We start from the raw sequence: 115,343 nt of genomic DNA on the forward strand, positions 1-115,343 counted from the left end.
GGGAGGTGTTGGCGGGTTGGCATGGCAAGAGAAGTGGTCGTATTTTGTATCCCAGACTCTAGCTGTCCCCCTAAGTCACCTAAGATTTACTAGACGGCAGGAAAAGAACGAAATTGTGCACCAATATACATGTTACGTATATTAATATAGGACCAATGTGTTTATCAGTACGAGAAGAAAGTTTGCAGTGGCGGGCCATCAGCAGGAGGCCTTTAGTGGCTAACCCAAGTATATAAGCCCCATCAACAGGCAGGTTTGTGGCAGACGATTTCCATAGGTAAGCAGGTCGATTTAATCAGTTTGGGTCCTTTCGTTTAAGCTATCAGCAAGCCGGGTAGCATCAAATGGACCTGCTTCCGCTTTTTAGCCGCAGTCGACAGGGCATTTCTTTGGGCCTGATTTAGTTTAACGAACCACTTAGATCGTTCTGCTTCAAAACGAGTGGCCGGTTTAGGGAGGAAGCTAGCCAATAAACACCCCGATCGACTGCGGAGGCAAATAACCCCTCCTATAGCCGAACCAACGGCACCTGCCAAATCCGGTTAGGATCGACTCCCGCACATTCACTTACAGGCCTAAACCGCGTATCAATGACCCTCCTATTCGGACAGCGCCGTTCTTTCCGGATGGTTGATCGCCCGTGGCTTATTATAGACCATGATCAGTCCTTATTCTCCAGACTACTCAGGCTAGGACCCAATTTAAATTCAGCGTTTCATCTACTGACTATAGACCGCGTTCATTACCGGACGAAACCTGTCCACCTTCGGACATACTATCTTCCTCAAAAATCCCTTTCCAGCGCCTAAACGCTTTTTTCAGACTGTGGTATAATAGTTGACGACCTTTAAGTAGCTCACTATCTGTTACCAATCATGTTCCTAAACTATATCAAGATTGCCTGGCGGAATCTAATCCGTAATAAGACCTATAGCCTGCTCACGCTACTCGGCCTGGCCGGTGGCATGACCTGTGCTATGCTACTGTGGCTCTATGTCTATGATGAGCTAAGTTTCGACCGATACCACACCAACGCAGCCACTATTTACCGCTTGAATGTATACGTCAAGTGGGGTGACAATGAACTGAACATGGGCGTCAGTTCGGCCCCAATGGGACCAACACTTCGACAGGAATTCTCTGAAATCAAGAATATAGTACGTATCATACCCAGTCATGATCTATTGGTTCGAGTCGGTGAGAAAGCGCTGTATGCCAAAGATTTTATCTACGCCGATTCGACCCTGTTTTCGTTTTTTGACTATTCTTTCATCGACGGCAACCCGCGAACAGCCCTGTTGCAGCCCAACAACATCATCCTGACCCAGAAAATGGCCCTTGCACTGTTCGGTCGGACTAACGGCTTGTTGGGTAAAGTCATTCGGGTTAAAAATGAACACCCCTTAACGGTGACTGGAATAATCCAGGACCCGCCTGCTAACCACCATTTGCGGTTTGAGGCTGTTCTTCCCTACCTCAACCGGCAACTCAACGAGGTCAACCTGGATAAATGGGATAGCTTTGGCACGGCTACATACGTACTGCTTCAGTCGAACAACGCTGTGCGCAGTCTGGATCGTAAAATGCCCGCCTTCTACAAAAAGTACATTGCTCAGGCTATCGGTGATGCTACTGGCAAAGGCGTTACGTTCGACATCAGGTTCCAGCCCCTGACGGACATGCACCTGCACTCAAGCCATTTGATGGGTGAAGAAAAAGGGAGCAACATCGCTTATGTCTACACCTTCTCGGCAATTGGCTTGTTTATTTTATTGATTGCCATCGTTAATTACGTCAATTTGGCCACCGCCCGGTCAACGGCCCGCGCCAAGGAAATTGGCGTACGCAAAGCTATTGGATCACAACAAACCCAGTTGATTGGGCAGTTTTTGACCGAGTCAACCCTGCTGTCATTCCTGGCCCTGGTCGTTAGTCTACTGCTGGTGCAGGGATTACTCCCCCTCTTCAATGACGTAGCGGCCAAGAACCTATTCATTGATCTGTGGAACGTTCAGACAATGGGTGTGCTCGTTGGTTTCAGCCTGCTGATCGGCTTGGCGAGCGGCCTTTATCCCGCCTTCCTGCTCGCTCGCTTTAAACCGGTAACCGTCTTGAAAGGAACCTTCACCAACAGTGGTAGCGGGATTCTGCTGCGCCAGTTGCTGGTGGTCTTCCAGTTTACGATTTCCATTGTGATGATCGTGGGTACCCTCGTTGTTTACCAGCAGTTGCAGTACATGCGGCACACGCAGTTAGGCTTCAATCAGGAACAGGTGCTGGTCCTTCCGCTTAAGACACCCGCGATTCAACAGACGGCTAAAGTACTAAAAGATAAATTACTGCAAAATCCTGCTATCAAAGGCGTAAGCCTAACAAATGGGTCAGTCGGTGGCGATATAAATGACAAATCCACGTTTAGCTTCTACGTGGGCGGCAAAGAACAGTCCATTAGCACGGAGTACTTTTCAGTCGATCAGGATTTTGTCAGCGTATTACAGATCGGCCTGAAAGAAGGGCATAATTTTTCGACCGAGTTGGTCAACGATTCGACCGACGCCGTGTTGGTCAACGAAGCAATGCTCAAACGGCTGGGCTGGAAAAACCGCACGGCTGGTCTGATAGAACTTGACACGAAGCGAATCCCCATTGCGGGCGTTATCCGCGATTTCCACATGCGTTCGCTGCATAATAAAATCGAACCGCTGGTTCTGGTCTTGCACCAGGCCAGGGGCGATAAATTGCTGGTCCGGCTAACGCCCCAGAACGTACCGGGTGCGTTAACCTACATCAGGGGCATTTATGAGCGTGTCAATCCAAACCAACCGTTTGACTACACGTTTCTGGACCAGACGTTTGCCCAACAGTACCGCGCCGATGAACGCAAGGGCAACCTATTTCTTGGCTTTTCAGCCATGGCTATCTTTATCGCCTGCCTGGGTTTATTTGGGTTGGCGACCTTCACCGCTGAGCAACGGAGGAAAGAAATCGGCGTACGTAAAGTACTGGGAGCCAGCGCAACCAGTCTGATTGCTCTGTTGTCCAAGGACTTTTTAAAATTGGTTTTTATCGCACTAGTCCTGGGGACACCCCTGGCTTATTTTGCCATGAAGCGCTGGCTAGCCGACTTTGCTTACCGGGTGGAGCTTGATTGGTGGTTGTTTGCTTTGGCCGGGTTACTCGCGGTGGGCATTGCCTTTTTCACGGTAAGTTTTCAGAGTATTCGAGCGGCCTTAGTCAATCCGGTCAAGTCGTTACGCTCGGAATGAGGTAGGCTGTATTATCAATCAAGGACACTTGTTACAGACATAAGCTTCAAATAAACTGAGGTGGCCTGTTTTATAAAACAGGCCACCTCAGTTTATTTGGATGCCCGACTACAATCAGGACAAGACGTGACTGTATCCAGTGAAAGTAAATGGACACCGGCATTATACCGAGAATACAGGGCGTGTGAATTCTAAGAAACAGCAAAATCAAGGTTTCCGGCAAAGCCATACGCCGGCTATACCAGGTACTACTAACCGACTCCTGCCCGAAAAAATAGTCAACCGGACGAGCCTTCTGATATGAAATAAGCCCGTCAGCGCCATCACCCTTGTCTCACCGATCTAGCTTGTTAACAGAGTGGTACCTATTACCCATTCAGGCGCTGGAAACCCTTTGATCACAAAGTCAATTAGTCGGTTGCGTCAACGCATAAACCTTTACTTTTGACCGCGACTGATCGATAATTACGGCTATGGAAGAATTTGTAAAATTTATTAAAGGAATTATCTGGATCGATGAGCTGGATTTACAGTTGGTGCTTTCCAGATGCCGGGAAAGACAGCTTGTCAAAAACAAGCTGATTTTACGGAAGGGACAAATTGCCAGTCAGTACTTTTTCATTGTATCAGGGGGCGTCCGTTTTTTCTACGAGGCTCACGATCAGGAAAATACCACCTGGGTGATGTTCAGCAATGAGTTCTTTACTGAAATTTCAAGCTTACATCCTCAAAAACCATCCCGGTTCAACATTGAGGCCATCGAAGAAACGAAGCTGATCGTGATCGATAAAAAGGACATGGATTTTCTATATGGGCAGGTGGCGGCCTGGGAAGAGTTTGGCCGAAAAATATGGGAGGCCACAACCGTGAGAATGATCGATCAGATCATAAATTTTCAGACCTTATCGGCCGAGGAACGATATCTGAGCTTCCTCAAGAACTCCGAGCTTATCCAGAAAGCGCCCGTCAAGCAGGTAGCCGCCGTGCTGGGTATTACCCCCAATGCCTTAAGCCGAATCAGAAAAAAAATCCGCTGATCGTTATTCTCTACCATTTGGTAGTTTTGTCAGGCTATACCCCTTGTAGTTTTGAGTCATCAAAAAAAGAAGCGATGACTCAAGACAACGAGACCCCAAGAGTGCGGCAGAATTTGTATGCTGACGAGGACTTAATTAACCATTTTCCTGGCTTTACCAATCAGTATGCAACCGTGAACGGGGTGCGGCTGCATTATGTCGAAGGCGGAACAGGCATGCCTTTGGTTTGTTTGCCTGGCTGGCCGCAAACCTGGTTTTCCTACCAGCCTGTTGCGCTGGAACTCGTCAAAACGTACCGTGTGCTCATTGTAGATATCAGAGGAATGGGGAGTTCGGAAAAACCCCAATCCGGTTACGATAAGAAAACAATGGCCGCCGATATTGCCGCCCTGGTGCAACAGCTGGGCTTACCAACCGTGCATATTATGGGCCACGACATCGGCGGTATGGTAGCCATGAGTTTTGCGTTCAACTATCCCCAATTCACCCAAAAGCTGATTGTCCTGGATGGGTCACATCCCAACGAAGGCATGCTGCAGATGAGTCTGCTACCTGCGCCGGGCACGTTTACCGAGAAAATGGATGCCGATAGACCCTACGCCTGGTGGATGGGATTCAACCAGGTAAAAGAATTGCCGGAAAAGATACTGGCCGGGCGTTTCCAGTACGTGCTGGACTGGCTTTTTCAGTATGTCATGATTGACGATAGCAAGATGTCTTCCCTGGAAAGAGGGGTATATGCTTATTCGTACAATGATGTCGAGAGCATCCGGGCAGCTAATGCGTGGTATCAAACGTTTCTGCAGGATATCGACGATGCCAAAACCTACCAGCCTCTGGCGATGCCGGTGTTAGGAATTGGGAGCTATATCAGTTACAACTACATGAAAATGGGGTTGCCTTACGTAGCCCAAGACTTACAAATGGTTGGCATTTTAGATAGTGGCCATTATCTGTTTGAAGAGCAGCCGGCACAGGTGATTAATGCGGTTTTGCGTTTTCTAGCCTGATTTATACATACACCCCTTTAAGAAAGTACCTATGAAAAAAACAGTTGTTGTGTTCGGTGCTACCGGCAATTTAGGCAACCGGATTGTCCGCGAACTGCTAAAAAGAGGGACGGCCGTACGAGCGGTCGTTCGAACGTCGGCCGATCCCGAGAAAATAAGTATGCTGGAACAACTGGGAGCTACCGTTGAAGAAGTAGATCTCGACAACGTCGATGCGCTTGCCAGAGCGAGTAGGGAGGCCAGTTGCGTGGTGTCTGCGCTGGCGGGTTTGGGCGATGTGATCGTTGATTTACAAAAAAGAATACTGGATGGTGCCCTGCAAGCCGATGTCCCCCGTTTTATTCCCTCTGACTTCTGCACCGATTACACAGATTTGGTACCGGGTGAAAACAGGAATTTTGATTTGCGAAGATCCTTTAGGGATTATCTCGATGCTACGTCCCTACAAGCGTCGTCCATTTTCAACGGTGCATTTGCCGATATCCTTCAATACAATACCCCGGTTTTGAATCTGAAAGAAAAAAGCATCGGTTACTGGGGCGAGAAGGCAGACTGGCCACTTGATTTTACCACGATGGACGATACGGCTGCCTTTACGGCCGAAGTGGCTTTGGATGAGGATGCCCCCAGACATTTGCAGATCGCTAGTTTTCAGGTTAGTCCTACGATGCTGTGGCAGGACGTAAACGCAGCAACGGGTCAGGATTTCAGGCTCCATCAGCTAGCAAGCCTTGACCAGTTTGCTCAGTTTATAAAACAGCAAAGAGCCACTTATCCCGCAGGAGAAAACGAACTATACGCCAAATGGCAGCAGGGACAATATATGTATTCGATGTTCACCACTCACCATACGCACCTGGCCAACGGACGGTATAAAAATCTTACCTGGACAACAAGCTCAGATTTTATAAAGTCATTTGTTCGATAAACGAAACCTCGCAACCGCTACGCCATTGGACGATCGAATAAGAAGATTGATGGATGTGAGACTAGCGGGTAGCCCATCGTCGCATCCATCAATCTACTCTATCTTGTCCCTTTATTGCGGGTATTGATAGCTTCTTGAGTCTGAGGCAATAAAAACGAAAGCCCCTCATAAACGGTGGCTTGTAAGGATTCTACCAGTGGCCGAAACGATTCATTGTATTTTTGAAATGCCACCTTGTAATCAGCTGTTTCAGCAATCGCGTCGGCCAAAACCGTAGCCCCTTGTATAGCCAATGTACTGCCCATTCCGGTCGGAAAGGCCGGTGCATACCCGGCGTCACCAATTAAGGCTACTCGGCCATGGGTCCAGCCAGGCATTTTTATTTGGCATACCTGGTCAAAATAAAACGTATCGGCTTTTTTTAATTCCTCAATCAGTTGGGGCACTTTCCAGCCCAGCCCCTGAAAGGCCTCAATGACGATTCGTTTTTGAGCGCCTATATCATACCGATTGTAATCGATTTTCTCATTGGCTCTGAATGTCAAAAAGCCATCCGCACAATCTTCATTGTAATAGTAAATTAAGGCCAGATTGTTGGGTGTCGTGTACATTTGCCCGTAATTCTTCTTGCCCAGACTTTTATCCGCCGGAAAAACAGAAAAATAAAAATTCAAGAAGTGGGAAAATTGCTCTTCCGCTCCAAACGTAAGCTTTCTGACCCCGGAGTGAATCCCATCAGCCCCAATGACGAAGTCGTACACGTCGACTGTGCCGTCTTTAAAGCGAACCGAGACAGCGTCTTCTGTTTGGGTTAAGGCTACTATGCGATTGTTGAAGTGGTAGGTGATGCCGTCTTTGGCCTTTGCATATAAGATGTTCACCAGATCATCCCGACGAATTTCCGTATCATCCCCCGGCCGGATCGCCCCAATTTCCTCGACTCGCATCGTTCCTTCCACTCCGCCCCTGGCATTCATAAATTCAACGCCCATCGATTGCAATTTGGCCGCTTTTATGTCCTCGAGTATACCCATTCGCTTGGCCGTGTCCAGCGCGTCACCCCGCACATCGATGGGGGAGCCACCCATTCTGGGTGCAGGACCGATTTCGACGACGGTTACCTGATAGCCATACTGGTTCATCCAATACGCCATTGTCAGACCGGCTATACTGGCCCCTGAAATCAACACTGACTTGGTCATGTTCGTTTTCCTTATTTTAGTTCTGCTGCAAAGGAATACCAATTTTTAGGCTTAAAATAGCGGCAAAACTTCTAAAAATAGTCGCAAACATGAACGCGCCAACGGGGAGTGAACAACATTTTGAAAAAATGGCGGCCATAGCCGAACGTCTGGGCGTAGAAATATCCAGCGATGTTCAGGCGGATTTTTTGCAGAGCATTGAGTTAACGAACGTCCAGATTTTTGATTTTCTACCCGAGTTTGCCCTGATGATTCGGAGCCTGGTATCGAAGAAAGAATTTGTGTTCAATCGGGGAGCGATTAAAGCTATTGAGCACGGAATTTTAATTGCCTTCAATAACTTTTTCGATGATGGCCTGGAAGAGACTGCGCCCAAAAAAATGGTTTTGAGGGAAGAACTACCGAGTATACAAATCATGCCTTTACAGGCGGGAGCGAGCATACAACTGCCCAGCCATTCGCATCGGAAACTGATTTCAATTATAGTAAGTCTGGACTTCCTAAAGCCGCTTTTGGCCGAAGAACAAGCTTCTTTCAATTTTTTATTGGGGCAGGCAAACCAGTTTTTTATTGACGAATTCATGTCGGCCGATATGATACGGGTTGCGAATGAGATCAGCAGGGCCAGTACTCAACTCGAACTGCCTAATTTCTACTACCGATTAAAGACATTGGAGTTGTTGTACTTTTTATTCCGCAATTTGAAGAACCGAAAAGAATCCTCTCATGAGCCTATTAGCCTGAATGAGTTGAAGGCCATTTACAAAGTACGAGATACGCTGATTGTAAAACTTAACGAATCCACCCCCGTAGTGGATCTGGTACGTATCGCCGGTATGAATGAGTTAAAGCTGCGTAAGCTATTTACCCAGGTTTTTGGCATGGGCCTGTACGAGTATTTCCAGCGCATCCGGATGCAGGAAGCCGCCCGATTGCTCCGTGAAGAAAAGCTGACGGTGTCCGAAACGGGTTACCGACTTGGCTTTTCTAACCTGAGTCATTTTACCCGCTTGTTTGAAGAACACCTAGGCTGTAAGCCCAAAAAGTGGAGTATGGGACAGGGATGAAAACAAATGTTAATCACGTTGGGTGAGGAACCTGGGGGCGGGGCAACGAAGATCCGACCCTATTCAATCCGACAAAACTGGATTGCCAGTCATGGGGCTGCATTTGCCAGGAGACCGCATGAAAGGCATCATCTTTACGGCTAAACACCCTAGTGGATTTTACCTTTGGCCGTCTAACGACACGAAGTACTGCGCAAAAAAATACCTCCTGGCGCAACGGAAAAGCCGACATTGTGCGGGAGTTGGCCGAGGCCTGCAAGGAATATGGGTTGAAATTCGGGGTATATCTGTCGCCTTGGAACCGAAATCATGTCGACTGCGGGAAGCCCGAATACATTACCTATTTCCGCAACCAGTTGCAGTAACTGTTGACAAACTACGGTGACATTTTTGAAGTCTGGTTTGATGGACCCTATGGCGGTCCGGGTTAGTATGGCGGGGCCAACGAAACCCGCAAAATCGATTTGAGAACGTACTAATACGCCATTGTAGCTCATCAAGGGTAGCTTCCGGCGCGGGTTATAGTTACTGATAGGGTCCAAACTAATAGGATAGTCAGTGGGCATCACTAGCTGGCTAACCATTTTTTTAATTGTCTGAATCGGGCCTTAGGTATGACAATCTCTTTCGCTTTGGCGCCATTGATCAGGAATAAACAATACTTCCCCTCTTGCCAGTAGGCGTACCGCTGGATGCTTTTACGGTGAATAATCACCTGCCGATTCGCCCGGAAAAATTGGGTCGAATCCAGCTGGTTAGCTAACTCCGCCATGGTTAAGTTGATCTGAAAGGTCCCCAGCGGGTGGCATACAAAATAGGCGCTGGTGTGCACATAAAAGTAAAGACAATCGGCTACGCTTAGGATCATACTCCCCCCCTCCGCGTGCGCCTGGATGGTCTGTAGGCAAACGGGCGACGGTTGATAGGTGGACGTTTGTTGATGCCGTCTCAAACGGCTCTCGATAGCCGCCAGCAGATCGTTGGTACTGAAGGGCTTGGTCAGGTAATCATCGGCCCCCAACTCCATCCCCCGGCGCAAATCCACCATGTCCGATTTGGCGGTTAAGAAAATAAAGGGAACGGAGGATAACGATGCTTGCGTACGAATATGGGCTAATACCTGATACCCCGTCAGATGGGGCATCATTATATCACACAGGATTAAATCCGGCGCTTGTTGGCTGGCTAACTGGATGCCCTCCCAGCCGTCGGCCCCCGCCGTAACCTGATAGCCTTTTAGGTGTAGAATTTCCAGCAAGTTTCTTCGAATTTGGTCTTCATCTTCAATCAATAGGATGTGAGTCGGCATAGGTAGGCGCGCAAAAGCACAGTTGAGGCAAAAACTAGTTATCGACTACTGGGGGCTGAGCCCCTTTCGGTAAGGGGGTAAAACAAATCGTAAAGGTCGTTCCCGGCGTCGGTTTAGGCTGGACCTCAAGCCGTCCGCCCTGAAGCTCCACATACTGCCGGGCAATGACCAGCCCCAGCCCCGTGCCCGGGATACCGATCGTGTTACGGGCCCGAAAAAAAGCCTCAAACAAGTTAGCCCTATCCTCCCAGGGTATGCCGATGCCGGCATCGGCCACCTCCAGGCGCAATTCATTGGCCCCAAACCGAATAGTCAACTGGGGGTCCTGGGTAGAAAATTTAAACGCATTGGATAGGAGGTTACTCAACACATGACTCATCAGTTTCTCATCCAGATAGGCCATGTAGGGGCTTCCCACCCGCTGAAGCTGCACCCGGCGGTGGTCACGGCGGCCACTGAAATGGGTCGCTATCAGCTGGGTACACAGGGCCACCGGATCCAGCCAGCGGGGTACGTAGCTGACCCGGCCCGCTTCAATTTTGCCGATGGTCAGCATATCCGACAGCAGCTCGCTGACATGCTCGATCTCTTTGTAAATCACCCCGATATGCGCTCGAATCGAGGCCTGCCCGGTTGGCACATCCAGATACATCTCGATCAGTTCGGTACTGGTTTGAATGGTGGTCAGGGGGGTGCGGAACTCGTGGGAGGCCGTGGAGACAAACTGGGATTTGAGTTGATTGAGCTCCTGTTCCCGCTTGAGGGATTGTTGGAGAACCAGTTCTTTTTCTTTCTGGCTGGTAATGTCATTCACAATACCCAGGTGCCGGGCAACCCGCCCCGCCCCGTCGCGGACGATAAAGGTACGGACCGACAGCCAGCGCCTTGACCCGTCAGCTTGCTCGATCCGGAAGTCCAGTTGTCCTTCATGGCCCGCCATATAGTCCGCAAAAAGAGTCTGCATCGCCGGTTGATCATCCGCTACGATGTCCTCCATAAAACTGGTGGTATCCGCGTAGACACTCTGAACCGAGCGGTTCCAGATCCGCTCATAGGCCGGGTTGACGTAGAGTAAGTGAAACGGATCAGCCGAGTGTATCCAGAAAACCTCGTCGACATTCTCGGCAATCTCCCGGAACCGCTGTTCGCTCTCCCGCAGGGCTTCTTCAGCCAGCTTCCGCTCCGTTACGTCCCAGGCGACCCCGATGGCTTGAGCCGGTTGCCCTTGTGGGCCCTTTATCAGCAGACCATTGGTTTCAATATAGCGGATGGCACCATCCGGACGTACAATCCGTGTCAGGTTCCATAGCTTATCCCCCGATTGACCCAAGTGAGACTGCGCCAAAAAAGGGGCCAGATCATCGGGATAGATCAGGTTTAGATACGACTTAAAGCTCCAATCCGTTCGGCCAGGCTCCATGCCATGCAAAGCCCACATCCGATCGTCCCAAATCAAGCTATCCGTTTCCAGGTTACCTTCCCAGATGCCCTGGCCAGCGGCCTGGGTCGCCAACTGTAGCCGCTGATTGAGAAGCCGTAGCTGGGTTTCCGACGCCTGGCGTTCGGTGATGTCATGGGCCGATCCGTACACCACCTCATCAATAGCAATGGCATTCCACTCAATGATTCGGTAGGTATCGTCCTTGCAACGCATTCGATTAATCTGGTTGCGAACGGGTTTCTGGAGGATCGATTGCAGTCGATTCTGGTACACCCATTTTTGTTCGTCGGGATGGATCAGTTGTAAAAAAGGAATCGCCCTCAACTCGGCGGCTGAGTAGCCCAGGGTAGCCTGAAAGGCCTTGTTGACCGTCGAGATGACGCCCCCGCTATCGGAAATGCAGTGCATGTCCAGGGCATTCTCAAAGAAGGTACTCAGTTCCCGGTCCTTCTGAATAAGTCGCGCCTGGGCCGTCTTTAAGGCCGAAATATTGGAGGCAATTCCCAGGTAACCGATGGTGGTTCCCTGCTCATCCTGCAAAGCAATAGCGGCTAACAGAATGGGAACGGTAGACCCCATTCTGGTGATAGCCACCCCTTCCAGGTACCGATAGGCCTCCCCATTGAGGGTCTGCTGCAAGATAGCGGCTGGATTTCCAGTGGCTGGTCGGCTGGATTGAAAGGAAATGGCTGGAAACGGACTGTCGCCAGTGCCCGGCTGCACCTGAACGAATTGCCCGAGTAGTTCCTGGGGGGAGTAGCCCAGTAATTTTTCACAAGCCTGATTGGCCGTTTGAATGACCGCATCGATGCTGGTGGAGATAATGGCTTGCCCCCCGTGTTTAAGGATGGCATTTTGCAGCACCGTCAGGTTATGAATCTGTTTGGAACGCGCCACGACTCGCTGCTCTAACTGAACATTTTTATGGTCCAGCCGGGCCTGAGTTAGTTTGAGCTCCGTTATATCCATGACCGTGACCAGCACGTTCTGGCCCACCCGGACTAAGGAAAAACGTCCCCACATTGACATGCCATCAAGCTCAGCCTGTTGCTGGTACTGTTGGGGTATACCACGTTGAGCAACCTGCACCAGCCGTTCAAACAGGCCGATTTGCAGGGTGCCGGGAAACAAGGTGGTAAGCGGTTGACCCACCCTGTCCGCTATGCGGTGCCCCGTTAGGGCGGTATTAGCCGGATTGCTCACCACACAGACGAAATCAACGATTCGTTCTCCTTCCTTAAGGGGTTGGAAAAGGGCTAGTCCCACTGGTGTATGGGCTAGAATGGCTTCCAGTACTTGGGGGGTTGCCTTTGGTGGCGGGGATGGGCCTGAGGCTGGGCTTAACCGGAGCGAAAGGCTAGCGGTCAATTCCATGCCCAGTTGCTGGATACGTTTCCGATGGCGGCTGGTAAAAAAATGGGCCTGCTCATGGGCTACTACCAAGGCACCCAGTAACTGCTCGTCCTTTCGCAGGAGCACCATCATAAAGGAACCATAGCCGTTGTCAAACAAACCCAGCCGGGACGCTATGCCTGGGGTGTGGGCTTCGAGTTGCTGACAACTAATCACCGGTTGCTCCCGGAGCATCTGAATACCAGCCAGGGGAATTAGATTTGGCAGTTTATCTCCGACCCATTGGCCTAGCGGTTGAAGCGTCTGCTGTCGTTGATCATAGGCATAAATAATGGCTTGCTGGCCGGGAAGTCGTTGGTAGAGCGATTGCAGAAAGGACGTACTCCACGGGTGGCGCTCATCACGCTGGAACTGGGTACTCATGGAGTCCAAAGGAGGATCGGTAGGTGGGGCTAAGTTAGGAATTAAAAACTCGACTAAATACCCCCCATTAATGGGTGTAACCGTTGCTTGTCCCGACGTAGTGGGTGTCAACTGGTAGGTAAGGCGACAAGGGCTGCCCTTTTCCAACGACAGCCAAAAGGAGTTCAGAAAAGGAAAACTCTGGGGATCCATCCAGTCAGAAAGGTAAACCCTTTCCTGTTCAGGCCTATCTGGCTGAGCAGCCACTTGCCCCCTGGGGTATACCTGTAGATCCACTAAATGGCCTTGTTCATTAAGCAGGGGGGTAAAAAAAAGCAGGGTGCGTGGGCTGGGGGTAAGTTCAGCAAACCCCGTTATCGGGGGGGGGTGGATATGAATTTCCATAAACGTAAATTAAACCAACAAAAAACCCATGGCTTCCAAACTTGCTTTTAGTGTTCTATCCCTTCAGTGATTGGCTAAAGGTACAGGGGACGATGGTCGTCCCTTTCCCGTGCCGAGATTAGCCCTAAGGCTTTACGCGCCTGCCAGACGTAGTAAAATACAGTACGAGTCAAACCGAGATACTACGCAAAACCAGCCAATCAATTCTAACGGGAACTTAGTCGCCATTCGCTTTCACTGGCTACGTTGAGAAGCTTCTGATAAGTAGCCCATTCGCGCCTGATCCTATTACAAAACGTTAGCCCATGGCCATGTTGAAGCAGGGAGTTGCCAACGCGACGTGTGCCCCAGGACCAGAACGATCGGCCAGGCACTTAGTTGGTTAGTGAGGTTCCTAAAAAGGCTTAGGCCGCCAGTTGCCCGGGAGTGGTATAAGCCTCAACGCCTGTGGACAGTACGTCAAGGGGATCTACGATCAAGCAGCTTTTTTGGTGCCATCCACGAAGTGTTACGTTCAGAAAGGGCATCAGTTGCGGATGACCCGCCTGTTTCACCAGCCATACCGAGCCAAACCAGCTCAGGGCGACCAGCTGAGCCGCTTTATGATTAGGATGCTTGGGAAAGCTAACGAAAGCGTGCTGCTGATCAGGGGTCACAAAATGCACACAGATCAGTTGGGGAGTATCCACAAAGGTGGGATACGAGTACTGATAAACGCCGGGGGCGGGGTAAGTAGAGGTTAGACTCATTCGTAGCTGTCTTTCTTGCGTAAGACCAAATATACAGAAACTAAACAACGTATAATTACTTATTTATTACTAGGTATCATATATATATTTATTATACCAAATTAGGACCATCCGCTAGTATAAACCGGCGACTTAAGAAGTAAAGTAACTAAATACTTAGTAACGTTCCCTAAAAGGGGTGCAGGACCAGCGATCATATTAGCACTTAGGCTAGTGAACTGGCCCGTCTCTTCGTAACGGCTTTCAAGGGCGGTTACGAGGTAAAATGGGGGTTACCTTTTCGTTGGTTAAGAAAAGAAGCACGAAACAGCAGCATGGGGGCAAGACAACACGTACGCTCGTAGTGTATACCTGATTGCCTTTTTAACACCACTTCGTACTGGAATAGTAAATCCTTTTTTTCTAAGCCTCAGTTGCGATAATTATTTAAATAGAATGTCTGTAATACAGATAGAATGACATTATCCTGCTGTAATGCTGGTAAGGTTGGATCACCAATGAAGGGAACTTGATCTTTTATATGGCCAAGTTCATTAACGGATAAACTTTTATAGCCCATTGACCACTCGGAAAAGGAGCGTTTCTCTATCGGATGACTGAAGAACGGGATAATACCGGTATGCCGGGGATCCTGTTCAATCCTATTGTACAAAGTTTTCACTCGTTCCTCATCCCCTTCCAGGACCTGGATGATAGACCCATTGAAGTAGAGCATAATTCCCGTAATGCCTGAAAAGCTATTGTTTTGTCGACTCTGTTCTAAGATGTTGCTTAATTGATCTTCAGAATATAACCCTTTTGACGAACTAATATACACAATACAATATTCCATTTGCTTATAAGAACGTATCGTAAGATTATTTTACAATATATGGATAAATATAGTAAATAAGTATTTACAAATTGCACATAATGGTAACAAATTAAAACAATAAATTCCGAAGTTTGAATAAGGATCGCACACAATTTGTGCCTTGGGAAGTAAAATACGCTTAGTTTGAAAACCTGCATATGTTTGTTCCAGTGAGAACAAACGACGGCTTTGTTATTACGTGAAAGATCGTTTGCAGCTGTAAACGAATTTGGGATAAAGCTCCTGAATCGTGTAGTAGATTACCAGACTATAGTTTTGTCAATAGGTCGTTAGTCCTGTGAAACTCGGTTCAGTGCGGCCTTTAAACGGATTAGTTCACCCAGGAGTCGGGTCCGGTAAGCCAGATCCGGTTTGCCCAGTCGTTGTGCCAGGCGGGCAACCGATAGGTTCAATGACTCTATTTCGGTTTGACGCCCCTGATTAAGATCCACCAGCGTCGAGATGAGTTGCCCCTCCGAACGCTGACTAATGTCAAGTAGCCGCTCTTCAACTTCCTGCCGATTCAGTACGATATGCACCTCCCTGGCGACAGCAACACATTCGTCGAGGATTTCGCCTGCCAGTGCCAGGGCTGTGGTATCCCGATGAAAAATACCATTATCGACTCCAAGCAGCGGACAGATGGCATTGAATACACAATTGATAATGACTTTCTCCCAGACTGCCTGCTGAATGATTTCCTCGGGCCGGAACAGAAACTGAGGTGTACTTAGCTGCGCCACCAACTCCGTTAGTTTAGACGCTGAACTTCGAATCACGCCAAGGGGCGAAGCCGTCACGGGCTTATAGCGAACCATATACGGAGCCTGCACCTGGCTGGTAGCCAGTAATACACACCGATACACCTCAGGAAAACCGGTTTCCAGGAAGGCCTCTTCAATACCCAGGCCGTTTTGTAACAGAACCAGGGGAGATTGGCCCGTCTTTCCCATTAATCGTTGGGCCAGCGCCTGGTTGCCGAATGATTTGGTTGTCAGCAAAATAAATCCGTTTAACTCCGAAATCTGATCCAGCGTACGAATCGGGACAGTAGCCTTCAGGCTTAGCTCATCGGTATAGAAAAGGGTGATCTGAGCCTCTTCGGTTTCCGGCTGGCCATTTCGGCGTCCGCGAATCAGGACAACCTCTTTGCCTGACTGTTTCAACAATACGGCTAAGGTCATGCCAATGGCACCGACGCCAATAATGTAAATCGTAGGTTGCATGAGATGATGTTACGGCTCAAGTGGTTTTATGGCCCTAAATCGCAGGCGTTTATAATCAGCAAACCAGTATCCATCCCGGAAATTGGTGGGTCGAAGCTGGTCGTTTACAGCCGTTAACACGGTCTGCCGATCTTGGTCACCAAGAGCCGTCAAGACGTCCCCACGAAACATGGCAATCCAGTCACTTAGTCCAGTTTCAGGATCTGCCAGCGGGGTATCCCGGTCAAAAAGCTGTGCTGACGTAACGCAGAAACCAGCCTGCTCCAGCATCGTTGTGTACTGTCCAACGCTGGGAAAGTAGTTCGGATTAATGGGTTGACGTATACCTAACTCAGTTAGTGTCTGGCGCAACGCGTTCAGGATGCGGGCTACGTTACCCCGCCCTCCGAGTTCCGCCACGAAACGACCACCCGGTCTGAGTGCCTTGAAAACAGCCGTTAAGAGGGATAATTGCTCTGTTTCCTGAATCCAGTGGAGCGTGGCATTGCTAAAAATGGCATCGAATGGCTGATCCGTTCTAAAATCCCGGGCATCACCGAGTTGAAACGTAAGTTTGGGAAACGACTGCCGGGATTTGGCAATCATCGAAGCCGAAGCATCCAGTCCAATAATTTCGGCACCACTTTCGGCTAATCGGGCCGTCAGTTCGCCCGTTCCACAGCCAAGGTCGAGGATGCGTTCGCCAGGCTGTGGTTCAAGCCAATTCAGCACATCTGCTCCATAGTGAAAGACAAAGGCGTGTTTTTGCTGGTAAAGATCCGCGTTCCAGGCGTGATTCGATCGAGTCATGTTCAGGGAATTTATCGTAATTATTGATTAGAAACCGTTGTGAGTACTGTCCCACTCTGTTTGATAACCTCATGTCGTTAGGGTAACGTAGTCACATCAACGAAAGAGTCACTGTACAAACGATGACGAGTTGGTTTAAAATCAGTGTCATGAGCTTTATAAATGTTTTCGATGAACGTCTGCGGGTTTCGATCGATTAGCGGGAACCAACTGCTTTGCACCTGAATCATGACCCGATGCCCTTTTTTAAAGGTGTGCAGTACGTCTTGAAGTGGGAACGCCACCTCCGTAATCTGATCCGGAGTGAAGGGCTCCGGCTTCTCAAAACTATTACGAAACCGCCCGCGTATCACATCGCCCCTAACCAATTGCTGGTAATTGGCCAACTTGGTTTTAGGATTGGGCAGATATGGGTGATTCGGTTCGTCGGGTGGATACACATCAATCAGTTTCACGACCCAGTCGGCATCAGTGCCCGTCGTGCTAACGTTCAGTCGGATCTTTATTTCTCCGCTTACTGTCAGATTTTCCGGGAGAACGTCCGTTTGAAAGGTGAGAACATCGGGTCGTTCACTGGCATACCGTTGATCGGCCGACATGTAGCTGGCCAGAGCGCTGAAATCAGGTTCGGCGGTAAGGCTCGCTTCGCTATAAGGGACAGGATTCGCCGGATCGCTGGTATATTCCCGAAAGCTCACGGGTTTACCGGGTTGCGCGCTTAGCGGGCCAGTGGAAGTCAAATACCAACGCAGTCGACGGCTGGTGGATGCGGGCCATTCGGAAAAGGTTCGCCAGGCCTTCAATCCGGTATCGAACAGGCAGACGTTAGGTAGTCCGGTATTGCCATCACCAGGTCCTTTCAGATAATGGTGAAAGAAAGGGGCTTCAATCGTTCGTTGATAATAGGTCGCCAAACTGTCGCCAAAATACAGATCGTTATGCAGGGTACGACCGGTCTCTTCCGACCAGCCCCGATGGCCAAAGGGTCCCATCACCAGCATTGGCCGCGATTCCGGACTTTTTTGAGCCAGCGTTTTGTAGGTACTCAGTGGCCCGTACAGGTCTTCGGCATCGAACCAGCCCCCAACAACCAGCATGGCGGGCCGAATATTCCGTAGATGAGGCAGTATGTTGCGCTCCTGCCAGAAACGATCGTAGTTGGGATGGTCTACCGTTTGTTGCCAGAACACATTTTGGGCTAGATACCGCTTCGCATTGGGCAAAGGCCCTAACTGCTGATGCCACCTAAACTCGTTCTGTCCTCCCGTTTGTATCCAGTCCTTAAGGAACCAGGGTTCGGTGGCTGGACTAGCTGGACCGTTACCGAATAGTGGATAAGCCAGTAACGCTACCTGCGTGAAGGCTCCGTTGTGATGAATATCTTCCCGGAAAAAGTCGGCGATAGGTGCCTGGGGTGACGTGGCTTTCAGGGCAGGATGCGCATTGATGGAACTCGCCAGCGCGTAAAACCCGGCGTAGCTCATACCCCACAAACCTACCCGGCCGTTGTGGTAGCGTACATGCCGGAGTAGCCAGTCAATGGTGTCGTACGTATCGGTGCTTTCGTCAATGGCTCGGGAGGAGGATCGTTTTGTCTGGCCGCTGACAACCGGCGTCATGTTGGTCCAATGGCCTTCGGAAGCCCATCTGCCCCGTACATCCTGATAGACGAAAATATAGCCATCGGCCTGTATTGTGGGGGAAGGCCCCAGGGTGGCTTTATACTGCTGGGGGCCATAGGGCATGGAGCCAAAACAGGTCCGTTGCATCAGAAGTGGATGGGTGTTTTCTAGCGATGCACGTCGGGGCACATAAACAGCGGTATAGAGTTTAACGCCATCGCGCATAGGTATGTGGTACTCATATTTTTGGTACTGCTCACGCACCGAGCTTGCCTGGCATACAACGACAACCAGAACGAATGATAGAAACGGGGTAAAAACGGCGGTTCTCCAAACCGCGCACCAAGGTAGGTATTTCATGTCCTTAACTGCTGATGAATAAGCTGTCCAATCGTTTGCAGCCCCCAGGCCACACGCTCGTCAAACGGTAGACCGTAGCTGAGCCGCATACAGCTCCCATACTGCGGCTGAAGACTAAATAAACGGCCCGGCATGATACTGATTTTATGCGGGGCCAGCTGGTCGGCAAGCGCCAGGGTATCTACCCGGGCATCGGTTTCCACCCATAAGGTAAAGCCACCCTGGGGCTCGCTGATACGGGTGCCCGGAGGGAAGTGGGTTCGAATCGTCTGCTGATAGCGTTGGCAGTTGCTTTTCAGCCGTTGCCGTAGTCGGCGCAGATGCAATTCGTAGCGGTCGTTGGCCAGAAAATTAGCCACTGCCTGTTGGGTGATACCCGGAGAGAATCCGGCCTGATAGCGCTTCACCCGAAGCAACGCATCATAATAACGCCCCGGTGCTACCCAGCCCACCCGGTAGCCGGGTGCCAGCGTTTTACTAACGGAGCCGCACCATAAGACGAGTCCCTGACGGTCGAAGGCTTTACAGGGAAGTGGACGATCGGGTCCAAAATGAAGATCGCCATAGAGATCATCTTCAATGAGGGGTACCTGATACGTTTCCATCAGTCGCACCAGCCGTTGTTTGTGGGCATCGGGCATACAGCAGCCCAGGGGATTGCTGAAGTTCGGCACCAGCAAGCAGGCCTGTACCTGTCCAGCCCGCAAATGACCGTCCAGTACGTCCAGATCAATGCCCGTTAAGGCATCTGTTGGTAATTCGAGTACCTTCAGGCCCAGCGAGAGAATCGTTTGAAGGATGCCAAAATAGATCGGGCTTTCTACCGCAACGGTATCGCCCGGCTGTGTAATGGCTTTCAGGCATAAGGTGAGTGCGGCTGTGCACCCCTCCGTCGTAATGATCTCCTCGTCGGTTAGCTGACTGCCCCAGAACAAAGCGTACCGGGCAATCTGCCGACGTAAAGCTGCGTTGCCCGTAATCAATTCGTACTCGATTCCGCCATTGGGTAGTTCGCGCTGGGCTTGTTGAAGGGCCTTCGTTAGCTTACTGACCGGCAACAGGGAAGGAGCAGGTACACTCATTGAGAAAGGAAGCCAGCCGGGCTGTCGCTGCTGGTGCATCAGCCTCAACAGAACCGACTCCTGATCCGACTGAAGAGGCTGATTGATCATAGCCTGGGGTGCCGATCGGCGAGGTACGTTACCCAGCCGCTCGATCAGGGTACGGACGTAGTAACCCGACTGAGGACGGGCTTCGACCAGCCCTTCGGCTTCCAGACAATAATAGGCTTGCTGCACGGTATTGATGCTAACACCAAGCTCCTGGCTGAGTATACGAACCGAAGGAAGCTTATCTCCCTCCGTAAGCATACCTCCTCGCAACTTATCGCCTAACTGACGGGCAATCTGCTGATATCTTGGGGTTGATACACGCATAGACTGGATGGCGGGCTACGGATTGTCGTTCACCGGACAAATGTAATCGTCCTGTCTGTACGTCTTACCATACAGATTTTGCCAAAGTGGACCGTACAGTTTGGCTGACCTCATCAGAATGAACTGTATGATTCCGCCCTCACAAAAGTGTGTCTGTTTTCGTACAACCCAGATGCGTTTTTTTGCGTTATGAAACCTAACCTTAACTACCCTATCGCATGCAAGATACTTATCTAAGTAGTGTGATCACTCAATTTGAATACTACAAATGGCTAGGCGAAAAAACACTGGCTCAACTTCCCGACGAAGCACTTTTCTGGCAGTACAACGCAGAAAGCAACAGCATAGCCACGCTGGTAAAGCACCTTTGGGGCAACATGCTAAGTCGCTGGACGGATTTCCTTACGACCGATGGAGAGAAAGAATGGCGCGATAGAGAGGGGGAGTTTGCCAACGACATTCAGTCCCGGGATGAACTGCTTCAAAAATGGAACGAAGGCTGGCACGTACTTCTAGAAACGCTCAAATCGCTTCGAGAAGATGATTTAAGCCGGACGGTTTACATCCGAAATCAGGGACATTCGGTCATCGAAGCTATCAATCGGCAGGTAGCTCACTACCCGTATCACATCGGCCAACTGGTTTTTCTGGGCAAAATGCTGGCTCAAAACTGGACATCGCTCTCGATACCCAAAGGAGAATCCAGTCAGTACAATGCCGAAAAATTCGCTCAACCCAAGCATAAAGAGCATTTCACCGATGCGTATCTGAAACCTGCTCAATCGGTTGACAACGGGTCAAAAACAAATCAATCGGTATGAGCCAGGAAAAAGCCCATCAATTTGCCGAGGAATGGATTCATGCGTTTAATGCCCATGATCTTTCCGCTATTCTAGATCACTATGCCGATGAGCTGGCCTTTTATTCGCCTTTTATTCCGCTATTAAACGTCAATGAGTCCGGTTGTATTACCAGCAAAGGTGAGCTGGAACGCTATTTTCAGCTTGGTTTAGCAACTTATCCCAACCTGCATTTTACCCTGCATAACGTTTTTGTGGGTATTAACACGCTGGCTATTTATTACACGTCCGTGAATGGTCGACTGGCTTGCGAAGTATTTCAATTGAATGAGCAAGGTAAAGCCGTGACGGTATTTTGTCAGTATGCTCTGGCTAACTCTCTTTCAGAAAAAGCGTAGCCCGTTGACACTACCTTCTCGAAAGTCCCTCTCATGAGCCATAACGAATGATTAGTTTACGCCATCAAAGCGTTAGCCTATCGTTTCACCAAAGCTACTCAGGGTTCAACCGATACGGTTGCGAATTATAAAATTACCCTCCATCCGGGTTCCTCCATAACAACCGGGCCATAAACGGAATCGGAATAGTGCATAAAAACTAGGCAAGAGACATGTGCCCTGAAATTAGGTAAAGATAAAACTAGGCCCTTTAGGCGTTCACTGACCAATGGATACGGACGTCTGGTTGAGTAACTTATCGGACGGCGCTGCTTGTTCGTGGCGATACGTTAAAATGTGTCAGTTTCCCCCACTTTTGTTGTAGTCCAGATCCCCACCCCGGCCCCAACTTTGCCGCATCCTTTTAAACACAAAAAAAAGGTTGCCGGGTGGTGGGCCTTGTAAGCACCGACCAGAAAGCAGCCCTGATCAAGGATACGTTCGGGTTTGATGAGGCCATCAACTACCGCACCACGGCGGATTTACCAGCGGCCCTTGCCGCGGTATGCCCTAACGGCATTGATATCTATTTTGATAACGTAGGAGGCCCCATCTCGGACGCTGTCTTGGCTAATCTTAACCCGTATGGCCGGGTAGCCGTGTGCGGGACGATCGCCAACTACAATGATACCGAGCCAGCGCTGAGTCCTAGTATCCTGCCTCTGGTCGTCTACAAATTTCTAACCATCCGAGGCTTCCTGATTGCCGATTTTGCCGGTCGGTTTTCAGAGGGCCTGGCCCAGCTGGCTGCGTGGCTTAACCAGGGCAAGCTGACGTACGCCGAGACCATCGTAGAGGGTTTTGAGCGGCTACCGGAGGCCTTTATTGGCGCTAGAAAGTTCGCCGGACCGCCGTTGCGGAAACCATGCTTCCGATTGCCTTTATTTCTATTCTTCTCAACAGGGTCGCTAAGTAAACTACCAAAACAAACGCTTAGAGCGAATACGTAAAGTTGATCCCTTTTCCTCCGTTAGGCATAAATTCGGTACGCCAAGACAAGCGACTCGACTTTCGGGCTGCTTTGTGCAATTGGGGAACCAGGATTCCACAGGCCGCTCCAACTACGAATCCTGTGAGCACGTCGGTCCGAAAATGTTTGCCAGCATGCATTCGATTGACGCCAACCAGAATCGGCGGTACGGCGGCCACCGTGAAAACGGCGATCCGTTTCCAGCCGCGTATGTGGTAATAATCTGTTAATACCTTGGCCCCAAAAAACGTAGCCGTCGTACTAAACGATACGTGGCCGCTGTAAAACGAATTACTTTTCGCTTGTCCCGTCTTTTCTTCAAGAGGTAGTCCCGAATTGTAGGTCAGCGGCCGGGCCCGGCGAATGGGAAAAGCGGCTCCAAAATAAATCAAGTTATTCAGTGTATGCGCCGTTGTATACAGAGTCAATAGATCAAGGGCATCCTGACGCATCTCTTTACCAAGCAGTAGCAACAGAGGACTGGCTATGGAAATGTTCAGAAACAGATCAGACCGCTTTTGAGCCGAGGGGAACCGGGCCGGATCGTAGAAGGCAACAGGCCGATCAAACGCGTTAATTCGAGCTGGATCAAGGTTTAGTACCTGCTCAGCGGTCAGCGAAGCCGTACGATCAAGCTGGCGAAACCCCACTGTTGACAGGGCTAGAGCACCCACGGAAAGGGGCAGTTTAACTTTCCAGTTGACCCGGTAACCAGCGAACGTAGTGGTATCCGTCTGGGCCCAGGAAACCGCAACATGCAGCGAAAGAATAAGCGTCGTTACGTATCGTTTCATAAATCGGGGTGACTAGTTTAAGTAATACGTTAGCTTTTGGCCTTAGACAACCAGCTATAAATGGCTTCCTGTGCAATGAGAGGAGCTTGGTGGTTTATAACGGGTTTCATGGTTAGATCACTAGCAATAAATCGGGCCTGCTGGTTGTCGGCTACCTGTAACGCTAATAAGACTTACGCAAAAGTGGTAAATTGAATTAAAATAGCGTGAAGGTTACCCCACAACTTTACGGCCAGTTTCTGCTCAGTAGCCAGATTAATTATACGGCAACCTACTTGGCTGATCACCCAGCCCCCTGCACAGTGGTACGTGGAGCGCATGGAAGAGGAAAGCAAAAGGCCTATTCATTAGTTGCCTAACCCAAGCTTAGAATGACCCCAAGGCTATCCAGTTCGTGGGGAACGCCCTATTCGTTAAGAAAACCTCCGAATAAATCCAGGACAACACACTACAGAACTCTCTATGCAGGCTTTCTTAAATGAAGGCTCAAACTGGACATTTAGTAAGCATTTAGAGTGCACTAGCCCTACTGGATCTTAAAGCGTCAACACGTAAATCCAGGGTAAAAATAAGCTGTATCACAGCTTCCCTCCTGCCCTTTTCCCACAAAATCCTGTGCTTGAACGGTACATCGCTGTTTCGGTCTTTTCAACGATATATCGTCGTTTTCTTACTATACAAAAAAGCTATAACATATTGATATACAGAAAATTACAAAGTTGGCATACGTTTTGAAACTCCCTCGACAGACGTTCGTGGGTAGCTAGAGATAGTCTATTGACAACGGATCTGGTGATTGGCTAAACATCGGGTGTTTCTCCTAACCCGAATAGAGTGGCCATAACTATAGTGGCTTTTTATTGACGCGTTTTTCTTTTTGTCACTTAATCACAAACTGAAATGCTACCTCAGGAAGTCGATAGCCCGGTTGTTCAGTTGACGACCTATTCAGTTAAACCAGACTATCAAAATCATATGCGACAGGCGCTGAGCACCTATGTACGCCAGGCGCTGAAGACTGAAGGCAATGTGATGGCGGAAGCCTACAGCGAAATCGACAACCCCGCTATACTGTGGTTGATCGAGCGGTGGGAACATCAGCAGGCACTGGCTGTGCTGCAAGCAGGCAATCAGGCCAACGATATTGACCAGCTCGCAAAAGAAGGGCTGACCGAACCTGCCGAAAAGCTCTCGGTGACGGATCTGGAACCCCTCTCCAGGCAGGACTGGCTGAAGCGACCTAACCCCGACGATGACCCGATGACGGTGATGCTATTCGTCGACGCCAAGCCAGGAACGCAGGATGAGTTCAGGAAACGATACCATGCTGCCATGCCTGCAATCCGCAGTGAAGCGGGCGTGATTACTTACCAGCTTACCCAACTGGATGGAGCCGAAACCAGGTTTCTCACCTACGAGAAATTCCGCAATGCGGAGGCTCTTCAGACTCACCTAAAGTTTCCACCGGTCGGGCCAATTCTTGATTTTCTCCATACATCCATCACGAACCCGCCCTTCGAGAAGGGGCTGCACAAGTTAACATTGTTCGCTCCTATGAGCCGGGAGTAGCGTCCCAATTTATCAGGTCTGTATCCATTTTAAAATCAATTACTATATGCTTACTCAACAAAATAACACCCATGAACTGGAGGTGCTGCAACAACTGAGCAGCGCCCCCGCAGTGCCGGCCATGCCCGTTGCCCATCTGCTCACCGCTCCCGGAAACGAAGGGCTACGTCAGTTTTTCTTCGACCCAATCGATGATGATCAGCAGTTGGCTGGTCAGAAAATCGCCGTCATTGCCGCCGATGGCTTCGAAGAGATTGAACTGCTCGGACCCGTATGGTACTTCCGTGCTCTAGGTGCCCAGGTCGACGTCGTATCCCTGAAGGCGAACCCAGCCCCTGCCCGTTTTGGGCTAACTATGCCGGAAATGGCCAAGGATCACATCATGGCTATTCAGTATTTGCAACCGGTGGGCTGGGTTAAAGTGGATCGGCGGGTCGATGAAATCCAGGTAGATGACTACGACGCTATATTCATTCCCGGCGGGGCCTGGAACCCGGATAACCTGCGCCTTGACAAGGATGTCATTGCCTTTATTCAGGCTTTCAACCAGTCAGGCAAACTGGTGGCGGCCATCTGCCATGCGCCGGTCGTGCTGGCTACGGCCGACATCCTGAAAGGCAGGAAGCTGACAGGCTACTGGAACATTCACACCGATATGATCAACGCGGGCGGGCAGGTAGTGGACCAGTCCGTGGTGATTGACGGAAACCTGATCACGAGCCGCCACCCCATCGATGTAGCTGATTTCTCCCGGGCCGTCGCCGAGTGGCTAACGGAAAACAAGAACGCAAAGTGATACTGGCCCCTTCACTCCTCCTGTGATGGAGTGAGGGCCTTTCTGTTTCTTTCTTATTATTTCATCCATGTTCCTACCGCTATGGCATCTGAATGGTCCCCGGGCAACAGCTCACGGCGCACTTTTCTTAAACACACCACCGGTTTGGTTGGACTGACGCTGGCACCCATGAATCAAGCAGATTACATAGCACCCAGTTCGTCGGTAGTGCAAGGCGCTACGGACCTGACTTTACGCATTAATGGACGAGTATACCAGCTTCGGGCAGAGCCGCGTACGACGTTGCTCGATGCACTGCGCGAATACCTGCACCTGACCGGCACCAAAAAAGGCTGTGATCATGGCCAGTGCGGGGCTTGTACCGTCCACGTTAATGGCGAACGCATCACCTCTTGCCTCACGCTGGCGATCATGCAGCAGGGTAAAGACATCACCACCATCGAAGGTCTGGCAAAAGGTGAGGACAGTGCGACGGCCCGGCTACATCCTGTGCAGGAAGCTTTCCTCAAGCACGATGGCTTTCAGTGCGGGTACTGTACACCCGGGCAGATTATGAGCGCAGTAGCCTGTATACGGGAAGGCCATGCTACGTCCGATCACCAGTGTCGGGAGTGGATGAGCGGGAATATCTGCCGTTGCGGAGCGTATGCCAATATCCTGGCTGCCATACGGGAAGTAGTCTCTGTTCAATAAGGCATGGCACTTAACTCCATCCAGTCGTCCCGGACCATTTCGGGTAAGTGCCCCGTATTCTCTTTGAGTTCGTTACGTGTCATCTTTAACGATAGCTACCCATGAATGATTTTCAGTATGCGAAAGCGGGTACGGCTAGAGACGCTACGGCCCTGATAAACGGTCAGCCACAGGCCGTGTATCTGGCCGGGGCGACTACGCTGCTCGATTTGATGAAGGCCAATCTGGCCAGCCCTCCGCTGTTGATCGATATCAATAGCCTGCCCTTTACGGGGGTGGAGCAAACCCAGGACGGGCTGCGCATAGGGGCCATGGAGCGGATGAATGCCGTAGGCGAAAACCCGCTTGTCGTCAGCCAGTTTCCGGCCGTATCGCAGTCATTGCTACTAGCGGCTTCTGCACAACTGCGCAACATGGCCAGCATCGGCGGCAATTTGCTGCAACGTACCCGCTGCGGGTACTTCCGCGACCCGGCTTTTCCCTGTAATAAACGCCAACCTGGCACCGGCTGCCCTGCCCTTACCGGCGACAACCACAATATGGCCATTCTAGGCACCAGTGAAAGCTGTATTACGACCAGCTACCCCGGCGATCTGGCCGTGGCGCTGCTGGCCTTCGATGCCGTGCTGATTCTGCAAAATCAAAAAGGCCAGCAGCGCCGTGTGCCCATCAACGAGTTCTACCTGCTTCCCGGCGATACACCGCATCGTGAACATGTACTGGAAGCAGGAGAACTAATTATCGCCGTTGTCATTCCGGTGGCCAACCACGCCCAGCATTCGACCTACCTGAAAGTACGCGAGCGGACCAGCTATGCCTACGCTCTGGCGTCGGCTGCCGTGGGGCTCGATGTACAGGATGGCACCATTCGCTCGGCTCGTGTAGCCCTGGGAGGAGTAGGTGCTCAGCCCTGGCGAAGCCCCGCAGCCGAGCAGGTGCTAACGGGAGCCCCCGCCAGCCTGGCTACCTTTCAGGCCGCTGCTGCGGCCGCACTCCGGACAGCCAAACCGCGCAGCGAAAATGCCTTTAAAGTAGACCTAGCACAAAATACGCTGGTCCGTGCGCTCCAAACAGTGGCAAACGCCTAGACGGGTCTTGCCCCGTGTCAGCTACTTACTTTTTACTTCTTACGTATTATGGATCTTACTGAAAACCCCACTTTCGCTAATCAGCGGTCTTCATCAGACATTGTGGGAAAACCTATGGTTCGTATCGATGGACGGGCCAAAGTAATGGGAGCGGCCACCTACTCGGCTGAATACAACCAGCTACCGGGCTTAGTCCATGCTGTGTTCAAAACCAGCGACGTCGCCAAGGGGCGCATTACCGGTTTCGACGACAGCGAGGCCAAACGGCTTCCGGGTGTACTGGGTATATTGACGCACCTGAATATGCCACCGCTGTCGCAGACACCTGCCACGCCCGAAGGAAAAAAGAAGATTGCACTGGCTATGCAGATGAGCTTTACACCCATGCTGTCCGACCAGATTTTTTACGCCGGACAGCCAGTAGCCATTGTCATTGCCGATACGCTGGAGCATGCCCAGCACGCGGCCGCGCTGCTCAAGGTGTCCATTGTGGCTGAGCAGCTGGTGGCCTCCTATCGGGATACTAGGGCCGAGCTATTTGCCCCCAAGGAAGGCCCGGCTGCTCAGGTACCGGCCAAGCGTGGGGATGCTCAGTCAGCCTTTGCCAAGGCCCCGGTCCAGTTGACACTTACCTGCCAGCACGTCACCAACCACCACAACCCCATGGAACCGGGCGCTACGATTGCCCACTGGGAAGCCGCTGACCGCGTAACTGTGTACGACACTACACAGGCCATAGCCTCAACGCACAAGGCGCTGTACGTGATGCTGGGTCTGCCCCCCGACAATGTACGGGTGGTCAACAAGTATCTCGGCGGGGGATTTGGATGCAAACTCACAATGTGGCCACATACCGTATTGACAGTACAGGCCGCTAAATTCGTGGGCCGACCCGTGAAGCTGGTGCTGACGCGTCCGCAGATGTTTACCAGCATGGGCCACCGCGAAGATCAGGAGCAGACGCTGCGCGTGGGCGCGACCAAAGAGGGTAAGTTGCTGGCCCTGTTGCACGAAAAAACGTCAACGACCTCGCCCTGGGACAACTACGCCGAAATGAACAGCAAAATCGTGGACATGCTCTACGCCTGTCCAACGTTTGAAGCCTCGGTGAAGCTGGCCAGGGCCAACGTTATGACGTCTACCTACATGCGCGGTCCCGGCGAGGCCCCCGGCTCATTTGCTATGGAGTGCGCCATGGATGATCTGGCTTATCAGGTGGGGCTGGACCCCATTGCCATCCGCCTGCTGAACCACGCCGACAAAGATCCTGGTACCGGCAAACCCTGGAGCAGCAAAAGCCTGAAGCAGTGCTACGAACGGGGTGCCGAACTGTTCGGCTGGAGCAAGCGAAACCCGAAAAACGGCGCTACCCGCCAGGGAAATAGCCTGGTGGGCTGGGGCATGGCTTCCGGCTCGTACCCAGTACACGACGCTCAGGGCAACGCCCGCGTACGGCTGTTTGCCGACGGACACGCCCTGGTACAGGCCGGTGCCACTGACCTGGGCACCGGGACCTACACCATTATCACCCAGGTAGCGGCCGACTCACTCGGTATCCCTCCCGAAAAGGTGCATTTCGAATTGGGCGATAGCGCCTTGCCCACTACGGCCATGTCGGGTGGGTCGCGGGCTGCGGGTACGGTATCATCCTCGGTATTCCTGGCCGCACAAGACGTTTGGCAGAAACTCATCAAAGTGGCTGTTACTGACCAGCATTCGCCCGTGTACAAAGCGAAGCCAGCCGATGTAGAGGCTGTGAAAGGCCGACTTCAACTGAAAACCGACGCGACAAAAGGAGAAGCTTTTACCACCCTGATGCAGCGCATTAGTCTGGACGATGTAGAGGGAGTCGCCACGGGTCATTACGGCAGCAGCTATGAGTCCCCCGAAGCTACGCTGAACACACCTGAAGCCAAAAAAGACGACGCGGGTGGCCACTCGATGCATTCCTTCAGTGCTCATTTTTGCGAGGTGCAGGTCGATACCGATCTGGGCACCGTGCACGTGACGCGCTGGGTGAGTGTCGTAGCTGCCGGGCGTATCCTCAACACCCGAACGGCACGCTCTCAAGTGATGGGAGGCAGTATTTTTGGTATTGGAGCAGCCCTGATGGAGGGCACCGTCTGTGACCCCCACCTGGCCCGCTACACCAACGCCAGTCTGGCGGATTACCATGTGTGCGTCAACGCGGACATTCCCGAGATGACCGTGGCATTCATTGACGAAGAGGACCGGTACGTCAACGCTATGGGCGTAAAAGGCCTGGGTGAAGTATCCATCGTTGGCACCAGCGCGGCCGTGAGCAACGCCATTTTTCACGCCATAGGTCATCGGCTAACCTCTCTGCCCATTACGCCGGATAAGGTGCTGAAAGCGTTGGGCAAAACGAAGTAAGTCCATACGGTTTGCCGGTCATCTTTATCCGAACGGGTTTAACTCAATGCCAACAACGTTTTATGAATCAGCTTTCAACTGAGACGGTGCCTCGCCTAAGAGCCGCCGATCCGCCGGGTCCGCGCATACCTGCCCGAATAGAGTTGCTGACAGACCTGGCCTTCGTGGTTATTCTTGGGCACCTGGTCAGGCGCATACTCGCCGAACCCACCGTGGAAACGTTAGGGTACGTACTGTTACTGCTGGTGCCCGTTTGGTGGCTGTGGTACGGATTGATGTTTTATGCTAACCGATTCAGCGTGGACAACGACCCGATAGAGTTTCTATTCACAGCCGTGGAGTTGCTGGGATTATTAGTGATGGCGGCCGCCATAGAAACCGCCTTATTGAGCGACCAGACAACTTTACTTTTTATTGGCACCTACTCCGGATTACGGGTTGTACTACACCTTAAATACGTCCGTGCCCGGTATTATGTGCCGGTTGCGCGGCCTTTTATGGGTCACATTCAGATCGGTGTGTATCTGGCGTTGGCCTGCTGGGTGGGGGCGGGTCTGGTACATACGCCCACCAGTTATTATTTGTGGGGACTGGCGCTGGTCATTGAGCTACTTACTCCCCTGGTGGCGGGCGGATTACGTCTGCAAAGGCGTTTCCCACCGGATGCCCGCCACCTGCCGGGCCGGGTGGCCACCTTTACAACCCTGATGCTGGCGCAGATAGCATCTGGTATCGTGCTGGAGCTGCATGAGGCAGGTATCCGGTGGGATAGCGTTGGCCGAACGCTGCTGGCGGGCATAACTCTGCTGGGCCTCTGGGCTTCCTACTTCGACTATGTTTACTACACCCCGGTACGGGCCCTGAGTGAACAGCAACGCACGGGGCCGTTCTGGACCTGGATCTATCTTCATCTGCCCCTCACGCTGCTTATGCTATTGAGTGGGGTTGGTCTGGCACTAGCGGTAAACCCAACCCCCGGCTTGACCCTCACAAACGGGTTGATTGGGTGCGGAGTGGGTGGCAGCTATATAATCACCGGTCTTCTGGCTATGGTTAATCAGTGGGCCAGGGAGCAAATTCTGCCCGGTGCCAGACAGAAAATGATCATTCGGCTAACCGTGGGGATTGGTATAGTACTGGCGGCACCGTGGGTCTCTCCGTCGATCCTGTTGCTGCTTTGCGCGGCAACGAGCCTGCTACTCGTTCTCACAGACCAGTTAGGTGCCTTTGTCCCGGTCGATACCCCTCCGGCAGTGGCATCCAGTTTTGCCCGTAGCGCGTCAAATCAAGGGTTAGCATTCTCCATTGAGACAACGGCTCGTGACGATGACAAACCAGTTGCTACGTTGCCAGATCAGGGATAAGTTGAGGAGTAAGGCAGACTGAGCGGCCTGTTTTTCGAAGGTTTAATGGTTTGTTTCGCCGGGCACTTCCGGGTAGCCGGGTTCGTCCAGGAATTGTGCGGACACACTATCGCCCAGGTGCTTCCAGTCCTGTAGTATCCAGACCACCTTCTTGTCGGGGGTAATTTCAATTGCCTGCGGTATACGGGCATCACAAAAGCGCGTGAACATCACCGTATTGCCATTGGATAACCGTTCGCATGTCTGCGTCGCGGTTATTTTACCGGCATTGGGGGCCAACTTGTTGAGTTGGTCCTGAATGTCGGCAATGGAAGCCTGCCAGACAACCTCACCCGCCCGGTTTATCTCGACTGAAGTTGTTGCATTTTCCCGCTGGAAAAGGTAATTGCCATTCTTAAGCGGTACCCCGCCCCACATAGACCCTGGATCGTGCGTCCAGATCAGGTTAAAATTTTTGTCATATTCATAAAAGGTGTGGCTTCCTAGAGTGCCCGCCACGAAGGTACCCTTGTTCGTCATGCGGAAACGTCGGCACTGACCGTGCGGGCCTTTACCCAACTCCTTCAGCTCTTTTTCTATCTCGTATTTCCCGGTGATTTTGTTATATAATTTGACAATGGCCACATCGCTCTGATTCTGGAGAAAAAGCACTTTATCTACGCCAATTGGCTGGCAGGTGTGGATTTCGGTGCCTTTGGGACTGTCATAACGCCATACAATTTCCTTTCGGGGGGTTATTTCCTCGATGTACTTCATGTGCGCATGGAGGATGTTTCCGTTGGACAGCAGCCAGATTTCATCGTCTTCCCAATCGTTTTCGGTATCGTAGTGCCAGACTAGTTTCCCACCAACAACCAGACAGATGCGCCGGTGATTTTCGCCGATATAGATGAAGTTGTGTCGGTCTAGTTGGCCCCCAATCAGGTCTGGCACGACGGCGGTATCCGCACAGGTTGGCGTGGGGGGCGCTTCGTGGGGACCCCGTTCCGGAATGCCGGGGTCAGTAAACAAGTGAAGTATATTACGCAACGGGTACTGGGATTTCATTTTAGCCTCGATGCGAAGCCCGTTACCAGCCGAAACGGTCCGTTTTATGGACATGAAATTGTTCCGGGAAAACGTCACCACCCTGTTATTGGGCGCGGCCCATTTTTTGGCCGGGATTTCGAGGGTAAAAACGCCTTGGGCATCGGAGCGAGTCGTGACCCCTCCAGCCGAAACACTGACTGAATCGATCAGCCTGCCATTTACCGCATCGGAAACCACACCCGCAATTACGGTTTTTTGGCTGCCTTTAGGCGTCTGCGCCAGGCTAGTGGTGGCGAGTGCCGGACCGATCAAAAAGGCAAGAAAAAATAACCAACTAATTCTGCTGGAATATTTATGCAGGAAAAGACAACCGGTATAATTCGTCATAAGTCGATCCAGTACGTGCGATGAGTGGCTAAATGGGACAGTATGACCAGGTGTCAACACGCTGACCGGCCTGATGTCATTATGTCAATGAAGCCGCAACGCCTTCTTTTCTAACCATTTTACAACCCGACGTGTCCTGCTTTTAGGTAAGCGGTCTAAGTGGATCGTCAGCAGACGCTTTCCTAGGTCGGGTTTTCGTTTTCGGTCTGATTTCTGGTAACCGATTTCTCAACCGTTGCCGGGGCACCCGTTGGCGTTTGAGTGGTGAGGAAGACATACGACAACTGCCCCAGCAGAAACAGGACCAGACTCACCGTTGTATTCAGGTACGATGCAGCCAGCGCCACGAAAAAGAACCCCACCTGAATAATCATTCTTTTTTTTATAATAACCACAATGCGATTATCGAGCTTTGGATCGATCAGGCGATGATTGTGTGTGGCATACCACCACTGGGCATAGAACGCCAGCAGAACGGCAATTAAATTACTGCCATAGACAAAAACGGAAAATTGACTCAACTTTTTTTCACTGAGCAGGGACGCCGAAAAAGGAATCAGGGCCACAAACAGGAGCAGGATTATATTGAGCCACAGATGCATACGGGTTGTATGCTTAATAAAATAAAATTGCGAGTGATGCCCCGTCCAATAAATACCCAGAATGAGGAAGCTAATAATATAGGGAAAAAGCTTATCGAGTATAGGCCGAAACTGTTCCCAAAACGCCTGTCCCTGACCGGCAGATTCCTTCACATCCAGCACCAGTAACGTCATGGCTATGCCAAACACGCCGTCGGTGAGTGCTTTGATCCGGTCGGTTTTAAACCCTTTTTTCTGATCGTCTGACTGGTCCATTAGCTTAACGCGGCTACAAGCCTACTTTCCTAATACAAAATCCCTGAGGTCCAATTCTCTTACCTGATTTACGGTCCTGGCTTCCAGCAAGGGCACTATCTGGCCGACTAGAATTTGCTTAAAATAGTCGGAATTACGGTGCGTATCCAACGCTGTTGCATCTGTGTATCCCTCTATCAAATACAGCGTATTGGGTTCTATAAAGCTCTGGTAAACAGTATAAAAGAGATTTCCTTCCTCTTCTTTACTTTTCATAGCCACTTCGGCCAGCAGTCGAAGCACTGTTTCAAGCTGGCCTTCTTTTGCACGCCATTCGGCAATTGTATTCATTGCAACGGTATTCATATTCTTACCTGGTTAGTTGTTACAGCCTCGTCGGCAATCGCCTTTCAAACTGTCTTTTATTGATCAGCCTCCATCGTTTGGATGAAGGCTGATCGTCGATTATTGGTTAAGCCCGGGCCGGTTCTAACACATCGGCAGATTCCAAAATAGCGATTACTTTTTCAGCGACACCCGTTGCTGATGCCGGGTTTTGGCCGGTAATCAACCGGCCATCCCGAATGCTGTAGGGTTGCCACGGGTCAACGCGGCTGTAAATACCACCGCGTTTTTTTAAGGCGTCCTCCAGCTCAAACGGAACATCTTCCTTCGCGTAGTTTTCTTCTTCGGCAATACTGAAGCCCGTCACTTGTTTTCCGTCAACCAGATACGAGCCGTCGCTAAGCGTAACGTTGATCAGGGACACCGGCCCGTGACAAACTGCGCTAACCACTTTACCCTGATCGTACATGGACGATAAAATCCGTTGAACGGTTGGATTCTCGGGCATGTCCACAACGGGAGCTAACCCGCCCGGAACAAAAACAGCATCGTAATCGTCTACCGAGACCTTCTCAATAGGTTGCGTATGTTTCATTTTTTCCGCCCCCTCATCTGTCAAAAAAGCCACATTCATGGGGTCATCTACCTCAACCATGTCAATGGGCGCTTCCCCCCCTTTTACACTGAATATATCAATGTCATACCCTTGTTTTTTGAAGGTTTCATAGGGGTGAGCCACCTCGGTGAGCAAATTGCCAGTTTTCCGATTTTTAGGACCAATGAGGCTGGCACTGGAAACCATGAAGAGAATTTTCTTTTTCATAAAATTTACGTGTTAGATATGAATGAAAAAATTAAACTGATTTGGTAAAGACGTCTGCCAAAATGCCTTTTTGGTTTAAGCAATATTCGGTCGGCTGACAGCGTAAAGCCTTAATTCAGCAGCACGGCCGATCGGAAGAAAAGTACAGTCGAATTGCCGTCAATTTTGTCCCATTGCTTTGTGTACAATAGGTCGAAAGAAACCCTCGATTTTATCGTGACTAAGGCTCCTAGCCCGGTTCTATTTCTTGTAATCGTTTTGTCGGTAAAATAGAACCAGGTTTCTTCGTATATATAGGGGCTGAATTTTACCTGTTGACTGGTCAGTTCATAAAATAACCGGAGTCTATTTCGATCAAAGTGGTAACTATCGTGAATCGACCTGAAACGGTTCCAGATGAGATTTTGGTTGTCAATCAGAAACTTACTGACGCGAAACTTAAGGGTAATGCCGTTCAGGAAGGTAGATTCGTTGTTTTCCTGGCCTGGTAGGGACAAGAACATGTACCCCAGATTAATATCCAGCCAATGAGTAGCTTTTACCGTTGACTGCACATACAGCAAGCCAACACCAAGCTGCGGATTCCAGCCCGGTTGCAACCCGAATATGGTTGAGTCGGCAGTTTTGTACTTTGCCGACGGTAGTAACCATATGGCATAAGAGTTCGGCGACTGAGCCAAACAGCTGTTGTCCCGAAAAACGCCCCCGGTTATTGTAAGCGATACAAAAAGGAACAGGCGCTGTTTCATCTTGTCTATGCAGATTACGACTGGTTTTGTCAGTCAAGATTCTAATAAAGAGCCGATAAAATTCCAACGTTTTGCTATATACGTATGATGGCATAGGGTATCATCAAGGGCAGCCAATCATGACAGATTATACCCGTAGAGTTTATTAAAATTTTAGGCATCGAAAGTCCTGCCGATACAAGCTATGTACAGCGTTGACTTGGTAGCTTAAACTCTTTTGTAGCGCCAGTCTGCGCGCTGGTAGTAGAAAAAAATAGTAAAAACGCCCCGGTAACGATGGAAAGAATCATTGCCTTTTTCATAACCGTTTTTGACGAAAGAGTTGAAATCACTCATAGCCGTCCAGGCGTAACAGCCTGATCGAACACACCCATTCCTAGTAAATCAAATCACATGCCAGAAGTATAAAATATTGACAATCAATATTTTATACTCATAATACGGTTGCAAAAAACGACGATATAGCGTCAAAAAGGTGATAACAGCGAAATACCGTTTAAGCAGCAGGTTACAATAAACCGGGCACAGCTAGATACCCAGCTTTTTCATTCTTGATTTAAGCGTTGAAGCATTGATTTCCAATAACTCCGCGGCTCCACCGGGACCATATATTTTCCAGTTGCACTGCCGAAGGGCAGCCAGGATATGATCCCGTTCGTTCTCCGTTATGGTCTTGACCTTCTGGTCATGATCATTGCCTTTGGCCGGTTGACTGCTCGAAAGTTGGACTTCCCTAATCACATCTCCCTGACATAGCAGAATTGCCCGGGTGATCAGGTTTTCCAGTTCCCGTACATTGCCGGGCCAGTGGTACTCGATGAGCATTTTTTTTACTTCCTCGGAAAAACCCTTGATCAGTTTGTTAAGCCGAACCGTCTGGACGTCCAGAAAATGCGTTGCCAGTGGAATGATATCGGCCTTTCGCTCCCGCAGTGGGGGTATATGCACGGGAAAAACATTAAGTCTGTAATAGAGATCCAGCCGAAATTTTCCGTTTGCCATCTCGTCTTCCAGATTACGGTTTGTGGCAGCGATGATCCGGATATCAACTTTCTTTCGTTTACCACCAATGGGTTCTATCTCCATTTCCTGTAATACGCGCAGAAATTTCACCTGCAGATCGAGGGGGAGTTCACCGATCTCATCCAGGAAGAGCGTGCCACCGTTAGCCTGTTCAAACTTGCCAATGCGTTTATCAATAGCCCCCGTAAAGGCGCCTTTCTCGTGGCCAAACAACTCGGCTTCAACCAAATTTGGTGGCAAGGCTGCACAGTCTACCACCACAAACCGATTACTGTGGCGTTGGGACAGTTCATGGATAGAATGGGCAATCAACTCTTTGCCGGTGCCGCTCTCGCCCAGTAGTAACACGGGAACATTCGTGCCGGCAACGGTTTCGATATTCCTCAACACAGCCTGAATGGGCTCGCTGCTACCCACAATCTTTTTGAACTCTCTATCACGGGTGGTGGTGACGTCTAAATTTTTCTGTCTGGCGGTGCTTTCTTTCACAATGGCCTTCTGGCTATGGTGGTACCAGGCGATATCCAGCATAGCAAGCACATCGCGCTCCCGAAACGGCTTAATCAGGAAACCATACGGCCCGGTCATCTTGGCGGCCGTGAAAACACTCTTATCGGAGTTTGCCGACAGGTAGACAAAAGCAATTCCCCTGGCTTTGAGAATATGGGCTAAGTCGATGCCTGTTCGTTCCCCTTTTAAAAATATATCTAACAACACAAGATCCGGCACCTGCCTATCGATGATATCCAGCGCATCGTCAACCGACCGGGCAATGGGCAAGACGTGGTAATCAGCCTTTAAAAGAATAAGTTTAAGGTTGTTGGCTTCAATAAATTGATCCTCAACGATTAATAGGGTGTCCTGCATAAAATTTACTGGCTGATCGCTTGCACTAGGAACGTATTTCTTGTTTTCCGAGATTCAGTTTCTTCATTTTTGAATGGAGCGTACTAGGCGGAATACCTAATAGCGTGGCGGCCCCATTCTGCCCATGAATCTTACCGTTACACAGTTTAATGATCCGCAGAATATGAGCCCGTTCGTTTTCATGAAGCGTTGTGATTTTTTTATCGGGAAACAGTTGTTGCTCTTGTAACGCCGGATTCGTTTTTGGAATATCCACGATCTTTAACGTATCGCCTTTGGTCAGCAACACACTCCGTTCGATGAGGTGTTCCAGTTCCCGAATGTTACCGGGCCAGTGGTAACGCTGCATCTCCCGAAGTACACTGCTGGTCAACGACTTTATCTCCTTGCCTACTCTGGTTGCGTATTTGCTGATAAAGTGGCTGGCTAGCAAAGGAATATCCACAATTCGGTCGCGTAAAGGCGGTAAACGAATCGGGAAAATATTGATCCGGTAATACAGGTCACTCCGAAAATTTCCCAAGGCCACTTCCTTTTCGAGGTTTCGATTCGTAGCCACAATAATCCGTACATCGACTTTGATCGTCGCTTTCCCACCAATTCGTTCGATCTCTTTTTCCTGCAAGACCCGGAGAAGCTTGGTCTGTAACTCCAGGGGCATTTCACCAATCTCATCCAAAAACAAGGTGCCCTGGTTTGCCAACTCAAACTTCCCGATTCTTTTTTCCAGGGCACCGGTAAAAGCGCCTTTCTCGTGCCCGAACAATTCCGATTCGACCAGGTTGGCGGGCAAGGCCGCACAATTTACTTTCACCATCAGCTTCGACTTTCGGGGCGAATTGTCGTGGACAGAACGGGCAACGAGTTCCTTGCCGGTACCTGTCTCCCCCAGAATCAACACGGTGCTCTCGGTGTAGGCTACCTGCTGAATCAGTTTGAGAACGGCCTGCATGCCAACACTCTCGCCAATCATGTAGGACTTATTGGCGGGCAAGTCCAACGCGTTCAGTAAGTGAATTTTCTCATCCTCCAATCGTTCGGTGTAGTTCCTGATTTCTGCCAGTTGCTCCGAAATCCTATCCGTCGTGATTATGTTGGAAGCCATGGTGGCAAGTTGAGAACAAATGCTGAGAAACAGTTCCTCCTTCTCGCGAACCAGGTGGCTATGTTGGGTAAAGAAGGTAAGTATACCAATGACTTCGTTCCCAACCCGGAGCACACTACCGCCCATGTCGATCAACTGATTGGCAGTGGCTTCTTGTGAAAAATAAGTATGATCAGGATAGGCTGATAGCAGGGCTGCCGCACTAAAATAGCTGACACCAGCTTTATCAATCAAGGCATCGTAGATGCCATCATCGTTTTTGAACTGACCGTCGGTGTCTGTCTGAAAGCAAGGGTGATTAAGGAGTAAAGACGCCTGATCGAAAAGGACGGGCGACCGATAGCGAAAATCGGGCGTTACCGACCAGATTTGAAAGTCATCTATGCTGAAAAGGTCCATCAAATGCTCTTTAATGGTTTTAGCCAGTTTTGTCCGATCCTGAATAGAGGCAATGGCGTTGCTAAATTGTGTGAACCGATTTCTTTCCTTTTCCCGACGCTCGTATTTTACATTGATCATAATGTTTTGAACCGATACCGACAACTGGCTGGCAATATCCCTGATCAGCCGGAGGGTATTGGTTGAAATCATGCGGTCGTGATCAAACGAAAGTACCCAAAAGCCAAAAGCTTCATTTGCTCTGACAAATTTGGTCATCACAACCTGCCGGATACCACTATCATAATTTATAGCTAAATAATCGGGTAAGGGGCGCTGACGACTTTGATGGTCCAGGTTAAAAACCAGGGGGTCATCACTCAGCAGGACCTTGTCAATAAATCCATCGTTGAGAGTATACCTACTGGATACTACCCGGGAATAGTCCGAATGATGTCGACTGATCGACTGGTAGTCAAGCATATAGGCACTGGCGGACGATTGATCGCTGTTGATGGCGGACATACTTGTATGAGTAAACCCAATGACATCTTTGAGACTTTTTTTAATCACTTCCAGCAGTTCATCGTTGTTACGTACCGAAGCGATCAGGGCGCCTGCCTGGATGATCATCTCCTGCTGGGCCATCCGCTTTCGGACCTGTTCCTGATCAATCAGCCTGAAGATGGCACAGGCAAACTGGTGTAAAAACTGCCCAACTGCCGGGGAATCCAGGTCCGTAATGGCGTTATTATGCGTATAATTTAAGAATAGGAACCCGAAATTTTGGCCGTCAGCATCAAGTGGATACACGACTTTCTGTCTGATCCCTCGGCTCAGTTCCGCTTGCAGATGTGCCGCCTTATGCGCTACTGTACTCAGCGTGTCCAGGCCGTAAAGCGTCAGTTTCTTATCAGCCAGGGCTGTTCCGTAACACGCCGTATATACAGTGTATGGCTCCGCATAGACGTCTTCAGTGACGGTGGGTGAAATCGATTCTGATTCGTTGATGACCATCAAATAGCATCGGGTCTCCCCATCGTTTTGTAGGACAACTACACAGGAGACAGCGCCTAGATACGGTAAGAGCTTTTCATGAACGATCCGGTGCAGATCAGTGAACTCCCCGGCGTTCGTCAGCGCACAGCTTAAGTTGAACAGGTTGACGAGTTGGGCATTCTTTCCCAGTGCCACCATGCGTTCTTCGGCGAGCAGATGAATGACCACCATATTGATGTTGATGGCTACCAACTTTAGCCAGTCCACAAAGTCCGGTAGCAGCTGAGATGCCTCCTCGAAGAGCAGGAAAAGATTGCCAATGAAATCGTTGTTTTCCCGTAAAGAAAAGCTCAGCATCCTGAAACCCGGTGCCGGTGCGTTACAGAGGTATTTCCCTACGAATGACCGGTGCCTGTCCACGTCTGTATTGAACTCCCTATAGCCCGACAGATCAGGGCTGTCATCCATCAGAATCTCGGCAATAGAGAGTTCTTTCAGGTTTATTTGCGGAGAAAAAACGGCGTAATCCTGAATCCGATCCGCTGCATGCAGCAGGTTATACAACTGATTGGTATCGGAATCCAGTATATAAATAGCCGCCTGCACATAGCCGATCTCCGATTGAAGTATGGTGTTGAAAAGTCTGATGAGATCGGCCCTACGCTTAATGGATAGCAATTCTGTAGCCACTTTTTGGAGCCGTTCCGTGGAGTATGCATCACGTAGTAAAACCATAGTTGAGTAAGTTCAGCGGTTGAACGCTATCAGAAAGCCTGATTTTTTGTAAAGCGGCTAGTAAAAATCAAGCCAAATCATAAGTATCTGATTTTCAATAGATAATCAAAATGCATAACCCGGATTACCACGATATATAGCGGGAAACCGAAAAATGATCACGAAATATCATGATTGCCCGATACGGGCAAAACCACTACTAAAAAGCCAGGCTTAACCAATTGACAAGTAGCTGTAAATCAATAGATTTGTAATAGATTCTGCTGCGAAACCCAACGGCTGAATTTAAAAAAAGCTCAACGTAATCATGTTAACATCACCTTCTCTCCCTGCTTCACGCTCTTTTCCCGGTTGGCTGCCGCTCCTGGTAATAATCGGCTGGTTGGTACCGGAATTTGGTCATAGTCAATTTTATACGCCCCTACCGATTGTTCCGGAAGATAAGCTGGCTCCATTGCAGGCTCTTGTTCGGGAACCGTCCACGTCGCTTCATACGCGTAACCAAGCTTTTATCGATCTGGCGAATCTGTATTATAACAAACCGCTAAAGCGATACAAAGACCTGGATAAAGCAGCCGGGTACGCCCGCCGGGTCGACGTAACGGATGGTACTGGCCCAAGTCAGGCACTAAAGCAGCAGGCCATCACCCTGCTGGCACTCGTAGCCATTGATAAGAACGAGTTCAACCGGGCCGAAAAGCTGCTGGAGCAACTCAATGGTCGTTTCAACGTAGATTTACGCTTGCGATTAGCCTATGCCTACTGTGAAGCGGACAAGGATTTTAAACAGGACGACTGGTCGAAAGCCATTAATCTTGCCAAACAGGTTATTGATTCGAGTGCAAACATGCATGACGTTACCCGTGAGATTCTTGGCAGTCAACTCATTGCTCTGGTCCATGCCAAACAGCAGGACCCTACCGCCGAAAACGAGCTGCTCGCCATTGCCGAACGTTTAAAGAAAGCAGGCAGCGTCTATTACCCCAGTACGTATGCGGCCTTGAGTGAATACAATTACTACCTGGGCGATCAGTCAAGGGCGCTTGCTTACTCATTACAGGCCGTTAAGGCAATGGGAACAACCAAAAACTACAGTATGGCTGGCGACATTTATGCCAATCATGCCATGATGTGGACCGATAATGACGATCATGACAAGGCTGTGTCATATATCCAGTTAGCTATTAAACACTATTCACAGCGGGCTGGCCGCTACAATCTGTCTGATCCGGTATTCCTCTTTAACACGGAATACATATATGGCAAGACGAGTAATTATAAAGACGATTTGAGGAAAATTAAAAAGCTGCTCGCCAGCGCGCCCCCTCAAACCATCTCCGACCATATTTATCATAACGTGATTATGGGCTGCGTTTACCGACGTATGAAAAAATATGAAAGGTGTGAGGTCTACTACAAACGGGCATACGCAATCAGTAAAAAACACGGTCTGCATCTTTATCGCACTACGGCATGCCTGGGGCAATTGTATACCGATTCCAAACAGTTTGAAAAGGCAAGGCCCTTTCTATATAAAGTACTGCAATTCCCGGAAACCCTTCACGATAACAGCGTAAACAGACACCTCCATTATATGACCTTCTTAACCGATTCGGCTACGGGGCATTATCAGGATGCAATCAAACAATTGAGCCTCGCGAGTAGTATGAGCTTTTTCAATCTGACCCGTTCCCGAGAAAGTGAAGTACAACGGCTTCGTATCGCCTTCGAAGCACAGCAAAAAGAGGATGAAATCAAGATCAAAAATCAGAATATCAAACTGTTAAATCAAAACGCAAAGATTCAGGAAGAACGGCTTCGCAATGCCAACCTGAATATAGGTATGGCGGCTATCATCGTCCTGTTTTTAGCTGTCAGTTCGGCGTTGATCTTTTCAAAATACCAACAGAACAGGCGGAACAGCCAAGCCATTGAACAAAAGAATACCATCATTACGGAGAAAAACCAGCTGCTGGAACACTTACTCGACGAGAAGGAATGGCTACTGAAAGAAGTCCATCATCGGGTAAAAAACAATTTGCACATGATATTCTGCCTGCTTGAAAGTCAGGGCTCGTTCCTGGGCAGTGATGCACTGAAGGCTCTGGAAACGAGTCAGCACCGGATTTATGCCATGTCGCTGATTCACCAAAAGCTTTATCAATCCGACGACATCACCACCGTCGATATGAAGAGCTATTTAACGGAGTTCCTTCTTTTCCTGGCAGAAAGTTTTGACTCTTCAGACCGCATCAGGATCGTACAGGAAATTGACCCTGTCAAGATGCCTAGTACGCAGGCGGTTCCGCTTGCCCTGATCATTAATGAAAGTGTGACGAACGCTTTCAAGCATGCGTTTCCTGGAAACCTTAAGGGAGTTATACACGTAAAACTTCACCAGTTGGACGATAATCTGGTCCTTACTGTTAAAGACAATGGCATCGGCTGGAACGAGGGAGTCTACAATCATCAAAACTCATTAGGTATTCAGCTGATAAAAGGGTTAAGCGACGATTTGGGGGCACAGATTCATTTTGACAATCATGAGGGAACAAGGATTTCACTTGTTATAAAGTATAAAATCGCACAAGGCAAAAAAAAGGAAGGTACCTTATTTGCTTAGTTGTCGAGATAGAGCTTTATACAGGATATAGTTAATTTTAAAGGTCTGGGTTAACCTATTATGGTTGGCAATTTTTACCTAAAATTTGAGGTCCCCCCGAAAAGCGTACCGGTCAAAGATTGAGGATCGGACGTTCATTTATTGGTTTTTCTTCCCCTTTCCAACTTCATCAGGCGTCTTTCCACCCAGCGAGCTATGGGGGCGAAAGCTATTGTATTTTTGTCTCCAGTGTTCAACCTTATCTTTGGCATCTTCCAACGACAAGAACCAGTGAGCGTTCAACTATTCATCCGCTACGTCGGCCCGGCCGAAAAAGCCATTGAACGATCGCACCGGCGACCCGGTCAATAAACGGGTTATCAGTCGGCTTACCAGGCCGAGGTTGAAGAACTTAAACCCGATACCTGGTACAATTGGCTTAGCCCTCGGTTGGGACTCGCTTTTGCTTCATTCCCGTTCAGAAACAGCACGAGCTGGCAGCTACAGGCAGCCATGCCATCAGATCCCGATGGAAACACGCCGGAACCAACGTTGGAAGGCTTCAATCAGCTTCAGCTATTCAGAGAACGTACTTAACTGGAAGGCGTTACGTTCACAACGAGTACCTGGCAATCCATTTATCGCATCAATATTCGGCGGGCCGAGCGCTATCGAGACGGAAACATCTTCCTGGCTGGGGACGCTGGACACGTGCATTCCATCGCTGGTGGCCTGGACATGAATACCGGATTTTTCGGACTTTAATAGACAACTAGGCGCCGTGAATGTTACCCCAGCATAGCTGATTGGCTTTAGTGTTGGGGATTCATTAATGCATCCATTGATTAATAACGCCGTTCCTATAATGAGGAACGGCGTTATTCTCAACCTACTTTATGCTCATTTACTTAGTAAAGTCCCTGATTGAACGTAGCGATGGCTGCTTCGGGATTGGCCAAGTAATCAGCCCGTTGCCGGCCGGCTTCGCCCACATAGATTTCATAACGATCCTCCTGAATCCCGTTATAAATAGCCTCGGCTACCACGACTGGTGGCAAGCCATGCTGCTCACCACCCATATCTTTGGTGGCATCTGTATTGATCAGCGACGGCATTACCTCGAATAGTTTAATGTTGGTGTCAGTTGACAGGGTTAAACGTAAAGCCAGAGAATGCGAGTGCAGGGCTGTTTTAGCGTCTGAATAGGTTGGCAAAACCACTAAGGGATGGAAGGCAACATTGGAGGTAATATTGACGATGGCGGCTTGAGGCTGTTTTTTCAATAGCGGCAAGAGCGATTCTATCAGTCGAACCGGGGCAAAATAGTTCGTTTCAAATTCCTGTTTTGCTTTCTCAAATGCGTTGGCGCCTTCGCCTAATTTATACACGTAGCCTACACCAGCATTGTTAATCAATACACTCAGATCGCTGTAATTGGCTTCCAGTTCGGCTACCAGGCTTTTGACTGCATCGGCATCGGTCACGTCGCAGACGATGGAATCGATGCCTAACTCGTTAGCGGCTGCCTGTATCTTTTCGGCGTTACGGCCAGCTATAATAACCCGGTTACCGTTTTCACTCAAAAATTTGGCGGTTGCATACCCAATCCCGGAGCCACCGCCGGTAATCAGGACGGTTTTGTTTGTAAGTTTCATCGTGCTTGTTTGATTACGTTTTTCTGCGTATTAACTTTGCTTGCAAATAACAAGTAAACAAAGGTAAAGTTATATACTTGCAAAATGCAAGTATATTGATTATTATTTTTTTATGAAAGCGATTAGACCCCGGTCGGGATGCCCCCTGAGCTACACGCTCGACTTCTTTGGTGATAAATGGTCACTGCTGATCGTGCGGGATATGGCCCTCAACAACAAATCGACTTATGGCGAGTTTCTGAGTTCCGAGGAGCAGATTGCGACCAATATCCTGGCCGACCGGTTAAGCATGCTGGAGACGAATGGCTTTGTGACCAAGCAGGTAGCCGCCGATAAGAAATCAAAGTTTATCTATCGGCTGACCGAAAAGGGCATTTCCCTGGTACCGATTATTCTGGAGATTGGCCTATGGGGGTCCACCTATAATCCCCCCGGCCTGAATCCCAACCTGCTCCATGCCTTGCAGCAGGACAAAGAAGGAACCATCAAACGAATCCAGGAAACCCTCCGCGGTAAGCCCTAACGAATCCTACTAGTTAATCACAATCCCTATAATCCATCCACTGGATAATCGGGTTTGATCAGCCCTGACATTGGGTCATCAACTATTCGCGCTGGGAAATGAGCAGGCAAAATAGTATAACGCCTAAATTTCTCCGTTTGCAGCTGTGGCCGGAAAATAGCCGGGTGCATTTTGACGCTTTACACTCACCCTATCGACTGCTCAACTCTTTCCTTAAGTAGGAACAAAGTCGTTCGCCAGTAAAATTCCAGGTGTTTTTGAATGGACTCGGTCGGAAAGTTTTCGATGGTGAGTATCAATCGGGTAGACGCATTAATGGACGTTAAAGTAAATTCAAGAATTGAGTAGTTTTCTAATTCGTCTGGCAATCCAGACAGCGAACTTAAATGGCTATAGGTTAATTTTCGCTCTTTATCATATTGTAGTACAACCCCTTTATTTTCAAAGTTTACGTGATGAAAGCCACGAATAGAAATTGGCGTGTTGATCTGCCAAGTAGTATACACGTCCATTTTGGTTTCGGGCTCTGCTAACCAGTTAGCCATGACTACTGGCTCAGTCAAAGCGGCCCACACTGTAGCCGGTTCAGCCTGTATTGTAATCGCCGTTGAGAATTTATCCATCACTACGTATTGGCTGTTTAACTAGTATGTAAACTGTCGTATAAGTGCCGTGACTGTTGTAAAAATTAATCTGGTTGGGAGTCGACTCATGACATAAGCTATTATTGAATGAAATGAACAATAAAGAAGCGTTTCAAGAGATAAAGTTACCAACGGCTACAAAACTGTTTTTGACACCCTAAAAGTCCAGTAAAAGGTAGCCCGTTCTGCTTTAATAAGAAACAATACTCAGTACAGCAAGAATAGGCTATGAATACAAAATACAAACACGTATTGCCGTTTATATCGTTTATCGTCTTATCTGCATTACAACTAGGTGGCCTTACCGCTTTTGCCCAGGGACCAGGTCCGGGGCAAAGAATACCTCTCCCGCCAATACCATTAAAAGGCGATACGACCCATACCCTTTCCAAACACTTCACACCGGCCTCTGCCACCAAAAAAGCACCGGATGCCAGGGGATTTATTCAACGCTGGCTGGTGCTGGAACCGGTAAAGAAAGATATCGTCCGGAATAATATATTCACCGACAACTACCTCAGAACAACGTTTTCAACCGATAATTTTTCCAGCGATTACGCCACCGTTCCCAAAGATGGTGAAACGGGAAAAGTGGGCAACCAGGATCTGAAGTGGTATGCGTTGGACAGCAAGGCCTTCAACGTTAATCTGTACCATTTCACCTACGCCATTAACAAACCGAGATACGGAATACTTGTCTGGCTGGTCACGGTCATCAACTGCCCTGAAGAAATCAAAAACGTCAGGATGGCGGCCGGGTGTAATTCCGGCAGTATGTGGTGGTTGAATGGTCAGGAAGCCTTGCTCCTTTCCGGCGACCGGGATATGATTGCTGATAATGGTACATCTGCCCGTTTAACGCTTAAAAAGGGGAAAAACATCATCCGTGGAGCCGTCATAAACGGACCGGGTATGGCTAATTTCTGCGTTCGTTTTTTAGATGAAAAAGGATCGCCCGTAAAAAACCTCAGCATCAGTTACGAATAATAGTGAGTAGTCTGTTCTAGCTAATTAAAATGAATTGGTCCATGAAACGAATGAACGTAACCGGCCTGACAACCCTATTCGCCTTATTAGTAACACAAACCCTACTGGCCCAGGTCGGCAAACCCTTTATCCATGATCCCTCAACCATCGCTGAATGTGCCGGCAAGTATTACACATTCGGCACCGGCGGTGGTGGGTTAATTTCCGACGATGGCTGGACCTGGTATGGTGGCGGGGTGAGACCGGGTGGTGGAGCGGCTCCTGATGTCCTCAAAATCGGGGATCGGTACCTGGTCGTCTATGGCGCAACCGGTGGTTCACCCAGCCACAAAGGTGCTATTCTGACCATGTGGAACAAGACCCTGGACCCAAAGTCCCCTGATTTTACCTATTCTGAACCAGTTGTAGTGGCAACCTCGGATGGCTATGAAGAGAATGACGCCATTGACCCCGGCGTTATGTTAGATCCTACTACCGGACGTCTGTGGTTAACCTACGGCACTTATTTTGGCTTCACCCGCTTGATCGAATTAGACCCCAAAACCGGAAAACTCAAGGCAGGTAATAAACCCGTGGACGTAGCCATCGTATGTGAAGCCAGCACGTTAGTCTACCGCGACGGCTGGTACTACCTGCTGGCCACGCATGGCAGTTGTTGCGATGGGGCCAACTCGACCTACAATGTGGTGGTGGGTCGTTCAAAAAAAATAACAGGCCCTTACCTGGATAATGTCGGCAGAAGCATGCTGGAAGGCGGTGGTAAACTGGTGGTTGCCACGCGCGGAGGATTAATCGGTCCCGGGCATTTTGGCCACATTGTTCTTGAGAAAGGCGTTGAAAAAATGTCCATCCATTATGAGGCCGATTTAGCACAAGGTGGCCGGAGCGTATTAGGCATACTGCCGGTGGTTTGGAAAGATGGCTGGCCTGTTGCCGGAGAAAAGTTCAAGGAAGGCACGTATCAGATTGAATCCGTACGAAGAGGCTATGGCCTGGAACTGGCTGTTGATTTCACCAGAATGGCCGTTGGACCACGGGGATTTGGTCAGCCTAATAATGACCCGATAAAGCCCGTTGCGGCTCAGCAACTAGCCGATGTGATAAAAAGCTGGCCAACAGGTACTATTAGTTTAAGAATAGGCGATTACATGGCGCGTCCTCATCAACAATGGACGATTACCGATGCGCCTGATACGACCGGCTATTTAGGGGGTCCCTATTATAAAATTGTCTTGGCCGGGACCGATCGGGCCTTAGCGGCAACTGCCGATGCCGAAGTGATAACCGTACCGGCATTTACCGGCGCATCCGAACAGGTATGGCGCATCGATCAATTGACGGATGGCACCTACCGGATTATGCCCAAAATCGTATTGAACTCAGGAAAGAAGTTCGCGTTGGTATCGTCCGGAGATAGCACACCGACCTTGGCAGAATTTGATTTTAACAGCGATAATTCAAAATGGAATTTTAAGATTCCTTAAGGCTATTCGTTACCCCGTTGCAGTTGATAGGATCGTCTATTGGGTTGACTTTTTACTATCTGTCAAACACAATCAATTACATACGCGCTTGAACTGGATGACCTTTCGGGAAAACCACAATACCGCCAGAAGAGGAAGCCTCAATAAATGGCTGATCCAGGGGCAGACTGGCGATACTGTGGATTACACTACGAAAAACATCCTTCCCATGAAATACAAACCGGACAAATTCAAGCCGACGATGGATAAAAACCAGCCGGAGTATACCCATGACAAGTAGTGGAAAAATAGGGCATTGTTACGTTAAAGGCCTACGCCACCCGTCACTTCTATGCGCTGGCCGTTGACCCATTTCGCATCTTCACTACATAGAAAGGCAACTACACCGCTAATATCATCCGGCAGCCCAACCCGTCCCAAAGCGGTAATGCCAGCTACAAAAGTTCGTATTTCCGGCGAATCCTGCATGGTACTGCCGCCAAAAATAGCACCCGGTGCAACTACGTTGGCGCTGATTCCCCTTGGCCCCAATTCCAGGGCAAGGTATCTGGTGTAGACATCAATGGCACCTTTCATGATCGCATAGGCGGACACGCCCGAAAAGGTCTGGCGGGAAACAGCGGATGAGATATTGACGATCCGGCCACCGTCCCGCAAATGGCCTAGTGCTTTCTGGGTAAAAAAGTAGACGCCTTTCAGATGGACATTCATCATTTCGTCGAACTGTGCTTCGGTCGTTTCAGCGACTGGAGCACTCACGCTGGTGCCAGCATTGTTGATGAGGAAATCGAAACGGTCTGTTGCAAACTTGTCGTGCACTATCACCTGTAGTTGTTCGAAGAAAGCAGGGAAGCCACTGGTTTCCGAGATGTCGAGCGGCAGTGCAACGGCTTTACGGCCTAACGATTGGATTGTAGCAACGGTAGCGTCTGCTTCCGATTTGTTACTGCGGTAAGTAAATACTATGTCGACGCCCTTTCGCGCCAGGTTCATCGCAATGTCTTTGCCTATTCCACGGCTTCCACCGGTAATGAGTGCTATTTTCTGAGTTGTCATCTGACTTTTGTATAAAATAAAAACGAATACAAAAGTCCGGCAAATGAGCACGTCGGGGTTTGTTGCTATCAATCAAATTTATGTATAAATCAAACTTTCTGTCTGACGGCGAAATGCACCGGGCGAAAAAGACGTTTCACTTTTGAAGAATTTAGCGAAATGCGCGAAGTCCGAAAAACCAAGGCTGTCGGCGATCTCGGCGATAGTCCAGTCGGTATGGAGGAGCAATGCTTTAGCCTCCTGCACAATGCGGCCCGAGATGAGTTCTGTAGTGGTCAGTCCCGTAGATTCCCGGAGTACTTTATTCAAATGGTTCACGTGCACCGAGAGCTGGTCAGCAAACTGTTTTGCCGTGCGCAATGCTATTTTTTGCTGCGGGTTTTCGAGCGGAAATTGTCTTTCCAATAACTCGATAAACAAGGAGGTTGTCCGGGCAAATGCGCTGTGATTGGGATGCAGCATCGTCGTTGATTGCAGCTTTTGCCCGATATGTACAAGCTCGAGTGTATAAGCACGCAACAGGTCATATTTATAGGCATAATTAGACGTAATCTCGGCCGCCATATTCTCAAAAATACCTTGCACCCGTGCCGCCTGAGTTTCTGACAATGCGAAAACCGGGTGTTCCGGGGATTTAAAAATGGGAAGCTCGTCGAGAATTACGCCACTTTTGGTCGGGTGGAGGAAGTCGGCCGTGAACACACAAAACTGTCCGCTTTGCCGACCAATGGGCCACCAGGTAAACGGACTTTTGGGCGTCGTGAAGATCAGGGACGGCTGGGTGATCTCTGCGGTGCGGTCGGGATACTCGGCCCGTGATTTTCCGGTCAGAAAATTGATTTTATAAAAGGCACGACAGGCGTAGGGTATGGCCGGTTTTTCACGGTTTGTCTGGGTAAGTTCGGTCAGGTTGAACACGTTAAAATGTCCCACTTCGTGCTGTATACCTTCTGGTAGCAATGCGCTCAGCTCAGTTGAGGTGCCGTTGGATAAGCTGCTGCAAAGTTCTTCAAAGGAGGTTACGCTCATAATGTTCTTTTGTGAAAATCAAATTTATATACTAACCAAAAAAAGCGCTTATCAGTTTGGATCAATACCGGTCTAATGAACTACAGCTAGCTTTTAAACTAGTACGACGAAATGGTTGGATGGCAAAGCGCTCAGATTATCACGAATGCTCCTTTTCTCAAAGCTCTTTCCAAGTTGTTCCCTGCTAAAAATTTGTATTACTGCTTGCAATCAGGCGCTGTTATTGATGAAGTGGGTACTATAAAATCAGCAGATGCGACCTACACAACCACAGGCAATCAACGTTTCAAACCTATTGCTACTCCTACGGGAGCTGCGCAGCAACTCACTTCCAATTTGACTGTTAGGCGTTTGGCCGCCAGGGAATCCCTGTATCCGTAGTACGGCTCTCGCCCTCGCCGAAATTATGGGGTAGCGCCTGAATCTACCGGTCGTCAGCAAATCCGGCCAGAAAGCGGTCGATCATTTTAGGTGGATGAACCTTTCTTGAATAACCGGCAGAATGACTATGAATACTCAAATTCTAATGCCTAGGCATTTTCGCTGACAATAAGCTGGCAACGGCTGGTTTTTCTTTTTCAATCACTTCTTCAAACAGATATATGACCGCTCCTTTGCTTTAAGTGGGAGGGTTTTAGGGGGCGATTATTTTTGATTGTCAACTCCAGTCAGTGAACTTGTTTAGGATTATTCTTTCTAGTCTGCTTTATCGGCACGGCCCCCCCCGCCTAAATCCCCTAAAGGGGACTTTATTCAGGCACGTACCAAGTCCCCTTTAGGGGATTTAGGCGGGGCGGCCCGTGCCGGTAAAGCAGACTGACAAAACGAGATAGTGAATCTGTAGAAGATAAATTCTAAACAGCTTCAGTAGCATACCCAATAATCAGGCTGGATGCATAAATAAATCTCCGGCTTATATTTTATCAGTTCTTCCAGATCTAGCCGTTTGACGTGGGTACCCTGGAGACACCTGAAACTGGTTTATTTGCAAGGTCAGTTTTAGCGTAACAGGCATTTTTGCTCCACTCAGTTAAACACATAATTTCGTTGTAATTCTGGCGACAGTGGTGCGATAATCGCCCGTCGCAGCCAGACAAGGCGCTCGGTAGGTGTATAGAGTATGTGCAGACCTGAGCCTGTCATAACCCAGACCATACCGGTAGGTAATATCGTCATGTCCAGAAACTGGCGCACGATCGTGCCAGCTAACCGTAAACCAGTTTTCTGACTTAGTACATCGATGCCCGTTTGGCCGTCTCCCAATCTGCGTACCAGATAGAGTTGGCCAGACCGGCAAACGGGCAGTAACTGGAGTGTCCCCTCCCCTACTATCGTATGCAGGCAAGTTGACTGCCCAAGCCTCAGCAGATGCGTTTGCTGAGTATCACTGTAGACAACTCCTGTAGTTCGTGTCTGGGCCGTTTGGGTTTCTAAAAACGAAAAACGACGTACCTGAGCAATCTGGTTGGTGAGTAGCACAGGTTTCTGACTGCTCAACCGGTAGAGTAGCAAGTGGTTATTATTCGTCGGAATGATAAGCAGTTGCCCATCAGGGCTAATTAAATTGGCGAAGGGTTTTTCAGCCCAGTTCCAGTTGAGGTCCTGACTTATCATAGGCAACTTTTGTACGAAATGCCAGTGGCGGGCGTGGTAATGCCAGAGTTCCGGCGCCTTTAAGCGGCCCAAAAAGCAGAATACCCCGTAATTCGTGATAGGCGAATACCCTAATAACGTAGCAGTTCCTTTCGGGAGCATCACCTGCGTTTGCCGGTTTTCCCACAGTCGATACAGCGAAATACTACTGTCTAAAGCGCTTCGGCTCCATAAGTAATTACCCACGAAACCCACCTCTGGCACCGTGAGTACCCGGTTTGGCTTGCCTGCGCTGGGCTGAATCGTTCGGTAAGCAGCCCGTTGCTTAAAATCTCGAATGCTGTGCACCCGATCACTCAGCCACCACAGGCTGTCGGGTTGGTCGCTTACGGGATGAGCCAGCATATACTGATCGTCTGCGGAGGTCACGATACCCCGACTGACAAACTGGCTCCGGCCCGATGTAGCAGCTACGTTTATGGACTGGGGTGCAAACTGAAACTGCCCACTCATGGCGTCGACCACACGCACTGCCGGTTCGGTAAGCAGCATCAACGGCCGGATCCCTGTATTAGTCAGATGCCAGATATAATTAGCGAACCGTCGTCTGGCAGACGCCCCACCGATCTCGTGGTAGGTGAACAGAAATCGGTCGTTGGCCAGAAACCGGCATTCGTCAATCAGAAACGGTTGACTTAGTTTCTGGATCAACCGAAGCTGTCCGGCTTCGATCTGATAGAGCACCGTTGCCGAATCGGTAGCCGTGGTACGCCCCAGCAAATACGTACCGCTGGCTGAAAACCGGGCATCTGTAAACGCATAGTTCACCTTTGGCCGCTGCATCGCCCGCAGCAACGACAGATTATACAGTGTCGCTCCTGTCCGTTCTTCTGAGCCACCAACAAACCATCGGGTATCGGTTGAGAAACGACTATGCTGAACTGACAGTCGCTCCGAAAATCCATGAAGTGGCTCCAGTCCTGATTCATCCAGCGACCAAAGACTGTCTGGTACAGCCCCGGCATGGTAGGTAACGAGGTAGCGACTGTCGGCCGAAAAACAGGTCAGCGGCTTCGTGTCGTCATCATTACCGACTGTCCGAAGGAGCGTCCGAAAACCATGAACGGGCGCTGGACCTGTTGTATTAAACCGCCATAAACTATCCCGAATGGAACCGGTATGTCGTGAGAGGAGGTATCGACTGTCAGCCGAGAAAACGTCGTTTACTACGTTCGTTTTCTGTTGAAACCGGTGGACCATCGTCGGTACGGGGCTGTGCAGATTCCAGCATTGTGCCTGGGTCAGTTCGTTTGGCGTACTGCGAAGCAACCAGGAACCATCGGGGGAGAACCGGCTTAGTACCCGTACTGACCCGCCCGACGGACCTGGCTCCGGCTGAAACGCATACCTAGGACGCAAACTATGTTTAGCCAACGCCCACAGACTATCAACGTCGGGACGAAGAAAACTCAGCAGCAGCCAGTCCCCTCCGGGTGAAAAAGCCATGGCCAGCCGATCTGCGTGGCAGCTAACAAATCGCCGGACAGTACGGACGCTGTCGGTTTGCAGATCAGCCAGCAGCAGGGTATTCGGTTCCCGGCCAGCCCCCAGCAACCAATGACTATGGACATCAAAAACGACCTGTGCTACCGCATCCAGCCCCGTAAAACGACGTAGTAAGTTCGGTTGATCGTCAGAAAGATGCCAAAGTTGACCAGTCGTTTCTGTTCCCTCCAGGGTGTTCACATATACATACCGGCTATCGGGCGAAAACAGCGGTTCACCCAGATGATTCTGATGAGTAATCACAGTCGGCACCAGCGCCCCCGATTGTATCCGCCATAATTTGGCCACAGACTCCCCCGACTTCCGAAGGAATACGTAGCGACTATCGGCCGAAAATGTTGCCGCTTCAATGTTTAGTTCTTGTTGGCTCACTTCCCGAACGGACTGTTTTCCGCAATCGAGTAAAACGCTCCTGGTTGACGTAATGACCCAGACAAAGTGTGCATCAGGTGAAAAGAAAACATTGTGTACCGGTTCCTTAAACGTGTAGCGCACCGCCAGCGAATCGCTCCGACACGCATACAAGCGGGCGGGTTGCGTATTTGCTATCATGTACAGCCCTTGAGGTGATAGCCAGATGGCTGCACCTTTCAGGCTATAAAGCCACAGATTAGGTCGGTTAATGATATCGCCGAACATCTGGACAATTCGATTACTATCAGGAAAGTTTTTGTTCGCATATTCGAGCAGGCGCAATCCCTGCACAGGGTCTGTTTCGGCCAGTCCGCGCGCTTCGGCCATAAGGCCCTGCAACAAAATGTGGTTGATATTGCGTCGACGCGCTTCTTTCATGCGTGGTACCATACCTGACGCACCCAGGCTGCGGGCCAGTTGAAAGGCGGAATAGGCCCGTGCAAATTGCCCACTTCCCATTAACTGTTGCCCCCGTTTGTCCCAGAACTGCCCTGACTCCGGCTGCGGCCTACCCTGAGCAACTATCCTGTTCGACCACACCAGCAGCAGGATAACCAGGAAATAGCCAGCACGGACGTTGCTCATAAAATCATCTTATTTTCGAGTGAAGTAGGGATTAATCGTTGCACCGGCCATTATAAACGAACCAGAACCAGCACCTGCACTGATGTCTTCGCCGTTGTCAGGCTGAATTTCATAGCGTCAGCCGCATATTCGATGCCATTGGCTGGTTGATTCGTGACTACAGCCGCTATTTTCTGCCGGGGCGTTCCGGGGGTTTGCTGTAGTTTTCGGGTCAGCATCCCTACGTCGCCAATGGGTTCCTGACAGAACAGAAATAGCAGATAATCCTGGCCAATCGCCTTTTCCAACGTAACCGTCTGGCTCTGTGCGGGAAATACGAACGGGTCGCCGGGGCGCACAACGGGAGTGGATTCATCGCTGCCCGGTACGTAACGGTTCACCCCGTCCGGACTGAATCCAAAAATATACAGGTACGTTCGCTCTGAACTGCTGGCATACAGCTTTATTTCCTGACCAGCCGGGTACGGGCCACTGGGCTGATACACGCCCACACCCGAAGTGAGCGCAACCGGCACCGATTGACCAGTTGTCAGTCGAATTTCTACCTGCCCAGCCAGTAGCCTTGCCTTAGGAGCTGTCGACACGGGCGATACGCGGTAGGCTCCTCGAGTAAAAGTCAGCATATCCTGATACGTAATCCAGGTTTTACCGCCATCGCCCCAGCCGCTTCCCCAACTATTTGCCACCTGAAAGGCCCCGCCAGTCTGGTTGTCGTCATACGCGATAACGCAGAGCGCCAGACCATAGGGAGCCATGTCCAGGGTCTCATTGGTGGCCCGCGTCCACACTTTTTTAGCCAGTGTAAACGACTCCGGTGCCTGAAACTCAATCACCACTGGTGTACCCCCAGCCAGGGTTTTCTTCAGCAGCCTCAGCTTGTTAATTTTCGAGTCGTTCGGCCCGAACAACAACTCATAATCACTGATGCGATAGCGGGAAGCCTCTTGTGAAGCCACAGTTGACACGGGCGGATTACAGGCCTGTTCACCCACCGTTTTCAGGAGCGGAACACCTTCGGTTCGTAACATACGCAGAGCCGTTTCCAGCTCGGCACCCGCGCTGCAATCGGCATCGTCGTTCGATTTGATCCGGCTGTAGAGGTAGGCTGGGGAGAAACGATTGGCGTTCACGGTCGTTGTCTCACTGAGATTCTGCGCCTGATTTTCCAGTATCGTTCGGAGATAGTAGGCCGTGGCGTAGGCAACCGTTGTTGCTTTACCATTCTGATTGCCAGCGATGGGGCAAAATCGCTCATAAGATACAGCCTTGGGCAGTTTGGCGAAGTCATCGTCGGAGACAGCCAGTTTATTGCCCACCGTAATATCCCTGCCTGTCATCTTTTTCAAACCACCAACAAACGGTTGTGCATATACGTCCTGACAAATCAAGACGGTCAAGCCAGGTATCAACACAAAAAAAGCCCGCAGGCAAGACTGGATCATGAGCTTTCGTTTTAGCGTCGCAGGAAGTAAAAATCACCTGTTCCCGATGTGTTGTACCAGGGAGCCTGTGTATTCCGGGAAGATATCTGTACCTCCCGGTTGACGTTCTGAAACACCAGCACCAGCGGCATATTGGGCTGCTGGATATTATGAAGCAGGGCTTCGGTATACAGCCCATTCTTCCCAGACCCATCATTGGCTTTTTTGCCCGGACTGGTGGCGTAGGCAATCAACGAGCCAATGGGCGTACGCATCTGTGCCAGGCCGCCATCGCCCCCGATAGCCCGCGAGCTGGGCCCGTCGAACGGGTTATTCCGACAGGCATCCAGAATAATGATTTTGGCCAGGGCATCGGTATTATCTAGTTGCCGGAACAGGTCATCGGCCGGTACGCAGTTGGTTTTTATCTCCGCTTCATCGGGTTGGTGATCCGTTGGAATCGCGTCGATGGGCACCAGGTAATTTTCCCCGCGAATCTGAATACCATGACCCGCGTAGTAGAACAGACCAACCTGATACGTAGCCAGTTGCTCGGCAAAGCGGTTGATTTCGAGGGCCATTTCTTTCCGGTTGACGTTGGTTTTCAGCATCACCTTGAAGCCCAGTTTCTCCAGCGCTTTGGCTATATCCGTGGCATCATTGACGGGATTTTTCAGCGCATCCTCGCCGGGGTAAGCCGCATTCCCGATCACTAGCGCCAGCCGGGTTTCGGGTTTGAAATTTTTCACCGTCCGTCGCGACTCACTGACCCCGGTTGGATTCGTAGCCACCACCCGAATGACGTTCTCGCCCTCACCCAGGTTGATTGACCGGGTGAAGTAATACGTATCGGGGCACGGATTTGCCTCTTTCCCAATGCGCAGGCTACGCTCTTTAGCCAGTTCCTGCTTATTGACAAATACCCGTAATGAATCGGTCTTTCCCGAAAAGTTGGCCACACATACCCGGAGCAGGAACGTAGCACTATTGACCACTGTGTCGGCCTGGTTCATACTCGCCCACGTGATCGTTGGCGGGGCTGGAAACAGTTGTTCGGTGTTCAGTTTAACAGAAACCTTGTCGGTTATTTTATAGGATTGACCGACTACCCACAGGGGAGCCAGCAGGCTGATAAGCAATAAAATACGGTTCATGAGGTCGGTTAGTTAGAACGTGTAAGCAAGGCTGATGGAGGAACCCTGGCCCTGTAGACTGATTCGTTGCAGCGCCTGCCGGGGCTTCGGCTGGACCAGCGTATAGATGGCGTTCATGAGGATGGTGGCAGCCGACGCAGCCATCCAGGGATACAACTGGCTCCGCTGGGCATCCAGATTGGCTTTTTGCTGATCTGTCCCTACTTTCTCCAGCGCATTGATCGGCGGAGCCGCATCGTTATAAGCCTTAATGTCGCGCAGTAACGTAATGCTTTTGGCTACGGTAATACCTGTTAAAGCCGCACTAACCGTCCACCGGCTGATGTTGATAACCTGTCGTTTGGTCAGGAATGGCCCCTGGCGTTTAGGAGACAATGAATCATTGACCGAGTACGTACGGATCACGAAACTGACATTGACATTTTCATTGAGTTTGCGGTGATCGGCGAGTGGGTCCCAGAAGAAAAGTTTGTCGTAGCCCGGCGTCAGATTCGTACCAATATCGCCCTGTACGGCTTTGGGGTAAAAGATGTTATTGGACGTTTCAAGCTGGACATAGATGGAATCTTCCGGTTCGGCCCGAAGCAGATCATACTTAAACCGGACGTTCTTTTTCACCGTATCCACCTCCACCCGGATGTTGGCAATGTAGGGTTTCTGCTTCGACTGGGCGAAAGCGGTTGTGGTCAGCAGAGTAGGCAAGAAAATAATGGAAATTAGTAGCCAATGCATTTTGAGAATAGAGCGCTGTTTCATGGAGGTTAGGGATAAAGATAAACGGGGGTAACATCGCCGGGGCGACTAAATGTAGTAGTAAGCTGATCAGGATTAATTTTCCAGAGTTCATTTTTATTGATTACGAACCACAAACTATTTCCAAACGCAAAACCCGAATTAACATCCCTTGCCGTGTTTGCAGGAAACCAACCTTGATAAATACTGCTAAAATATGGTGTGTTATCTGGTGTTGATGGCGAATAAGGAGACTTTGAGAAAGGGGTTGAAAGCTTTACTTTATAAATATTCAGTAAACTGTTCAATATATAAGCACTATCTCCCTTTGATATCGATAAAGCCTTGCATCCAGCTCCCGACCATATTTCTTGTGAAGACCCTGAAGACGTTAATGGCCCTAAAATTTTTTTAAGACTTGGGTTGGTCAGGTCATAAACATTAAAAGTGTTCGGATTTATACTATTGGCATACACCAGTTTACTATTAATAATAAACACTAGATCAAGAAAACGACTACTAGGCGCTAAATACTCAGTTGTAGTAAAAGATGAATTTTTGTTAGAAGAAAGAGTAAGTGTAGAACCACTAGTGTTATTAATATTAGATTTGATAGTAACAAGTTTGTCACCCTGTTTATTTATTAGCAAGTAGGTATTTTGAACATCATTGTATCCTGTTTTGGCTGTATTGATAGTAAATTGGTTGGGCGGTGTTACTAACTCTATTGTTCCACCAGTTAAAATGGGGGAAGCAGCAAATGAATTTGCAAACAAATGGTATGAACCGTTCTGGTCTAAATACGCATCTTTTATACTTCGAATATAAAGACTCGGAACATAAATAGCCGGATCAGCCGTTTGGACTTTGTTTGCAAAACTCCCCTTAGCTATCCATTGAATTTTTGTAGTATCTGATTCAAAACCGTAAATTGTTCCAGGCGTATCGAACTCATTGTTATCATATTTGATACAAAATAATTTTTCATTAGCAGGAAACAGAAGAGCCCCACCATCAAATTTAGATCCAGGGAGATTTCCAACGTAAGTCCAAGGACTAATTTTCAACTGGATATAGCCTTGCGATGAAAATACTTTACGGTAATCATGATTTACATAAATTGCAATACTATCTTCTTTACTGCCAGCTTTATAAGCGAATGGTGTTACGTATATATATTGACCCTTTGTATTGTCGTAACTTATAGTGGCAGACAAACTATTTGTTAATTTACCTTGTACGAAAGACACCGGTTCAGGTACGCCAATAATTTTGCGCTCTCGAACAAAAGCATCAGCCTCCGAACTATTGTAAAAAGCTAGTGCTCCGAAGCTAAGTGCTAAATCTGTTTTGGTGTAATTAATAACTGCAAAATATTCAGAAACAATAGTGAGGTCAGGGAAAAATGTTTGTTTTATTAAGGGAGGACTTACAGTTATTTTCTTCAAATCAATAGGTAAACTAATGCCTTTAGCAGGCACCACATCAAACAATGTCTTGCATCCACTTATTATTCCGAAGCAGATAATTAAAATTCCAAGAACAGGATACAGTTTTCTCATAATAAAGGAGTCAATTAAAAAAGAGTAACGAATTATTTTTTGTGGACACTTTTTGCTGGTACGTATCGAGTGCGTCAATATAACCACTGTACTGCGTAGCCAAATCAGGGCGACGGTTCAGGAGATACCCCTCCTGCACCTCCCGGCAGATGGCCAGCAGGTTTTCGCGCATCACGCCCGTCACCCGATACCCTTCCCGTGCCCGTTTCAGGAGCCGTCCAAGGGTGGCGTTGTCCAATAGGGAGCGGGTTTGCGGCTGACGCAGGCTATCGTCAAGCGCCCGATACAGGGCGTCGGTCTGAATAAACTGCCCAAACGCCCGGCAAGCCTGCGCCACACCCTGACTACCCCGGCTTTGATCATTCCGGCCAGCCAGCAACAGCATCAGATTCGTCGTCAGGGTATCGGCCCGCGCCAACTCCCGGTTTAGCGACGTAAATACTACGTCACGTTGTCCGGCCAGATCGGTAAAGACGGGCAGCGAATCAGGAGGTATACGCAGAAACCGACGACCTAATCCCAGCAATACACTGCGGTTCGCCAGGGTATCAGCCGCCTTGTAGTCCTTCTGCGCGGTCTTGTAGGCATTCTGCGACTCAGCGTATTGCGCATTGTTCAGCAAGCGCGAATAATCGTCCCGCGTCTGAAGAAACAAGGCTATACTGGTGGCCACAAAAATGATCATCCCGAGTCCAGCTAGGGCTAGTTTGTTCTGCAACTGCACCCCGAAACTTCGCCTGATAAATATCCGCTCGGGCACCGACAGCCAGCTCAGTTGCCTAAACTGTGACGAGAACGAGCGAAAATTCCAGAATCGGGACAGCCGGGCATTGGCTGGCCTTCCGGCCCGAATCAGAGTCATCAGGGCCGTACTACCCCAGGTGTAGGTCCGCCTGCTGCCCAGTTGAACGTAGCGTTGAGCCGCTTCGGCCAACTCTTCGCGCTGTGTCAATTGCGCCGAACCCAGTTGCTGAATCCACTGCCGGTACGTTTGCCACGACCCGATCAGCGCTTCGTGCGTCAGTTCGTAATAGCCGTCACCGGCTTCCGCATCGCGCCCCGTCAGCAGTCGGTTCTCGGTCAGCGTTTTCAGCATTTGCGTACAGAGTGGCTGATTGTGAGGACCAAAATCCAGTTCAACCGCATCGACCCGGCGACGCACGAATTCCCCGCCCTGGAAGGCGACAAACCGCAGCAGCAGATCGCGAAAGAAGCCGATATTTTCCCGAAACGGCTCCAGAATCGTTTCCTCTTTCTGTTCCAGAATCTGTCCGATGCCAGGGTAGTCGCGTTCGTAAATAGTTCGTTCGGGTCGGTCTTTCCCCCGTTCGTACAACTCATTCAGCGCCAGCGATAGCAGTGGCAGAGCGTTCGGATAATGCCGAAAATCTTCAATAATCCGGGCAACGGTTTCTTTTTCGGGGTAGTAAAACATCCCCGTTTGAAGCGCGGGTCGGATGATGATTTCCTGCAACGCATCGACGTCCAGCACCGGAATGGTGTATTGCTGTTTATCGGTATTCCAGAACCGCTCCAGCCGGTTAATTTGCGGCACAAATTCGATACGCAACGTAGCCACCACCTTCATATGCCGACCTGCTTCGCTTCGCTGAAATGCCCTCAGCCCGTCAAAAAACTGCCCTAGTTTCTCATCTGAATGATTGTCGGCTTGCGTGACGAGTTCTTCCATCTGGTCGATCAGGAGCAGATGGGGTGGGTTTTCCCGGATACGATCCAGTTCAGCCAGCGGATTTTTGCCGGGCCGGATAGTCGCATAAGTCGTTCCCGCCCGGCGACACGGCCCCAGCACACCGGCTTTCACCAGCGATGACTTTCCTGTGCCCGATGCCCCTACCACTACAACAAATGTCTCGTTGTCAAGCAATTGACTCAGTCGACTGATCGCTGAATCGCGCCCATAGAAAAGCGAACTATCTTCGGGTTGGTAGGCATCCAGCCCTTTGTAAGGATTGACGCGCTGCCGTTTCCCCAGGCTGGTTGGCGTGAACGACGGTTCCAGAAACAGGAACTCCCCGCCCTCGTGGCTCGAAAAGTCGAACAGGCAGGAGGTCTGCTCATGCTGCTGAAGCGACGCTGCTGCTTCGAGCCGCTGCTGGATGTAGAGCTGCAATTCATATACCGTCACAATACCGTCTCGGTTGCTGTCGGCATCACGATTCGTCAGGGCGCGGGCCAGTAACGTAGCAAATGGCGACGTAGTGGCCTGCTGATCAGCGCTGTCGGAGCCAACGTACTGATCGAGCGCCTGCTGGTTGTGCGCCGACGAGGTCAGGATTTGATTAGCCCGGTAGCGGGTATAGTGCCCAAAATCATCCTGCGAAATTTCATCCGACTCGGTGTCAATCCCGCCCCGAAAGCTGGCCGCTGCCTGCCGCATGGCACCCGCATAACAGCAGTCCAGAATCAGCAGCACCTGTTTCCCATTGAATTGCTTTATCTGGTCGGCTATCCACTGCATGGAAATGGCTGTCTCGGCGAATTGCCCGCGCCGGGCGTCGATGGGCAACAGATAACCGCCGTAGATAGGCGGTCCGTCGGTTTGTTGCTGGGTGAGCGCCACGCCATGTCCGGCATAGTAGATCACAATCTGGGCGTCTCCATCAGCATCGAGCGTTGGGATGCTTTCCAATAATCGAACGAACGTAGCTTTGTTGGGGTCCGGGTACAGATGGATCTGATAGCCGTAAGCCGCCAGTGCCTTGCCCATAAGCTGAATGTCCTGCCTGGGTGTTTCCAACGACCGAATACCCGCATCCGTATACGCCTGCGCTCCCAGGAGGAACGCATGACGATTTGGGAAGATGGCAAACGGCGTAGTCATGTACGGCATTGGTTAGAAGGCTATTACCAGGTAAAGCAACGGGTCAGGCTGGCGTAGTTCTGAGAGCCAGTACTTCGTTAATTCGTTTCATGAACTTCATGGCCACCTGCTGAAAACCATCACTATTCGGGTGGATTTCGTCATACCATTGATTGGGCCGGACGGTGTTCAGGGCGTTGATATAGGACACATTTGAAAAAGAAGAGGCTGCGCTCTGCATCCGGTTATTGAATTCGTCCAGGATCAGGCTAATGACTGCCTGTCGGTCTTCCTGTCGGTCAATGCCTTTTTCGATCATGTACCGGCCCAGCCAGCCTTTATCCGTCACGCTCAGCGGAATGATGTAGTCGTACCCGTGCACCAGAATGTGTAGATCAGGGTGGCTTGTTTTGAGCAACCCAAAGACCGTCTGATACACATCGCGCAGGGAGTCCAGTTCGGAAAACAGTTCGTCTTTCAGAAACCGTCGGGGATTTTCGCCCGCAATTCCACCCATGTCGGGCTTGTCTTTCAAGTAGGTTCGAAACTGGTCGCCGAGGATGTCGTTGCCGCCCCCACTGAGGAGAAAGAACGTTGGTTTTTGCTCGTCTATGTCATCCAGATATTCACCCATTCGCTGGATGTTACGTAACGTATCGCCAGCAGCAGCCACGCAGTGAATGGCATACACCCGCCCCAGATGATCGATGATGTCGGTTACCAGCGGGTGCTGAAACCAGGAATCGCCTTCGGAAACCATGCGAATCCGATCAGGAAATTGCTTAATGACCGCCTGATAATGCTGGTTACGCAGTTTTCGGGCAACGGCATTCGCCAGATTTAACCCCACGCCACTGATAAACCCACGCTCATCCAGCGCGAGAGACGATGCGCCGACAAGCTGAATTTCTGGCTTAAGCTGGTAATCGATCTGCCAGTCCGGACGGGTACCGGCATCGAAATACAGCCCCAGGGCGAAGGGCGCCGTTCGCAGATCCGTGAGCATCACATCCAGCCGGTCACCCTCGATCCGATTGAAGACAGGGTTGACCAGGTGCAGACGGTATTGCTGCGTAGACCAGCCTTTCAGTGCCACCGAAGATTCGTCGGTTTCCAGACTGCCCCTGTTACCACTTTCTTCAGGCTGACCCGGCAGCGGAGGTTCGGGAAGCGGAGCCAGGGCGAGTGACTGCACGTCGAACTCGTCGGTACTGACGATAAATTTCAGGTATTCGATACGCGATGGCCAGTTGTAGGCCTGCGTAACGGCAGGTAAGCGTGATTTGAGAATGTTTTTGCCGTTACTGCTCAAATACACCGAGTTACCCGGTTCCAGCAGGTACGTAGTAGGATTTAGAAAGCCGAGGAATGACTGAAATTCGGTATCCAGATAGAGCACCGAACAATATAGTTTAGTCGGCGTAGGGTTTGTCACCTTCATACGAAAGGCACTTCGCCACACGCCATCGGGTGCTTTCTCGTATTGGATAGGTATCGATCCGTCGGCCTGAAGAATAGACACCTCGCCCCCATTCGTGTCAACACAGACGCATTCAACCTGCAACGTACTGGCAGGCAAGGCATTGGAACCAGCGTTGGTTAACGATGCCAGAAACGCCCATTGCGAGAGGTGGCGCAACTGATCGGCGATCTGAAGCACGGTCGTGTCTGAACCCGCATTAACGGGTTGGGTGAGGGGCCGGAAGGGGTCGTTTGGCAGCGTGATATAATACCGGCCGTCGCGGTTCTGTACTACATAGTCGGCCCGCGACTCATCATCCTGCGGGACTACGTAGCCGATGGTCTGGTTCATCAATCCATCCATCAGTTGCTTTTGTTCCAGCGGGGAACTGTCCTGGTGATTGACGCAGACGGCAATCGGGCGTGCCATCAGGCCCGGTATGGCGGCTTGATACGTAGTTTTCAGGTTGTTCGGCGCCAGCCCTTCAAAGGTTAGATACGTGTGATCTACCTGCACCGTACCGACGCTGGCCCGGTACGTTCCCAATGGGTCGTGGGGGTCAGTAACCACAAAAGCAGACAGTTCCGGCGTTATGCCGTGGATGGCTCCCCGGTTCAATAACCAGTTTCCCAACCCACCATTTGTCCCGGAAACGTAAACAATTTCGCCCGTCGTCAGGGCATTGGCCTGGCCTGGCTGATGGAGGAAATTGGCGTAGAGCAACGCATCGTCGCCATTGGCTACGTAGATACGGGGGCGCTGGTCGAACACGTTGCGCAGATATTGCCGAACGCGGCTCCGCAATGAGTAATAGCTAAGGGGGCCACCCGCCTGACGCAGCACATTCAGCAGCGTTTTGGTGAACACGCCTTCACCGCTTACCTCCAGCGCCGACTCATCGGATTCACAAGCCGAAAGTTGTACGTGCGTTCCTTCTGGAATTGCTTTCGCAACGCCCTGTTGCCGGATGGTGTCTTCGGAAATCGTCTGCCCGAAAATGAACTGCTCCCAGGCCCGTTGCTGAAACGAAAACGGTATTCGCTTTTCAACCACATCGGTAAAAGCCGTCGCTATCTGTTCACCATTTCGGGTGTTATCCCCCGAGTGGCAGCAATCAAAAATAGCGACAATTTGTGGTCGTTCGGCAGCCGGTTTGCTGGCGGCAAGTTGCCCGATCAGGTAGCGCAACTCTTTGTCGACCAGCAGAAAATCATCCGATGTCTGCTCATCGTAGTAACAGGCAAGGCACTCCAGACGACCGTCCGTTTCGCTCGTCCAGACCGTTTTGTCGGCCCACTCCTGCGTGCCATGGCCCGAAAAATAAAACAGGGCGACATCACCAGCTTTAGCCTGGCTGAGATGGGTTTGAAAGGCCTTCACAATGGCCGCTTTACTGGCCGCTTCATTCGTTAGCAACAGGGATTTCACCATGGCCGTCGATCCCGTTTCCAGGTACGTTTTTACCGCCTGCGCATCATTTACACAACCACGCAGTGCCGGAAACCGAACGCTATTTTGCAGGATGACATTACTTTGATAGGTATCAACCCCCACAATCAGCGCATATACGGTAGCAGGCGGGGTCGTTTCGGGGCCGGGGTCGATCATTTCCAAAGGCAACCAGTTGGCGTCCTCGTAGGGCTCGTCTTCCAGTGCCGCCGATTTAGCCTGAGGTAACAACGGGATCATGGCCTCTTCCGATGTTAACGCGGCTTCTTCCACAAGCGCAAGATCCCGGCTCTGTGGCTGGGCGGGAACGAACGTACCAGCCTGTACGCCCGTAATTACCCGAGCCCAGTTAAAGGCCGGACCCAGGTCCCACTTGCCACGTTGTCGGTAATTGACGTGTGATACAATGCCCCTGAAAGTCAGCACGTCGGGCGTTGTCAGGTAGCGCTTTGGTTCGGGGATGAACTGCCGGGGGATAGCGTACTGCGTTGTCAGGTAACGTAGCAGAACAATCAGACTGTCGTACTGCGCATCAGTAAATGTAGCGTAGGTCGACTCGCCCCGGAATGGTACGGTCAGTTTCTGAAACGCGTCCGATTGAGTTAGCGTACAGTAGGTATCGCCATAAATCGTTTGAAGTCCGCCCGACTTGGGAGTCAGTGGCCCGTAATTAGAAATTTCGATGCCAATGGTGCGTTTATCCTGGTTGTTACCGGCGTTTCCGAGCGCTTCTCCGCCCAGGTTCCCTGACCAGAATTTAGACGAGTACAACTGATAGACGGTCCCATCGCGGGCAATCACGAAGGGCACCGATACGTGGTAATCCTGACGAGTCAGCGTACTCATGTCGCCCGTCAGTCCCCCGGCGGTGAAATGAAGGACGATACGTTCTTTGGCATACACGGTGTCGTGATAATAGCCTGACCGATGCGCGGGTATGCAGAGCAAGCCGTTCAGCGTCAGCGACTCATGGGAAACCGGCACGGCAATGGGTTTCAACACATACTCGCCCCCGTTACCAGTACGGCGAAAGCGCTCTTCAAGGGAGGGTAAATTGGAAAAGACCATAATAAAGGAAGGTTGGGGCAGACGTTGATCCGAATCGTATTGGTTACTTCCTAGCCTGCATCGGTATTCGTGAGAATTGCATTTTCTGCGCGCTCATCCTGCCTGCGCTGATTGTAAAGTCTTGCACACCTTCGACCCCACTGAACGACTCACTGTAGCTACTAACTGACGCCTGCTCGAATTCGATGGTACGGACTTCACCTTCTGTGCTCGTTACGGCTATTTTGCCCTTAATGTCATTTTTATTCTGCGCTAAAATCAGCCCTAAAATCTTGTCATCCCCTCTAAGGGTTTGAACGGAAACGCTGATTTCCCCGCCCGAAACAGCCGAGGCCGTTTTGCCGTCCATGCCAATCTGCTTGGAAAAACTGTACGAAAAGGAACGGAGACTATACTCTTTGGAGTCGATTGTTAACAGGGAACCTATAGCCATGATATTGATTGATTAACGGATACGTTGATTTAAGGTGTGTATGCTCACAAATCGATTTCAGCAATGAAATCGGTTATTTTGCCGCCCAGTTTGTCCTGAACCTGCGTCCGGATTTTGGCATATACCTCTTCATTCAGCGTGCCGGTCCGCGAACAATAGTTCAGCGTGGTTTTGTCTTTGGTGGACTTGAAGAAGAGTATTTTCCGGATCTCATTTGACGAGCTGAGTAGGAACGTACCCATTTGCAGGGTGACAGTACCGTTCGCTTCTCTGGCCAGCCCGATCTGGAAAGCGCCTTTGGCCTGCGAGTGCGTGTTTTTCTCAAAGGCGGTTATTTTTCCGTTACTGTCGCTCAGCCCTTTGATGGCCTCCAGCGTTTTGGTGATGACCACCATAAAGGAGCCACCGAAGGCCGCCGTCAGAATACTGATGATAGCATTCTCGGCCTCGAAGACCGTACTGTTCGATTCAAAGCTGGAGAATTCAGCCGCTTCAATCGCCCAGCCCAGATTATTCAGCACCCGCACGAACTCTTTATACCAGTCGACAAGCTGATTTTCGTCCGGGAATTTTTTATTGGCCGCCAACTGGGCCAGCAGGACCGAATTCAGCACATCACTACGTCGCTGCCCATTGATGTCGGAGACAAACGATACCAGCGATTTGGCGTTCATAAACGATTGTTCGACGCCTTCAGCCATATCGGGGGCCTGCCCACCACGTTCAATCGGAAAGGCTTCTCTGGAATCCTCAAATTCGAGGTCCCGAACAAATTTTACAGGGTCGTGCGTTTTCATATTTTCTTGCTTAGGGATAAGGATTGATTAAGACAGCAGCCGGAACGACCCCGGGCACCAGGACCATTCCAGTTGGGCGTAGCTGTATTTTCGATACTAGCTATTGGGTACTACCGTCCAGTTATTGTTCAGGGTGGCCCGCGTATAGACTTTATTATCGGTGCCGATGCCCGCAATCCGGCTATCAGGCAGCACGGCCAGCCGGTTTACTGACCCGGTATTAGGCACTACGATCCAGTTGCTGCTTAACGTAGCCCGCGTATAGACCTGATGGTCGGTGCCGACGCCAGCGATGGTACCATCGTGTAACACCGCTACGGAGATCACCGACCCGCTGTTTGGCACCTGCACCCAGTTGCTGGTCAGCGTATCGCGGGTGTACAGAAGTTGGTCAGTACCCGTGGCTAAAAAGCGGCCATCACGCAACACCGCCAGGCTGGTTATTGACCCACTGTTTGGCACCAGTGTCCAGGTACTGCTCAGGGTAGATCGGGTGTATATCTGGAGGTCGATGCCAGTACCAGCGATCATACCATTCGGTAATATAATCACACTGGTTACCGACCCACTATTAGGCACCAGCCTTCCGTTGCCGCTCAGGCCGTCCCGGGACCAGAGTTGATTATCCGTGCTCGTAGCGACAAACTGCCCATTAGGTAGGGCTGCCAGGCTGGTGATCCCCCAAGCGTTGGGTACCAGTGTCCAGACAGGATTTAAGGTAGGGATGGTATAGAGTTGCCCATCGGTACCCGTGGCTAAAGTCTGGCCGTTGGGCAGTACGGCTACACTGGTAATTCCACCGCCGACGGGTAGCGGATCCCCCCAATTGGCCGCATTCAGTTGAGATCTCCGGAAGATTTTATTATCAAGGCTAATCCCATAAAACGAATTATCGGCTACGTTGGACGGTACCGATAGTCGGTTCACCGTTCCACTGTTAGGTACCAACACCCACTTGCTGGTTAAGGTCGCCCGGGTATAAATCTGATGGTCGGTGCCAATTCCGGTGATGGTACCATCGTGTAACACCGCTACGGAGATCACCGACCCGCTGTTTGGCACCTGCATTCCGTTGCCGCTTAAGCCGTCCCGGGACCAAAGTTGATTATCGGTTCCTGTGGCGACAAACCGCTCGTTAGGTAGTGCTGCCAGGCTGGTTATCCCAAAGGCATTGGGTACCAGTGTCCAGTTGCTGTCCAGGTTCGGGCGGGTGTAAACTTGCTGGTCAGAGCCGATACCGGCGATGGTACCATTAGGCAGCACTGTCACAAAGTTTACCTTAACTAGATTGGGCGCTCCCCAGATAACACCACCTGTCAGTTTACGACTGAGCCCCCGGTTGACACTTATATTTCCATCATTCTGTAGTAAGGCATAGAATAACTTTCCATCAGCCGTAACCTGTGAACCCCATACGTAGCCCCGGTTATCGCCAGGGCCAGTTCCCTTATATACACACAAGTTACCATCACTCTGCATGATGGCAAAAAATAGGCCACCCTTGGCAAGGACATTATGAGCCCACACCACAGCTCCTTTGTTTGCGGGTCCCGAACCAGCATAAATCACAAGATTGCCGTCATTTTGCATGATCATGAAGTACTTGCCGTTTGCCGAGACGAGGTGCTCGCCTGTTGTCAGGAACTCGCCACTTCTCAGAAGATTACGGGGTTTGGGAGCGGGCACCGTATCTACTGGCACGACGTCCCGAAGACTACCTTGTACACCAGTCCAAAGCTGAGGTCCACCGGCTGGCACCTTGCCTTCGCATACAAGTTGAGTAACAAAGGCAATCACCAAAGCCGCAACGTACCCACCAACTGTACCAACCTTCAGTTTAGGTCCTTTTTCAGATACTAGTTTATTGATTGTAAAGGCCAGTATAGCCTCCAGTTCATCTTTATGGCCAACTGAGCTCGCAACACCAGGAATGGTGAAAATGGGTTCGACGATAAATGCGGCTATCCCATTAGACGCTGCTTTGATAGCAATTTTGTCACCCAAAGCTACGGCGACATCCATGGGCCCTACCAAGATTTCCCCTTCTCCTTCAGCAAATAAAGAAACAAAAATAGCGGACAGAGCAGTACCCAAGGCAATATCACAAGCGTGATTGGAAATGTACTTCCCGGCAGCTACCAATCCTTTGTAGGTTTGAATAGCACCAACTTCACCATAGTTAGCCGCTATATCTGCTCCGTCCATCATTTCCTGCCCCATGGTAAGTCCGGTAGCCTCAAAAACGAAACCAACCGTATCGGCTGTTTTTGAGGTTGCTTTCCAACTCATTATTGTCGCATCGCTAACCGTATTTGCGGCACCTACTACGCCATTACTTATCGTACTGGCAGTATTTACAACCCCATAAGCCCCGGCATTGGCAACGCTAACAATTCCACTAGTTGCTGCTTCAGCGGCTCCTGTCACAGCACTGCCGACCGTATTAATAACTCCTGCCGTCTCATTAGCTACTGTGCCTGCAGCACCCGTCACCGCATGGACTACTACGTCTACGGCATGCGTTACGGCATGACCTATACCTAAAAAATCTCCCCGGCTTGCTGCTTGTTTTTCCATGATTATAAGTTTGGTTTTGAGAAAAGGTGAACTCCTATCCTGGTTTACGGCTGACTTCGTTTTGGATATGCCAAAGGTCCCTCGTTACGCTCAGGGACACTGTCAGATTCGGGGCAGATATCGTCAAATTGGGGGCATTTGGCCCATCCAAAGAGAAACTAAGACCAGATCAGGCTCTTTTAAGCTGACTAGCGATAAATTTGGTGGGGGTTTGCTGATAGAATTCTTTGAAAACAGTCGTAAAATGAGACGAGCTTTTAAACCCGGTTAAGGTGGCCGTCTGTGTTACGCTATAGCCTATACGTAGTAGCTCGGCCGCTTTACGGAGTCGGAACTGACTTATCAGATCGGTAGGGGTCAGTTGAATAAACCGCTCCACTTTACGGTACAGCGTTTTTCGATTTATAGCCAGCTGATCGGCCAGCCAGTTGACATTGACGGAGGGATCTTCCAGATTTCGTTCCAAAAGACTATAAATCCGCTTGAGAAAAGCATTGTGGCTTCGGTCAGGCGAAGTACGGCTAGCGGGCATCGCCAATGAGGCCCGAACGTGATGGGCAGTTTTCGATCGACGATTCATTGTGGCGTGAAACGAAGGTGGATTAAACCGGAAATCTTATCGAAAACGGTGCAGACTCGCTACCCTTTTGACGCATCAAAGGTGGCCAGTGACCCGTCAATATCCTGTCAGGATGGGGGCAGATGTCGTCAGATTCGGGGCATTTTGCCCGTGGCAATGAAAAAAGCTTATATCAGACTTTTTCACAAGATTATTGATAAACTCCGTGGGCGTTTGCTGATAGGCTTCCCTAAAAACAAGAGTGAAGTGAGAAGGCGTATTGAAACCTACCAAATCGGCGGTCTCCGCTACGTTATGACCCGCCTTTAGCAACTCAGTCGCTTTCCGCAGGCGATATTGACGGATCAAATCCGCGGGCGCGAGTTGAATCAGGCTCTGCACTTTGCGATACAGTGTCTTACGGTTCATGGCCAGTTGATCGGCCAGCCAGTCCACACTGATCGAAGAGTTGTCCAGATGCTGATCCAGTAGCCCGTAAATCCGCACCAGAAATAGATCGGTGCTCAAAGCTGGCTTAGGCACTGGTTGACTAAGGGGCGAATCCAGGCCGGGCAAGGCAAACTGCTGCCGATAATGCACCCCCAATTTCTGCTGGTGGGTCATCAGGTTACGCAGACGCAAATGCAGTTCATCCAGACTAAAGGGTTTGGCCAGGTAGTCATCGGCTCCCTGTTGCAGCCCGTCAATCCGGCTCTGGGGGCCGCTTTGGCTGTGAGCATCACCACCGCAATATGGTCGGTATCGGCATGGCTCTTCATCAGCCGGGTGAGTTCAATTCCATCCAGGCGGGGCATCATCACATCGGTCAGCACAATATCGGGTAGTTCCGTTTGAACCAGCGCCCAGCCTGCTTCTCCATCCACAGCCTGAAGAACATGGTACGACGAAACCAACTCGCCCGCCCACCAGAAACTCCCGCAACTCGTCATTATCTTCTACGATCAGGATGCTTGGGACCGAAGTACCCTCATCAGAAAGCGGAAGATGAAGTTGGGGGCAAACGACGCCAGTTGATTAAAAACCTCAGGTTTAGACACCGACCGACTAATTTTAGGTATATCAACCGCTGCCAATACGGGACCGACGGGCAGTGTTAACCGAAAAGTAGTACCCACTGCTACCTGACTCGCTACGGTGATGGTGCCGCCTAATAAGCCAATCAGTTCGTGAGCCAGTGCTAACCCAATGCCCGTACCTTCATAAACGCGGGTACTGGAGGTGTCCGCCTGATAAAAGCGGTCGAAGATATGCGGCAGCGCTTCAGCGGTAATACCGATACCCGAATCGACTAACTGGATTTCTACTGCCGTCATCTCATCACCCGTCCAGACGGGCCTACCCGTAAGCGTTACCTGTCCACCCGGATCGGTGAATTTCAGCGCATTCGACAACAGATTGGTCAGAATCTTTCCCCACTTATCGGCATCGAATACATACTCCTGAGCAGGCAGACCAGCCACCTCACACGTCAGGGTTACCCCTTTCTGTTCCGCCATCCGCTGAAATACGCCAACAATCGGGTGAATAAACGCCGGTACGTTCCCCTGCATGAGCGAAATAGCCATATAGTTCCCTTCCAGCTTCGACAGATCTAATAACTGATTAATGAGCCGCAGGAGCTGCTCGGCGTTCCGGTGAACCAGCGTCAGCATCGGCCGGTCGAAGCGGTTTTCCTGAAGCAGCTTCTCTACCGGCGAAAGAATCAGGGATAAAGGCGTACGAAACTCGTGGGTAATATTTGAAAAGAAACGGGTTTTCAGCTCATCCACGGCTTTGAGTTGCTCAGCCTCCCGCCGATTAAGTACCAATTCCTGTCGTTGGCGGAGCCGATTGGTATAAAACCGGATATAGCCCCAAATGGCCCCTCCGGCCAGCAGCGCATACACCCATAGGCCCACCAGGTGGCCCACCAGGGTGGCCTGACAATCACCTGAATAGACGCTTCATTTTTGGTCCAGAATCCACTACTATTGGCGGCTTTTACCCGGAAAGTATAGGTGCCCGGCGCCAGGCTGGTATAGGTAGCCACGCGCCGGTTCCCATTCTGAACCCAGTTGGATTAACGCCAACCAGTTGGTAGGCATGCTGGTTTTGACCCGGCTGCTCGTAGGCTAGAGCCGCGAAGCCAATCGACAGCATGTTCTCGTCGTGTTTCAGGCGAATTACCTTGGCGGTGATAGCCCCGGGGTTTACCCATGACGGTTAGGTCGGTGATATAGACTGGAAACGGGTGGGTATCAACAAGAATCTGATTGGGGTTGAATTGAACGATGCCATTCTCGGTACCAAAATCAGTTGGCTGGGCTGTCGAAAAACGGCGTTATGCTTGAAGTCGTTACTGGGCAAGCCATCCGAAACTTCATAACTATGAATGGCTCGGGTGTGGGGTCAATCTGGCAAATTCCCTCATTCGTACTGAGCCAGAGATTGCCCGCCCCATCACTGGTAATCCCGACTATACTCGTGCCCGGTATCCCCTCCTGCCGGGTGATCACCGAAAACAGCCCCGTTCGCCAGTCAAATCGGTTTAAACCGCCCAGATGCGTATCAATCCAGATGATGCCGGCCTTGTCCTCGTGAATAGACAACACCTCGTTTGTGGTCAGCTTTCCTTTACCTCCCGCCATATAGCGGGTCATCTAACCCGTTTTTAAATTCAGCCGACAGATGCCCAGCTAGTTAACCAGTATCCATACATCTCCGAACTGGCTCACCATCAGCCCATAAATTGCCTTGTCGGGAATGCCGCCCGAATCACCTGGCTTGTATTTGTAGTAGGTGTATTGATGCGTGCGCGTATTAAACGAGGCCACACCACCCTCCCCGCCGATCCAGAGATTATCGGCTGGCTTGCCCTCCAGGTATTGAAGCCCAAGAAAGTGGGCCGGAATGTCGGATGGATACCAGGTATATTGACCGGATGCCTGACCGAGGTGGTATAACCCATCATTGGTACCGAACCAGAGCCCATCCGACCCGTCGGACAAGAAACTATTGACGGGATTCGTATGAGCCCCATCCCAGCTTATCCAGCGGGATACGATCGAGCTGTTTATTAAGGGACAACCGATAAACAGTGGCTAAATTACTAAACCAAAGTTGTCCCCGCTTATCCTTAAATACAGTATTGGCCCTGTTCTCGGGCATAGTGGCCATGCGTTCATTGGGCTTTACCCGGTACACGGCGAACGGTTTTGTGTTGACCGCCTGCCGATCGATACCATTGTCGGTTCCTACCCAGAGCATACCTGCCCGGTCATGCTATACTGCCTGTGCATTGCTGCTGGCAAGGCCCTTCGACAGGTTTGGATCGGTCTGATAGGTGACGACTTGATCTGTCGCCGGATCAATACCCTGCAAACCATTGGTTGTGCCCACCCAAACGATTCCCGACGAATCCCGAAGGATAGTATTGCGCCAGATATAGGGATTAAGCTGTCCACCCGGATTGTACGGGAGAGTTTTCCAGGGTTGGTGTCGCAAATCCAGCTTGAACAGGCTATACCCAGCTGTGGCCGCACCGATCCAGAGGACGTCTTCTTTGTCGAAATAAAATGACAGACAAGAGGGTTGAGGGCCAGTCAAGCCCAGCACAGGCACCAGCGTATAACGCCCGGTTATTCGGTCAAGCAGGTATAGACCTTGATGGAGGCTACCCAAAATCGATGCTGATGGCCTCCAAATGCTGTTTTAATCGGCATTTCAGCTTTGGGCGAAGGATATAGCCTGAAGTGATGCCTGGCCGGGTCGTAGCTGGCCAGGACCGAAAACGTACCAATCCAGAGTAGGTTCTGGGTGTCTTTATAAACGGTAATCTGGCTGTTCCACTGATTGGCCTTTGCAGCTTTTATTGGATGTGGCGTAACCAGTCCAGTTTTCGTGTTGATTTCATGTAAGTCGCCCCCTTCCGTCACCGCCCACAACCGGTTGAAGTAATTTGCTCAATTAAAACTTCAGAAGCTATTTGACAGCCGGTTCTACCAACCATTTTTTGAGTATAAAGTGACATCAAGTAGATAAATTTCGTTCATCCAGTTTCCTATCGACCTGTCAGGGTATTGGATCCTGACTACCTCCCTTTTAAACAAATCAATAGGGGTTTGGCGTTATAATTTTGTCCAGAAAATAGCCCGCCACTGCTATTTAGTGAACGATTAATCGTTTTAAGATCAAACGATTATGTATATTTTACCCACTTACCAAAATCTCCCGAGAAAACCTCCGAATAAAATTAGGACAAGATACGTTCGGTCAACGCTGCCTCCTATATGAATGCACTAGGTTATTGAGCAGAATTATTTTATTCGGGTAAACTAATTTTTTGAATCTGTAAAAAATCGTCTCCGTTTTGGTCTTTCCTATATTGATTGAAAACCAATAGATGATCACAAGGAGAAAAAGATGGAGCGCCTACGATTTTCCCCTTCCCTTTACTGGTAAGTTTTATAGAAACTCCTTTTATCAGATCAAAAAGATAAACAGAATTTTGAGCTACGTACGCTATCTTATTACCCGCTTTGTTCAGATTAAATGAGTAATCAATGGAAAAACCATTATTGGTCAGAAACCTAACACTTCCCGTATTTACCTCAATCTGAACGATTTGAATATATTCATTCTGGCCCTTCGCCAATGCATAAATAAATTTTCCGTCAGGGCTTGAACGCAACCAATGCCGGGTATCTGAAAGCCCTTTTTCAGAAAAAGTAACTCGTCGTTGGTGTATACCTTTCGGTACGCGAGGCCCTTCTCCAGCTTTTCCAACGGCTGCGGAATCCGCCAAAATCTTTGCCGGATCAATATCGACAATGAAAACCTCTGTGATTTGTTTTCCCTCTTTGTTTAAAACGTTACCCTGAAAAGCAATTGCATGAGGAATATGCGCTCCCGATTGCAGTGTGTATCCGTTTTTCCCCACCCAACACTCGTCAAACGCCTTATTGATTTCGTCAGAACCAGGTCTGGGATTTTTCACTACATTAGTGACTATCGATGAATACATTATCCCGTCATTGTTCCCTTTGCTAGAATCTACTTTAACTCCCTGAGTGAACGGCAGCATTACCCCCACCGTCCTTAGGTTTGGCTCAGTTAATTCATCGTTATACGTAAAACTTATAAGTTTTCCGTCCCCGCTCCAGCAGTGCGAATGGGTTCCACCCCGGAGTGAGCCGGGGGCATAGGGAAACCGTGTATCTCTGGCATCATAAAAGAAGGGGCTGTAAGGATGTTGAATGTCAATGCCGACACCTGTTCTTCGGAATATGGCATACGGTTTGTCAGCATTTGCATCCGGTAAACCGTGGATGAATATCACTTTATCGTCTACCGGACTGAAAGAGGCCGCTCCCACACCCGGTCCGAAAACAGTCTGATGAGTGGTTTTATAAATGATCTTTTCTTCTCCGGTTTTAACGTTTACAATACCTATGGTAGACGTTTCTCCAATTTTAGTGTCATCATTCCTGCCATCAAAAACAATCCATTGGCCATCTTTCGAAAATACACCGTTGTGGTGCATTGTGTGGCCTGCTGGCAAAACTGTCAGACTACTGCTTTTTAATGTCATACAACTAGTTAACAAAATAAGAGCGATAAGCGAAAGCCATTTCATACAGAATACGCATTTTCCCTTCTTAACTACGTCTAAAATTCGCCTATCCAGTGAGCCGCCAAACAAGGCTATTTTCATGCCTTGAAGACAAACAAAACGAATAAAAAATCAACCTACTTACTGCACCAAAGCGGTGCAGTAAGTAGAGGGCTTCCAGTTATCCCAGCGTATATTTTAAATTTTACTTCTGATTTTTCTAAAGTCTTCTATTCTATGGAATGTCAAATAATTAGCATCATGGTTGTTCTTTGCATTGGAAATTCCGTCGAAATAGGCAGTTCTGGAAAGTACTATAATATCGTTCCCTTCAAATGACCAGTCTACATACTGGAACCCGTGATTGATGACATCTTCGTGTTCCAGAATAACCTTTACATCCTCCCATTTTTTTAAATCCGTGGAGCTTTTCAGCATCAGGACATTCCGAAAGCCAGAAGGATTTCGCTCGGGAAACTGTTTCCGGTATTTGTCGGGAATCACATTGGCTAGGGCCCAGTATTTCCTGCTAAGCGTATCATACTTTATCACAAATTTTTTACTACCGCCATCAAACGGTATGAAACCGGAATTAGGATCAAAGGAAAGTGTTTTACCGTCGGCTGCTATTGATACCATGGCCGCTTTCTCGTCAGGCGACTTTTTGTTAGCCACTCTGAGCATATCCCACATTTTCTGGTCTTTATCAACCACAAAATTACCTTCCAGCCATCCGGCAAAATCCCCCTTATTAAATGTACTGTCATACAAAATAGGGGTACTGGTTTGCCAGGATTTCGAATTCATAAGGTCTGCATCTACGGGCGCCGACATGACCATCGCGCCGTATCGCTTACCCCATTCCAGTACAGGGCCATGTGCCGTTTCCATCGGTCTCCAGAGTCGCCCACTATACACTACTACAGGCATGGGAGCACAGTGGAACTCGCCGGTAAGGAGCACACCGTTTTCTTTGTTCGTTGGTTCAGTCCAGGTTTTTCCGCCGTCAACTGACTTTCGTATGAGAACGGTGCCATGGTGTCTATCAGGCCCTAAAAGGTAAAGTTCACCTTTGTGAACGAACAATGAACTCCAGAATGCACCCCTGATTTCGGCTAAATAACGCCAGGTTTTCCCTTTATTATTAGACGTATAAATCCGGGAGGCAGCCTGCTGCCATTCAGAACTTTTCGGTCCGAAAAAATCGTGCGAAGCCACATAGTCCCCGTTCGGCAGCGTCGCTAAGCTTGGTGAACCGATATATCGTTGGGATGAACTGGGTTCGTAACAAACGATAGTACCCGGAACTGTTTGAGCCAGCCCGACAAACCAACCAGCCAACAGCCACAACAGGAGCGTTGATTTACTTCTTATATTTTTCATCCTTTTCAATAATTCGGGTTTTGTTTAATAGCCGGATCTGAATCAATTACAACCTGTGGGATAGGAAATAACAGATGAAATGGCTGAGCATTTTTGCCTCTTGCCTGGGCATCTGAAATGAACTTCCCTGCGCGTATAAGATCCATCCGTCTGTGTCCTTCATTGTAAAATTCGTGACCTCTTTCCAGCAGGATCATTTCCCGAAAGGCTTCTTTGGTAGCAACATTTTCCAGCTTCAGTCCTGGAAGGCCAGCTCTGGCTCTGACCTGATTAACCAGTTGAAGGGCTTCTGCACTGGGTCCGTTCAGTTCATTGAGGGCCTCTGCACGCGACAGTATGATGTCAGCTAACCTTATTTCGGGGATATCATTGCCATGAGCAGCCCCTACGTTGTTCTGATCAGGCCAGTATTTGAATGAACGGATGTTATCGCTGCCGCGAAGCTCAACGCGCTGATCGGTTGTATTCGTATAATACGTAATCATCAACTCTTTTCGTTTATCAGCGGCTTCAAACGTATTATAGAATTTGTCGTAAATTCGGAATTCATTGGGCCAGTTGAGCCAGGTAGATTTAAACGTAAGCCCCACTTCAGGCGCTGATTTGAAGTTATCAGGAAACGAAACATTACTCCAGCTATTGGCTGTTACCCGGTCGGAAGAAGCAATGGCCGGCCTTACCCAGATGTATTCAGGATTGTTTTCACTTTCAACTTTGAACAAATCCTTGTATTGGGCATATAAAGTGTACGTTTTAAACGAACTCAAAAACTGGGCAGAGATGGTACTTGCCTCGTTCCAGTTCTTGGTATTAAGATAGAATTTCATCAGGTAGCCAGAAGCTGCGGCTTTATGAGCCCTGTACTTCTGCGTTTCCGCTCCCGGATTGGGTAAGTTTTCGGCGGCAAACTTGAGTTCTGTCGTTATAAACTGTTTGATCTCATCTTCAGAAGCTCTTGGTAAACTCAGTTCCTGCGTAGTGCTGGTTCGTAACGGTACCGTTCCAAAAAAGAAATACAGTTTATAGTAACTCACCGCTCTTAAAAAACGGGCTTCGGCTTCGTAGAGGGACTTTTCAGCGGCCGATAGGTTTGAACTCGGAATGTTTTCGAGCAAAATATTGGCATTTCGTATACATTGGTAATAGGAATCCCAATTCTGTATGAGAAAGTCCATGTTCGGGTCCCAGTTAAATTCTCTATAATTTCGTATGGTAGCCTCCACATTATCGCCACTCTGATATAAAATATCCGTCATAAATTCCTGAGGACCAAGCACATAAATAGAGTTATTACTATTCATGTTTGCCGCTTTGGCATAGGTTTCATACAGAACCGACGTAAGTCCTTCTTTCGTTTTCAGATAGTTTTCAGGAGCCAGTTGAGAAAAAACCTCTTCTTTCAAATACTCCTTACAGCCGGTCAGGAATAGGGTTGCTGACACCAATGCTCCCAGCAAAATATATCTTATAGTCTTTTCCATGATTTTACAGATTTAGGTTTACGCCGAATAGGATAGTTCTGGCCGTTGGAAAGGCATTCCAATCGATTCTGACTCCACCGCCATTCGGATTTATAGACGGGTCATATCCTTTGTAATTAGTCCACATGGCCAGGTTTTGCCCGGTAACAAAAACCCCCAGGCCTTTCACTGCTGAATTTTTGACGGTAAAATCATAGCCTAATTTTACCGTATTCAGTCTCAGGAAATCGGCACTTTCAACCGTATAGGTGTTTACCTCTTTTTTTCCCTGTCCCAGCGGATTGATAAATGACGGGTAAACGGTTGACGGGTTTGACGGAGTCCAGCGGTTTAGTAAGGGTTCCGACAACCGGTTTCTCAGTAGGTTGGCCGGAAAATACGTATCGACCAGGTTATTGTTCAGCATTTTTGACCCCCATACCCCATCCACGAAAATGTTAAGATTGAAACCCTTGTAGCTGAAATTATTCGTCAATGAGGCCATAAAACTGGGAAATGGGTTGCCTATTACCTGACGGTCATCCGCATTGACAATCTTATCGCCGTTTAAATCCCGGTACTTGAAGTCGCCCGGTTTCACGATGTCTTTTGTGGTAGTAAGATCATCGCCCTGCTGCCAGATACCGTCTATGACATAGCCATAAAAGGAATACATGGGCAGACCTTCCTTAATAATAGCGACGTTACTGGTACCACCTGCACTTCCGGTAAAAATATTCGTAATACCACCCAGATCGGTTACTTTGTTGTTGAGCCAGGTCATGTTGAGTGCGGTTTCCCATTTCAGCGGGCCAGTCAGGTTGACGCTGTTGACCAACACTTCAAATCCGCTGTTTCTGACAGACCCGACGTTGGTCATCATCGTCGTAAACCCGGTCGTACGTGGGATAGGCAGGTCCAGGAGCATATCCCGCGTGGCTTTGGTAAACCAGTCCAGGCTACCCGTGATTCTGTTATTGCGAAAACCAAAGTCGAGTCCGAAGTTCAGTTGCTCTGACGTTTCCCATTTCAGGTCAGGATTGGGTACCCTATTCGGTGTGGTGGTACTTACCTGCTGATTTCCGATGACCGCTTTTTGCCCGGTCGTATACGTAGTTATCGATTGATAATTGCCTATTGCCTGGTTGCCTGTTTGTCCCCAGCTAGACCTAAGTTTTAATGAAGTAATGGCGCTAAGGTTTTTAATAAACTCCTCATTTTCAAGCCGCCAGGCAAAAGCAAAGGATGGAAATACGCCGTACTTGTTGTTTTCACCGAAGCGGGAAGAACCGTCAACTCGTAATGAGGCTGTCAGCAAATATTTCTCGGCGATATTATAGTTTACTCTGCCCAGATAGGACAGCAGGCTGTTTTTTGACCGGCTGCTTGTCGCGATAAAACGAGTCGGGTCTCCCAGGCTAAGATTGTCTGTTTTGGTTGCATCCGAAGGAAAACCGCTGGCCTGCGATGTTTGATCATTAAAGTTAAATTGTTGACCAGTGGTCCCAAGCAGAACATTCAGATCCTGATTGCCAAACCGTTTCCTGTAGTTCAGCGTCAGTTCAGACAGAAGGCTACTGTTTGTTCCTGACAAAACGCTGGCAATTCCTCCATTGGCTCGGCCTTCGATGGTTTGTCTATCCACGTACGTATCCCGACGTTGCGAGGTTATGTCAGCACCCAGGTTTAAGCGGGCGGTAAAATCCGTCAGGAATCTGATTTCGCCATACACAGTTCCTAAAGTCCGGTAAAGATTTGACGTAGACGTCTTTCCATTGGCTATGGCGAGGGGATTATCGATGTTCATGTTCTTCGAAAGAACGTAGTTGTTGTCCTGATCGTAAACGGAAAGCGTGGGTTCATAGGCAATAGCCGCATAGATTATCCCCGCTCGTTCGTTCAGATCCATCCCGTTAGCCACGTAGGAATCAGCAACATAAGACGACGTGATGTTTGTGCCAACGGTGAAATTCTTGTTGGTGTGCTCAAGATTGACTCTGGCACTGTATCGTTTATTTCCCGAGTTAATCAGGACGCCATCCTGATTGAAGTAATTCAGAGACGTGTAATATTTAGTGGACTGATTCCCTCCTGAAAAAGAAATATTGTGACTTTGAATAGGTGCATTTTTGCGGTACATCAACTTTAACCAGTCGGTTCCACCTGAAAAATCGCCAATCTTTACATTAGCGCTTCCAGCTCCCGCGTCAATCAAGCTGTTCATAGCGGTCTTGTAGTCGTTAGCACTCAACAGGTCAATATCACGCATGACGTTCTGAACCCCGTAGTAGGCATCATAACTAACTTTTAGTCCGCCGTCTTTACCTCTTTTGGTCGTAATCAAAACCACCCCGTTTGCTCCTCTCGATCCGTAAATGGCCGTCGCTGAAGCATCTTTCAGGACCTCTATGGACGCAATATCACCAGGGTTGATCGAGTTCAACGGGTTTCTGGCGGTACGCATGCCTGTAAAATTGGCGCCGGTGCCGCTTACGGTCGACGAGTTATCGATCGGAAAGCCATCCACTACGTATAGCGGTGAGTTTCCGGCATTAAGCGATCCCATTCCCCTGATATTCACGTTAATTCCACCGCCGGGTTCTCCGCTACTCTGAACAATCTGGACGCCCGCTACTTTTCCGGCTATCAGCTGTTCGGCCGAGACATTGACACCTTTGTTAAAATCTTTTTCTGTTACGCTCGCAACGGATCCGGTTATGTCACTCTTCTTGGCAGTGCCATAGCCGATAACAACGACATCGTTTAGTAACGAGGCCTTTGGTTCAAGCTCTACATCTATCTTTACTCGATTTTGAAGCTCAACGTCCTTGGTTAAAAAACCCACGTAGCTTACATAAATTTTACCGTTCAGATTGGGAACGGTAAGACTATAGGCACCCCCTGAATTGGTGGTAGTGGCCAGGTTAGTACCGTAAAGTATAACCGTGGCTCCGGGCAAGGGCTCTCTGGTACTGGCATCAATTACCTTTCCGGTAATTACATTTTGTGCCAAAGCGGCTATCGAAAACAACAGCATAAGCCCTGTCAGCCGAAATTTGATTCGATTTCGATTCATGGTTTTACATTAGATAAGGTGATTCTGTTTAGGAATTGGTCACTGTTCTTTGGCTAAATCACATTTTATTGTTCATAGGCTTACCATGTTTAAATTTATCTCCTGTGCCAATTTTTTGAATTGATAGAATAGCGTGTCAAGCTGGTCGTAATCGGTTGCGTTTCTTAGTTCACTGCCATTGCGGCAAATTTGAGAGATACCCAATCCTCGTTTTTCGAGAATATATTTCGCGCTGGCGGGATAGGTATCATGCATGACACCCATGTTTTGCGCGAAAAACTGCTGCACTTTATCTACTTCTTCGGAGTCGTCATCGTAATGATTACACAGCCAGACAATTAGCTCCGGGAAATAATTTCCCTGAATACAGGATAGACCTGCCGAATCGGCTTTCATCGAATCTACCGCATGCACCATGTAGGCATCATACAGGGCAAAGTCCGCCGAGTCTTTACTTGCCGCAATTTTGGCCTGCACGCTGTCTATATTTAAGGAAGTGTCTTTATGATATTTGATACGGCCCGTCCGGACTAATTCTCCCAGAAAATCAGGCCTTAAAATCCGTTTATAAGGGACAGGACATTCATAGAATCCAAGGGGAATATCGTCCGTTATCGCAAGCAATTGTTTTACATTGACTTCGAGCACATCGTCAGCATCCGTTTCCCCGGCCAGCAAGCTTGTAATCACAATCACGCTGTCGACGCCTGTACGATACATTTCTTTGACAAATGCGGCCTGGTTTTCCAACGTGTCAGGGAAAGTGCCTGTCGCCACTACCGGAACTCTTCCATTCACTTTTTGTACGACAAACGATACCGAAGCCAACATTTCTTCTTTGGAAAGGTGATACATCTCACTCGACAGGCAGTTGGCAAAAAGGCCGCCCGCTCCGGCTTCGAGGTAGAACTCAATCAGGTCCTCCAGTATTTTGTAGTCAATCGCATTGCCGTCCTGAAAGGGGGTAAGCATGACAGGTATAAATTTTTTAGTTGTCATATCGTTTCTATTGTTCTTAATTTTTGCGCGATATTACCAGTAAGAAAAATCGATAGAGTACCTACCACAATAATCATATTAGCGTGCAGCGGATAGCGTAAAAAACCGTATTGATCTGGTATGAGGTACGAAAAGCTCATCCAGAGAATAACCAGAATGCCGATTAGCGTACCCGTCAGCGCGTCTTTATTCGTAGCCTTTTTGCTTATTAAACCGAGCAAAAAGAGCCCTAGCATACCTCCGGCAAATATGCCGGAAAGTGTCCACCAGACATCTAAAAGGCTTTTGACGCCGATCATGGCTATTCCGCAGAGCATACCGATCAACCCCACGATGACCGTGGCGATGTAAAGAATTTTTAAACTGTTCTTTTCGGTTGAACCTGGATTAACATAGCGCTTATAGATATCTTCGGTAAAGACGGTGGCCGAAGCGTTCATGCCGGAACTTATTGTGCTCATTGCCGCCGACAGAATGGCAGAGACAATCAGCCCTAAAAGACCAGTTGGAATCATATGTACCATAAAGTGCGGCATCACTTTATCGGCATAATCGGATGGCTTCATCGTGGCTGCCAGTTGGACTACTTCCGCTTTGTTTATTGCTAGACCGAGTTGCTCAGAAGCCGCCTGAAGTTTAATGCTCCGGAGCAACTCCGGGTTCTGCATGTAGTACGTATATAGACAGGTTCCTATACTAAAAAACAGGAGCGATACCGGAACATAGATCCACACACAAAGCCAGACCGACTTTTTGGCCTCCGTTGCGCTGGTGGCTGCGTGGTATCGCTGAACGTAGTTCTGGTCCATTCCGAAATTATTCAGATTAATGAAAAAGCCGTATAGCAGCACAACCCAGAACGAGGAATGAACAAGATCGAACTCGATAGTGCCGAGGCTGAATTTATTCTCTGCCGATCCCATGGCAAGAATGTCGTTGAATCCGCCAGGAACTTCGTTTACGACCAGATAAATAATGATACCTGCTCCCAGCGTTTTCAATATACCTTGCACGACTTCGGTCCAGATGACGGCTTCAATCCCCCCCATCACGGTATAGACTACGATACAGATTCCGGTAATCACCATGATCGTCACCATACTATAGCCGGTAAGCGCTTGTAAGGTCAGTGAAATACCAAAAAAGATAGATCCAATCCGGGCTAGCTGAGTGGATAAAAAGCAGATCACAACATAGGTTCTGGCCCAGGTACCGAATCGTTTTTCGAGATTGGTATAAGCCGACACTTCTCCGGTACTTCGATAGAAGGGCACAAAGTATTTAGTAGCGAACCAGGCTGCCAAAGGCATAGAAAGGCTAAACACAAAGGCATTCCAATTGCTGCCAAACGCTTTGCCCGGAACGCCGAGAAACGTATTCGAACTCAGAAAGGTAGCATAAATCGATATGCCTATCGCCCAACCCGGAATCCGGCCGGACGCTCGGGTAAATTCATCGGCTGACGTGTTTTTTCTGGAAAAGAATACGCCAACCAAAACCATTGCAATCAGATAAGCAATAATAATGGCGATATCCAATATCGGTAAATTAGTCATAGGCTAATTTTTAATAGGCGTAGAACCGGTCGTATTGGTAGCAATAAGTACCCCATCAGATTCCGCAAAAATTCACGTTGATTCCTAGATGCACGAACGTAGCGGCTTTGATTTCTGCGGCTTTACGCACATCAAAGTCTCCGTCAACATAGACCACCTGAATGTGGTTTGCTTTGTGCTTGGCCATCATCTGATCACGGCTCACACCGTCCAGAACGCCGTGCATTACCGGCCATTGAGGATCGGTCAGTTTCCAGAGACGGTCCACTTCCGCATCCGGCAATTCCACGCATCGACCCGTACCGATATCACACCAAAGCGCATTGTTTTCGATGTAAACCCGGCTCCATACAATCTTTCCGGGCCTGCTCACGCCACGGAGCGTACCGCCCCCTTTTCCGAAAAACATCGGCGGCTGACGCCTGCTGTCTGCACCGGCATAACCGCCTTTAAAATGCGAGGCAGGAGCCGCTCCCGAGATCAAAAAGACCCATACAAACTCGTCTTTGCCCTCTATAGTAAAGGTTTCACCGTATCGTAAATCGTGTAGGGTATTATCGCCGTTGAGTCCAAGTTCGCGCCAAAGATGGTAGGTAACGTAGCCGTCTATACCGGCACATTCGTCTACCTCGTTGAAGTGAGGCAAGGCTACGTTCGGATATAATTCTTTACCTTGAGCATCAAAAACCGGCGGGCGATCTGTGTTATTGAGCAGCCCTTCGGCCAGATCACTCGCTGCCGTAAGTTCCTTTAACCCTTGCTGGTACTGAATCCCGATCGTGTCGCAGCCAAATTCGTCAGCCAACCGCATAGCCGCAACGTACATTTTGCATTGTTCCAGCGTTTGCTCTGTAGTCAGTTCATTGGTCGGATCAGTTCCCCAAACAAAGTTCATTCCTTTTTGAAGCATCCAATCCAGCACAGCATTGGCTTCTGCATCTGAAACGGTCAGCATTTTAGCGTACAAGGTGGACTGACTTAACCGTTCCTTATATATACCGAGAGCATGAATAAGTTCATCTGGTACGATGGCGTTAAACATCCCCATGCATCCCTCGTCAAACACCCCCATAATCACTTTATCGTCCTTAATACGTGCAGCTAGTTTTTCAGCCACAAGTAAGCCGTCCTTCCCTACCTTAGTCCTATCAAACCGGTTTACATGGGAGAGGTCATGCGTCACTTTACCGGTGTCCAGCCATTCCTTTAACCCTGTGGTGAAGAATGTATCGTTAAAGTCTTTACTCCACAAGAAATTGTACTTCACACCGGCTTTTGTTAGTGAGCCTGTAAGATTAAGCGAGCCAACAAGACCTGGATAGGTGCCGTCCCAGTTGGCCACCACCAAAATTGGTCCTTTGTGCGAAACTAGTCCTGCCAAAACGTGATGACTGTACTGCCACACGCTCTCGGCTACGATCAGCGGCTTCGTTTTATCTATTTCTCTGAAGATTTTTATTCCTTCGTATTGGTAGTCGATAAAACCATGCCCTTTCGCTTCATTATAGGCGTGGGCTCTTTTAACTTCCCATGAATGTTTACGTAAGGCCTCTGCCAGGTCTTCTTCCATTTTTTGTTGCATCGGCCAACACGTAAGGTTAGCTGACGGCCTGAGGTCTCCGCTACAGACCAGTAAGGCATAGTTACGTTCCATCTTTCCTTGCTACTTAGAGTAGCACAAAGATTGAACGCTTCTAATTGGGATGGACTCATTGAATTTTTCCAACTTATCCAACATATTATCACATTAATTAAAAATTTACTGGAATTTTTATAATTTCGTACATAACAGCAGCCATAGCTACAGATGGTGCCTAAACTTCATATTGTTCCCAGGCCTCTGGATAATGCCTTTAGTATTCGTCACGATATAGTGCCACAGTTTGGCTCAATCTGGCACTATCATCCTGAAATAGAACTTCATTATCTTATAAAAGGTGAAGGGATTCGGTTTATAGGGGATAATATAGGCAACTTCCAGCCTGATGACATGATTCTCATGGGCTCAAATGTGCCACATACCTGGAAGTGTAATATTCCATTTTCTTCGGAATATCATGTGGAAGCGTTAGTGCTTCACTTTCATCCAGAGTGTCTGGGGAAGGAATTTCTTACTGTATACGAAACGCAGGGAATTTCGAAACTCTTTGAACAAGCCAAAAACGGACTCATCATCAAAGGAAGTGCAAAGGAGAAAATTAAACGGCTAATGTGGCGAATGATACGGGAGACAGGCTTGAATAAAGTTGTTTACTTATTAAGAATTTACGTCATTTTACTGGAAAGCAGCGAATGCGAGATTTTATCGAATAGTGTTGAATACACAAAATTTAATCAGCATGATGGAAATAGAATGGAAAAGGTGCTTTCATTCACCTTACAAAATTTCAGGAATAAAATTCTGATTGACGATGTAGCACAGTTAACGAACCTGAGCGTTACTTCGTTTTGCCGCTACTTTAAAATGATGTCTAATAAATCGTACTTTGATTTCCTTACAGAAGTACGCCTTAGCCATGCTTGTCGATTACTTATTAAAACGGACTTTACGATAGCAAGTATAGCCCTGGACAGTGGATTTGAGAATACCTCTAATTTTTACAGGCATTTTAAGAATGTCAAAGGAATTACGCCTAAAGAATATAAGAGTCGTTTTTCACAGGGTAATTTGTCATTATGAGGTTCACCCAAATTCTGGGCCGGTTAGAGGATCGGACGTTCATTTGTTGGTTTTTGTTCCCTTTCCAACCACATCGGGGGTCATCCTCCGAGAGAGCTGTGAGGTTGAAAACTATTGTATTCTTGCCGCCAGCATTCAATTTTTTGGCGGGCATCTTCCAATGACAGGAACCAGTGCACGGTTAAACATTCGTCACTGAAACTACCATTAAAAGATTCAATAAAAAGGATTATTAACGGTCTGCCATAGCGGTGGGATTGCCAGGAAGTTAAAAGTCTAACGTTACGTTGTTGTTATACGCCCCACGGGCGGCCCCGCATTTGCCTAAAGCTTTGGCAATAAATTCACTGCCATTATCAACCGCTCAGGCGGCCCTATTAAATAGGTTCGGGAACGGCTAAATACAACGATTGTAAGCGATTCATTTCAGCAATCACATCTTCCGATTTCGACGACTGGCCAACGTGAATGGCCACACACTGGCGGCTATACTTGTCGACCTTGTAGTACCAGATAGAACGGCCTCACGTCACCACGGCACAAGCCCCAGGATTTGATAGTTGATAATCCATCATCAAACTTTGGACCAGCCCACGGCCTTGAACTGGCCCGCTCGGGCAGCCATACTTCTTCTTCCACAGGGCCGCCTGATCGGTTGTAGAAAGTGACTTCACTAATGCCCATCTTACGGCAACCCTCAGCAACGACAGTTTCGGTGTCAGCTTGGCGAAGCGCAAAGACAATGGCTCCGGCCACCCGGCTGCGCTTCGGTGAATTTGGTCTTCTTCATAAGCGATTATTGGTTGTTTAAATGACCGAAAAATCGCGACATCGGCCGGACGGCCGAACTCTCTACTTTAGATTGGTTCAGTCTATTTGGGGGACGTCATCTCTCCAAGACTCCCATGAAAAGCATTATTTGAGACAAAAAATCACCAATGAGTCATTCAGTAAATCTATGATTACTATTTCGCTGAACAAGTTTATTTCAATTACTGAGACTTTGTCGGGATAAGCTGTGATCGGTGGAGCATTCCCCAATCAATCATCGAATCGATCACTGTGGCAATGTCTCGGCCGGATTCCGTTAGCCTGTATTCAATTAGAACAGGGGTCTGATCATACACGATCCGCTGCACAATACCGTTGATTTCAAGCTCTTTAAGTTCCTTTGACAACATTCGGGGCGTTATCTTTTCGGTACTCTCAAGTAAATCTTTAAATCGATTCATACCCCGCAGCAGAGATGCGATGATTGGCAGTTTCCACTTCCCCTGGATTACGTTGAGCGTGTCGGTTAAGGCCAGAATGTAACTTCGTGGGCATTGTGGTCCCTTCTCCTCCCCAATAAACTCTTTGAACTGGCTCATATATAGCAATTTAACTTAGGCAGTATACAAAAGTATACTACTAATTTATAAGAACAAAGTATATTTAGTATAGCTGCTCCTGTAGCTTTGTGGGTCATTAAATAAACAGAACATGATTTTAGTTACAGGCGCAACCGGTCAATTTGGGGCCAAGGCCATTGACCATTTACTGGAAAAAGGAATTCATCCTTCTGGTATGTCAGCATTAGTTCGAGATACAGCTAAAGCTAAAGGACTTCAACAAAAAGGCATTGCCAGTAGACTGGGCGATTACTCCGATTACCACTCACTCAGGGATGCGTTTAGGGACGTAGATAAGCTATTGCTGGTATCGAGTAATGATAGACAGGCTGTCGAAAACCGAACCGCTCATCATATCAATGTGATCAAAGCAGCAAAAGAGGCTAAGGTTAATCACATTATTTACACCTCTTTTGTCAGAAAAGCCAACTTTGAGCATTCTGCCATAGCTGCCTTTCACCAGTCGCATGTTGAATCGGAAGCCTTTCTAAAGAACAGCGGGATTGCTTATACCATTCTTCAAAACGGTATCTATCAGGAGATGATTCCTATTTTTTCTGGCCAACAGGTTGCCGAGAAGGGCACCATTTTCTTTCCTGCCGGGGATGGTAAAGCCAGCTATGTACTACGTGAGGAATTAGCCGAAGCCGCTGCTCACGTGTTGACGACGGATGGTCACCTGAACCAGGTGTACCAGCTGACTAATACGGCTTCGGTTTCTTTTAACGACATCGCTCGTGAATTTGCCCGTGTCCTGAGGAAAGACGTCTCCTACCAATCCCCTTCGGTTAGCGAATTTGAATCGATATTAAAAAGCGGGGGTGTTCCTGATCAATACATTGGTATGCTCAGCAAGTGGGCTGTGGCTTTATCACAAGCTACAATGGATGTAGAGGACCCAACCTTGGCGAACTTTTTGGGACGAAAACCAACGACTGTGCAACAATTTATTAGCCGGGCATATGCCCAAAACTAAACCGTGCCCCATAGACTATTCATCCTACCAGCTCTCCCTCATGATGGTAGAATGAATAGCCGCCAGCACGATACAGAAAAGCCTTTGCCAATCTTTATTGCGGCAAAGGCTTTTGTAAAATGGGTGACCTCTTGGAGATATACCGGAGGACTATGCCTGGGGGCGATCCCAGAAAGCGGGCGGTTCTACGCCCAGGGTGCGTAGGTAAACATACGCCTGGCCTCGATGATGAATCTCATTATCGATCAGGTAGAAAAGAAACCAGTAGATTGGTCCTTCATACAGACCAAACGCCTTGTCGACTTCCTGAAAGCGAGTGGGTGGAATCTGCGTCCAATGGGCATTAATCTTTTCTGTCACCCGGTCCCACTGAGCCAGTACCTGCTCCTTCGTCGTGGCTTTAGGAGATGCCTCCGCCCCCTCGCCAAAGGAAGGCCACTGGCCTGAAATAACGCCCTGCATGCTCTGGTCGGCCATCTGTAGGACTTCATCCATCAGCGCCGAGCAAGGTCGCATGCCGCCCAGGGTGTATGAAAAGAAGTGCTCCTCGGGGTAGGCTTCGATCACCCGGCGGGTGAGTCCCCGGTGTCCCTGCCAATGGGCCAGAAGTTGCCCGGGGGAGAGAACGATCTGATCTGTCGTTTGGCTAAGCTGCGCTGTGTTTTCCATGAGTTGCTAGTGGTTGACGTTGTCGATTGATTTACCCCACAAAGAAAAGCCAGGGGAGTGACAGCCCTATGTCAGTAGTGAACTCAGTCGACGGTAATTAATCAAGCTAGCTCAGCACCAATAGGTAGGATTCTAGCTAGTCGGAGCGATTCCAGACGACAAACGCCGACGCTTCAAAGACGCTCCCACACACTATTTTGCATGCCCATTGACGAAATTCACCGCCTTACAAATTATTACCAGTTGTAGTGGCAAAACGTCCTATTCATCGAGAACCCTTCTTGCCCGTTTCATCTGGGAGGGTTTTATATGACGATGTAATTTCGGTTACATCGTCATCTTGAGAAAAGTATTAAGTGGATTGGGAGTACGGTATGCGTAGGGAGATGACCATCATTCTTTATCTGCTTAAACCTTGTCAATATGAATGACTAAGCCCTTTGGAAACAACTCTATTCATACCGCAAAGCCCGCACTGGATTCGTACGAGCCAGCCGTATCGCATGATAGCTAGTGGTTAGGGTGGCAATCAAAAAGGCAACTCCACCAGCCAGCACAAATTCTCCAGGGCCAATCGAAATATGGTAGGCAAAGTCCTGTAACCAACGCTTCATCGTAAACCAAGCTAGTGGACTCGCTAGTAGAATGGACAAGCCAACTAACAAGAGAAATTGCCTCGATAGCAGGTAAATTAGGCTATAGGACTGAGCACCCATTACTTTACGAACCCCTACTTCCTTAGTTCGCTGAGCAGTGGCCAAGGAGGACAAGCCGAACAAACCCAGGCAGGCAACTACGATCGTTAGCAGGCTAAAATAGGTAAAGATCGTGACCAGGCGTTGTTCCTGCCGGTATTGCTGTGCAAAGGTTGCATCCAGAAATGTAAAGTCAAACCCATGATCCGGCAAGACCCTTTTCCACTGGTTCCCGACTAGGTTAATTTGAACAGGTAGAAGGCCAGTGGATAAACGCACCAGCACTTTTTCTGGTCCTTGCCAGGCATTATTTTGTAAAACCATCGGCTCGATCGGCTGTTGGGGAGACTGAAAATGGAAATTTTTGACGACCCCGACCACCCGTCCGCGCCACGTTTCGACTCCAACGGGTCCTTGACTGATCTCCTTACCGATGGCTGTTTCCACTTTCCACCCCATCTTCTTCACTAATGCCTCATTGACCAGCACCTCATGGACTACTTCACCTTTCTGCTCGCTCCCCATCCTGGCATCGACAAAATTCCTACCGGCAATTAGGGGAATACCTAATAGGGTCAGGTAGTTTTCGTCTACGCCAATGGAGCGTTGAGGCAGCGGTAGCATCTTACCGTCCTTTTCCAGATTGAACGCCGACAGGTTCATCTCCTGACCAGGTAGGGAATGGGAGCCGATTAGTGCCACACCTCGTACATATGCTAAGCCAGAAAGCGCTTTCTTGAGTGAGGATATAGTTCCGCGGTTGGCTGCCTCTTGGGGAATATCCAAAATTAGCACCTGCTCCCCTTGAAAGCCCAGGTTCTTATGTTGCAGATAGTGTAACTGCTTATAGACGACTAGTGTACCGATGATGATCGTTATCGAAATCGTAAACTGAAGCACGACCAACAACTGGCTGATTTGTACTCTGGCTGATTTTCCTCCCAGCCCAAGTTTCCCCTTTAGCGCCGTTACGGGTTCAAAAGAGGCCATGTAAAAGGCGGGATAGCTCCCGGCTAGAACACCTACGATCACAAAAATAGCGCTTAACAAGCCTGCCATCGGCCACGTCAGTAAGGAGGAAAGCGAGAAATGCATATCCGTTAATTGGTTATACACGGGCAGCAGGAGAATTACCAAGCCCAGCGAGAGTAGTACGGCCATGCCAGTCAACAGCAGTGACTCGCCCAGAAATTGAAGCAGAACCTGGAAGCGAGCGGCTCCGATTGCTTTGCGAACGCCCACTTCGCGGCTTCGCCCGACCGATTGAGCCAGGGACAGATTGATGTAGTTGATGGAAGCAATCAGCAATAGAAACCCAGCGACCAGGCAGAAGATCAGTAAGTAGGATCGATTGGCCTTGGGCGTATCGAACCGTTTAGGTTCGCCTAAGTGGATATCCCTCAAATTTTCTAACGCAAAGGCAATGTGGCCACCCCTTTTGGCGAAGTCAGCCTGAATGGGCTGGGCGACCTTGTCCAGCTTTTGGGAAAAATCTATTCTATCAGCCGCCTGTTTAAATAACACGTAGCTACTACACCAAGCCTGCTTCTCTAATTTCTCAGCTTTTTGGGCAATTAATACCTGGAAGGGCCTATCGGTATTGGATGGGATGTCGCGCAATACGCCCGTGATTTGATAGGTATTCCCTCCTGACTGGAGTAGTTGGCCAAGTACTTCTTTATCTTGATTCCAGTTGTTACCAAAAAATCTCCGGGCTATCTGTTCCGTAATCACGACTGATCCGGGACGGGCCAAAGCAGTTTCCGGATCGCCTGTCAACATAGGATAGGTAAAGACGGTCAAAAAGGCCGGATCATACACCGTATACACCTGGTCCAGACTAATTACGCGTGGCCCTTTACTCGGTGAGGGAGAAGCAATCTTAAAGGAAACGTTGTCGGGATTCGCTTGCAGACGTATGACTTCTTCGATTTCCGGATAGTCCATCTTTAGCTGTTGACCGATGAAATTAGGTGCCCAAGCCGTATGGTCTTCTTTTCCGTCCACGGTTAATTGGGTAGTTAATCGGAAGATGCGGTCTGCCTTGAGGTGGTAATTGTCGTAGTTCGACTCATGCTGAACGTACACCATAATCAGCACACAACTGGTAACACTGACGATTAATCCTAGCAGATTAATGGATGAAGCCAGTTTCTGGCGCTTTAAACTGCGCCAAGCGCTTTTGACATAATTTCTAAATATGTCACCTGTAAACTGATTGAACTTGCCTCTTGGTGTTACGAAATTGTTGCCCTGCTGGGAAGGAATCATGGTAGCGATCGGTCATGGGTATAGGACTATGGGTATAGATGTAATATTCCTATAAAATCCATAACCAGTCCTTCTCTTATAGACGTAGCAAGAAGATGTTGAACCGCTCGATAGCTTGGGAGATCCCTAAACTATCGTCTCCTGAATCACCCCATATAAGAAAGACTTACATAAAAAACCCTTCGTCTCATGCAGGAGCGATTTGTGCGATAATGACACTAGGGATAACAATACGAAAGAACGTTGGCGAGTGAATAAGATAGATATATAAAAGACTATAGGAGCGATTTAAGGGGTTAGATTTAGAATTCTTTCTCGCCGAATTCATTGCTCGGCAGTTTGACCGGCTTATGCCGTTGACGCAGCGAGTAACTCAGATTCAGCAGGAGAATATCCTTCTCCTGGATGTAATTGGTAGTCGTGTAAAAATCCACTCCGCGCGTCGTGATTCGTTGCTCATTGCTAGCCAGTCGGCCTAAACCTATATTTTGCCATTGAAACATCACTGAGAGTCGATTTTGAACAAAACTTTTTTTGATCGATAGGTTTGGTACGAAGAAGCGTGAATCTTCTCCCTGGGCGGTAATCCGCTGAGAGAGATAATTCAGATTAGCCTGTAGCACCCAGCTCGTAGCGACTTGTAGGCTGGTATTGGTGTTAACCGAGTAGGCCCACGCCTGATTGGAAAACACTACGGTATTCTGAAATAACTGCCCGGATATCATCGACCGATACACCGTACCCCCTACATAGAGCTTCCAGCGTTTGGTGATCGTCAGGTCCGATGTGAGTTCCAGACCTAAGCGTTGTGCCCGACCTGCAGTCGTATAGAGTCGGTTCAGGATTGTATCGGCATATATACTATTGACCCGGTTGACGATGTTCTGTACGTGTTGATGATACAGCGTTGCCTGCCAGGTGCTACGGCCTACCGTTCGGGTTACACCCAATTCACTCAGGTCCACAAACTCGGGTAGCAAGGCTGGATCACCCTGTTCAAGGGTTTCCGAGTGTTCACGTTCCGGTAGCGGGTTGAGGGCTAAATTGCTGGTACGTTGCACCCGACGGCTGTAGCCCAAACGGACTTGCCAGTCCTCCTTAGGCCGATAGACCAGATTCAAAGAGGGAAACAAATTAGTCAGCTTCAACGGATAGGTTTGCCCTTGAGGGCGGATATCCACCTCCCGCAGGGCCGACTCAAAGCGGATACCGACTGTATACTCCCACTGCTTAACTTTATGAGTATACTGACTATAGATACTGTGGATCTGATTATTGATTTGGGCTTGTCCACTAAAGGCATCGATGAGCCGTAGGGGTACCCCTCGCCCATCCTGGTTTAGGTACCGGTAATCTCCGTTGTCACGCTGATAGCGGTACAGATAACCTGCTTCCAGTCGCCCACCCGCCAAAGGCCAACCCGCATCCACGTTAGCCCGAATGTTGCCAATAGGTCGATCTGTGGTGGTGAAGGTGTATTGCAACGTATCACGGATGTCACTTCGACGCACATTTAGATTGCGCGTAAATCCATCCAGATAATCGTATTCGTAGAGTACGGCTGCGCTGAGTGTCGCTTTACGGGTAAAGGTATGGGTGTAATCCAGACTGGCCGTAAAAAACTTCCCTCGCTTGCGCACCAGATTCGCGTTGAAATAGTCTATCTGGCTAATCAATAAGCCAGTTTGCCGATCCGTTGCCCGGTTATTGTAGATCAGATCCGCCGTCCGATCTTCCGTGCGAGCCCCATAATACAAACCCGCCGACCACACATCCGATTTAGTGGGCGTAAAGTTTACCGCTAGTCGATTGGTCAGGGTGTAACGATTAAAACTACGTTCACCGATACTGAGAAAACGGGTGACGCGATTACCACAAATGGTATATACATCTCCCTCCCGCCGACCGGCTAGATCATTCCGCAGATACGCCGTGCTAAAGTTCCAGTCCCAGCGAGCGGTTCGGTAGCTTATCGATGCGTCTGCACTGTAACGAACCGGATGATACGTATTATCAAATGCGTTCAGACTGGGGAGTCCACCCTGGCTATTAACCACTACGGACAGGCCTGTATCGAACCCCGATTTAGTCGTGATGGCGATAATACCGGCTTTCCCATCAGAATCGAACCGGGCCGAGGGGGTGGTAATCACGTCAATGGCCTCAATGGTGTTGGCTGCCAGTTGATTCAGTAAGGTGCCTAAATTGGCCTGCACGGGCTTACCATTCAACAGCACCAAAAACCCATTGGCTCCTCGTTGGGTCACTTCTCCTTCCGCGTTGATGCTGATACCAGGTAGGTTTCGCAACAGATCGGTCGCCGTACCTCCTACGGCAGAACCAAACTGAGCGGCTCGATAGGTTTGTCGATCAGCCTTGACCACTAAATCGGATCGCTGCCCGGTGACAACCACTTCGTTTAGCTCATTTTTGGCGGGTTCAAGCAAGAGCGAGCCTAGGTTAAGGACTTCGTTTCGTTTCAAGTTGAGCGTAACTACCTGGACTTTGTAGCCAATAAAAAACGTTTTAAGTAGGTACTGACCAGGCGGTACTGGCCTAATGAGAAAGGTGCCTACTGAGTCCGAAAGGGCACCCGTTACGGCCACCGAATCGGCGGGGCGATAGAGTGCTACGCTGGCAAAGGGAATGGGCTTATTGGTGGAGGCCTCCACCAATAAGCCTCGCAGCCCAGCCTGTGCATATAGGAAATGGCTACACCCTAAAAGAACGAGCAGAATAAGGAATCGGCGGTTCATCGCTGGTTACGAGTCCAATCCGGACAACGATGCAGTATTCTGCTGATGTACCGTCGCTGGCGTACGTACCGCAAAGGTATTTCAGAGGAGCCGTACCAGTATGGTCAAGTTTGGTTTGATTTTGGTATTTTTGAAACAAACTTACTCAATACTCTATTTCTTTGGCCTGATGGATCAATCCGAGTCCGTTCCGTTTCCGATAAAGGACAAATTGATAAACGAGCAAGTAGTCAAAATATCTCGCTTCAAGGAAATCATCAAACGTACCCAGCCGCATAAGCATGATGGTTATTTTGAGTTAATTCTCTTACTTGAGGGAGCTGGGTATCATTGGGTGGATACCCAGCTCCTACCGATTGCCCCGCCAATGGCCTTTTTTCTTTCCCCTGGGCAACTCCATTGTTGGCAGTTAACGGCTATTCCCAAAGGGTTTGTCATTATGTTTCGGCCTACTTTTATCGATCCCAAACACAGTGCCGATCTCTATCCGTTGGTGCAACAACTCGAACAAAAAAAGGAAATATCATTACCTGAGCCAGCTCCCTTCATAAACCTGCTGGCGGCTCTGGAGACCGAGTATAAAAATCCATCGAGGCACAGTTTAGTGATTCTTCGAGCCATGACGCAAATTCTATTGGCACGCCTGTTAGAAGTTGATCAGGTGGAATCGGCACCGGCCAAAATGAGCGATCAGACCTTTCGACGCTTTATCGACTTATTGCGACAGCCTGGCCATGTAGCTCATCGGGTATTTTATTATGCCGAACGACTCGGTGTATCTGCTCAACATCTGAATACGATCTGTCGGCGGGTACACGGCCAATCAGCCAGTGAGCTGATTACAGAACAGATTATCCTGGAAGGTAAGCGGTATCTGATCCATACCGATCAAAGCATTACAGCAGTCGCCGAACAACTAGGTTTCAGCGATCCCTCTCATTTTGTGAAATATTTCAAAAAAATGACGGGTCAAACCCCGGCCTCGTTTCGAAAATTAAATGGCTTCTAAAAAGTACGTGATTATTACCAGCGCAAAGTAGACGAAGGCAAGAGCAAAATGCTAGTACTCAATGCGGTTCGCAACAATCGGACCGCCGAAGCGGCTGATCCATCGGGTATGTTCAGTGGTTCACCGAGGGCAGAAATATGGCAGAAATTATACGCCAACGCTTGCATAACCCATGGAAATCCGTGCGGTCATTAGCCCGAATTTCTATCTGAGTCTTCTGCTTCAGTAGTCCAGTGGGGTCCTAAATCGATCGGCGCCGGCCGCCCAGCATGAGTCGCTAGCTCAGTCGAAGACGGTAGGGCATCCCACTGGCACTGGTTTACTCTCAGTTTGAGAGCGTTCCAAGATAGGGCAATCTTGGAATCTTACCTTGGTCCAAATCTAAAGGCCGAAGCGGCTTGTCCATCGGGTGTACAAGAATCCTTTCGGAAGTGAACCCGTATTGCGTTGAAGAGAAAAAGCAAAAGAAATACGGATGTAGTAGCGATGGCTTACTTACCATACCCGCAACTGAAATTAATACGTTGATTTTTAAGCTTTTTGCAAAAAAAAGACGTGACAGGTTGGTACGTCCGGTTCGCCGGGATACATGACAGCCAGACACGGCCTGATCGGCTTATCGCAAACGGCCGTTATTAAATACGCGCCAAAGACTATTCGCATCAACGCCATTGGACCCGGCTATATCGACACGCCGGTACTGAGTCAATTGCCACCAGAAACGATCCAGCAACTGATTGATACGCACCCAGTTGGCCGTTTGGGGAAAGCAGAAAAAGTTGCCGAGCTAGTCATCTGGCTCAGTTCAGATAAAGCCACTTTTGTCACCGGATCTTATTACCCGATTGATGGTGGCTATTTAGCTAAGTAACTCAGAATAGCTCAATGGTCAGATTGTGTATGCTGATCACTAGACGTCAACGGATGCCAATGATCCAGTGTGGATCAAGGAAATCACTGGCTCTTGATCAATATCATAGGGCGACCTAATAAAGATCAGCCCTTACCTAGTCCGTGCACACTACCTTCACTATCTACTGACCAGCATTCGCCGTTGAAACGCCAGGCCCTTCGGTTTAACTTGTTGTACATCATGAAAACAATCATTTTAGCTATCGATTTTTCGATTCATGTTGAAGCACCGCGCGGAACACATTCGATACTTATTGAATCCGCAGCCCCACACACTGGCCATCAAAAGGGGAGACGAGATTTATAACACCCTCCTGGGCTTTGCGCACACCAACAAGGCCGACCTGATTATGATGCTGCCGCAGCTTCGGAACTGGCTCTGGAAGCTGGTTGCCGAAGGGGAAACCCAGCACCTGGCGCGCCTGACCGACATCCCCCTGCTGGCGGTTGTCTGATACGTATCGTTCTCAACAAACTCCTGAATACCATGAACATCGCTTTTTTTAGTTGCCAGCCCTATGAGCAGCCCTTTTTGGAAGAGGCTAATCGCAATCACCGGCATCAGTTGACGTTTTTACCCCAGAGCTTGACCCCCGAAACGGTGCAGTTGGCGGCTGGGAATCAGGCGATCTGCGTGTTTGTCAATGACCAGTTGACACGCCCCACGCTTCAGGCGCTGGCCGCCCTGGGTATTCAGCTGGTGGCGCTACGTTGCACGGGTTATAATCAGGTAGACATCACCACGGCTCAGGAGCTGGGTATCCGTATTTTGCGCGTGCCAACTTACTCGCCCCACTCGGTTGCCGAACACGCTGTTGCCTTGCTGCTATCGCTGAACCGGAAAACCTATCTGGCGTATCAACGGACCAAGGAAAACAACTTTACGCTCGATGGCCTGATGGGGTTTGACCTCTATGGCAAGCGGGTAGGTGTGATCGGTACGGGTAAAATTGGTGCAGCCTTTGCCCGCATGATGCTGGGTTTCGGTTGCCACGTACTGGCCTACGACAAAAAGCAGTCGTCTGTTTTGCAGCAGCTTGGTGTGGAGTATCTGCCCCTGGATGAGGTACTGGAAAAGGCCGATGTGCTCTCACTCCATTGTCCGCTAACGCCCGAAACGCATCATCTAATCGACACTACGGCGCTGGCCCGCATGAAAGCTGGTGCGTACCTGATCAATACCAGTCGGGGGGGTCTACTTGATACGTCCGCCGTACTGGACTCGCTGCAACGGGGCCATCTGGGTGCGTTAGGCATCGATGTGTATGAACTGGAAGATGATTACTTTTTCGCCGACTGGTCGGACAAAGCCCTGCCCGATGCCAATTTGAACACCCTGACCCACTTACCAAATGTGTTGGTGACGGCACATCAGGGCTTTTTCACCCAGGAAGCAATGGAGCAGATTGCTCACACAACACTCAACAACCTGACGTATTTAGAACAGGAGCATCCCGACAGGCAACGGTTGCCCGCCGATGCCGTGGTGGTTGGGTAAAAGGAATAGATGACAGGCAGAAACTAAAAAAATAGATATCCCCAACAACGTATGAAAAAAATTCTTGTGCTGACCGATTTTTCGGAAGCCTCGCGCAATGCACTCTCGTTTGCCCAATCGTTCTTTAGTGATACCATCGCTGATTTCCACCTATTGACCAGCTACCCGGCGCAAACAGGTGGCTTTAATGGGCTTAAACACAACGCCGAAGCCGCTCGCTCAGCGACTACCAGTGCCAATCAATTACAGCGTATGGTGATCGAACTGCGCCAGCAGGCTATCCAACAAGGGCATACCTTCCGCTCATCGGCTCTACCCGGCGATCCGCTGGAGGTAGTCGAACAGATCGTGAAGGCCGAGACCTACGATTTTGTCGTCATTGGCCCCCAGCAAAACGATGCCTATGGGTTATTTGGCAATAGCGCCATTGGTCTGGTTCACGAGCTGAAAGCGAATATCCTGGTGGTACCAACCGATGCAACCCTCCGACCTATCTATCAGGTGGTGCTGGCCATCGATTTTGCCATTCTAAAGGATAGTAAATTGCTTGATCCACTAAAAGAGCTGGTGACGCTCAACGCAGCACTACTCACCTTACTGACCATTAAAACGCCCGACAACAGCGTCATTCACCCGGAACAGGAACTTCGGATTCGACAGTTTTTAAACCCCATTAAACCAACTGTAACTCGCTTGCAGGCCGCCAGTGCCAAAGAAGGTATTGATGCCTATCTGGCTGAACATCCGGTCGATCTGTTGGTAACGATTCCCCGCTACAAGGGTATCGCCAACGCGATGTCGGGAGATAGCCCTACACATACGCAGGCTTACACACCTTTAGTGCCGCTACTGACACTGTACGACGATGGTAGCAACGACTTACCCGAATTAGTCGCCGATCTATCAACAGTCCATAGTGCGCTTTGATGCCTTTGACGCGCATCCGGGTAGCGTAGCGAGTTTGGCGGCAGCTGTAATTTCGACCGAATCAAGCCGGGCTACTGTCCGCGTTATACTGATTGCTCAGACGGTCTGTAGGCTTTTGAAAAAATCCATCCCAAGTGCCTCTTTAGGGGACTTAGGGGTGATGTAACTCCAACTTTAACCAAATCATATATATGGAAACTCTCCTTCAGGAACCACAAACGAATACGACCTTATCAACGGAGGACGTTCACTTGATCAATGCTTATTGGCGGGCCGCGAATTATCTGTCGGTTGGACAGATGTATCTGCTGGATAACCCGTTACTACGTGAGCCATTGGCCCTGGAACACATCAAGCGTATGTTGCTGGGCCACTGGGGTACTACACCTGGCCAGAATTTCATCTATGCGCATTTGAACCGGGTGATCAAAAAAAATGATCTCAACATGATCTACATGTCGGGGCCAGGTCATGGCGGACCAGCGGTGGTAGCCAATACGTATCTCGAAGGTACCTACAGCGAAGTTTACCCCCGGATTAGCCCCGATGAGGCCGGCCTGAAAAAACTGTTCAAACAATTCTCGTTCCCCGGTGGCATTTCGAGCCACGTATCCCCCCAAACGCCCGGTTCCATTCACGAAGGAGGTGAGCTGGGTTATTCGCTCAGTCATGCTTTTGGCGCTGTGTTCGACAACCCGGATTTGGTCGTTGCCTGCGTGATTGGCGATGGAGAAGCTGAAACTGGCCCACTGGCGACGGCCTGGCATTCCAACAAGTTTCTCAATCCGGTTTCCGATGGGGTGGTGTTGCCGATTCTGCATTTGAATGGCTATAAAATTTCCAACCCGACGGTGCTGGCCCGCATCACGCATGAGGAGCTGGACCAGTTACTACGGGGTTACGGCTGGACGCCCTATTTCGTGGAAGGCCACGAGCCAGAATTGATGCATCAGGCGATGGCCGCGACGTTGGATACCGTCATCGCGCAAATCAAACAGATTCAGCAAACCGCTCGTACAGAAGGCAATACGACTCGCCCCCGCTGGCCGATGATCGTGTTGAAATCGCCGAAGGGCTGGACAGGCCCAAAAGTCATTGACGGTCTGCCCAATGAAGGTACGTTTCGGGCACACCAGGTCCCGCTTTCGGTATCGGCCACTACGTCACCCGAGCATCTGACGCAACTGGAAAGCTGGTTGAGAAGCTATAAACCCGATGAACTCTTCGATGAGCAGGGTCGATTGTTGCCAGAATTGGCCGAGCTGGCTCCGCAGGGCGACCGGCGAATGGGGGCCAACCCTCATGCCAACGGCGGGTTATTGCTAAAGGACCTGCATATGCCCGACTTTCGGGAATACGCCGTTGACGTACCGCTGCCCGGCGTCGCACAAGCCAGTGATACGCAGACGGTTGGTCGGTTTCTGCGAGACATAATCAAACTGAATAACCAGCCCCGCAACTTCAGGATAGTTAGTCCCGACGAAACGGTTTCTAACAAGCTGGAAGCCGTTTTTGAGGTAACAAATCGCCAATGGGAAGCCGGGACGGCCGAAAATGATCAATTTCTGGCACCGACGGGCAGCGTTATGGAAATGCTCAGCGAACACCAGTGCGAAGGCTGGCTGGAAGGCTATCTGCTGACGGGTCGGCATGGGCTGTTTAACAGCTACGAAGCCTTCATTCACATTGTCGATTCGATGGTCAATCAGCACGCCAAGTGGCTCAAAACGACGCGGGAAATCCCCTGGCGACGCCCCATTGCCTCCCTCAATTACCTGCTTACCTCCACCGTCTGGCGGCAGGACCACAACGGCTTCACCCACCAGGATCCCGGTTTTATGGACCATGTGATCAACAAAAAAGCCGAAATAGTACGTGTCTATTTACCACCGGATGCCAACTGCTTACTCTCGGTGATGGATCATTGCCTGCGCTCGCGGCACTACGTCAATGTGATCGTGGCGGGCAAGCATCCGGCCCCGCAATGGCTGAATATGGACGCGGCTACGAAGCATTGTACGGAAGGAATCGGAATCTGGTCCTGGGCGAGCAATGATCAGGGCATTGAACCCGATGCGGTAATGGCTTGCTGTGGCGACGTACCGACGCTGGAAACTCTAGCGGCTGTTTCGATTCTCCGCACGCATTTGCCTGACCTGAAAATCCGGGTAGTCAACGTGGTCGATCTCCTGAAATTGGAGCGCCATACAGAACATCCGCACGGCCTGAGCGACGCCGATTACGACGCTATTTTCACCCGGAACAAGCCCGTTATTTTCGCCTTTCATGGCTACCCCTGGCTGGTGCATCGGTTAACCTACAACCGCGCTAATAACAGCAATATGCACGTGCGCGGCTACAAGGAAGAAGGTACGATCACAACGGCCTTCGACATGACCGTACTGAACGAACTGGATCGCTTTCACCTGGTCATAGACGTACTGGATCGTCTGCCGCAGTTGGGCAATACAGGATCTTACCTGAAGCAATTAATGAAAGATAGACTTATTGAACACAAGCAGTACATCACCACAAACGGCGAAGATATGCCTGAGATTCGTAACTGGATGTGGAATGCCTGATACGCATTACGCATAAGCGAATTTTTCATACCAGGATCATTTGCGTTCGCATGGGTCATTCAATGATAAGCAACCCATAAATGACATTCGGCACATACTCAAACCTGGCCAGTCTTACCTGCGCTCGGCACGGCTTCGGCACGATGGTAAGGCTGCATACGACTACGCTCCTTTCTAGTGATCATAATAAAACAAAAATGAAAAATAAGGAAATTGATCAGTTGTTGTGTGATGAAAAGAATCACCTCAAAAAATTGCATCAGATCGTTAAAGAAACGATTCTGGCCGAAGAACTGATTGTCCAAAATCTAATAAACCCTCCTCTGGATGTATTAACGCCCGGTCAAAAGCTGTCGGACAAAGTGGCCCGGTTTGGGGGAAGCTGGCAGTTTATCAGCTGGTTCGGCATTCTACTGACCGGCTGGATTATTTTCAATGCTTTGGCAGTAGGTCATTTTAAATTTGATCCCTACCCCTTCATCCTGATGAACCTGATTCTTTCCTGCATTGCTGCCCTGCAAGCGCCTATTATTATGATGAGCCAGAACCGGCAGGAAGAAAAAGACCGCATGCAGAGTGAAAACGATTACCTGATCAATTTAAAAGCGGAAATGCAGATCCGAAGCCTGAACAAAAAGATAGACGTATTGATCGAAGGCCAAGTAAAAACCCTGTTTGACACCCAGCAAAAGCAATTTGCTCTCCTTCAGGAAATAAATGAAAAACTGGAAAATCGTCTTATCAATTTATAGCGGATGCACGTTTACACAAAAACGTAGCTGACAGCCATACCACATAAAGGGGGAGGTTGTGCTTGTTGAGGGGCGGTTATAATACCCATCGAATATTTCGCTATAGGGAACCCAGCCTGCCTGCGAATCGACGTTGTCTCTGACCTGACCAGCTTATATAGGGTTCATGGCCCCAGCAGTTAGCCCATTGCACCCGATCAAGGTAAAATGACCCCTACCGAATTTGTGCGTCAGCTTGTGTAGAACAAGCCCAATCCCCGGAGCCAAAAGACCGCCAGACACACTTTCCAGGTGTTTCCATTCTTTTCACCTAGTCTACAGATGTTTTCTTAAACAACTGATTTTGAATAGGATCGGTGGCTGTATGCTTGCTTTTTACCCGCCAAGCCCTGTGTGAGTAACTAAACAAGGTTGACTCCAAAAGCGAAACGTTAGCCTGCTTACCGCTTCTGTCCAATCATAAGTACGCTTACCTGTTTTTGCCCGTGAAACTGACAGCATGCTCGAACATTTTAGCTGGTGATCTCTTTATAGATTAAAATAAGATTAAAGAAAATGCACCAGTTGGGCGGCACGTTTCCCGCAAGTAGTTTATATTCAGCAAATTGATGGCCCGTAGCCACAGTGAACAACAGCCAGATGGTCTTGCCAGCAGCCCGTTCTAATCAGCAAACATTGATTGTAGTTACTGCACAAAGGTAGGGGCCGGTAAAATCCAGGCATTTGTGACTGTGCGACCAATACAACCCTGGACCCGGGTCGGTTAAACAAACTCATTTAATCGGCAGAAAATCAATTCGCATTTAATCGTACCAAAAATTTATGAGTTTCGCGGACAGCCTGGTTCCATTGATTACCCTCATTGCCTTAGAAATTATTCTGGGCATTGATAACATCATTTTCATTTCCATTCTGGCGGACAAATTGCCGGTTGAGCAGCGGGACAAGTTGCGCTACTGGGGATTGGGCCTGGCGATGGTGATGCGATTAGGCCTACTGGCGCTCTTGTCATGGATTCTGAAGCTGGATCAAACTCTGTTTACACTGGGTACAATTGATTTTAGTGGCAAAGGGCTGATTCTGCTGGCAGGTGGTCTCTTTCTACTCTATAAAAGCACCAAAGAAATTTACCATAAGGCTGAAGCGGGCGAAGATGCCAACGCTCCCGACACAACCAAAGCAACCTTCCGGGATCTGTTGATTCAAGTGCTCATTCTGGACATGGTATTTTCCATCGACTCCATCATTACAGCCGTTGGCATGGTTGACCAACTCTGGGTCATGTATACGGCTGTCGTGGTCACCGTGGGTGTAATGCTAGTAGCCTCTAAACCGATCGCTTCGTTTATAACCAAACACCCTTCGTTCAAAATTTTAGCGTTGTGTTTTCTCTTGATTATCGGTATGTCGCTGGTGGCGGAAGGGCTCCATTTTACCATACCTAAAGGATATATCTATTTCTCTATGGCCTTCGCCTTTCTCGTGGATTTCATTCAGTTAAAAACGGTACACCCAGTTAAAGAGAAGAAATGAGGAAACCCGCCTTGTAAAGCAGTCGTCCTGATGCGGATCAGGTGGTTTGGAACGTATTAACTTACGGAGTTCTTGACAGACATCTGCTGGATTTAGCTTTAAATAGAACTCTTGACTCGACTGCATACGAGCCCGGCGGCATGAGGCCCTGGTCTATTCCTGCGTTGCGTAAAGCCCATTGATGTTTCGCTTGCCCTAATAAACATGAACTCTACTATAGCCTTTGTCCTGGCCTTCATGCTACTGACCTTGCCCTGTCAGGGGCAAAAAAAATATGAACGGGAATACCGGATTAAACCAGGAGCTGTTCCTCAAAAAGCCGCCCGCTTTATCAACGATGTATTTAAGAAAACAACCATTCATTGGTATGGCGAGGAAAGCTTAACAGGAACGACCATCGAAGCCAAGCTGAAAGCGGGAGGAAAACGATACAGTATCGAATTTGACTCGTCGGGTACGATTCAGGACGTTGAAATACAACGTAGTTACAGCCAAATTCCAGCGCCAACCAGGAAAGTCCTGACCGATCAGTTAAGCCAGAAATTTGACACCTTCACCGTTGTTAAAACGCAGTTGCAGTGGACGGCCAGCCAGTCTGATTTAAAAACTGCTATCTTAACTGACAACCTTCCGGCCTCCATTCAAATCCGGTATGAACTGATTCTGAAAGCCCAAAAGAACCGTTCAGCCAGCTACTATGAAGTGCTATGTGAACAGACGGGTGCGATCGTCAGCATTCACCAATTGGTACAACGTAATGTGAATAACCTGATTTACTGATGAGTAAAGTATTCATCGTTGCTTCACTATTGATTTGCATCACCACACCTTCTTTTTCTCAGGACAGGTACCTAGCGGGCACCCTCCCGCAGGTCAATGTCAATTTTTCGCTACCCAACAAAGTCAAGCTTAACACAAAGCTTGAATCCCGTCAGCTATTCACTGAGCGAAAGCCAAACGAGGCTGACCAGAACAGGTTTCGGTATGAACGAACGGACCTGGCCCTGGTGCTCACCAAAAAAGTGTCCCTTAATTCGACCCTGGGCGGTGGGTATTTGATCCGGCTTGAAGACCATCAATTCGTCCACCGCCTGATCCAGCAAGCTAACCTGGTCAACGATCTTGCCTTAATCACCGTGGCGCACCGGGTTGTTGTCGACGAGACGTTCCGACAGACGGAACCACTGGAAGTTAGAGTAAGGTACCGGCTTAGTCTGGAAAAAGCCCTGAACGGAAGAGAGATTGATGCCAACGAAATGTACGTAAAATTCAACAATGAGTATTTAGGCATCTGGGCATCCAACAGAACCGATTTGGAAATTCGCGGTTCGCTGGCGCTGGGCTACAATGCGGTTAATGACACTAAAATTGAGCTGGGGTTCGAGTATCGGGTGAATGAGTTTGACCAGCCCAGACAAGCACACCAATATTGGGCAACCATTAGCTGGTTTATAACGATCTGAGGAATGGCTTTCAGATTATGATGAATCGGCAGGCAGGTATTGACATGAGTTTTTACCAGGTTTGAATCGCAGGCAGTTACTGGCTCAGGGAGAGATTCAGGTAAAATTTCCGTCATTTGTCCCAGCTATCAAAAAGCAAATCAACGTTACACAACTGGATGACCACCTCGTCCATACTCCCTTATTCCATCCTCAACAGATGTCCATGCATTCTACCGCCCATATCCTGCTGGTTGAAGATGAGCCCAAAGTGGCCAGTTTTATCAAGAAAGGCCTGCAAACCCAGGCCTATGTGGCCGATATTGCGTTGACGGGGACGGAAGGCAAACGGCTCTTTGCCACCAATCCCTATGATCTGGTCATTCTGGATATTAATCTGCCGGATTTTAGTGGACTCGACCTGGCCGAGTCCATCCGTCGTCAGGACCGCAAGGTCCCTATTCTGATGCTGACTGCCCTGGACACGACTGCCGACAAACTGCTGGGCTTTGACGCGGGCGCGGATGATTACCTGGCCAAACCCTTCGATTTCATGGAGCTGCTGGCGCGGGTCAAAGCCCTGCTACGTCGGTCGACAGCCTCAGAAGACGCTGACCGAATTCTGCGGGTTGCGGATCTGGAACTTGACCGCCATGAACGCGTCGCCCGCCGACGGGGCGAGACGATCGAACTGACCGCCCGCGAATATGCCTTACTGGAATACTTGATGCGCCATGCGGGCCGGGTTGTCTCCCGGGTCGATATCGCCGAGCAGGTTTGGGATATTGGTTTCGATACAGGGACCAATGTAATTGATGTGTACGTCAGTTACCTGCGCGCCAAAATCGACAAGGATTCGCCCACCAAGCTCATTCACACCCTGATTGGGATGGGCTACGTGCTGAAAGAAAAATGAGTCTTCGTACCCGCCTGACGCTTTTATTCACGGCAATCGTCTCCATTCTGCTGGCGTTGTTTTGTGGCTTACTGTACGGACTTGCCGAACGGTACCGGGAACAGGAATTCCAGAATCGTCTACAGGCCGAAGCCCAAACAGCGGGCCATCTGCTGGTTGGTCAGGAACGGGTGGGTCCGGCCCTTTACAAATTACTTGACAAAAACCAGCTGACGGTCTTGCCGCAGGAGGAAATTATTATCTACAATGCCAGCAATCAGCTGATCTACGAAAGTGGTACGGATTACCTTACCGTTTCACCCGCAACCCTGGCGCGCATTCGCCAGCAGGAACGCCTGTACTGGCGGGAAGCGAACCGCGAGATCGTAGGTATTCTGTTTACCGAACAACGAGCGACATCGGTCATTTTTGCTTCCGCTGTTGATACGTATGGCCATCGTACGCTACAGGACCTAGCCCGGCTACTAGCCATTGGGTGGGGAGTGATGACGGGGCTTATGCTGCTGGCTGGTCGTTTTTTTGCCGGTCGGATGTTACAGCCCATCAACCAGATCAATCAGCGGATCGATACCATTACAGCCTCGAACCTGTCACGGCGCCTGCCCGAAGGGGATATGGGAGACGAACTTACTCAGTTGGCCCAGCGATTCAATCGGATGCTGAACCGGCTGGAAGACGCCTTTCGCCTACAGCGATCCTTTGTGGCGCATGCCTCTCATGAACTACGAACCCCTCTGACGGCCATCACGGGACAGTTGGAAGTGTCTCTCCTGGCGAATGATGAAACCGATGAACTCCGGGAAACCCTCCGGTCTGTGCTCGACGATGTGCGGGGGCTGAACCGAATGACGAATGGGCTGTTGAGTCTGGCCAGCGCCAGTATGGACTCCTCCGCCGTGCCGATGGTGGCCGTATCCGTCGATGCGCTACTAAAACAGATTCAGCTTGATTTCCAGCGCCTTCAATCGCGATACACGGTACACCTGCACATCGGCTCACCCGACACGGACTGGCAGCTAATGGGTAGCGAGCCCCTGCTCCGAACCGCACTCTTCAATCTGATTGACAACGGTGGCAAATTTTCGGCCGACCATGTTGTATCCGTCACGCTGACGGCGTCCCCTCGTTTCCTGCACGTAACAGTTCATAATTCGGGTTCTCTGATCCCGGCGGACCAGCTAACGGCAATTTTTAATCCCTTTCAGCGGGGCAGCAACGCCACTGGTTTACCCGGACATGGGATTGGGCTGGCGCTAACCGAGCGCATTGTCAAGCTGCATCAGGGCCAGATTCAGGTTGACTCCTCACTGGAAGCCGGTACGACCTTTTCGGTTATACTACCCCGCTAATTTTCTTCATGCCCTTCCGGTTATTTCCGCTACGTATAAGCATTGCTCAGGCATGAAAGCGTGGCTGGCGGTGCCTGCCTGTTGGCTAACTAATGGCCGAACGACATTTCTAATGCCGTTCTAATCTGGCGCTAATGCGGGCCTAACCCCGCCGTATGACCTTTGTAAAGTCAATCAGCGAATGGTGGTTGACGTCCCACTCCAGGTCGATGGAGTACCTACTTAACAAGAGACATCATGAAAACATACCTGTTTGTGTTAGCCTTTAGCAGCCTTTCCTGTCTGACGGCCTCGGCCCAGGATGATCGTAAACTGCGAAACGATCCGACGTATTCCACGCATAATTATAAGCACCCCAACAAAGCCGCCACAGCCCGCCAATGGGAAAAGAAATCGGGCGTCTTGGTTCAGCCACCTAAACTTAGCCAGGGACCGCCTGCCAATTACAAGCATTCGGTACCCGGTACCCTACCCCAGGGGGGTGTGGTGGTTCCGCACACGCCAGAGATGGACGTAGCCGTGCGAAATTATAAAAATCAACGTATTTCTTCCGCCAGACCGGCGAGCCAGGCGGCTTCTGCCGTTGCTGACCGGGTGCCTGGCCAACCGTCTTCGGAAGGCAATTAATAAACGGTAGGTGGGGCTGATGTTCATCGATCGATGGTGCATCAGCCCTGAACGTTACCGATTTACCGATAACCAACGAGTAATTTCATTTAATGCTACGTGCTTATGTATTCACCCGATGTATCACTGGGCTTAGGAAGTATTGTCTACGCACTGACTAAAGTAGATGGTCGTGTTCAAAGAGAGGAGACACAGGTAGCTCAATTCCTCTTAGGCGAAGAGCCACATGGCACATTAGCCCTAAGTGGCTACTCGCTACGGGAAAACGTACAGGAAACGGCCGAAGAGGCTTATGCCTTTGGCATGCGTCGCCTGATTGACAAGCGGGGTGAGCTCACCGAACGTATCAAAAAGCGATTTGTCACCATTCTATTGCAGGTGGCCCGGTCTCATCAGGGAATGTCGCCTGCGGAATGGTCCTTCATTCGTAGGTTCTGGCGTGAGATTCAGCATTTCTGATATTTACCGGCTCGCTGAACGAGTTAAACCCTGGCTAATCGTGGTAGGACCTTCTGTCACCTAACTACTCTAGAGTTTATTCAAATCAGCAATAACCAGAAGCAAAAATGCCACACCCGTTCGTAACAAGTGTGGCATTTTTGCTTTTACCGAATCAATTATACGCCGGGATAACCTGGATTCTGGGTTTTCAGGTTGGGGTTGTTCAACAACTCCTGCTTAGGAATTGGGAGCAGCAGATGTTTTTCCTGCAAAGGCTGATTATTTGAACTGGGATTCACGTGTCCAACGAAATTATCGAAACCATTTTTATCATTGTACACTTTCCGCAGACGAACCATATCAAACCAGGTAATCTGTTCGTAGGCCAGTTCGTGCCAACGCTCCCGCCAAACGGCTTCCCGGAAGGTAGCCTGCGTGAACGTTCCCAACGCGGGTGTAGTCAATTTAGCACGGTCACGAATACGCTTCATGGCATCATAGGCAGCCTGGGTTGGCCCACCCACTTCGTTCTGCGCTTCTGCATAAATCAGCAGTGTTTCTGCATAACGAATCTGGGGCACGTTCAGGTTGTTCTGACGGGTACCGGCAACACCCGACGTACCGTTTGCTGTCCGGTTGAAGTGCTTGAATACGTAAGGGGCGCCTAAGCTGAACTGAGCACCGTTGCCATTGGTATAATACGTCGTGTAGAAGTATCCTTCCTGATCCTTAGCCCGCAAATCGCCTGGTTCATATGAACTGTAAAAACTAGGCACTGGAACTGAGCTACCCGTTCCACCAGGACCATTATAGGTAACTGGTTTAAAGTTCGGGTAGAAATTATCCATTGGGTTAGCAGCTACACTTGTATTGTACTGGATTTCGAACAGGTGTTCTATCCGGTTCTCAGTGCTTTCGCTATGGACATCGTTATAATTCGTAAACAGGTTGATTGTACCTGGATTCGCATTGGCATAGGTAATCACTTCCAGCGCTTTGTCGGCGGCTAACTTATAGTGCGAGGCTCCTTTGCTGAGCGGGAAGCCAGCCATCGTCAGATACACTTTGGCCAACTGCGTTTTCACGGCAGCTAAGTTAACCCGTCCGGTTACGTCCATCCAGGCCAGGCCAGCCCCTTCGGCAGCAACCAGGTCGTCGACAATCAGTTTATAGACATCCTCCTTAGAGGCACGGGTCGGCAGAAAGTCAGCCGAGTTTACTGTTTGCGACTTGGTAATCAAGGGAATATCACCCCATAACTGAACCGCCGTAAAATAGGCAGAAGCCCGCAGGAACCGAGCTTCACCCAGAATTTTAGCTTTCTGAGCGGCATCCATCGGCGTAATAGCCGGTACCTTGTCAAGTACCTGATTAGCATTGGCAATCACGCGATACAGACCATTCCAGTAGTTAACTACGTGCGCTGTATTGCCGTCATGTACTAACCCATAAAGGTTATTGAGGTCGGAATTTTGCGCGGTTTCCGTAGTGGATGTACCCGTCAGGGCTTCCAGCAACTGCCAGTTGCTGGAGAAGATACCCGCCCCTTCGCCCATAAACCGCAGGCTGGCGTATACCGATGCCAAAGCCGATTCAGCCTGGTCAGGAATCGTATAAAAACTATCAGGGGTCAGGTTCGATGGAGCCTTTTCTTCCAGGAACTCCTTACAGCCAACGGTGCTGGTTAGGGCAAATCCGCACAGCAAGGCCCGGCTTATATGTTTTACGAGTGTATGTCTCATTCGATGAAATTTCTAGGTTAAATGCATTCGTAGATTACAATCCGATCTGAAGGCCCAGCAGATAGGTGGTTGGTTTTGGATAGTTGTGCCAGATTTCACCCTGCGAGAAGGCGCTGTTATTATCGCCAGTACCCTGATTGGTTGGGGTTACTTCTGGGTCACCGATAATGGGGTCCTGCACTAATAGGAAGAAATTTTGCGCCGAGGCATACACGCGAAGCCGGTTTAATTTCAACCTGTTCGTGATCGCAGATGGTAAGGTGTAGCCAAGCAGCAAATTTTTACCCCGCAGGAATGAGCCATCCTTAACCCAATGGCTATCTACGTTGGTTACATAGCCCGCACGCGTATCCCGAATTTGCGCAATCATTGTGTTCTGATTGGTTGGCGTCCAGGCGTTCAGTACGGAGGTGTAGCTGTTTGCCAGTGCCTGCCGGTCTTCACTGGGGTGCAGGTTCATGAGCAATACATCGTTGCCGTACATATACTGTAGTTCAAGTGTAGCATCGAAGTTACCTAACTTGAAGTTGTTGGTCAGTGCACCCCAGCCTTTTGGACTGCCGTTACCAATGATACTACGGTCAGCATCGGTAATCGCTTTATCGCCATTCACATCCAGATACTTGATGTCGCCGGGTAGAAGGGTCAGGCCATTCCGATAGCTGGTAAATTGAGCAGCCTGATCGCGCTCAGCTTCACTCCAGGTACCCAGGCGAGTGAGCCCCCAGAATGAACCAACCGGCTCACCAATCCGAATGATGTTGGTTTGGTTCGTAAAGTTCGGTCCGCCGACGCCGAAAATATCGGATGGTGTAGCCAGCGACAGCACTTTGTTGCGGTTAAGCGAGATGTTGAACGTAGTGTTCCAGGTAAAAGCACCCTTGTTAACGTTCACCGTATTTATGGAAAACTCAAAGCCCTGGTTCTGCATCGAACCTACGTTCCGGCGAATGGTGGCATAGCCGCTGGTACGTGGAACAGGGGCATCAAGCAGCATGTCGGTAGTTAGGCGATAATAGTAATCCAACTCCATGTTAACCCGTCCCTTGAACAAACCAATTTCTAAGCCTACGTCTGTTTGAGCGGTTTTTTCCCATCTCAAATCAGGGTTAGCCAGGCGGTTAATCCCCGTTCCACTAACCCGTGTGTCACCGTAGACGGTGGTGTAGGTAGAGCTAAGTAACGACAGCGACTGATACGGTGGAATCTCCGAGTTACCCGTCAGACCGTAGCTAGACCGTAGTTTCAGGTTGGAGATAATCGAATTACCTTTCAGGAAGTCTTCTTCCGAAATACGCCAGGCTAAAGCCGCCGAAGGGAAAAAGGCAAACTTGTTGTTTTCCCCGAATTTAGATGAACCATCGGCCCGACCCGTAGCGGTGAACAGGTATTTGTTTTTGTAGCCATAGTTGATCCGACCGAAGTAGGAGTTAAACGCAAACCGTGATGCTTCTGATCTAACTGAGGGGTTAGTAGCCCCAGCATCTATGTTGTTGAAGCCAAAGTAGTCGGTAGCGAAGCCACTAACGGCGGCACCTATATTGAACGTATTCGTTTCCTGCCACGAGATCCCCAACAAGCCTGTAAACGAGTGATCCTGACCAAACTGCTTATTGTAGGTCAGGTAGTTCTCCAGCGACCAGAACGACGTGCGGGTATTAGCCACATCAGCGTTACCGTTACCACCAATGTTCAGCGTACGGGTTTGCGACTGGTTAACTTCCTGGGTCTGGATATTCGTACCCAGAACAGTCCGCATTTCCAATCCTTTACCGAAAGTAATGTTGGTAAACAGACTTCCGATAGCCGTTTGGGTATTCTGAATGTATTTACGGTCCATCAGGCGGTGTACTGAACTCATTGTGCCTTCGGCCTGAGGGTAGTCGCGGTTTTCAGCGAAGATACCCGTATCGGGGTAGCGTACGGGCAGGAACGGAAAGTCTTCCACAATTTGCCGGGCAACTGCATCATTAATATCCACCAGGTTTTCAGTCTGGTTGTTATAACTCAGCGTACCGCCAATTTTGAGCCAGCTTTTTACCTGATCATCAATGGAGAAGCGGCCAGAATACCGTTTCATGTACGACGTTTTGATAAGCCCCTGATCGTCCCGATAGTTGAGCGAGAGCGAATACTGGGTGCGCTCGTTACCACCACTGAAGCCTAACTGATGGTTTTGTGAAATGGAATTCTGCGACGATTCCTTAAACCAGTCGGTATCGTACAACGGGTTCAGATTGGCATCAAAAACACCTGGGTGGGCTGCACTGAATGCTTTCCGCCGAACCACAGGGTCCAGGTTTGAATATTTACCAGAGGCCCAGCCGACGGGGTCAAACTTGGCTATGTTGGCATAAGCCAAATCCTCCGTAGCTAAGTACTCTTTTGCGTTTAATACTTTGGGCTTGTTTGGGCCAATGGTATTCACGCTGAACTGCGTATCATACGTAACCCGGCTTTCGCCGGCTTTACCTCTTCTGGTTGATATCAGAATAACACCATTTGCTCCTCTGGCACCATAGATAGCCGTTGACGAGGCATCTTTCAGTACTTCAACATTAACAATATCGTTCGGGTTAATGTAGTCAATCGGGTTACTGAACTGATCGCCCGTACCCTGTGGAAGCATAACGCCATCTACTACATAAAGCGGGTTGTTCGAAGAGTTGATCGAACTAAATCCCCGAATCCGAACGGTAGTACGACCCCCAGGACGACCCGAGTTGGTGTTTACCTGCACACCAGGCAGTCGGCCTGAAAGCTGCTGGTTAAGCGAAGGGGCAGGCCGCTCCAACAGTTCAGCCTCTTTTACGCCAGAAACGGCACCCGTCAAATCCGATTTTTTTGCCGTACCGTACCCAATAACGACAATCTCATCCAACACCTTACTGTCGGCTTTCAGGCTAACGTCCAGGGATGTCTGGTTACCTACTTTCACCTCTTGAGTTAAATACCCAACAAATGAGAAAACCAACGTAGCACCACCTTCGGGTACGTCTAATTTGTAGCGACCTTCGGCATCGGTGACCGTACCGCGCTGTGTTCCTTTCAGGATAACGCTCACACCGGGTAAGCGTTCGTTCTTTTCATCAATAACCCGACCAGTTAATGTTCTGTCTACTAACTTTTCTAAGCGAATCGTTACGTGTTTGCCGGATACGTTTCCATCGGGAATGCCGGCAGCTTGGGTTAGGGTAATACAAGAGCAAACCAGGAGGCCTTGCGTAACAGACAGCCTCATAAACCTGCCTGGCAGGATATGCGGTCGTAAAGGTTTTGCC

The 115,343-nt window shown here is 49.4% G+C and carries 91 protein-coding genes and 4 pseudogenes (1 of these 95 running past the window's edge); 38 read left to right on the forward strand and 57 right to left on the reverse strand.

Annotated elements, in window-relative coordinates:
- Positions 1 to 875: 875 nt before the first annotated feature.
- The 4 genes from ACYVEA_RS00005 (at position 876) to ACYVEA_RS00020 (ending at position 6,241) form a co-directional block, all read left to right on the forward strand.
- Complete coding sequence (locus tag ACYVEA_RS00005) at positions 876 to 3,266, forward strand: ABC transporter permease (RefSeq protein ID WP_461111236.1); 2,391 nt, start codon at positions 876 to 878, stop codon at positions 3,264 to 3,266.
- Between the two features lie 473 nt (positions 3,267 to 3,739).
- On the forward strand, positions 3,740 to 4,303 hold the full coding sequence (locus ACYVEA_RS00010; RefSeq protein WP_461111237.1) for a Crp/Fnr family transcriptional regulator: 564 nt from the start codon (positions 3,740 to 3,742) through the stop codon (positions 4,301 to 4,303).
- A gap of 74 nt (positions 4,304 to 4,377) precedes the next feature.
- Entirely contained in the window at positions 4,378 to 5,313 is a 936-nt protein-coding gene (locus ACYVEA_RS00015) for an alpha/beta fold hydrolase (protein ID WP_461111238.1), read from the forward strand.
- 31 nt (positions 5,314 to 5,344) lie between these two features.
- Positions 5,345 to 6,241 carry an NmrA family NAD(P)-binding protein gene (locus ACYVEA_RS00020; protein ID WP_461111239.1) on the forward strand — a complete coding sequence of 299 codons (897 nt, stop codon included), beginning with the start codon at positions 5,345 to 5,347 and terminating at the stop codon, positions 6,239 to 6,241.
- Positions 6,242 to 6,339: 98 nt separating this feature from the next.
- Here ACYVEA_RS00020 and ACYVEA_RS00025 read toward each other — a convergent pair whose 3' ends face one another.
- The gene (locus tag ACYVEA_RS00025; RefSeq protein WP_461111240.1) at positions 6,340 to 7,443 is read right to left on the reverse strand and encodes an FAD-dependent monooxygenase; all 1,104 of its coding nucleotides are present in this window, start codon (positions 7,441 to 7,443) and stop codon (positions 6,340 to 6,342) included.
- 89 nt (positions 7,444 to 7,532) lie between these two features.
- Here ACYVEA_RS00025 and ACYVEA_RS00030 point away from each other — a divergent pair, with 89 nt between their 5' ends.
- Both ACYVEA_RS00030 and ACYVEA_RS00035 read left to right on the forward strand, forming a co-directional pair.
- On the forward strand, positions 7,533 to 8,510 hold the full coding sequence (locus ACYVEA_RS00030) for a helix-turn-helix transcriptional regulator (protein WP_461111241.1): 978 nt from the start codon (positions 7,533 to 7,535) through the stop codon (positions 8,508 to 8,510).
- Positions 8,511 to 8,542: 32 nt separating this feature from the next.
- Positions 8,543 to 8,938, forward strand: a pseudogene (locus ACYVEA_RS00035) (alpha-L-fucosidase); the annotation flags it as partial.
- A gap of 140 nt (positions 8,939 to 9,078) precedes the next feature.
- On the opposite strand, the gene ACYVEA_RS00040 reads toward ACYVEA_RS00035, so the two are convergent.
- The 8 genes from ACYVEA_RS00040 to ACYVEA_RS00075 all read right to left on the reverse strand — a co-directional run bounded on the left by ACYVEA_RS00040 (position 9,079) and on the right by ACYVEA_RS00075 (position 20,455).
- Positions 9,079 to 9,819 carry a response regulator gene (locus tag ACYVEA_RS00040; protein WP_461111242.1) on the reverse strand — a complete coding sequence of 247 codons (741 nt, stop codon included), beginning with the start codon at positions 9,817 to 9,819 and terminating at the stop codon, positions 9,079 to 9,081.
- A gap of 34 nt (positions 9,820 to 9,853) precedes the next feature.
- Entirely contained in the window at positions 9,854 to 13,420 is a 3,567-nt protein-coding gene (locus tag ACYVEA_RS00045) for a PAS domain S-box protein (RefSeq protein ID WP_461111243.1), read from the reverse strand.
- A 404-nt stretch (positions 13,421 to 13,824) separates the two neighbouring features.
- Positions 13,825 to 14,169, reverse strand: a complete 345-nt coding sequence (locus ACYVEA_RS00050; RefSeq protein ID WP_461111244.1) for a hypothetical protein — start codon at positions 14,167 to 14,169, stop codon at positions 13,825 to 13,827.
- Between the two features lie 409 nt (positions 14,170 to 14,578).
- Positions 14,579 to 15,001, reverse strand: a complete 423-nt coding sequence (locus ACYVEA_RS00055) for a BLUF domain-containing protein (protein ID WP_461111245.1) — start codon at positions 14,999 to 15,001, stop codon at positions 14,579 to 14,581.
- A gap of 311 nt (positions 15,002 to 15,312) precedes the next feature.
- Positions 15,313 to 16,248: a ketopantoate reductase family protein gene (locus ACYVEA_RS00060; protein WP_461111246.1), complete on the reverse strand. Its 936-nt coding sequence runs from the start codon at positions 16,246 to 16,248 to the stop codon at positions 15,313 to 15,315.
- 9 nt (positions 16,249 to 16,257) lie between these two features.
- Positions 16,258 to 17,037, reverse strand: a complete 780-nt coding sequence (locus ACYVEA_RS00065; RefSeq protein ID WP_461111247.1) for a class I SAM-dependent methyltransferase — start codon at positions 17,035 to 17,037, stop codon at positions 16,258 to 16,260.
- 77 nt (positions 17,038 to 17,114) lie between these two features.
- Complete coding sequence (locus tag ACYVEA_RS00070) at positions 17,115 to 19,019, reverse strand: CocE/NonD family hydrolase (protein ID WP_461111248.1); 1,905 nt, start codon at positions 19,017 to 19,019, stop codon at positions 17,115 to 17,117.
- Positions 19,016 to 20,455 carry an aminotransferase-like domain-containing protein gene (locus ACYVEA_RS00075; protein WP_461111249.1) on the reverse strand — a complete coding sequence of 480 codons (1,440 nt, stop codon included), beginning with the start codon at positions 20,453 to 20,455 and terminating at the stop codon, positions 19,016 to 19,018. The genes ACYVEA_RS00070 and ACYVEA_RS00075 overlap by 4 nt, the downstream gene beginning before the upstream one ends.
- Before the next feature lie 218 nt (positions 20,456 to 20,673).
- On the opposite strand from ACYVEA_RS00075, the gene ACYVEA_RS00080 reads away from it, so the two are divergent.
- The 3 genes from ACYVEA_RS00080 to ACYVEA_RS00090 all read left to right on the forward strand — a co-directional run bounded on the left by ACYVEA_RS00080 (position 20,674) and on the right by ACYVEA_RS00090 (position 22,642).
- Positions 20,674 to 21,276: a DUF1572 family protein gene (locus ACYVEA_RS00080; RefSeq protein WP_461111250.1), complete on the forward strand. Its 603-nt coding sequence runs from the start codon at positions 20,674 to 20,676 to the stop codon at positions 21,274 to 21,276.
- Positions 21,273 to 21,653 (forward strand): nuclear transport factor 2 family protein, encoded by a 381-nt coding sequence (locus ACYVEA_RS00085; protein WP_461111251.1) that lies wholly within the window; start codon positions 21,273 to 21,275, stop codon positions 21,651 to 21,653. Before ACYVEA_RS00080 ends, ACYVEA_RS00085 begins: the two co-directional genes overlap by 4 nt.
- Positions 21,654 to 22,081: 428 nt before the next feature.
- Complete coding sequence (locus ACYVEA_RS00090; RefSeq protein WP_461111252.1) at positions 22,082 to 22,642, forward strand: zinc-binding dehydrogenase; 561 nt, start codon at positions 22,082 to 22,084, stop codon at positions 22,640 to 22,642.
- On the opposite strand, the gene ACYVEA_RS00095 is transcribed toward ACYVEA_RS00090, so the two are convergent.
- Positions 22,626 to 23,456, reverse strand: a complete 831-nt coding sequence (locus ACYVEA_RS00095; RefSeq protein WP_461111253.1) for a phosphatase PAP2 family protein — start codon at positions 23,454 to 23,456, stop codon at positions 22,626 to 22,628. The genes ACYVEA_RS00090 and ACYVEA_RS00095 overlap by 17 nt on opposite strands.
- A 900-nt stretch (positions 23,457 to 24,356) precedes the next feature.
- Here ACYVEA_RS00095 and ACYVEA_RS00100 point away from each other — a divergent pair.
- The 6 genes from ACYVEA_RS00100 (at position 24,357) to ACYVEA_RS00125 (ending at position 31,360) form a co-directional block, all read left to right on the forward strand.
- Positions 24,357 to 25,025: an antibiotic biosynthesis monooxygenase gene (locus tag ACYVEA_RS00100; protein WP_461111254.1), complete on the forward strand. Its 669-nt coding sequence runs from the start codon at positions 24,357 to 24,359 to the stop codon at positions 25,023 to 25,025.
- A 46-nt stretch (positions 25,026 to 25,071) separates the two neighbouring features.
- Positions 25,072 to 25,821 (forward strand): DJ-1/PfpI/YhbO family deglycase/protease, encoded by a 750-nt coding sequence (locus ACYVEA_RS00105; protein WP_461111255.1) that lies wholly within the window; start codon positions 25,072 to 25,074, stop codon positions 25,819 to 25,821.
- A gap of 81 nt (positions 25,822 to 25,902) precedes the next feature.
- Entirely contained in the window at positions 25,903 to 26,514 is a 612-nt protein-coding gene (locus ACYVEA_RS00110) for a (2Fe-2S)-binding protein (protein ID WP_461111256.1), read from the forward strand.
- 101 nt (positions 26,515 to 26,615) lie between these two features.
- Positions 26,616 to 27,602, forward strand: a complete 987-nt coding sequence (locus ACYVEA_RS00115; RefSeq protein WP_461111257.1) for an FAD binding domain-containing protein — start codon at positions 26,616 to 26,618, stop codon at positions 27,600 to 27,602.
- 48 nt (positions 27,603 to 27,650) lie between these two features.
- On the forward strand, positions 27,651 to 29,996 hold the full coding sequence (locus tag ACYVEA_RS00120) for a xanthine dehydrogenase family protein molybdopterin-binding subunit (protein ID WP_461111258.1): 2,346 nt from the start codon (positions 27,651 to 27,653) through the stop codon (positions 29,994 to 29,996).
- Positions 29,997 to 30,058: 62 nt separating this feature from the next.
- A complete protein-coding gene (locus ACYVEA_RS00125; RefSeq protein WP_461111260.1) occupies positions 30,059 to 31,360 on the forward strand; it encodes a low temperature requirement protein A in 1,302 nt (433 codons plus the stop codon).
- 42 nt (positions 31,361 to 31,402) lie between these two features.
- On the opposite strand, the gene ACYVEA_RS00130 is transcribed toward ACYVEA_RS00125, so the two are convergent.
- The 7 genes from ACYVEA_RS00130 to ACYVEA_RS00160 form a co-directional block, all read right to left on the reverse strand.
- On the reverse strand, positions 31,403 to 32,776 hold the full coding sequence (locus ACYVEA_RS00130) for a carboxypeptidase-like regulatory domain-containing protein (RefSeq protein WP_461111261.1): 1,374 nt from the start codon (positions 32,774 to 32,776) through the stop codon (positions 31,403 to 31,405).
- Positions 32,777 to 32,958: 182 nt separating this feature from the next.
- Positions 32,959 to 33,633: a TMEM175 family protein gene (locus ACYVEA_RS00135; RefSeq protein ID WP_461111262.1), complete on the reverse strand. Its 675-nt coding sequence runs from the start codon at positions 33,631 to 33,633 to the stop codon at positions 32,959 to 32,961.
- 21 nt (positions 33,634 to 33,654) lie between these two features.
- Entirely contained in the window at positions 33,655 to 33,978 is a 324-nt protein-coding gene (locus tag ACYVEA_RS00140) for a putative quinol monooxygenase (RefSeq protein WP_461111263.1), read from the reverse strand.
- A 106-nt stretch (positions 33,979 to 34,084) separates the two neighbouring features.
- Positions 34,085 to 34,780 (reverse strand): type 1 glutamine amidotransferase domain-containing protein, encoded by a 696-nt coding sequence (locus tag ACYVEA_RS00145; RefSeq protein WP_461111264.1) that lies wholly within the window; start codon positions 34,778 to 34,780, stop codon positions 34,085 to 34,087.
- Positions 34,781 to 34,890: 110 nt separating this feature from the next.
- Positions 34,891 to 35,529: a DUF2490 domain-containing protein gene (locus tag ACYVEA_RS00150; protein WP_461111265.1), complete on the reverse strand. Its 639-nt coding sequence runs from the start codon at positions 35,527 to 35,529 to the stop codon at positions 34,891 to 34,893.
- Between the two features lie 528 nt (positions 35,530 to 36,057).
- Complete coding sequence (locus ACYVEA_RS00155; protein WP_461111266.1) at positions 36,058 to 37,419, reverse strand: sigma-54-dependent transcriptional regulator; 1,362 nt, start codon at positions 37,417 to 37,419, stop codon at positions 36,058 to 36,060.
- Between the two features lie 25 nt (positions 37,420 to 37,444).
- Positions 37,445 to 40,636, reverse strand: coding sequence for a sigma 54-interacting transcriptional regulator (locus ACYVEA_RS00160; protein ID WP_461111267.1), 3,192 nt, complete (start codon positions 40,634 to 40,636; stop codon positions 37,445 to 37,447).
- A 307-nt stretch (positions 40,637 to 40,943) separates the two neighbouring features.
- Between ACYVEA_RS00160 and ACYVEA_RS00165 the strand changes: the two genes are divergently transcribed.
- Positions 40,944 to 43,259, forward strand: a complete 2,316-nt coding sequence (locus ACYVEA_RS00165; RefSeq protein ID WP_461111268.1) for a histidine kinase dimerization/phosphoacceptor domain -containing protein — start codon at positions 40,944 to 40,946, stop codon at positions 43,257 to 43,259.
- Between the two features lie 138 nt (positions 43,260 to 43,397).
- Here the strand turns inward: ACYVEA_RS00165 and ACYVEA_RS00170 are convergent.
- Positions 43,398 to 43,638 (reverse strand): annotated as a pseudogene (locus ACYVEA_RS00170) (integrase core domain-containing protein); the annotation flags it as partial.
- A gap of 251 nt (positions 43,639 to 43,889) precedes the next feature.
- Here ACYVEA_RS00170 and ACYVEA_RS00175 point away from each other — a divergent pair.
- Positions 43,890 to 44,003, forward strand: a complete 114-nt coding sequence (locus ACYVEA_RS00175; protein ID WP_461112929.1) for an FAD-dependent monooxygenase — start codon at positions 43,890 to 43,892, stop codon at positions 44,001 to 44,003.
- A 143-nt stretch (positions 44,004 to 44,146) separates the two neighbouring features.
- Here ACYVEA_RS00175 and ACYVEA_RS00180 read toward each other — a convergent pair whose 3' ends face one another.
- Positions 44,147 to 44,893: an SDR family oxidoreductase gene (locus ACYVEA_RS00180; RefSeq protein WP_461111269.1), complete on the reverse strand. Its 747-nt coding sequence runs from the start codon at positions 44,891 to 44,893 to the stop codon at positions 44,147 to 44,149.
- Between the two features lie 112 nt (positions 44,894 to 45,005).
- Here ACYVEA_RS00180 and ACYVEA_RS00185 point away from each other — a divergent pair, with 112 nt between their 5' ends.
- A complete protein-coding gene (locus tag ACYVEA_RS00185; RefSeq protein WP_461111270.1) occupies positions 45,006 to 45,416 on the forward strand; it encodes a winged helix-turn-helix transcriptional regulator in 411 nt (136 codons plus the stop codon).
- Between the two features lie 185 nt (positions 45,417 to 45,601).
- Here ACYVEA_RS00185 and ACYVEA_RS00190 read toward each other — a convergent pair whose 3' ends face one another.
- Entirely contained in the window at positions 45,602 to 46,039 is a 438-nt protein-coding gene (locus ACYVEA_RS00190) for an SRPBCC family protein (protein ID WP_461112930.1), read from the reverse strand.
- 249 nt (positions 46,040 to 46,288) lie between these two features.
- Between ACYVEA_RS00190 and ACYVEA_RS00195 the strand changes: the two genes are divergently transcribed.
- From ACYVEA_RS00195 to ACYVEA_RS00205, 3 genes are all read left to right on the forward strand, one after another.
- On the forward strand, positions 46,289 to 47,047 hold the full coding sequence (locus tag ACYVEA_RS00195) for an acetylxylan esterase (protein WP_461111271.1): 759 nt from the start codon (positions 46,289 to 46,291) through the stop codon (positions 47,045 to 47,047).
- 41 nt (positions 47,048 to 47,088) lie between these two features.
- Positions 47,089 to 48,531, forward strand: coding sequence for a family 43 glycosylhydrolase (locus ACYVEA_RS00200; protein WP_461111272.1), 1,443 nt, complete (start codon positions 47,089 to 47,091; stop codon positions 48,529 to 48,531).
- Positions 48,532 to 48,619: 88 nt separating this feature from the next.
- Complete coding sequence (locus ACYVEA_RS00205; protein ID WP_461111273.1) at positions 48,620 to 48,811, forward strand: hypothetical protein; 192 nt, start codon at positions 48,620 to 48,622, stop codon at positions 48,809 to 48,811.
- 23 nt (positions 48,812 to 48,834) lie between these two features.
- Here the strand turns inward: ACYVEA_RS00205 and ACYVEA_RS00210 are convergent, their stop codons facing one another.
- Positions 48,835 to 49,587 carry an SDR family NAD(P)-dependent oxidoreductase gene (locus tag ACYVEA_RS00210; protein ID WP_461111274.1) on the reverse strand — a complete coding sequence of 251 codons (753 nt, stop codon included), beginning with the start codon at positions 49,585 to 49,587 and terminating at the stop codon, positions 48,835 to 48,837.
- A 78-nt stretch (positions 49,588 to 49,665) separates the two neighbouring features.
- Positions 49,666 to 50,616 carry a helix-turn-helix domain-containing protein gene (locus tag ACYVEA_RS00215; protein ID WP_461111275.1) on the reverse strand — a complete coding sequence of 317 codons (951 nt, stop codon included), beginning with the start codon at positions 50,614 to 50,616 and terminating at the stop codon, positions 49,666 to 49,668.
- 111 nt (positions 50,617 to 50,727) lie between these two features.
- Between ACYVEA_RS00215 and ACYVEA_RS00220 the strand changes: the two genes are divergently transcribed.
- On the forward strand, positions 50,728 to 50,997 hold the full coding sequence (locus tag ACYVEA_RS00220) for a hypothetical protein (RefSeq protein WP_461111276.1): 270 nt from the start codon (positions 50,728 to 50,730) through the stop codon (positions 50,995 to 50,997).
- A 645-nt stretch (positions 50,998 to 51,642) separates the two neighbouring features.
- Here the strand turns inward: ACYVEA_RS00220 and ACYVEA_RS00225 are convergent.
- From ACYVEA_RS00225 to ACYVEA_RS00360, 28 genes are all read right to left on the reverse strand, one after another.
- Entirely contained in the window at positions 51,643 to 54,774 is a 3,132-nt protein-coding gene (locus ACYVEA_RS00225) for a WD40 repeat domain-containing protein (protein WP_461111277.1), read from the reverse strand.
- 50 nt (positions 54,775 to 54,824) lie between these two features.
- Positions 54,825 to 56,216 carry a DUF4384 domain-containing protein gene (locus ACYVEA_RS00230; protein ID WP_461111278.1) on the reverse strand — a complete coding sequence of 464 codons (1,392 nt, stop codon included), beginning with the start codon at positions 56,214 to 56,216 and terminating at the stop codon, positions 54,825 to 54,827.
- A gap of 11 nt (positions 56,217 to 56,227) precedes the next feature.
- The gene (locus ACYVEA_RS00235; RefSeq protein WP_461111279.1) at positions 56,228 to 57,349 is read right to left on the reverse strand and encodes a caspase family protein; all 1,122 of its coding nucleotides are present in this window, start codon (positions 57,347 to 57,349) and stop codon (positions 56,228 to 56,230) included.
- Positions 57,350 to 57,361: 12 nt separating this feature from the next.
- Positions 57,362 to 58,105 (reverse strand): hypothetical protein, encoded by a 744-nt coding sequence (locus tag ACYVEA_RS00240; RefSeq protein WP_461111280.1) that lies wholly within the window; start codon positions 58,103 to 58,105, stop codon positions 57,362 to 57,364.
- A 5-nt stretch (positions 58,106 to 58,110) separates the two neighbouring features.
- Positions 58,111 to 59,643, reverse strand: a complete 1,533-nt coding sequence (locus ACYVEA_RS00245; RefSeq protein ID WP_461111281.1) for a hypothetical protein — start codon at positions 59,641 to 59,643, stop codon at positions 58,111 to 58,113.
- Between the two features lie 10 nt (positions 59,644 to 59,653).
- Entirely contained in the window at positions 59,654 to 62,485 is a 2,832-nt protein-coding gene (locus tag ACYVEA_RS00250; RefSeq protein ID WP_461111282.1) for an nSTAND1 domain-containing NTPase, read from the reverse strand.
- 43 nt (positions 62,486 to 62,528) lie between these two features.
- The gene (locus ACYVEA_RS00255; RefSeq protein WP_461111283.1) at positions 62,529 to 66,443 is read right to left on the reverse strand and encodes a caspase family protein; all 3,915 of its coding nucleotides are present in this window, start codon (positions 66,441 to 66,443) and stop codon (positions 62,529 to 62,531) included.
- 43 nt (positions 66,444 to 66,486) lie between these two features.
- Positions 66,487 to 66,876, reverse strand: a complete 390-nt coding sequence (gene tssD, locus ACYVEA_RS00260) for a type VI secretion system tube protein TssD (RefSeq protein WP_461111284.1) — start codon at positions 66,874 to 66,876, stop codon at positions 66,487 to 66,489.
- A 44-nt stretch (positions 66,877 to 66,920) separates the two neighbouring features.
- Positions 66,921 to 67,673: a hypothetical protein gene (locus ACYVEA_RS00265; RefSeq protein WP_461111286.1), complete on the reverse strand. Its 753-nt coding sequence runs from the start codon at positions 67,671 to 67,673 to the stop codon at positions 66,921 to 66,923.
- Positions 67,674 to 67,769: 96 nt separating this feature from the next.
- A complete protein-coding gene (locus tag ACYVEA_RS00270; RefSeq protein WP_461111287.1) occupies positions 67,770 to 70,250 on the reverse strand; it encodes a hypothetical protein in 2,481 nt (826 codons plus the stop codon).
- Between the two features lie 169 nt (positions 70,251 to 70,419).
- The gene (locus ACYVEA_RS00275; RefSeq protein ID WP_461111288.1) at positions 70,420 to 70,830 is read right to left on the reverse strand and encodes a helix-turn-helix domain-containing protein; all 411 of its coding nucleotides are present in this window, start codon (positions 70,828 to 70,830) and stop codon (positions 70,420 to 70,422) included.
- 96 nt (positions 70,831 to 70,926) lie between these two features.
- Positions 70,927 to 71,433 (reverse strand): helix-turn-helix transcriptional regulator, encoded by a 507-nt coding sequence (locus ACYVEA_RS00280; protein WP_461111289.1) that lies wholly within the window; start codon positions 71,431 to 71,433, stop codon positions 70,927 to 70,929.
- A complete protein-coding gene (locus ACYVEA_RS00285; RefSeq protein ID WP_461111290.1) occupies positions 71,433 to 71,759 on the reverse strand; it encodes a response regulator in 327 nt (108 codons plus the stop codon). Before ACYVEA_RS00285 ends, ACYVEA_RS00280 begins: the two co-directional genes overlap by 1 nt.
- 12 nt (positions 71,760 to 71,771) lie before the next feature.
- Entirely contained in the window at positions 71,772 to 72,599 is an 828-nt protein-coding gene (locus ACYVEA_RS00290; RefSeq protein WP_461112931.1) for a sensor histidine kinase, read from the reverse strand.
- Positions 72,587 to 72,859 (reverse strand): triple tyrosine motif-containing protein, encoded by a 273-nt coding sequence (locus ACYVEA_RS00295; RefSeq protein ID WP_461111291.1) that lies wholly within the window; start codon positions 72,857 to 72,859, stop codon positions 72,587 to 72,589. The genes ACYVEA_RS00290 and ACYVEA_RS00295 overlap by 13 nt, the downstream gene beginning before the upstream one ends.
- Positions 72,811 to 72,969: a hypothetical protein gene (locus ACYVEA_RS00300; RefSeq protein ID WP_461112977.1), complete on the reverse strand. Its 159-nt coding sequence runs from the start codon at positions 72,967 to 72,969 to the stop codon at positions 72,811 to 72,813. The genes ACYVEA_RS00295 and ACYVEA_RS00300 overlap by 49 nt, the downstream gene beginning before the upstream one ends.
- Positions 72,970 to 73,121: 152 nt before the next feature.
- A complete protein-coding gene (locus ACYVEA_RS00305) occupies positions 73,122 to 73,469 on the reverse strand; it encodes a two-component regulator propeller domain-containing protein (RefSeq protein WP_461111292.1) in 348 nt (115 codons plus the stop codon).
- 36 nt (positions 73,470 to 73,505) lie between these two features.
- Complete coding sequence (locus ACYVEA_RS00310) at positions 73,506 to 73,817, reverse strand: hypothetical protein (protein WP_461111293.1); 312 nt, start codon at positions 73,815 to 73,817, stop codon at positions 73,506 to 73,508.
- Between the two features lie 4 nt (positions 73,818 to 73,821).
- On the reverse strand, positions 73,822 to 74,076 hold the full coding sequence (locus tag ACYVEA_RS00315) for a hypothetical protein (protein ID WP_461111294.1): 255 nt from the start codon (positions 74,074 to 74,076) through the stop codon (positions 73,822 to 73,824).
- A gap of 15 nt (positions 74,077 to 74,091) precedes the next feature.
- Complete coding sequence (locus tag ACYVEA_RS00320) at positions 74,092 to 74,490, reverse strand: two-component regulator propeller domain-containing protein (RefSeq protein WP_461111295.1); 399 nt, start codon at positions 74,488 to 74,490, stop codon at positions 74,092 to 74,094.
- Positions 74,448 to 74,753 (reverse strand): hypothetical protein, encoded by a 306-nt coding sequence (locus tag ACYVEA_RS00325; RefSeq protein ID WP_461111296.1) that lies wholly within the window; start codon positions 74,751 to 74,753, stop codon positions 74,448 to 74,450. Before ACYVEA_RS00325 ends, ACYVEA_RS00320 begins: the two co-directional genes overlap by 43 nt.
- 377 nt (positions 74,754 to 75,130) lie before the next feature.
- Entirely contained in the window at positions 75,131 to 76,522 is a 1,392-nt protein-coding gene (locus tag ACYVEA_RS00330) for a DUF3748 domain-containing protein (protein ID WP_461111298.1), read from the reverse strand.
- Between the two features lie 96 nt (positions 76,523 to 76,618).
- Positions 76,619 to 77,803 (reverse strand): sialidase family protein, encoded by a 1,185-nt coding sequence (locus ACYVEA_RS00335; protein ID WP_461111299.1) that lies wholly within the window; start codon positions 77,801 to 77,803, stop codon positions 76,619 to 76,621.
- Between the two features lie 5 nt (positions 77,804 to 77,808).
- Positions 77,809 to 79,284, reverse strand: a complete 1,476-nt coding sequence (locus ACYVEA_RS00340) for a RagB/SusD family nutrient uptake outer membrane protein (protein WP_461111300.1) — start codon at positions 79,282 to 79,284, stop codon at positions 77,809 to 77,811.
- Between the two features lie 4 nt (positions 79,285 to 79,288).
- Complete coding sequence (locus ACYVEA_RS00345) at positions 79,289 to 82,339, reverse strand: SusC/RagA family TonB-linked outer membrane protein (RefSeq protein ID WP_461111301.1); 3,051 nt, start codon at positions 82,337 to 82,339, stop codon at positions 79,289 to 79,291.
- Positions 82,340 to 82,411: 72 nt separating this feature from the next.
- Positions 82,412 to 83,338: a dihydrodipicolinate synthase family protein gene (locus ACYVEA_RS00350; protein ID WP_461111302.1), complete on the reverse strand. Its 927-nt coding sequence runs from the start codon at positions 83,336 to 83,338 to the stop codon at positions 82,412 to 82,414.
- Positions 83,335 to 84,894 carry a sodium:solute symporter family protein gene (locus tag ACYVEA_RS00355; protein ID WP_461111303.1) on the reverse strand — a complete coding sequence of 520 codons (1,560 nt, stop codon included), beginning with the start codon at positions 84,892 to 84,894 and terminating at the stop codon, positions 83,335 to 83,337. The genes ACYVEA_RS00350 and ACYVEA_RS00355 overlap by 4 nt, the downstream gene beginning before the upstream one ends.
- Positions 84,895 to 84,949: 55 nt before the next feature.
- Positions 84,950 to 86,464 carry a fucose isomerase gene (locus ACYVEA_RS00360; RefSeq protein ID WP_461111304.1) on the reverse strand — a complete coding sequence of 505 codons (1,515 nt, stop codon included), beginning with the start codon at positions 86,462 to 86,464 and terminating at the stop codon, positions 84,950 to 84,952.
- A gap of 237 nt (positions 86,465 to 86,701) precedes the next feature.
- On the opposite strand from ACYVEA_RS00360, the gene ACYVEA_RS00365 reads away from it, so the two are divergent.
- A complete protein-coding gene (locus tag ACYVEA_RS00365; protein ID WP_461111305.1) occupies positions 86,702 to 87,574 on the forward strand; it encodes an AraC family transcriptional regulator in 873 nt (290 codons plus the stop codon).
- Between the two features lie 80 nt (positions 87,575 to 87,654).
- Here ACYVEA_RS00365 and ACYVEA_RS00370 read toward each other — a convergent pair.
- Both ACYVEA_RS00370 and ACYVEA_RS00375 read right to left on the reverse strand, forming a co-directional pair.
- Positions 87,655 to 87,932 (reverse strand): annotated as a pseudogene (locus tag ACYVEA_RS00370) (integrase core domain-containing protein); the annotation flags it as partial.
- Positions 87,933 to 88,566: 634 nt separating this feature from the next.
- The gene (locus ACYVEA_RS00375; RefSeq protein WP_461111306.1) at positions 88,567 to 88,944 is read right to left on the reverse strand and encodes a winged helix-turn-helix transcriptional regulator; all 378 of its coding nucleotides are present in this window, start codon (positions 88,942 to 88,944) and stop codon (positions 88,567 to 88,569) included.
- Between the two features lie 112 nt (positions 88,945 to 89,056).
- Between ACYVEA_RS00375 and ACYVEA_RS00380 the strand changes: the two genes are divergently transcribed.
- A complete protein-coding gene (locus ACYVEA_RS00380; protein ID WP_461111307.1) occupies positions 89,057 to 89,941 on the forward strand; it encodes an SDR family oxidoreductase in 885 nt (294 codons plus the stop codon).
- A 150-nt stretch (positions 89,942 to 90,091) separates the two neighbouring features.
- On the opposite strand, the gene ACYVEA_RS00385 is transcribed toward ACYVEA_RS00380, so the two are convergent.
- From ACYVEA_RS00385 to ACYVEA_RS00395, 3 genes are all read right to left on the reverse strand, one after another.
- The gene (locus ACYVEA_RS00385; RefSeq protein WP_461111308.1) at positions 90,092 to 90,610 is read right to left on the reverse strand and encodes a DinB family protein; all 519 of its coding nucleotides are present in this window, start codon (positions 90,608 to 90,610) and stop codon (positions 90,092 to 90,094) included.
- Positions 90,611 to 91,062: 452 nt separating this feature from the next.
- Positions 91,063 to 93,576, reverse strand: coding sequence for an ABC transporter permease (locus ACYVEA_RS00390; protein WP_461111309.1), 2,514 nt, complete (start codon positions 93,574 to 93,576; stop codon positions 91,063 to 91,065).
- 302 nt (positions 93,577 to 93,878) lie between these two features.
- Positions 93,879 to 96,332: a TonB-dependent receptor gene (locus tag ACYVEA_RS00395; protein ID WP_461111310.1), complete on the reverse strand. Its 2,454-nt coding sequence runs from the start codon at positions 96,330 to 96,332 to the stop codon at positions 93,879 to 93,881.
- Between the two features lie 169 nt (positions 96,333 to 96,501).
- Between ACYVEA_RS00395 and ACYVEA_RS00400 the strand changes: the two genes are divergently transcribed.
- The 14 genes and pseudogenes from ACYVEA_RS00400 to ACYVEA_RS00465 all read left to right on the forward strand — a co-directional run bounded on the left by ACYVEA_RS00400 (position 96,502) and on the right by ACYVEA_RS00465 (position 110,338).
- Positions 96,502 to 97,341: an AraC family transcriptional regulator gene (locus tag ACYVEA_RS00400; RefSeq protein ID WP_461111311.1), complete on the forward strand. Its 840-nt coding sequence runs from the start codon at positions 96,502 to 96,504 to the stop codon at positions 97,339 to 97,341.
- Between the two features lie 577 nt (positions 97,342 to 97,918).
- Positions 97,919 to 98,212: pseudogene (locus tag ACYVEA_RS00405) on the forward strand (SDR family oxidoreductase); the annotation flags it as partial.
- A gap of 259 nt (positions 98,213 to 98,471) precedes the next feature.
- Positions 98,472 to 98,708, forward strand: coding sequence for a hypothetical protein (locus tag ACYVEA_RS00410; protein ID WP_461111312.1), 237 nt, complete (start codon positions 98,472 to 98,474; stop codon positions 98,706 to 98,708).
- 32 nt (positions 98,709 to 98,740) lie between these two features.
- Positions 98,741 to 99,751, forward strand: a complete 1,011-nt coding sequence (locus ACYVEA_RS00415; RefSeq protein ID WP_461111313.1) for a 2-hydroxyacid dehydrogenase — start codon at positions 98,741 to 98,743, stop codon at positions 99,749 to 99,751.
- A gap of 51 nt (positions 99,752 to 99,802) precedes the next feature.
- Complete coding sequence (locus tag ACYVEA_RS00420; RefSeq protein WP_461111314.1) at positions 99,803 to 100,678, forward strand: universal stress protein; 876 nt, start codon at positions 99,803 to 99,805, stop codon at positions 100,676 to 100,678.
- A gap of 191 nt (positions 100,679 to 100,869) precedes the next feature.
- Positions 100,870 to 103,260: a phosphoketolase family protein gene (locus tag ACYVEA_RS00425; protein ID WP_461111315.1), complete on the forward strand. Its 2,391-nt coding sequence runs from the start codon at positions 100,870 to 100,872 to the stop codon at positions 103,258 to 103,260.
- 197 nt (positions 103,261 to 103,457) lie between these two features.
- On the forward strand, positions 103,458 to 104,012 hold the full coding sequence (locus tag ACYVEA_RS00430; RefSeq protein WP_461111316.1) for a DUF1003 domain-containing protein: 555 nt from the start codon (positions 103,458 to 103,460) through the stop codon (positions 104,010 to 104,012).
- 822 nt (positions 104,013 to 104,834) lie between these two features.
- Positions 104,835 to 105,545, forward strand: a complete 711-nt coding sequence (locus ACYVEA_RS00435; protein ID WP_461111317.1) for a TerC family protein — start codon at positions 104,835 to 104,837, stop codon at positions 105,543 to 105,545.
- 204 nt (positions 105,546 to 105,749) lie between these two features.
- Entirely contained in the window at positions 105,750 to 106,325 is a 576-nt protein-coding gene (locus tag ACYVEA_RS00440; protein ID WP_461111318.1) for a hypothetical protein, read from the forward strand.
- Entirely contained in the window at positions 106,325 to 107,008 is a 684-nt protein-coding gene (locus tag ACYVEA_RS00445; RefSeq protein ID WP_461111320.1) for a DUF2490 domain-containing protein, read from the forward strand. The genes ACYVEA_RS00440 and ACYVEA_RS00445 overlap by 1 nt, the downstream gene beginning before the upstream one ends.
- Before the next feature lie 205 nt (positions 107,009 to 107,213).
- Positions 107,214 to 107,903 carry a response regulator gene (locus ACYVEA_RS00450; RefSeq protein ID WP_461112932.1) on the forward strand — a complete coding sequence of 230 codons (690 nt, stop codon included), beginning with the start codon at positions 107,214 to 107,216 and terminating at the stop codon, positions 107,901 to 107,903.
- Entirely contained in the window at positions 107,900 to 109,252 is a 1,353-nt protein-coding gene (locus tag ACYVEA_RS00455; RefSeq protein ID WP_461111321.1) for a sensor histidine kinase, read from the forward strand. The genes ACYVEA_RS00450 and ACYVEA_RS00455 overlap by 4 nt, the downstream gene beginning before the upstream one ends.
- 237 nt (positions 109,253 to 109,489) lie before the next feature.
- Positions 109,490 to 109,879: a hypothetical protein gene (locus tag ACYVEA_RS00460; RefSeq protein ID WP_461111322.1), complete on the forward strand. Its 390-nt coding sequence runs from the start codon at positions 109,490 to 109,492 to the stop codon at positions 109,877 to 109,879.
- 105 nt (positions 109,880 to 109,984) lie between these two features.
- Positions 109,985 to 110,338, forward strand: a complete 354-nt coding sequence (locus ACYVEA_RS00465) for a tellurite resistance TerB family protein (protein WP_461111323.1) — start codon at positions 109,985 to 109,987, stop codon at positions 110,336 to 110,338.
- Between the two features lie 158 nt (positions 110,339 to 110,496).
- Here the strand turns inward: ACYVEA_RS00465 and ACYVEA_RS00470 are convergent, their stop codons facing one another.
- Both ACYVEA_RS00470 and ACYVEA_RS00475 read right to left on the reverse strand, forming a co-directional pair.
- Positions 110,497 to 112,062 carry a RagB/SusD family nutrient uptake outer membrane protein gene (locus ACYVEA_RS00470; protein ID WP_461111324.1) on the reverse strand — a complete coding sequence of 522 codons (1,566 nt, stop codon included), beginning with the start codon at positions 112,060 to 112,062 and terminating at the stop codon, positions 110,497 to 110,499.
- A 34-nt stretch (positions 112,063 to 112,096) separates the two neighbouring features.
- Positions 112,097 to 115,343: the 3' portion of a SusC/RagA family TonB-linked outer membrane protein gene (locus ACYVEA_RS00475; protein ID WP_461111325.1), read on the reverse strand. It continues 2 nt past the right edge of the window; only the last 3,247 of its 3,249 coding nucleotides appear in the window; its start codon straddles the right edge of the window (only 1 of its three bases is visible, at position 115,343); it ends in the stop codon at positions 112,097 to 112,099.

The sequence above is a fragment of the Spirosoma jeollabukense genome, from assembly GCF_054777855.1.

Excerpts from the sequence above, each read along its gene's own strand:
- ACYVEA_RS00005 (WP_461111236.1), top strand. The coding sequence starts at position 876 with ATGTTCCTAAACTATATCAAGATTGCCTGGCGGAATCTAATCCGTAAT.
- ACYVEA_RS00010 (WP_461111237.1), top strand. The coding sequence starts at position 3,740 with ATGGAAGAATTTGTAAAATTTATTAAAGGAATTATCTGGATCGATGAG.
- ACYVEA_RS00015 (WP_461111238.1), top strand. The coding sequence starts at position 4,378 with ATGACTCAAGACAACGAGACCCCAAGAGTGCGGCAGAATTTGTATGCT.
- ACYVEA_RS00020 (WP_461111239.1), top strand. The coding sequence starts at position 5,345 with ATGAAAAAAACAGTTGTTGTGTTCGGTGCTACCGGCAATTTAGGCAAC.
- ACYVEA_RS00025 (WP_461111240.1), bottom strand. The coding sequence starts at position 7,443 with ATGACCAAGTCAGTGTTGATTTCAGGGGCCAGTATAGCCGGTCTGACA.
- ACYVEA_RS00030 (WP_461111241.1), top strand. The coding sequence starts at position 7,533 with ATGAACGCGCCAACGGGGAGTGAACAACATTTTGAAAAAATGGCGGCC.
- ACYVEA_RS00040 (WP_461111242.1), bottom strand. The coding sequence starts at position 9,819 with ATGCCGACTCACATCCTATTGATTGAAGATGAAGACCAAATTCGAAGA.
- ACYVEA_RS00045 (WP_461111243.1), bottom strand. The coding sequence starts at position 13,420 with ATGGAAATTCATATCCACCCCCCCCCGATAACGGGGTTTGCTGAACTT.
- ACYVEA_RS00050 (WP_461111244.1), bottom strand. The coding sequence starts at position 14,169 with ATGAGTCTAACCTCTACTTACCCCGCCCCCGGCGTTTATCAGTACTCG.
- ACYVEA_RS00055 (WP_461111245.1), bottom strand. The coding sequence starts at position 15,001 with ATGGAATATTGTATTGTGTATATTAGTTCGTCAAAAGGGTTATATTCT.
- ACYVEA_RS00060 (WP_461111246.1), bottom strand. The coding sequence starts at position 16,248 with ATGCAACCTACGATTTACATTATTGGCGTCGGTGCCATTGGCATGACC.
- ACYVEA_RS00065 (WP_461111247.1), bottom strand. The coding sequence starts at position 17,037 with ATGACTCGATCGAATCACGCCTGGAACGCGGATCTTTACCAGCAAAAA.
- ACYVEA_RS00070 (WP_461111248.1), bottom strand. The coding sequence starts at position 19,019 with ATGAAATACCTACCTTGGTGCGCGGTTTGGAGAACCGCCGTTTTTACC.
- ACYVEA_RS00075 (WP_461111249.1), bottom strand. The coding sequence starts at position 20,455 with ATGCGTGTATCAACCCCAAGATATCAGCAGATTGCCCGTCAGTTAGGC.
- ACYVEA_RS00080 (WP_461111250.1), top strand. The coding sequence starts at position 20,674 with ATGCAAGATACTTATCTAAGTAGTGTGATCACTCAATTTGAATACTAC.
- ACYVEA_RS00085 (WP_461111251.1), top strand. The coding sequence starts at position 21,273 with ATGAGCCAGGAAAAAGCCCATCAATTTGCCGAGGAATGGATTCATGCG.
- ACYVEA_RS00095 (WP_461111253.1), bottom strand. The coding sequence starts at position 23,456 with ATGAAACGATACGTAACGACGCTTATTCTTTCGCTGCATGTTGCGGTT.
- ACYVEA_RS00100 (WP_461111254.1), top strand. The coding sequence starts at position 24,357 with ATGCTACCTCAGGAAGTCGATAGCCCGGTTGTTCAGTTGACGACCTAT.
- ACYVEA_RS00105 (WP_461111255.1), top strand. The coding sequence starts at position 25,072 with ATGCTTACTCAACAAAATAACACCCATGAACTGGAGGTGCTGCAACAA.
- ACYVEA_RS00110 (WP_461111256.1), top strand. The coding sequence starts at position 25,903 with ATGGCATCTGAATGGTCCCCGGGCAACAGCTCACGGCGCACTTTTCTT.
- ACYVEA_RS00115 (WP_461111257.1), top strand. The coding sequence starts at position 26,616 with ATGAATGATTTTCAGTATGCGAAAGCGGGTACGGCTAGAGACGCTACG.
- ACYVEA_RS00120 (WP_461111258.1), top strand. The coding sequence starts at position 27,651 with ATGGATCTTACTGAAAACCCCACTTTCGCTAATCAGCGGTCTTCATCA.
- ACYVEA_RS00125 (WP_461111260.1), top strand. The coding sequence starts at position 30,059 with ATGAATCAGCTTTCAACTGAGACGGTGCCTCGCCTAAGAGCCGCCGAT.
- ACYVEA_RS00130 (WP_461111261.1), bottom strand. The coding sequence starts at position 32,776 with ATGACGAATTATACCGGTTGTCTTTTCCTGCATAAATATTCCAGCAGA.
- ACYVEA_RS00135 (WP_461111262.1), bottom strand. The coding sequence starts at position 33,633 with ATGGACCAGTCAGACGATCAGAAAAAAGGGTTTAAAACCGACCGGATC.
- ACYVEA_RS00140 (WP_461111263.1), bottom strand. The coding sequence starts at position 33,978 with ATGAATACCGTTGCAATGAATACAATTGCCGAATGGCGTGCAAAAGAA.
- ACYVEA_RS00145 (WP_461111264.1), bottom strand. The coding sequence starts at position 34,780 with ATGAAAAAGAAAATTCTCTTCATGGTTTCCAGTGCCAGCCTCATTGGT.
- ACYVEA_RS00150 (WP_461111265.1), bottom strand. The coding sequence starts at position 35,529 with ATGAAACAGCGCCTGTTCCTTTTTGTATCGCTTACAATAACCGGGGGC.
- ACYVEA_RS00155 (WP_461111266.1), bottom strand. The coding sequence starts at position 37,419 with ATGCAGGACACCCTATTAATCGTTGAGGATCAATTTATTGAAGCCAAC.
- ACYVEA_RS00160 (WP_461111267.1), bottom strand. The coding sequence starts at position 40,636 with ATGGTTTTACTACGTGATGCATACTCCACGGAACGGCTCCAAAAAGTG.
- ACYVEA_RS00165 (WP_461111268.1), top strand. The coding sequence starts at position 40,944 with ATGTTAACATCACCTTCTCTCCCTGCTTCACGCTCTTTTCCCGGTTGG.
- ACYVEA_RS00180 (WP_461111269.1), bottom strand. The coding sequence starts at position 44,893 with ATGAAACTTACAAACAAAACCGTCCTGATTACCGGCGGTGGCTCCGGG.
- ACYVEA_RS00185 (WP_461111270.1), top strand. The coding sequence starts at position 45,006 with ATGAAAGCGATTAGACCCCGGTCGGGATGCCCCCTGAGCTACACGCTC.
- ACYVEA_RS00190 (WP_461112930.1), bottom strand. The coding sequence starts at position 46,039 with ATGGATAAATTCTCAACGGCGATTACAATACAGGCTGAACCGGCTACA.
- ACYVEA_RS00195 (WP_461111271.1), top strand. The coding sequence starts at position 46,289 with ATGAATACAAAATACAAACACGTATTGCCGTTTATATCGTTTATCGTC.
- ACYVEA_RS00200 (WP_461111272.1), top strand. The coding sequence starts at position 47,089 with ATGAAACGAATGAACGTAACCGGCCTGACAACCCTATTCGCCTTATTA.
- ACYVEA_RS00210 (WP_461111274.1), bottom strand. The coding sequence starts at position 49,587 with ATGACAACTCAGAAAATAGCACTCATTACCGGTGGAAGCCGTGGAATA.
- ACYVEA_RS00215 (WP_461111275.1), bottom strand. The coding sequence starts at position 50,616 with ATGAGCGTAACCTCCTTTGAAGAACTTTGCAGCAGCTTATCCAACGGC.
- ACYVEA_RS00220 (WP_461111276.1), top strand. The coding sequence starts at position 50,728 with ATGGTTGGATGGCAAAGCGCTCAGATTATCACGAATGCTCCTTTTCTC.
- ACYVEA_RS00225 (WP_461111277.1), bottom strand. The coding sequence starts at position 54,774 with ATGAGCAACGTCCGTGCTGGCTATTTCCTGGTTATCCTGCTGCTGGTG.
- ACYVEA_RS00230 (WP_461111278.1), bottom strand. The coding sequence starts at position 56,216 with ATGATCCAGTCTTGCCTGCGGGCTTTTTTTGTGTTGATACCTGGCTTG.
- ACYVEA_RS00235 (WP_461111279.1), bottom strand. The coding sequence starts at position 57,349 with ATGAACCGTATTTTATTGCTTATCAGCCTGCTGGCTCCCCTGTGGGTA.
- ACYVEA_RS00240 (WP_461111280.1), bottom strand. The coding sequence starts at position 58,105 with ATGAAACAGCGCTCTATTCTCAAAATGCATTGGCTACTAATTTCCATT.
- ACYVEA_RS00245 (WP_461111281.1), bottom strand. The coding sequence starts at position 59,643 with ATGAGAAAACTGTATCCTGTTCTTGGAATTTTAATTATCTGCTTCGGA.
- ACYVEA_RS00250 (WP_461111282.1), bottom strand. The coding sequence starts at position 62,485 with ATGACTACGCCGTTTGCCATCTTCCCAAATCGTCATGCGTTCCTCCTG.
- ACYVEA_RS00255 (WP_461111283.1), bottom strand. The coding sequence starts at position 66,443 with ATGGTCTTTTCCAATTTACCCTCCCTTGAAGAGCGCTTTCGCCGTACT.
- tssD (WP_461111284.1), bottom strand. The coding sequence starts at position 66,876 with ATGGCTATAGGTTCCCTGTTAACAATCGACTCCAAAGAGTATAGTCTC.
- ACYVEA_RS00265 (WP_461111286.1), bottom strand. The coding sequence starts at position 67,673 with ATGAAAACGCACGACCCTGTAAAATTTGTTCGGGACCTCGAATTTGAG.
- ACYVEA_RS00270 (WP_461111287.1), bottom strand. The coding sequence starts at position 70,250 with ATGGAAAAACAAGCAGCAAGCCGGGGAGATTTTTTAGGTATAGGTCAT.
- ACYVEA_RS00275 (WP_461111288.1), bottom strand. The coding sequence starts at position 70,830 with ATGAATCGTCGATCGAAAACTGCCCATCACGTTCGGGCCTCATTGGCG.
- ACYVEA_RS00280 (WP_461111289.1), bottom strand. The coding sequence starts at position 71,433 with ATGACCCACCAGCAGAAATTGGGGGTGCATTATCGGCAGCAGTTTGCC.
- ACYVEA_RS00285 (WP_461111290.1), bottom strand. The coding sequence starts at position 71,759 with ATGACGAGTTGCGGGAGTTTCTGGTGGGCGGGCGAGTTGGTTTCGTCG.
- ACYVEA_RS00300 (WP_461112977.1), bottom strand. The coding sequence starts at position 72,969 with ATGCTGTCGATTGGCTTCGCGGCTCTAGCCTACGAGCAGCCGGGTCAA.
- ACYVEA_RS00305 (WP_461111292.1), bottom strand. The coding sequence starts at position 73,469 with ATGACCCGCTATATGGCGGGAGGTAAAGGAAAGCTGACCACAAACGAG.
- ACYVEA_RS00315 (WP_461111294.1), bottom strand. The coding sequence starts at position 74,076 with ATGCTCTGGGTAGGAACCGACAATGGTATCGATCGGCAGGCGGTCAAC.
- ACYVEA_RS00330 (WP_461111298.1), bottom strand. The coding sequence starts at position 76,522 with ATGAAAATAGCCTTGTTTGGCGGCTCACTGGATAGGCGAATTTTAGAC.
- ACYVEA_RS00335 (WP_461111299.1), bottom strand. The coding sequence starts at position 77,803 with ATGAAAAATATAAGAAGTAAATCAACGCTCCTGTTGTGGCTGTTGGCT.
- ACYVEA_RS00340 (WP_461111300.1), bottom strand. The coding sequence starts at position 79,284 with ATGGAAAAGACTATAAGATATATTTTGCTGGGAGCATTGGTGTCAGCA.
- ACYVEA_RS00345 (WP_461111301.1), bottom strand. The coding sequence starts at position 82,339 with ATGAATCGAAATCGAATCAAATTTCGGCTGACAGGGCTTATGCTGTTG.
- ACYVEA_RS00350 (WP_461111302.1), bottom strand. The coding sequence starts at position 83,338 with ATGACAACTAAAAAATTTATACCTGTCATGCTTACCCCCTTTCAGGAC.
- ACYVEA_RS00355 (WP_461111303.1), bottom strand. The coding sequence starts at position 84,894 with ATGACTAATTTACCGATATTGGATATCGCCATTATTATTGCTTATCTG.
- ACYVEA_RS00360 (WP_461111304.1), bottom strand. The coding sequence starts at position 86,464 with ATGGAAGAAGACCTGGCAGAGGCCTTACGTAAACATTCATGGGAAGTT.
- ACYVEA_RS00365 (WP_461111305.1), top strand. The coding sequence starts at position 86,702 with ATGGTGCCTAAACTTCATATTGTTCCCAGGCCTCTGGATAATGCCTTT.
- ACYVEA_RS00375 (WP_461111306.1), bottom strand. The coding sequence starts at position 88,944 with ATGAGCCAGTTCAAAGAGTTTATTGGGGAGGAGAAGGGACCACAATGC.
- ACYVEA_RS00380 (WP_461111307.1), top strand. The coding sequence starts at position 89,057 with ATGATTTTAGTTACAGGCGCAACCGGTCAATTTGGGGCCAAGGCCATT.
- ACYVEA_RS00385 (WP_461111308.1), bottom strand. The coding sequence starts at position 90,610 with ATGGAAAACACAGCGCAGCTTAGCCAAACGACAGATCAGATCGTTCTC.
- ACYVEA_RS00390 (WP_461111309.1), bottom strand. The coding sequence starts at position 93,576 with ATGATTCCTTCCCAGCAGGGCAACAATTTCGTAACACCAAGAGGCAAG.
- ACYVEA_RS00395 (WP_461111310.1), bottom strand. The coding sequence starts at position 96,332 with ATGAACCGCCGATTCCTTATTCTGCTCGTTCTTTTAGGGTGTAGCCAT.
- ACYVEA_RS00400 (WP_461111311.1), top strand. The coding sequence starts at position 96,502 with ATGGATCAATCCGAGTCCGTTCCGTTTCCGATAAAGGACAAATTGATA.
- ACYVEA_RS00410 (WP_461111312.1), top strand. The coding sequence starts at position 98,472 with ATGTTGAAGCACCGCGCGGAACACATTCGATACTTATTGAATCCGCAG.
- ACYVEA_RS00415 (WP_461111313.1), top strand. The coding sequence starts at position 98,741 with ATGAACATCGCTTTTTTTAGTTGCCAGCCCTATGAGCAGCCCTTTTTG.
- ACYVEA_RS00420 (WP_461111314.1), top strand. The coding sequence starts at position 99,803 with ATGAAAAAAATTCTTGTGCTGACCGATTTTTCGGAAGCCTCGCGCAAT.
- ACYVEA_RS00425 (WP_461111315.1), top strand. The coding sequence starts at position 100,870 with ATGGAAACTCTCCTTCAGGAACCACAAACGAATACGACCTTATCAACG.
- ACYVEA_RS00430 (WP_461111316.1), top strand. The coding sequence starts at position 103,458 with ATGAAAAATAAGGAAATTGATCAGTTGTTGTGTGATGAAAAGAATCAC.
- ACYVEA_RS00435 (WP_461111317.1), top strand. The coding sequence starts at position 104,835 with ATGAGTTTCGCGGACAGCCTGGTTCCATTGATTACCCTCATTGCCTTA.
- ACYVEA_RS00440 (WP_461111318.1), top strand. The coding sequence starts at position 105,750 with ATGAACTCTACTATAGCCTTTGTCCTGGCCTTCATGCTACTGACCTTG.
- ACYVEA_RS00445 (WP_461111320.1), top strand. The coding sequence starts at position 106,325 with ATGAGTAAAGTATTCATCGTTGCTTCACTATTGATTTGCATCACCACA.
- ACYVEA_RS00450 (WP_461112932.1), top strand. The coding sequence starts at position 107,214 with ATGCATTCTACCGCCCATATCCTGCTGGTTGAAGATGAGCCCAAAGTG.
- ACYVEA_RS00455 (WP_461111321.1), top strand. The coding sequence starts at position 107,900 with ATGAGTCTTCGTACCCGCCTGACGCTTTTATTCACGGCAATCGTCTCC.
- ACYVEA_RS00460 (WP_461111322.1), top strand. The coding sequence starts at position 109,490 with ATGAAAACATACCTGTTTGTGTTAGCCTTTAGCAGCCTTTCCTGTCTG.
- ACYVEA_RS00465 (WP_461111323.1), top strand. The coding sequence starts at position 109,985 with ATGTATTCACCCGATGTATCACTGGGCTTAGGAAGTATTGTCTACGCA.
- ACYVEA_RS00470 (WP_461111324.1), bottom strand. The coding sequence starts at position 112,062 with ATGAGACATACACTCGTAAAACATATAAGCCGGGCCTTGCTGTGCGGA.